The following is a 104,721-nucleotide window of genomic DNA, read 5'->3' on the forward strand; positions in this document are numbered from 1 at the left end:
CTTGATTTTGTGTTGCCTTTTTCGCTGCCTCCAAAACCTGAAATTTCTACTTGACTTTTGTTAGCAGGTCTTTCCATTTGGAAAAAGGGTACCACGCCCCGCGGGAGAAGTCAACCGGTCTTTGCGGGAGCAGAGGCGGGCTTGTCCTGGATATACGCCAGCCTGGGGGCGGGGAGCCGGCCGCCTCTGGTGAGAAGAGGCACCAGGCCCATCAGCTCAGCCAGGGCGCATAGCTTGTCCATGCAGCTGACCACAAGAGACTCCCAACAGCGGTAAAACCGGTTGAGAGGCAGGGGCCACATATGGGTGGCGATGATGTCCCGCTCGGTGTCGTTGAGGGCAAAGCGGTTCTGCGCGTTTTCCAGGGCGTAGAGAGGATGGTTGAAGGCGTGATCCCAGGCGGTGCGCAGGCTCCGGTCCTGCCAGTTGTAGAGAAACAGGTCGTGAAGCAGGCCGCCCCGGGCGGCCGAGCGGGCGTCCAGCCCCAGCGCCGCGCAGATGCGGAAGCTGGAATAGGCCACCAGGCAGCAGTGGTCATAAGTGCTTACCCCCTTGACGTGCTGGGGCAGGAAACGCATGGACTGTACGTCGGGGTGGCGTTCCAGATCGGCTACACAGGCCAGGTATTGGGCGGTATATTTGAAATTCCACATAGCGAGAGACTCCTTTTTTCTGTCTGTTTCAGTATATCCTCAGTATAGACCGGAAAGCGAAAGAGAGGCTTTGCTTCCCTTTACGATTTCCTTAAGACTTGCGCAAGAAGACATAAACAAAGCAGAGCCGGGTCCGTTGTGCCACGTCCGGCGCGGCACTGCCGTCAGGACGGCGTATGGTCCGGACAGAGGGCAAAGAAGAGAAAAATTCTGCCTGCCATCTTGACGGAGACAGGGGAGAGCGAGTAAAATAACATGTACCGGACGGGAGCGAACAGCCTGGGTACAGTGTACCAAGGCTGTTCTTGCTTTTTGTGCAAGTACAGGGGTTTGGGGCCTGAGGGGCCGGAAACCCTGAATGTTTTCCGGCTGCGGGAATAAAAGGCGGAAAATGAGAGGAAAAATGACAGAGGCAAGGGAGCCTTGGGACAATGGGGTCTCATCAATACGATGGGAGGAATAAACATGGCAGTAAAGTACATCTTTGTCACCGGCGGCGTGGTCTCCGGACTGGGCAAGGGCATCGCGGCAGCGTCTCTGGGGCGCCTGCTCAAGCAGCGGGGGCTGCGGGTGGCCCTTCAAAAGTTCGATCCCTATCTGAACGTGGACCCGGGCACCATGAACCCTTACCAGCACGGCGAGGTATTTGTTACCGACGATGGCGCTGAGACCGACCTGGATCTGGGGCACTACGAGCGATTTACCGATGAAAACCTTACCGTCAACTCCTCGGTCACCTCGGGCAAGGTGTACTGGACCGTGCTGAACCGGGAGCGGAGCGGAGACTACCTGGGCGGCACCATCCAGGTCATCCCCCATATCACCGATGAGATCAAGAACCGGATCTACCGGGTGGGCCGGTCCGGCGCAGTGGACGTGGTCATCACCGAAATTGGCGGCACTGTGGGCGACATTGAGTCCCAGCCCTTCCTGGAGGCTATCCGTCAGGTGGGCCAGGAGGTGGGCCGTCAGGATGTGATGTACCTCCATGTGTCCCTGATTGTTGCCATTCCGGGCACCGGGGAGCTCAAGAGCAAGCCCACCCAGCACTCGGTGAAGGAACTGCTGGGCCTGGGTATCCAGCCCGACGTGATCCTGGCCCGGAGCGACAGCCCGGTGCCCCGTGATCTGCAGGAGAAGATCGCCCTCTTCTGCAATATTGCCCCGGAGAATGTAATTCCCAACCTGACTGCCCCTATCCTCTATGAGGTGCCCCTTATGCTGGAGGCAGAGGGACTGGCCCGGGCTGTGTGCCGCCGGCTGGGCCTGACTGACATCACCCCCGACCTGGATGAGTGGCAGGCCATGGTGGAGCGGGCCAAGCACCCGGCGGGCACGGTGCGCATCGCGCTGGTGGGAAAGTATGTGGCCCTCCACGATGCGTACCTGTCGGTGGCCGAGGCCCTCACGCACGGCGGCATTGAAAACGATGTGAAGGTAGACATTAAGTGGGTGGACGCCGAGCTGGTTACCGATGAGAACGCGGCCAGCCTGCTGGAGGACTGCGACGGCATTCTGGTACCCGGCGGCTTCGGCAGCCGCGGCGTAGAGGGCAAGATCTCCGCCATCCGGTATGCCCGGGAGAACAATGTGCCCTTCCTGGGTATCTGCCTGGGCATGCAGATGGCAGTGGTTGAGTTTGCCCGCCATGTGGCCGGCCTTACGGGAGCCCACTCCGCCGAGCTGGACCCGGCCACCCCTTATCCGGTCATCGCCCTGATGGACGAACAGCGGAACGTGACCGAAAAGGGCGGCACCATGCGCCTGGGGGCATATCCCTGCCGCCTGACCCCGGAGGACACCAAAATCCGCAGGGCCTACGGCCAGGAGATGATTTCCGAGCGGCATCGCCACCGCTATGAGTTCAATAACGAGTACCGGGAGACGCTGACTGCCAAGGGACTGGTGCTCTCCGGAGTGTCTCCTGACGGCCGACTGGTGGAGACGGTGGAACTGACCGGCCACCCCTGGTTTGTGGGCGTGCAGTACCATCCTGAGTTCAAAAGCCGTCCCAACAAGGCGCACCCTCTGTTCCGGGACTTTGTGGCCGCGGCGAAAGAACGGAGAGAAGGCTGAGGTTCCGGCGCGGGACGGCTTATGTCAACCCCGAGCGGTTCCGGCAGAGCCGGGAGCGAGCGGGGACAAACAGGAGGCGGCGGGCCGCCTCCCGTCCCAACAGGGCGCACCCTCTGTTCCGGGACGTTGTAGCCGCGGCGAAAGAGAGCGCCATAATAAAATTATGTGACATGGATATACCCGAGAGAGAGGAGAACGCCTGTGTTCCAGGGCTTCAGCGACAAGACGATAGATTTTATGTGGGGCATCCGCTTCAACAACGAAAAGGCTTGGTTTGAGGCCCATAAGGAGGAGTACCTCACCTATTTTTACAATCCCATGCGGGAGCTGGGGCGGCAGGTATTTGAAAGCATGACACAGCGGCACGGGGACCTGGGCCTGGTGCTCAAGGTATCCCGCATCTACCGGGACGCCCGGCGGCTCTATGGCCGCGGACCCTACAAGGACCACCTGTGGCTGTCCATGGAACGCCCCGGCGGCGAGGCGTGGACGGGACGGCCCACATTCTGGTTTGAGCTGGCGCCGGAGTCCTGGAGCTACGGCCTGGGCTACTGGTGCGCCGGCGCGCTGACCATGGCCAAGTTCCGGGCCCGGCTGGACCGGGACCCCAAGCCCTTTGAAAAGCTGGCCCGGGCTTTCAGCAAGCAGAACACATTTGTACTGGAGGGCGAGGAGTACAAGCGGCCCAAGGGGCAGACCACCCCGCTGCTCGCGCCCTGGTACAACCGGAAGGGGCTGGTGCTCTCCCGGGAGTGTTCCAACGGCGGCGTACTCTTCACGCCGGAGCTGCCTGACGTACTGGTGGAGGGCTTTGACTGGCTGCTGCCCTACTACCGGTATTTCCTCACCCTGGAGGGGGACCCGGACCCCAGAGACGGGCAGTAAACAAGAAAAAATTGTATTACAAAAAAAGCCTGCCGCCGCACATACTGTCTCTGAACAGGACAGAGAGGCGGTGGACGGCATGGAAAACAGGCGGTATAGAAGGAAAATTGCTCTTTTAAGCGGCGCGGCGGTCCTGGCGCTGGCCCTTCTGGCGGGGGCGGCGCTGAGGGCCGCTTTGCCTGCCGCCGTTACGGCGGAGGGCGGCGCTGAGGTGCCGCTGCTGCCGGAGGATGGGGAAGAGAAGCTCATTGCCCTTACCTTTGACGACGGCCCCCGGCGCTCCACCACCACCGCCCTGCTGGACGGGCTGGCGGAGCGGGGAGTCCACGCCACTTTTTTTCTCATTGGGGCCCAGGTGGAGGGCAGCGAGGATGTGGTCCGCCGCATGGAGGCGGAGGGACACCAGGTAGGCATCCACACCTACGACCATGTAGCGCTCACCGGACTGAACCGGGCGGACTTTGACGCCCAGGTTGGCCGCACCCGGAACCTGCTGGAGGACGTGCTGGGCCATCGAGACTTCCTTCTCCGGCCACCCTATGGCATGACGGACGCCTCGGTGAAGGCGTGGGCGGAGTGTCCTATCATTATCTGGTCCATCGACCCGGAGGACTGGAGGGACCAGAACACTCCCCGCGAGGTGGAGGAGGTGGTGTCCCAGGCCAGGGATGGGGCCATTGTTCTGATGCACGATATTTTTCCCGCCTCGGTGGATGCAGCCCTCCAGATTGTAGACCGGCTCCACGGCCAGGGCTACCTCTTTGTCACAGTGGAGGAGCTGTTTGCCGCCCGACACATCCAGCTGGAGGCGGGGAAGAGTTACTCCAATGCCTATCCGTAAGCAAATTTTAACCTTTTCAGGCCTGACGCTGCCCTTTCAGGCGGCGCCGGGCCTGTTTCTGCATGAAAAATGGCGGATGTCCCGGGCAGAGCGGGAGGTGTCTGCAAATCCCTTGCTTTTTTTACCGGCCAGGGGTACAATATGGATACTTTAGCTGTAAAATGCGGCATAGTAAACCATGCCCAAAGCTGCGGAGGGAGGAACCGCAATGACGCGGGAAGAGGCTTTTGAATTTTTGGATCGGACGGCCCGGGGCATTGCCGAGATGTTCGGCAGCTCCTGTGAGACTCTGGTCCACGACATGGGGGACCCCACCCACCCCATTCTGTCCATCTACAACGGCCATATCTCCGGGCGGACCGTGGGGTCCACCATGGATATTCTGGGCACAGACCTGGCCCTGGACGAGACGGCTCTGGTGACCGACTTTGTCAATCTGTACGCCACCACTCCCAGCGGCCAGCAAATCAAGAGCAGCACCTTCCACCTTATCGGGGACGGATACAACCTGGCGCTGGGCATTAACTTCGACTACACCTCCCTGGTGTACGCCAACCGGATTCTGGTGGACCTGATGAGCGCCGAGGCAGACCTCCAGAGCGCCATGTGGCGGGGCGGAGACAGCCAGCTCTCCGCTATTTTCGACGAGTGCCTCAGCGTTGTGGGCAAGCCGGTATCCGCGCTGACCAAAAAGGACCGGATGAAGATTATCGCCCTGCTGGACCAGAAAAACGCCTTCTCCTTCCGCAAGTCCGTGCCCTTTGTGGCCCGGCGGCTCCAGGTGTCCCGGTATACGGTGTACAAATACCTGGGAGAGCTGACCGGCAGCGGAGAGGACGAGGAAAAATAGAAGCCATATCCGGCCCGGCCGGGAAGAAGGAGGAAAATTCATGATGAAATATGAGGACCAGATCCGTACCTATTTTGACGACCCTGCAAAACAGCGGGAACTGGTAGCGGCGGTGTGCCGGCTGGTGTCCGTCCGCAGCGTGAAGGGGGAGGCTCAGCCGGGCATGCCCTTTGGCGAGGGACCTGCCCGGGCGCTGGACGAGGCGTTAAAGCTGTGCGATGAGCTGGGCTTTGCCACCCGGAACCACGACGGCTATGTGGGCACCGCTGAGCTCAACGATAAAGACACCATTCTCCACATCCTGGCCCACATGGACGTGGTGGGCGAGGGCAAGGGCTGGGACACCGACCCCTATGGCCCTGTGGAGAAGGACGGCGTGCTCTACGGCCGGGGCGTGGCCGATGACAAGGGCCCTGCCGTGGCGGCGCTCTTTGCCATGAAGTGCGTGAAGGATCTGGGCCTGCCCCTGAGCCACTCCGCCCGCATGATTCTGGGCACAGACGAGGAATCCGGCTCCGAGGACATCGCCCACTACTACGCCACCGAGCCCTATGCCAAGTACACCTTCTCTCCCGACGCGGATTTCCCCGTCATCAACATTGAGAAGGGGCACTACCATCCTGATTTCGGCAGCACCTGGGCCAAGTCCGAGGCTCTGCCCCGGGTGACCGAGCTGAAGGGCGGCTTCCGCACCAACGTGGTGCCGCCGGAGGCCCAGGCCTTTGTGGCGGGCATGCTGGTGACCGATATCGGCCCCCACGTGGAGCATGTGAGCCGCGAAACGGAGGCGACCTTCACGCTGGAGGCGGAGGAGGGAGGCACCCGTGTCCTCTGTGCGGGCAAGAACGCTCACGCAGCCAGCCCGGACGGCGGCAACAACGCCATCACCGCCCTGCTGACCCTGCTCTCCCACCTCCAGCTGGCAGACTGCGGCAGCACCGCCGCCATCAAATCCATGCACCAGCTCTTCCCCCACGGGGACACCAGAGGCAAGGCCCTGGGCATCGCCCAGGCCGATGACCTGTCCGGCCCTCTGACCCTGAACCTAGCCCTTATGACCCTGGATGAGACCGGCTTCAGCGCCAAGTTTGACGTGCGCTTCCCCATCTGCGCCAACGAGGACAACTGCAGAAAGGCCTGCGAGGCATCCTTTGCCGCCCACGGCATTGCCGTCACCGGCGACGGAGATATGACCAGCGTCCACCACACCGACGCAAACTCCCCTTTCGTCCGCACCCTGCTTGCCTGCTATGAGAACTACACCGGCGTAAAGGACGCCAGGCCCCTGGCCATCGGCGGCGGCACCTATGTCCACGATATTCCCGGCGGTGTTGCCTTCGGCTGTGAACTGCCCGGCTCCGATCCCCGGATGCACGGCCCCAACGAGCGCATCCCTGTGGCCGACCTGGTGCTCTCAGCTCAGATCTTTGCCCAGGCCATCGCGGAGCTGTGCGGCTGAGCGGCCATCTCAACAGTGAAGAACCAATTTCCATGTCCCTAAGCATGGACAGAACGGGGGATCCGGCCTGACGAAAGCGCCGGAGTATCCCACGGGATTGCCCTATACAGAGAATGGAGGAACTAAAATGAAGAAACTGCGCAAACTCACACTGCTCACCCTGTCCCTGGCCATGGTCCTGTGCCTGGCCGCCTGCAATCTTTTCGGCGTCGGAGGTGTTACCAAGCAGGATGCGGTGGACTACGTCAAAGCCCAGATGGACGTAATCTACAAGGGAGAGAATCAGGGCTATCTGGACCTGGTGGCCGACGCCAGCGAGGAGGAGTGTGAGCAGGCCCACGAGGACAAGATGACCACCGAGGCACAGTATCTGATGAGCCTTCTGGGCATCGAGTATCCCAGCGACGAGCTGACCGCCCGCTTTGCCGACCTCTACCGGCAGATCTTTGCCAAGGCGGACTACACTGTCCAGGAGGCCAGCAAGCTGGACGACGGCAGCTACTCCGTCAAGGTAGTGGTGCGGCCCATCGACATCATCGACCAGCTCAATAGTGCCTGGTATGACTTCAGCGAGGAGTTTGAGGCCAAGTATGCCGACGTGGATCCCAATGCCATGACCGACGCCGAGTGGGAGGACTGGTATGTGAATACCTATGACGCCGACTATGGCCAGAGCCTGGCCGCCCTGCTGGAGTCCCTGATTCCCTCCCTGGGCTACATGGAGGAGACCTCTATTCTGGTGCAGGTTCAGCCCGACGAGGACGGCTATTACTACCTAAGCGAGGATGACTTCGCCAATCTGGACTGGCTGGTAGTCGACTACAACAGCCTGGGAACCTAAAAGAGAAAAAAACGCCGCGCTGTTTCTGAAGAAACAGCGCGGCGTTTTTGCATGCTCAGATGGCACGGCGCCGAATTTGTTCCGGCAGCTATACGAAGAGGATATTATTGCGCCAGATAGTCCTTCCACCACTGGGCCGATTCCTGCCAGTGAGCGGTGTTGTCGGCGGCCTGTTCTCTGGGGACCAGGCCTACCTCTTCGCTCAGGAATTCCCCCAGCCAGGCGGAAAAGACGGCCGCGCCGTCCTGGTTCAGGTGACCGCCGTCATAGAGATGAGCGGTGGGCACCAGCCCAATCTCCTCAAACATCTCGCTCCAGTTGCAGAAGATCACGTTTTCGTCCAGGGCCAGAATCTCCTGCCCGATGCGCTCATAGGTCTCCTGAGTACAGCGGGTGTAGGTAGGGTTAAAGGTGATGATAGGAGTGGCCCCGTGCTCCTCGCACAGGTCCAGAATTTTTCTCAGCCAGGACAGATTGGCTGCGTAGTCCTCGTCGGACACTTCCCGGTCGGCCACGTAGGGCTCAACGCCCACGCCCTCCTTCACCTCGTCAATGGCGGTGAAGCCCTTCAGGTAGTCCCGCTGGATGGGAAACAGAGCCCGCTTGATGTCGGCCGGACGGATCTCCGGCCAGCGGCCGTGGTAGAACCACAGGTCAAAGAGGAGCCCGGTGCGCAGGTCCGGCTCGGCGGCGGTGAAAATGGCCCCCAGCTTGTTGGGGGAGAAGGGCATCAGATCGATATTGAGCTGGGTGTAGTTCTGGTACTGGGCGAAAAAAAGGGAGGTGGCCTCCAGCACCACGGCGGAGGGGGATTGGGTCTGAAAGGCCTCCTTCAGGTACCAGTAGGTGATGGACAGCGTCTGTTCCGAACCCGCCATCACATATCCTGTCAGGCCGGAGCTGTCATAGACGATGGACGGGTTGAAGTCGCAGTAGGCGTAGGAACTGCCCAAGTAGATGACGTCCAGGCTGTCCTCCGGCTCGGCCCGGAAGGCGCTCCAGGTGGAGCCGTAGTCCGTGTGGGCGGGGCGGAGCACGTCGGAGACAAAGTTGAGCAGCAGGGCGGTGATGAGCAGGAAAACCGCGGCCAGCGGCAGTTCCCTGCGGAGAAAACGAGATTTCAAGCCGGGTCCTCCTTCCGGTCAGAAGCTGAAGCCATAGATAAAGGACTGGGCGTCATACCCGGCGCCGTAGCTGCCCAGCACCACGCAGGAGAAGAGCAGGAACCACAGCACCAGCCACCGCACCAGCCGGGGGGCGGAGAGGTAGTCGGCGGTGATGTCATGGTTCACCGACCGCAGGTCCACGGCCAGCAGCACCACAAGGCCGAAGAGGGCCGCCAGCAGCTCCCAGCGGTCCAGACCCATGCTGGTAAAGACCCACAGAGGACCGTGGAGCATGCCGGAGAGCATATCCAGTCCGGTGGATACCGACCCGGCCTTGAAGAACACGAAGGCCGCCGTGGCCAGCAGGAAGGTGCAGAAAATCTGCCACAGCCGCAGGGGCCAGCCGTCCTCCTTCAGACGGAGGACGCTGTGGAGGCGTCCCCGAAGGGGGGCGGTGACGCCTCCAATGACCTGGTACAGGCCGTTGAGCAATCCCCATACCACAAAGGTCATGGCCGCGCCGTGCCAAAGTCCGCTGACGGCAAAGACGATGAGCACGTTCAGGTACTTCCGCACCGTGCCCTTCCGGGAGCCGCCCAGAGGGATGTAGAGGTAATCCCGGAACCAGAAGGACAGGGACATGTGCCACCGCCGCCAGAATTCCGCGATGGAACGGGAAAAGAAGGGGATGCGGAAGTTCTCCATCAGGGTGAAGCCCATGGCCCGGGCGGTGCCAAGGGCCATGTCGGAGTAGGAGGAGAAGTCGCAGTAGAGCTGAAGGGAGAAGGCCACGGCGGCCCCCGCCAGCTGAAGGGCGCCGAAATCCTGGGGGGCGGAAAAGACGGTGTTCACCAGCACAGCCAGCCGGTCGGCCAGCACCAGCTTCTTGAACGCGCCCCACAGAAACCGGAACAGCCCGGCCCGGAACTCGTCCCAGTCAAACCGGTGCTCCACCTTGAACTGGGGCAGCAGCTGGTCCGCCCGGTCAATGGGGCCGGAGACGATGTGGGGGAAGAAGGAGAGAAACAGGGCGTAGAGCAGCAGATTGCGCTCTGCCGGCACCTTGTCCCGGTACACGTCGATGACATACCCCATGGCCTGAAACAGGTAGAAGGAGATGCCCACGGGCAGCAGAATGTCCAGCACCGGCGTGGAGAAGGAGAAGCCCAGAAGGTTCAATCCCCTGCCAACCAGGGACAGGGCAAAGTTCAGGTATTTGAACACAAAGAGCAGCAGGCCCAGTATCACCAGGCAGGACGCCAGCGCTCCCTTGCGTCTGCTTCGCTCCAGCAGCCGCCCGGTCAGGTAGGAGGCCGCAATGGTGAAGAGCAGAAAGGTGAGGTAGATGGGCTTGGCGCACAGGTAGAAGAACCAGCTGGCCAGCAGCAACCAAGGGTTGCGGGCCCGCTGGGGCAGCAGGAAAAAGACCAGCGCCGTCACGGGGAAGAAGCAGAAGAACTGCGGCGTGAGGAAGGTCACGGAGTCACCGCCTTTTCAGAAAGCATATGAGAGCAAATGGCTGCCGGTGCGTCAATAGCATGCCGGCAGCCATTATTTTAGCCGATACGGCGGGGAAAGTCAATTTACCGGCGCGCCTCTGCCTGCCCTGAGGCGGCCGATGACACGCCCGCCGGCCCGGAAGAGCAGGCTGCGCACATAGTCCGCGCCGATGCCCACGGCGAAGATGGCCAGGCCGACGGTCAGAGCGCCTGCCAGGCACAGGGGCGTGGAGAACTGGGCCAGAAAGGCTGCCCGGCCCGAGAGCAGGTGGGACCACACCAGCGGATGGGCGTGGAGCAGGTACACGCCGAAGGACAAGGGAGCGCAGAAAGACATAACCCGGGCCGCCGGAGCGGGCAGAGAGGGCAGGCGGAACAGGGCCAGAAACAGGCACAGTGCGGCCAGAAGAACGAGGGGGGAGGTATAGGACAGGAGGGTTCCCCACTTGAAGAAGGCGCCGGGCTGGGACACGCCGAAGGTCTTGCCCGCCAGGGCCAGCAGGGAGAAGCCGGCGTACCCGGCCAGCAGCAGCCAGGGCCGGGGCAGCCGGGCAGGGGGATGGAGCCGCAGACAGCCGCCCAGCAGGTAGAGCACCGCCAGCCAGGCTACGCTGTACCCGCCGCGGGTGGAGAAAATCTCCTCCGGGGAGATGAAATCGGCCAGGGAAAAGACGGCGATCAGCGCCAGAACCAGCCGTTTGGCGGCGGCGGGGGACAGGGCGGCGAGGGCGCTGTCCAGGAAGGGCATCAGCAGGAAGAGGGCGAAGTAGGCGCTGAAATACCAGTAGGTGCCGTTGAGCACCGGGAAGAGGGGCGCGATCATGTCCCGCACCCGGAGGGAGCCGGGGTCCAGAAGGCCGAACAGCACCGTGAGCGCGGCGGAGTAGAAGGCGGCCTGGAGCCAGAGGGAGCCCAGCCGGGAGAGAGGGTGCTTCCGCCCCACGCCCAGGTAGCCGCTGAGCAGGCCGTAGCAGTTCACCGCGCAGGAGCACAGGGCCTCCAGCCCCCAGAGGGCCCACCAGCGAAGGGAGCCGGCGGGCAGGGCGGCGAGCAGGCCGCCTGCACCGCAGACGTGGAGCAGGACCACCATCAGCATGGAGCCGTTGCGCAGAACGTCCAGGCCGGAGAGCCGGGGGTATGCAGATTGAGACAAGGATATCGCCTCCCTTGGATATGTCTGACAGATTCTCTGAGAGCTGTTGTATTCAGCATAAGGAGGGCGGGGAAGAATGTCAAGTCCCAGCTCCTTTTGGGCGTCCGAACACCAAAGATTTATCTTATTTTAATAAAATCTCCATGGAAGAAATAAGGATGCTCTGATATGCTTTGACTGCACAATGGCAAAGGAGGACATTCCATGGAACTGCTGCTCAATATCCTGTTTGTGATTCTCTCCCTGCTGGCCGCGGCGGCGGTGGGCATAATGATTTTCTTTAAGCTGACCATCAGCCTTCGGGACAGCCGCCGCCAATGGGCGGAAAAACAGCTGGGACAGGGAAACCGAAAGGCCCTGCTCCTGTATCAGCCCTCCAATGCCAAGCGCAATGTGCCCCAGGCGGAGGCCCTGGCCGCCCGGCTGGCAGAGATGGGCTATGCCGTAACGGTAAACTGCCCTTCCGAGGATTTGCCCTATTCCCCGGGAGACTACGACCTGCTGGTGTTCGGCAGCCCGGTCTACCTGGGGGAGGTTGCCCGGCCTCTGCGGCGGTATCTGGAGACCCACCCCTTTACCGGAAAGCAGGTGCTGCTGTATGTAGACGGGCTGGATCTGGAGCACGCCCCGGAACTGGAGACGCTGAAAGGGCTGGTACCCGCCGGCAATGAGCTCCATGCCATAAAGGTACCCCCCCGGGATCAGGAGAAGCTGCTGGCCTTTGCTTCGGAGCATGGGGGCTGAAGGCGTGGTCATAGTGGGGGACAAACCTGCATATATATCTCACATCCTGAGAAAATGACACGGGAGTGTGGATTGGTATGCAGACAGACTGGAACGAAAACCATGCCCTTCTGCGGGGTGAGGCGGCGGCGGCGCCTGTGGTCTCCCATGAAAACCGGGGGGTTACTTACTGGACCTTTCCCCTGCGGGTGGAGCGGCTGTCCGGAGCGGAGGACCAGCTCAATGTGGTGCTCTCCGCCGGACAGCTGGAGCGCTGCCCGGTAGCGCCGGGCGCGGAGGTGGAGATTGAGGGGGAGGTTCGATCCTTCAACAACAAGAGCGGCCGGGGCAGCCGGCTGGTCATCACGCTCTTTGCCCGCAGCGTGCGCCCGGCGGAGGGAGAACACGCCAACGACCTGTTCCTGGCCGGAGTGCTGTGCAAGCCTCCGGTGCTCCGCCGCACCCCATTGGGCCGGGATATCTGCGACCTGATGCTGGCGGTAAACCGCCGGTACGGCCGGGCGGACTATCTGCCCTGTATTGTGTGGGGGTCCCTGGCTCAGCGCTGCGCCTCCCTCGGCGTGGGGGACGGCGTGCGGCTGGAGGGCCGGCTCCAGAGCCGGCAGTACATCAAGGTGGAAAACGGACAGAACCTGACCCGCACCGCCTTTGAGGTGTCGGTGATGAAGCTGGAGCCGGTAGGGGCGGACATTATGCCGGAGCAGGCCTGACGGAGACGGACGGAACCCCGGCCGCCATGGCGCCCGGCCACCGCGAAGGCTGCAAAGGGCTGCCCGAGCCGCAGGCACTCCGCCGCCCCGGACTAGGCCGGGAAAAGCGCCGTGCGGGTGTCTTTTCCGTAATTGCAGCAGTGCACATGGAAACGGGAACTTTTATGACATTTTGACTGCAAAAATTTGGCGCGGACGGCGGCGAATATAAAAATCGCACGGGGCAAAGCTATGTTCGGATTCTCAATCCAACAAAATTAAAACACAAGGAGATGCACAAGCTATGACCAGTTCCAATAAGGCTGTTGTCCCCAGCGCCCGCGAGGCTCTCAACAAGTTCAAGATGGAAGCCGCCTCCGAGGTGGGCGTCAACCTGAAGCAGGGCTATAACGGCGACCTGACCTCCCGTGAGGCCGGCTCCGTGGGCGGCCAGATGGTCAAGAAGATGATTCAGGCCTACGAGAACGGCATGCAGTAACTCCACTCTCTTTGGAGCGGAAGCGCTTGCGAGAGGCTCTGAAACAGGCGGGGCGCGCGGTGTATACCGTGCGCCCCGCCTGTTTTTCGGGTTTGCTGCACTGGTGCGGAGGCCAGGCTCGGGTTCTCGTCATCATATCGGGATTTCGGCCGAAGAGGGAGGAAAAGGACATTGATATCTTGCGTAAAAAAGTGGAAAACACGCCTTGCTTTGACGAAAGTGACAAAGAAAGTTGACGGAATATAGGCTTTAGTATATTATAATATCTAATATGAACGGATTCTGAGGCGGCTTTGCTATGAGGCGGCCTCTCCGACACAAGGCATATTGGGGGGCTCCCTGTGGTAAGAATTGGGATTGTGGATGATGAAAAGGAGTCCAGAGAACAGCTGCTGTCTGAGATTAGACGGTTTGAAGCGGAATACCGGATGGAGTTCGCGGTGCAGGAGTATGACAGCGCCCGCGCCTATCTGTCCGACCCGCACAGCGGCTGCGACATTCTATATCTGGATATCGATATGCCTGAAATGACAGGGATGGAGCTGGCAGAGCGCATCCGGGAGACCGACGGGGAGATCATTCTGATTTTCTGCACCAACCTGCAGCAGTTTGCGCTGAATGGGTACAGTGTCTCCGCGCTGGGCTTTCTGGTAAAGCCGGTGCAATGGTACTCCCACCGGCTGTACCTGGAGCGGGCGCTGAAGGTGCTCGAGAAACGGGCCCAGCGGGCCAATACGCCGGAGAAGCGGCGAATCGTAATCAGAGATGGAGCGGTCTCGAAGGTGGTGGACGCAGCATCCATCCGGTATGTGGAGGTCCAGCAGCACTATCTTTTTTACCACATACAGGAGGAGCAGGATGGGCGGGATACTGTGGTCAAGACCCGTGGAACCATGCAGGAAGCTACCGATTTGCTGGTTCCCCGGGGATTTGTACGGTGCAGCTCCAGCTTTCTGGTGAATTTGGAGCATATCACGGCGGTAAGCCGCATGAATGTCTACCTGGGAGAGGAAGCCCTGCCCCTGGGGAGGACGTATAAAGATGCATTTACCAGGGATTTTTCCCGATTTTTGGCCCAAAAGGGGTGGGGTGATCCGTGCTGATTCTGAATTTCATCTTACGCTGGCAGATTGAAGTGGGCATGCTGGGGGCAGCCTGCCTGTTTGTGCCCTGGAACCGGCGCAGGCCCTGTTTTCTTCTCCGCATTGCGCTGGGCGTGGTCCTTATGTTCGCAATTTCCTGCCTGGAGTCTGCCGTTACGGATGGGACATGGACGAGCACGCTGCCCGCCTATGTCATATCCCTGCTGCTGGATACGGCTCTTCTGGTCCTTCTAATCTGGCAGAGCTTTGAGTGCAGCCCCATCCACGCCGTGTTCTCCGCCACCTGCGCCTATGCGGTGCAGCACATCGCCAGCAAGCTGGCCTATATGGGGGCGATGCCGCTGATCTGCCGGGGCATGCTGAAGTCGTGGCACATCCTCCTTTTCCTGCTGCTGGCCAACGCTCTGGTGTGCGTGCCCATCTTCCTGGGGTTTACCCGCCGTTTTTTCAAAGAGGGGCAGCTCATGTTTGACCGGCGCAAGACGGTGATCTACTCCGGGCTGTTTCTCTTTGTGGCAGTCTATCTCAGCTCTCTGCTGGAGAATAACCTGGACGCGGCCGCCCCTACCTATCTCACCAGTTACCTGGCGCTCAATGCCTTCTGCGTCCTCTTTGGCGTGGCTGTACTGTCCATGGAGTTTTCAAATTGCAGCATAAAGCGGCTGGAGAGCGAGAATATGATACTGGAACAGATGCTGGAGAACGACAGGCAGCAGTATGAGCTGGCCAAGCAGGAGATGGAGAAGATCAACATCCGCTATCACGACCTCAAGCAGCAGTATTCCCGGGCCCCGGACGAGGAGCGGGCCAGGCTGGAGCAGGAGATGGAGGCCATCCGGCTGCGCTATTATACGGGGAACAAGGCCCTGGACATTGTCCTCACCCAGAAATCCGGCCTGTGTGAGCAGGCGGGCATTCAGCTGGTGTGCTCGGTAGACGGCAGCTGCCTGTCCGGCATGACCCACTATCACATCTACTCCATGCTGGGCAACGCCATTGACAACGCCATGGAGTGCCTGGCCAAGGTAGAGGACCGGGAGAAGAAGGTAATCAACCTCTCCATCTGCCGCCGGGCGGACATGGCGGTTATCTGCGTAGAGAACTACACGCCCGCTCCTCCGGTGGTGCGGGACGGCGCGCTGGTCACCACCAAACAGGATGCGGGCTCTCACGGCTATGGCACAAAGAGCATTAAAAATATTGCGGAGCTGTATGGCGGGACTGCCGATTACTTCGTGGAGGATGAAGTTTTTTGCTTACTTATTACAATCCCGTGCGCGGGAACGGCCGCCCGATCTGACCGTGCAGCAGGCTAAATTCTCATTTTAAGATGGATATCCCCTCATGAAAATGGGGGGATATTTTTTTTAGCGTGGTAGATTGCGACGCATTTTTTGACAATGGTGCCAGAGCAATTGACGCTCCCGAAATATCTCAATATCATGAGCTTATCAAGGCAAAGAGAGGAAGCGTTTCCGACCCGGCCGCGCCCCGCAAGAGGCACGGCCGCCCTGGACCGGAACCCTCCGAAAACGGGCGGTGCACAGCCCGCTTTCAGAGGGGTTCGGTCGTGTTCCAAACGTGTTAAGGAGGTCAAATTGATGGCACGAAAGGCAACCACAAAAAAGTCCCAGCGCTGGCTCGGACTGGCTGGTGCAGCAGTCCTGATCGCAAACCTTACTTTGACCGGGACTGCCGTCGCGTTTCAGCAGGAGGGCGAGATTAACCACGCGCTGGGCATCGAGGGCTCCGGCGCCACCTATGGCGGCACAGAGTTCACTGCCGACGGAAGCCTGTCGGACGAGGGCTATGCAAAGTATATTGAAGCGGCCTACGATTTCTGCGAGCAGGAGGAGGCAGAGGGCAGCGTCCTGCTCTATAACAAGGACAACGCTCTGCCCCTGTCGGAGGATGAGCGGAACGTAACCGCCTTTGGCCGGGGCAGTGTGGACCCCGTGTTCCGGAGCACCGCCGGCGGATCCTCCACCAACAAGGAGTATCAGCAGACTCCGGTGGACGCCCTGAAGGGCGCCGGCTTCAACGTCAACCAGACGGTGCTGGACGCCTACGCCTCTGCCGCCGACCCCGGCGCCCGCAGCGTTTCCCACGTGGGCGAGTACGACCCCGCCGTCTACACGGACAGCGTTCAGGCTTCCTTTGATGATTACAGCGATGTGGCCTTTGTCACCCTCTCCCGCTTCGCCACCGAGGGCAACGACCTGGCCATGGTCAACGACAAGGGCGCCCGGATGCTGGAGCTGGACGAGGACGAGCGGGCCATCTTCCAGATGATCAAGGACTCCGGCAAGTTTGACAAGGTCGTGGTGCTCCTCAACTCCGTGTTTGCCATGGAGCTGGACTGGCTGGAGGAGTATGACGTGGACGCGGTGCTGTGGGTGGGCAACCCCGGCTTCTACGGCATGCCCGGCGCCATCCGGGTCGTCACCGGTGAGGTCAACCCCTCCGGCCACACGGTGGACACCTTTGCCGCCAACTCCCTGTCCGCCCCCTCCGCCGAGAACTTCGGTCTGCATGCCTACGACTATGGCAGCAGGACGCCCCGGGCGGCCGGCGACAGCTTCGTGACCTACAACGAGGGCATTTACGTGGGCTACAAGTACTACGAGACCCGGTATGAGGACACCATTCTGGGCCAGGGCAACGCCGGGTCCCCGGTGGGCGCCAAGGCGTCCACCGACGGCTGGGACTACGCCGAGGAGGTCTGCTTCCCCTTCGGCTTCGGCCTAAGCTACACCACCTACGAGTACACCATGGACAGCCTGGAGTATGACGCCGCCGCCGACACCTTCACCGCCACCGTCACCGTGGCCAACACCGGCGGCATGGACGGCAAGGCCAGCGTCCAGCTCTACTTCCAGAGCCCCTACACCGACTACGATAAGGAAAACGGCGTGGAGAAGGCCTCCATCCAGCTCCTGGCCTACGACAAAGTGGACGTGGCGGCTGGCGCCTCCGAGACCGTCACCCTGGAGGTGCCCGGCTACTTCCTGGCCGCCTATGACGCCAACAACGCCAAGGGCTATATCCTGGACGCCGGCGACTACTACTTCGCCGTGGGCAACGGCGCCCATGAGGCCCTGAACAATGTTCTGGCCCTCAAGTGCGGCGACGCGGTCAGCGGCAAGCTGGTGGACCACGACGGCAACGTGGTGACCGGCAACACCGCCGCGGCTGCCAAGTGGACCTCCACCAACTCCACCGTGGACACGGAGAAGTACCGCCAGTCCCGCTATGACAGCAGCGTTACTGTCACCAACACCTTTGACGACGCCGACATCAACTACTGGGTCAACGACGATGAGAAGGTCACCTACCTCTCCCGCAGCGCCTGGGACACCACCTATCCCCAGACCGTGGAGACCATCACGGTGAACGACAAGCTCTACGACGGGCTCAACATGCAGTTCTATACCAAGGCCGCCGACGCCAAGAGCGTTTCTGACTTCCGGCTGGGCGTGACACTGGATGAGAAGATTGACTTCATCGACATGAAGGGCGTGGACTTTGACGACCCCAAGTGGGACGACTTCCTCTCCCAGCTGACCCTCAGCGACCTGCTTATCAACATGGGCGACTCCAAGGGCATCAAGGCCGTGAAGGCGGTCAACAAGCCCGGCTGCACCATCGTGGACGGCCCCGAGGGCATGAACGGCCAGTTCAAGTACGGCGACCGCCGCAACTGCACCGGCTGGGCCACCCTGCCCATCGTAGCGGCCTCCTGGGACCACGACCTGCAGTACCGCTTCGGCCAGATGTACGGCGAGGACGCTCTGTACGCCTCCATCCCCATTGCCTACGCCCCCGGCTGCGACATCCACCGCTCCCCCTACTCCGGCCGCAGCTCCGAGTACTTCTCCGAGGACGGGATGCTCACCTACTACGCCGCCGCCAATGTCTCTGAGGGCATGCGCAGCAAGGGCCTGATCGGCACCATCAAGCACTTCTTCCTCAACGAGCAGGAGGCCGGCCGGCAGGGTATCTCCACCTTCGCCAACGAGCAGTCCATCCGCGAGATCTATATGCGGGCTTTTGAAGGCTCCCTGTCCAGCAGCGGCGGGCAGGACGGCAGCAAATCTCTGGGTGTGATGACCGCCTACAACCGCATCGGCGTGATGTATGCCGCGGCCAGCAAGGGCATTGAGCACATCCTGCGGGACGAGTGGAACTACGGCGGCTACATCATCGACGACGCCCTGACCGCCTCGGAGTACTCCTCCGCCCCTGAGATGCTCATGGCGGGCAACAACATCTTCTGCCTGGACACTGCCCGTCCCACTCAGATTGAGGAGCTGATTACCTCCACAGACGACGGCGACCTGCTGGAGAAGGTGCTGGAATCCAACCACTATCTCTACTATATCATGCTCCAGTCCTCCATGGGCAACGCCTCTGCCGAGGACCTGGTGGTGAGCGACGCGATGCCCTGGTGGCAGATGACGCTGATTGCGGTGGACGTGGTGTTCTGCGTGCTGGCCGCCGCCGCCATCGTCATGTATGTGCTGCATACCTATACCGATGTATTTTCCAACCGGAAAAAATCGGCCGGGCGTAATTGACGGAGGTGGAAACTGATGCTGAAAATGGGCATAAAGAACAAGGCGGCCGGCAGCTATCTCTCTCTGGCCGCGGCTGTGGTGGCGCTGGTCACGGCAATCGTGTTTCTGGCGACCCAGGCGACAGCAGCCCCTCTGGGGCATGACGGAAACGCACCCGGCGTGGTGCTCCTGGCGGGCGTGGCCGCCGCGATAGTACTCTTCATTTTCCCTGTCCGCTTCGGGGCGCTGATTCAGGCCATTATCTACAATATTGCGCTCTATCTGGTGGTCGTTCAGCTGTACTTTGTGTTTGCCGACGTAATCAATCACGTGACCTTCGCCGGCGGCAACGCGGGCCTGTGCGTGCTCTATATGGCGGGCACTCTGGTCAGCTGCCTGCTGAGCGTGGCGGCCTGCTTCTTCCGGCAGACCCGGGACGAGGCCGTGGAGGCGCCTGAAGAGGTCCGCAAGACCAGCCCTGTGGGCGCTGTGGCGCCCGCCGTGCTGCTGTGCGTTATCGCCGTGTGCACGGGTGTGTACCTCAATATGGACGGCGTCACCGCCTCCCCTGCGCCGGGCAGTGACGGCGGCGCTACCGCAGAGGGAACCGGGCTCGTCAACATGAACTATAACGACAACACATTTAAAGATATGACCATTGAGGAGCTGGGCGCCATCCCCCGGGAGACCTGGCTGGCCAAGGAGGCCGACGGTCAGGTGGCCTACTTCTTCGAGGGACAGTACACCGAGGGCTTTGGTACCATCGTAGACCCCGGCTGCCTGGATATGTACCTGTGCACCGACGGCTCCATGTACGGCACCTTCAGCGGCCCCGCCACTTCGGTGGCCGGCGGCACAGTGTCCTATGTGTACGGCTACTGGTACAATTATGATGAGAACGGCGAGTACAACTTTGTCATCCATATCACCGGAAACCAGAATCTGGACGGCTCCACCGTGGCCACCAACGTGGAGGGCGGCGCCGACGCGGACGTGTACATCTTCGACACCGACCACGGCGCTTACAGCTGGGAAGCCAGCCTGAGCTACGGCCTGTACGGCGGCATGATGACCCGCAACATCAATATCTACGGCCAGGAGTACGCCAAGGCCCAGAGCCTGACCATCGACGCGTCCAGCCTGCCTGTGTTCTACACCGGCGACAGCTTTGACTCCACCGCTCTGGCGGCCACTGCGGTCCGGGCCAACGGCTCCGAGGAGTCCATCTGGAACGGCCGCATCAACTACACCGGCTTTGACTCCTCCACGCCCGGCACCAAGACCGTGACGGCCAGCTTCCTGGGCGCTACCGCCACTTTTGACGTGACGGTGGAGGAGCTGGTGGCTGAGACCTATACCGGCAGCTATGAGCTGGTGGCCGACGGCACGCCCACCGCCACTGAGGCCCAGCTGGTGGTGGACTACTCCCACAAGACCTGCAAGGTGACCAGCATGGACGGGACCCTCTCTATCAGCGGCACGCTGGTGGAGTCCGGGGACGGAAGCGTGACCATCACGCTCAACGGCAGCGAGCCCCTGACCGCCGTCATCACCGAGGGCGGCGCCGGCACGCAGATCACCATCCCCGCCCACCAGGAGGTGGTGGCCGGCTGGGGCACCAGCGACACCTACGAGATCGGGGAGAGCACCATGACCCTGGCCTCCTGAGCAGGAAAACGGATATAAGCAAATAAACCGATCGGCAAAGCCGGACGGTGACGCTGAAAAAAACGGGGCGCGCGGCCTGGACCGCGCGCCCCGTTTTTTCAGCTGGACAAGCCGGACAAATTAGGTCAGCAGCTCTCCAAGAGAGCGGACATACCGTCCGGACACGGACGCCATCTCCTGGGCAACGTCATCCCACATGCTGTCATACACGCCCACGGTAAAGATGCCGCACTGGTTGGCGCTTCTGACGCCGTGAATTCCGTCCTCAAACATAACGGCATCCTCCGGCCGGGCGTTGAGCTGCTTGAGTACATACTGGAAGGGGACGGGAGAGGATTTGGGACCGCCCGCCTCCCGGCAGGAGCATGTGAGATCAAAATATTTGAAAAAGTCCAGCCGGCGGAGTACCAGGTCGATGAGAGGCCGTTCGGTGCCGGTGAGCAGCGCCACTGTCATTCCCTGAGCGCGGTAGGCTTCCAGCAGCTCCCGGGCAAAGGGCTTGGGGGAGATGGAATTGGCATAATAGGAGACAATCCCCTGGTTGATGGCCTGGAATACCTCTTCCGTGGTGCCCTTGACGTGGTAGTGTTCCACCATATGCTGGGCCACCTCAGGGGAGATAAGCAGCTTGTACAGGTCATAAAAATCCGGCGGCAGCTCCACGCCGAAGCGGAGAGCAACCTGATACAGATTGTCTTTCCAGGCAGGCATGGAATCCAGCAGCGTGCCGTCCATATCAAAGATCATAACTGTGCGGCCAAAGGTTTCCGCATGCGGCATAGTAAATTTCCTCCCAGATTGCGTTGCTTACAGGTGGGGGCCCTTGGGCGTGCGCAGGCCATAGGGATCGGGGCGCTGCTCCGTACCGGAGGACTGGTCCTTCTGCCGCTGGAACCGCGCCTTCCTCAGGTCCTTCTGGCGCTTGCGCTCACTGCGGACATCAAAACCATCCAGGCCTTCCAGCGCCTGAATATCGAATTCCAGCTTGGTTTTTCCGGGGGCAGAGGAGAGCAGGAAGCTGTCCTTGTGGACTTCCAGCACTGTGCCGTAAATACCGCCGCCTGCATAGGCCTTGCATCCGGGCTTGAGGGCGGCTACCATCAGGGCGTAGCGATCCTCCCGCTTCCGCTGGGGACGGGCCAGGGCAAAATAGATAATCAGAGCCAGAACCAGCATGGAAATCAAGGGAATAAAAAACTCCATCAGTACCACTCCTGTTCCGTTTGACGTGGAAGAAAGAAATCGTTATACTGCTGTTATCGGCAGTGAAACGTCTGTTGTAATTTATTATAGCGGAAGCCAAAAAGGAAAGCAATCCGAATTGGAAAGAGGAGAGGGAAGAGAAAAATAATATTCCAAAAAATATACATTTCTTATAAAAAGAGAGGAGCGCGGGAGAGATGTTCCGTCCTTATGACATGCATATGCACACAGATTTTTCCACTGATTCAGAGACGCCTATGGAAGACATGGCGGAGGCGGCAGTCCGCAAGGGGCTGCGGGGCATCGCCATTACAGACCACTACCATCCGGACTATCCCAACCCGGTCCACCGCACCGGCCAGCCTACTCCGGCCTACCACAGAGCCATGGAACGCCTGGCAGAGGCCTATGAGGGGCGGCTGGAGGTGTTTAAGGGCATCGAGATGGGTGTCCTCCCCGGAGAGACAATGGCCCGGTGCGAGGCGGCTGCCAGGGATTATCACTACGATTTTATTCTGGCTTCCTTCCACTCCACCCGGGAGCGGACCTTTGACGATCTGGCCCGGGACAAGCGGGTGACCACTGAGCAGGCCTTCCGGATGTACTACGAGCACGTACTGATGTGTATCACGCTGTTCAAGGACTATGACGTGCTGGCCCACCTGAACCTGCTGGACCGCTATGCACCCTATGTGCCTGCGGACAGTCTGTATACCGACGTGGTGGACGAGATCCTGAAAACTGCCGTGGCCGACGGGAAGGGACTGGAGCTCAACACCTCCAGCTGGCGGTACGGAATGGGGGATCGGACCACGCCCACGGCCGCCATTCTGCGCCGCTATCGGGAACTGGGGGGAGAATTTGTCACCGTAGGTTCGGACGCCCACAGCGCCAAATGGGTGGGCGATCACCTGAATGAGGGATACCAGTTTCTGAGGGAGCAGGGGTGGGACTATTGTGTGGTCTACCGCCAGAGGAAGCCCTGTTTTGTAAAATTGTAAGGTGAGAATACACAAACACAAAAGAGGCCTCCGCCGGATGCCGGCGGAGGCCTTTATCCATTGATATACAAGGAAAAATCAAAACGCACAAAAGAAAAAGACGCTGCGCAAAAATATTTATTCAGTTTGACAACTGATGATAAAAATTCTAAAAACCACATGATTTTTCTATAATACGGAGGGGTGAAACCGTAGAATTTTTTGTAGAGAATGACAAGCTCCACGAGAGCGGAATTAAGGAGTGGTACGTGATGAAAGTTCTGCTGTTAGGCGACCGGTTTATTACCAACGAGATTTGGAAAGAGGCGTTTGAAAAGCGCTTCGCGGACAGCGGCATGACCTTCGAATACGCCGCCCATCAGCTGCAGTGGCCCGTAGTTCCCATGGAGTCTAACGACGAGGTCGCTGAGTACTCAGGCACCGACGACGAGCTGCTGGACCTGGTGAAGGACGCCGAGATCATCCTGACCCACACCGGCTGCATCACCAAGAAGGTGATTGACAACGCACCCAACCTGAAGGTCATCGCCCTGGGGCGCGGCGGTCCGGTGAACGTGAACACCGCCGCCTGCACCGAGCGGAAAATCCCCGTCATCTACGCTCCTGGCCGCAACTCCGGCGCCGTGGCTGAGTTTGCCGTGGGACTCATCATGTCGGTCAGCCGCAACATCGCATACAGCCACTACTGCCTGCGCTATCAGAACCAGTGGCGGGGCGATTTGTACGCCAACGAGCACGTAGGCAGCGAGTGCTCTTACAGCACGCTGGGCCTGGTGGGCTTCGGCGCCATCGGCAGCAAGGTGGCCAAGATTATGCACAACGGCTTTGGCAGCAAGGTGCTTATCTACGACCCCTATATCCCCGAGACGGTCCGGGCCCAGTATCCCGACTACGTATTCACCGATCTGGACACCGTTCTCTCCCAGAGCGACTATGTCTCCCTCCACACCAAGGTCACCAAGGAGACCACCGGCATGATCAGCGCCGAGAAGATCGCCCTGATGAAGCCCGGCGCCATCCTCATCAATACCGCCCGTCCCCAGCTGGTGGACTATGACGCCCTGTATGCCGCGCTGAAGGAAGGCCGTCTGGGCGGCGCCGGCCTGGATGTGTTCGAAGATGAGCCTCCCAAGGCCACCTCCAAGCTCTACGAGCTGGAAAACGTCACTGCTACGCCGCACCTGGGCGGCGCCTCCAAGCAGGCCGCTATCATCGGCGCCACCATCGCCTGCGATGAGGTGTACGGCTATATCAAGGAAGGCCGGATGCCCAAGTTCTGGTTCAACAAGTTCTGAATCGCTCAGGAAGTATCAGTACCGGACATATGTAAGGAGGAACTATATCATGAGTCAGCTTACCGCCGCCCAGATCGCCGGGATGATGGACATCTCGCTGCTCCAGCCTCAGTTTACCCGGGACGATATTGACAAACTCATTGACCAGGCCATCAAGTACAAGATGGCGTCCGTCTGTGCCAAGGGCTACGACGTGGCCTACTGCGCCAAGCGCCTCCAGGGCACCGGCGTGAAGGTGGGCGGTTCCGCCGCATTCCCCCACGGCAACAGCACCACCAAGATGAAGGTGGCCGAGGCCCTGGCCAACATCGACGACGGCGCAGAAGAGCTGGATACCGTGCTCCCCATCGGCCTGGTCCGCTCGGGCATGTATGACTACGCCAAGGCTGAGCTGGACGCCATTGTGGAGGCCTGCCATAAGCGCAACGTCATCGTGAAGGTCATCTTTGAGAACTATTACCTGACTCCGGAAGAGATCATCAAGTGCTGCGAGATCTCCAACGCCGCCGGCGTGGACTTTGTCAAGACCTCCACCGGCTACGCGCCCAGCGGCGCCAAGCTGGAGGACGTGAAGCTGATGCGGGCCCACACCGACCCCAAGATCCAGGTCAAGGCTGCCGGCGGCATCCGCACCCTGGAGGACTTCATGGCCTACTATGAGGCCGGCGTCACCCGTCAGGGCACCCGCGCCGCCGCCGAGATTGTGGACGAGGCGGTCCGCCGGGGCTGGTAATCCGCCGGATGCCGGGCAGAAAAAACTGGATTTGATTCTGGATTAAAAATTTTACATAATAGGAGGAATACCACTATGAAGGCTCTTTATCTCACTGGCAAGGCTCAGGTGGAGATGCGCGATATCCCGGTGCCCGAGTGCCCGGACGACGGTCTGCTCATCAAGATCGACTCTGTCGGCCTGTGCGGATCTGACGTGCGCACCTATTCTGTCGGTTCGGCCAAGATCAACTACCCTGTTATCCTGGGCCATGAGAACGCCGGCTATGTGGAGAAGGTGGGCAAGAATGTCACCGGCTGGAAGGTGGGCGACAAGGTGGTTGCCAACCCCGCCATCCCCTGCGGCAAGTGCTACTACTGCGTCAACAAGATGCCCGGCCTGTGCGACAACATCCAGGTGGCCGGCACCAGCTTCCCCGGCGGATTTGCCCAGTACATGGTGTTCCCCGGCGATATGCTCTCCCGCGGCCAGATCATCAAGGTGCCTGACGATGCCGACCTGGAGCCCATGATTCTGGCCGAACTGCTGGCCTCCGTGGTAAAAGCCCAGGACGACCTGAAGGTGGGCATGGGTGAGACCGTGGTCATCGTGGGCTCCGGCCCCATCGGCTGCCTCCACGCTCAGATTGCCAGGCTCCACGGCGCCACCAAGATCATCATGGCCGAGCTGAACAAGGAGCGCCTGGACAAGTGCCATGAGTTCGGCGGCACCCACTTTATCGTCTCCTCCCAGGAGGATCTGGTACAGCGGGTCATGGAGATCACCGACGGCCGCGGCGCCGACGTGTGCATCGTCGCCTGCCCCTCCGCCAAGCCCCACCAGCAGGGCGTGGAGCTGCTGCGCAAGGAAGGCCGTCTGTGCCTGTTCGGCGGCCTGCCCAAGGATAACCCCTGGACCACTATGGACGGCAACCTCATCCACTATAAGCGCCTGCGCATCTTCGGCGCTTACTCCTACTCCGCCGCTGACTTTGCCAAGGGCTATGAGCTGCTGGCTGCCGGCCGTATCGATACCCGTATCATCACACACACGCTGCCTCTGGAGAAGATGCCCGAGGGCGTGCGCATGATCCAGCAGGGCGAAGCCATCAAGGTGGTTTTGAAGCCCTGGATGGAAGAATAAAGGAGGGACATCAGCGTGAGAAAGCCTGAAATGACCGGCCATGAGCGTATTGAGGCACTTTACAACAAGCAGCCTCAGGATCGCGTCCCCGTTGTACATAAGGGCTATGCCTTCTGCGCCAAGCATGTGGGCATCCCCGTGGCCTCGGTCTACCGCGACCCCAAAGCCAGCTTTGAGTGCCAGAAAAAGACCTATGAGGACTTCGGCTTTGACGGCGGTCCCTTCTACACCTTCGTGGCCTACGGCGCCGGGGAGTTCGGCGGCAAAATCGAGTATAAGAAGGATGAGAACGCCTTTGGCCCCGAAGTCTCTGAGCGGCCCATCAAGGACTGGGAGGACTTTGATATCGACTCCCTCCAGCTGCCCGACGTAAAGACCGCCGGCTGCATTCCCCACGAGATGGAGTTCGCCAAGATGCAGGAGGCGGAGGGCAGCGAGATCGCCTTCATCTGCGGCACGCCCTTCACCCATGCCGCCAACCTGTTCGGCGTGCCCAGCTTCCTGGAGTGCGTGCTCATCGACCCCGACATGGCCCATGCCGCCCTGCGGAAGATGACCGACCACATTCTGCAGGTGGCCGAGTACTTCATCGGCACCTTCGGCCCCGGCCGGGTGCTGGCCCGCGCCGTGTCTCCCACTGAGTCCAACGCCCTCATCTCTCCCAAGATTCTGGAGGAGTTCTCCATGCCCTATGTAAAGGAGCTCAACTCCAAGGTGCTGGCGATGGGTGCCAAGGCTGTGTATATGCACATGTGCGGCGACCACAACCTGAACCTGCCCTACTGGGCTGAGGTTCCCTTCCATCAGCCCGGCAAGCGGGGCATGATCTCCATCGGTAAGGAGACCTCCCTGGAGGACGCGGCCAAGTACTTCCCCGAGTGTGCCATCTGCGGCAACCTGGACCCCGCCATCATCATGAACGGCACCCCCGAAGAGGTCTACAAGACCAGCTGCGAGATTATCGAAAAGGGCAAGGCCCTGATGCCCGGCCGCTTCGAGTTCATGGCCGGCTGCGAGGTGGGTCCCGGCTCCCCGGAGGAGAACGTGGCCATGATGGTCAAAGCGGTCAACGACGTGGGCTGGTATTAAGCGAAGGAGTGGCATCATGAGCGAGCTGAAAATGAGAACCAATGAGGACCTGATCCTCCTGCACCAGACCTTTGAAGATTCTGCTCAGGCTATCGATGCCCTGGCCAACCTGGCCAAGGCCCAGGGGCTGGTCACCGACCTCTACATCGAGAAGATTCAGGAACGGGAGAAGGAGTTCCCCACCGGCCTGGAGATGCCCATTCCTCTAGCTATCCCTCATATTGCCGACGGCTGCAACGAGCCCTTTGTCTCCATTGCCACCATGGAGAAGCCTGTGATCTTCAAATCCATGGATCGCTCCGGAGATGACGTTTCGGTGCAGATCGTATTCCTCTTCGGCATCATTGACCCCAAGAGCCAGTTGGCAGTGCTGCGGAAGTTCGCCGCGGCGTTCTCTGACAAGGCTGCTGTCGAGAGCCTGCTGAAGGCAGAATCCAAGGCGGACCTGCTCAAAAAGCTGGACGGCATTCTGGAAGGCCTGCTGAACATTGGCTGACAGACGGGACTTCCGTTTCACAGCGCAAGAAAAAACAAAACTGATCCCAATATGAAAAAAGGAGCGTGTATGGTATGGCACGGACAGTTACAATCTGCGTTTGCTGCGGCGGCGGCATCTTCACCACTTCGGTGGTAACGGAGGAGATCGAGAAACTGCTCAAGTCCAAGAAGATCTCCTACAAAATCGAGCCCCACAAGATCACAGAGATCCCCAACCTGGAGACCGACATCATCGTCGCCACCGGCAAGACGCAGGCGACCAACAAGAGCGGAGCTCCGGTCCTGATCGGCCTGCCCATGTTCACCGGCGTAGGCAAGGAGGAGTTCTCTCAGCTGCTGCTCAAGACCATTGCCGAGGTAGTGGGAGAGTAGCCTGGAAGGTGCGCCCGCCGGAGGGGAGAGAGCGTTCCGGCGGGCGCCATTAAACCAAAAGGGAGGCAAAATATGGAATTCTTAGCGGTAATCGGACAAGCGGTAAAAAGCTTTATCGACATCTTCGGCGTTACCATCCTGGTCCCTATTGTAATCTTCATCCTTAGCCTTGCCCTGCGCGTGCCGGTGAAGAAAGCGTTTCGCGCCGCTATCTTCATGGCCATCGGCCTGACGGCCTTCAACCTGATTCTGAACACCCTCTGGGGACAGATGAATACCGTGATGGTGCTCATCTCCAACAACGTGGGCCGGACCTTCGACGTGGTGGATATCGGCTGGCCTGCCGCCGCTGCCATCGTGTACAGCAATGACCTGGGCATTTCCTACTTCATTGTGGGCCTGGTGTGGAACCTGATTCTGTTCTTCACCAAGGTCACGGATACCTTCCAGCCCACCGATATCTGGAACTACTACTACTTCGTCGTTTGGGGCATCATGGTCCAGTTCGTCACCGGCAGCTTCGTCATCGGTCTGCTGGCCTGCATGTTCATGAACCTGATTGTGCTCTTTATCGCCGACTTCCTGGCCCCCGCTCTCCAGGAGTACTACGGCTATGAGGGCCTGACCTGCACCTGCGTATGCGTTACCAACATTGCAATCCTGGCCGGTCTGATCCGCTGGCTCATCAATAAGCTGCACATTAAGGAAGTGCAGCTCAATCCTGAGAAGATTCAGGAGAAGCTGGGCTTCCTGGGCGAGCCCGCCATGATCGGCATCATCATGGGCCTGATTATGGGCGTTGTAGCCTACTTCCCCGACCTGACCAACCCCTCCCTCATCGCCGAAACGCTGGGCCTGAAGATCTTCCCCTTCGCCCTGATGCTGGCCGCCATGCTGGTTATCTACCCCACCGTCTCCGGCATGTTCGTTAAGGGACTTATCCCTGTCAGCCAGAGCCTGAACGCCCGGGTGCGCAGCGGCAAGATTAACCGGAAGGCCTTCAACATCGGCATCGACCCCGCCGTCTACTTCGGCGAGACCGCTACCCTGACCACCGGCCTGCTGCTTATCCCCATTCTGATCATCACCGCCATTATCCTTCCCGGCAACCGTATCATCCCTGTGGCTGATATCCCTGCCATGCCCTTTATGGCCATCGGCGCCATCGCCGTGTTTAAGGGCAACATTCTCAACGCCACCATCACCGGCACCATCTGGTACTCCATTGTCCACTACATCGCCACGGATACGGCTGCCCTCTTCACCCAGATGGCAGAGAACGCCGGTCAGGCATTGCCCGAGGGTGCAACCTACATCACCTCCTGGTGTGTGTCCGCCATTCCTCCCTGCTATGTGGTCATGAAGGCCTTCTCTGCCCCCGGGGCCCTGAAGTTCATCCTGATGGCTGTCTGCGTGGTAGTTTACGTGCTGGCCCTGTGGCACTTCAAGACCCACCGCAAGGGCTGGTTCATGTTCTTCGGCGCCTCCGAGGAGTACACCGATCAGTACATGAACGTGGCGGCCCAGAACGCCTGAGGCCGGCGCCTCATTATGTGTGAGCCATGCTCCAGAACCGGCGAAGCAGCCTGAACCCGGATGCTGGAGTTGGCAATGTGCCATTCATACACACCTCTGACCGGACCGGAGTTTAGGCTCCGGAAGGGCAACCTTCAGGGGACGAGGTCTCGGCCCCGTCCCCTGAAGGTTGTTTCAGGGGGGAATTAAGGCTGAACGTCGGTAGAGGATACCGGGCAATATACATTATCAAATAGTAAAGGGGAACTGTCATATGAACGCACTTGCTGTTAAGATGTACGACGCCATCCGCAAGGGGGAGTATAAGGAGAACGAGGTTATGCCCGACGTGGCCGCTCTGGTGGCGAAGTTCGGCGGCGACGAAAAGACTGTCCGGGAAGGCATTGGCGACCTGGTCTATGAGGGCGCCCTGGAGCGGGTCCCCGGCCACGGCGACCAGGTCCGGGTCCGCAAGCCCTATCTGTGGGGGCTGGTGACCGGCAACCACAGCTTTACCGGCGAGGCCAAGAAGCGGGGCCAGAAGCCCGGCAACCGCATCCTCACCTTTGAGAAGCGTCCCGCATGGCCCCAGGTGGCCAAGCGCCTCCAGCTGGAGGAGGGGGAAGAGGTCAACGTGATGGAGCGTCTCCTCTTCGCTGATGACAAGGTGGTGGGCCTGGAGTTCTCCTACATGCCCTCCAAGTTCTATCCCGGCGTGGAGCGTGAGATGTTCGAGGGCGGCAAGTCCACCTTCGCCGTCATGGAGAAGTTCGGCCACATCTCCGCCAAGGGCGTGGACGAGCTGGCCGTGGCCACCCTGGAGCCCCGTGAGGCCGAGCTGTTCGGCATGGATCCCGGTGTTCCCGTGCTCATCCGCTTCCGCGTCACCCTGAATCCCGAGGGCGTGCCCATCAAGGGCTCCCGCGCCATCTATCTCTTCAATCCCGGCTACACGCTGGACATCTGAGCAGCAATAGGGTAGTATATACAACGGCTCTTCGTAACGGTACGGAGTAATTTGTAACCCGCTGCTTCTGAAGGGCATCTGGTAAGTCCGCGCACAACCGGCTTGCCAGATGTCCCTTTCATAGAACCAGAGATCGGACAGTTGGCTGCGGCCCGGAGGTATTTAACATGAGACTGGTAGGGAAACCCGTATCCAAAGGTGTTGTGATCGGAGAGGTCCTGCTCTATGAGCCCTTCAAAGCCACTCCGGTTGTGACTTACATCGAGAAAAGCAATGTGGAACAGGCGGTCCGGGCCTATGAGGAGACCCGGGCGCGGGCCAAGGCCGAGCTGGATGAGCTGGAAGCCCGCATGCTGGAGCGAGATCCGGACAAGGCGGCAATCATCTATGCCCACCGGGAGATCCTGCTGGATCCGGCCATGGATGAGGAGATCCGCAACCTGATCCAGAATGACCTGATGAGCCCTGATGCGGCCATCGACCAGACATACAGCACCTACATTATGGTGCTGGGCAAGAGCAAGAACGAGATGATGCGTGAGCGGGCCTCCGACCTGCGGGACGTGAAGACCCGTCTGCTGCGCTGCTGGGCGGGGGAGAAGGAGCAGAACCTCTCCTCCCTGGAGAAGCCGGTCATCGTGGTGGCCGACGACCTCTATCCCTCGGACACCGTGTCCCTGGACCGGGAGAACGTGCTGGGTATCGTCACCCAGGTGGGCGGCGCTACCTCCCACACCGCCATCATCGCCCGCAGCTATGAGATCCCCGCCGTGCTGGGCATCCCCAACGCCATGACCAAGCTGACCGCCGGTGAGCAGGTGGTGCTGGACGCGGTGACGGGCGAGGTGATCACCGGCTCCGGCGAAGAGGAGCTGGCGGCCTACCGGGCCAAGGCGGAGAAGGTAAAAGCCGAACTGCTGGAGACCAAGACCTATTTGGCCACCGAGCCGGTCACCACCGACGGCCGCCACATCAGCGTCCGTCTGAACGTGGCTGCCGCCAATGACCATGAGCTCTCCGGCGCCGAGTACGCCGACGGCTGCGGCCTGTTCCGCACCGAGTTCCTCTATCTCAACGGCGACCATCTTCCCACTGAGGATGAGCAGTACGAGACCTATAAGAAGGTGCTGGAGGCCTTCGGCGACAAGCCGGTGATTCTCCGCACCATGGATATCGGCGGCGACAAGCAGCTGGACCGTCTGGAGCTGCCCAAGGAGGACAATCCCTTCCTGGGCATCCGCGGCCTGCGGCTGTCCCTGGTCCGGCCGGAGCTCTTCCGGGCCCAGATCCGGGCGGCTCTGCGCGCCTCCGTCCACGGCAACCTGCGCATCATGATGCCCATGGTGGGCGCCCTGGATGAAATCCGCAAGGCCAAGGCCTTCATCGCCGAGCAGGGCGCCGCCCTGGACGCCGAGGGTATCCCCTGGAACCACGAGGTGCCGGTAGGCATTATGATTGAGGTGCCCTCCGTGGCCCTCATCGCCGACCTGGTGGCCGATGAGGTGGACTTTGTCAGCGTGGGCACCAACGACCTGACCCAGTACCTCTGCGCTGCCGACCGGATGAACCCGGCGGTAAAGCCCTACTATCAGGACTACCATCCCGGCGTGTTCCGCATGCTGGGCCACATCGCCAAGACCTTCGGCGCGGCCGGCAAGCCGGTGAGCGTCTGCGGCGAGCTGGGCGGCGATACGCTGGCCATCCCCGTACTGGTGGGTCTGGGCATTGACAAGCTCTCCATGGGTCTTGCCTCCATGGCGGCGGCCAAGCGGGTCATCCGCGGGCTGAACATGGATGAGGCCAGAGCCCTGGCGGAAGAGGTCAAGAACATGAAGACGGAGACGGAGATCCGCGCCCGTCTGGAGGCCTTCGCGGCCCGATAAGAAAGGGGACAGTTGCTATGTATTCCAAGCAGATTAAGATCCAGAACAAGACCGGTCTTCACGCCCGCCCTGCCTCCGAGTTTGTCAGCCAGGCGGGTAAGTTCAAGTCCAAGATCGAGCTCCAGCGCGTAGGCGAGGAGGACAAGTACAACGCCAAGTCCATCATCATGCTGCTCTCTCTGGGCCTGGCCCAGGGCGAAGAGGCCGTGCTCTACGCCGACGGCGAGGATGAGAAGGAGGCCGTCGAGACTCTGGCCGATCTCATCGCCAGCTTCAAGGAGTAATTTGTATCAATTGGACTGCTGGTCTTGCAACAGCGGTGGGCTGTATGGTATCTTTATATAAAAGAGCGGTACGGCTGCGCTGGTCCTGACCAGCAGTCCAGCTGCTGAGAAAGCGAGGGTTGCCTATGACCCGGGAAGAGATTAAGCGGCAGGTCACCAAGGACACCCTGCTCTCCGCCCGGAAGAACACGGGCCGGGGATTTGTCCCCGTGGGGATCTCCAACCGGCATGTCCACCTGACCCAGGCGGCAGTGGAGGCCCTCTTTGGTCCCGGCCACCAGCTCACCCCCATGAAGGCCCTGTCCCAGCCGGGACAGTTCGCCTGCGAGGAGAAGGTGATGGTGGAGGGCCCCAAGGGAAAGCTGAGCGGTCTCCGGGTCCTGGGCCCTGTCCGGAAGGACACCCAGGTGGAGCTGTCGGTGACCGACGCCTTCGCGGCGGGCATCAAGCCGGTGGTGCGCATGTCAGGAGACATCGCGGGCACACCGGGCTGCCGCCTGACGGGCCCCTGCGGGAGCCTGGAGCTGAAGGAGGGCGTCATCGTGGCCGCAAGGCACCTCCACATCTCCCCCGAACAGGCCGCGGTCTACGGCCTCAAGAGCGGCGACCAGGTCCGGCTGAGAAGCGAGGGACCCAGGGCCGTGGTGTTTGAGCATGTGGCGGTCCGGTCCGGGACAGGACACGACCTGGAGGTCCACATCGATTTTGACGAGGCCAACTGCGCCCAGATGAGAAACGGCGATCTGCTGGAGATCATCTGAGCGAGGCGGCTGTGCCGAAAGGGGGCGATGGATTGGACAGTCTGGAACGGCAGGCACTGATTGCGCGGATTACGGCGGAGGTGTGCAGAGCGGTGGACGCCGCTCAGGCGGCGAAGCCCGAGGCGCCGGACACACTGGCCATCATATCCGCGCCGCTGGCCCTGCCGGACAGAATTTTCAAGCAGGTGCGGGAGACCTTCGGCGGCAATGTACGCTATCTCCTCTTTGGAGACCATCTCCACTACGAGCAGGTCCCTGCGGTGCAGGGGACGCCCGAGGGAGAGCAGGACTACATTGAGGAGGCCGCCGGTGTGGAGACCGTGCTGCTCCTCTCGCCCCGCACCTCCACCCTCAGCCGTCTGGCAAAAGGGGAGGATGAGGGGCTGCTGGAGGACCTGGTGCTCCGCACCCTCCTGTGGGGGAAGGACGTACACATCTGGCTGGATTTCCAGCCTATGCGGTTCAAACGAAACACATTTTTCGAAAAGGTGCTGGACGCCATCGAGGCGCTGGAGGATATGGGCGTCACCGTCACAGCCTTTGACTGGACGGCGGAGCTGGGAAGCAAACCCCTCCTGACGCTGGTCACCGAGCGGGACATGATGGACGCCGGACAGGCGGGCGCGCAGGAGCTGCGCTGTGCCTCCAACGCCATTATCACCCCCTCGGCCCTGGACAAGGCCGCGGAGCTGAATATCCGAATCGTCCGTGTTTAGCAGATGGGAGGATTGACATGCAGATCGCGAGAGTCAAGGGAACAGTGGTCAGCACCAACAAAGCGGAAAAGCTGATGGGACTGAAGCTCCTGGTGGTCAAGCCCATTGACCTGGAGACCATGGAGGAGAAGGGAAGCCCCATCGTGGTGGTGGACGCAGTGGGCGCCGGTGAAGGCGAAGTGGTCATGCTGGTGGGAGGCAGCTCCTCCCGTCAGACCGCAGCCACGGAGAACAAGCCGGTGGATCAGTCCATTGTGGCCATCATCGACCACATCGATATCGACAACAAGCGGGTATTCCAGAAGTTTCAGTAAGCAGCAGTTCAGTCCCAACTAAAACTGCCGACAGCAGAGAGGTAGTGAGAACGTGCTCAACAGAAGCGAGATCGAGCGAATTGCCCGGGAGACTGCGGCGGAGCTGGCAGGGGGCGGCGGATGTACGCCTGCTTCCGGCTGCTGGATGTGCGATACTGCCGAGGAGGCCATCGCCAACGCGAAAGCGTCCCAGCAGAGGCTCCATGCCATGGGTCTGGAAGAGCGGGGACGGTTTATCGCCGCCATGCGCGCCGCGGCCCTGAAAAACGCTGAGTACCTGGCTGAGCTGGCCCACAGCGAGACCAAGTACGGCAGCGTGGCCCACAAGATCCTGAAAAACCAGCTGGCCGCCAACAAGACCCCCGGCATTGAGGACCTGGTGACCCAGGCCTTCAGCGGGGACGACGGCCTGACCATCGTGGAGGGCGCCCCCTGGGGGGTCATCGGCTCCATCACCCCCTCCACCAACCCCACGGCGACCATCATCAACAACTCCATCAGCATGATCGCCGCCGGCAATGCCGTGGTGTTCAACCCCCACCCGGCAGCCAAGCACGCCTCCCAGGAGGCTATGCGTATCCTCAATGAGGCCATTGTGGAGGCAGGCGGCCCGCCCGCCCTCATCGCTACCGTGAAGGTGCCCACCCTGCAGACCGGCGAGGCCATCATGGCCTCCAAGGACATCCGGCTGCTCTCCATCACCGGCGGCGAGGCGGTTGTGGCCGCGGCCATGAAGTACCCCAAGCGGGTGGTGGCCGCCGGACCTGGCAACCCGCCCGTCATTGTGGATGACACCGTGGACATCCCCTATGCGGCCAAGACCATTGTGGACGGCGCCAGCTTTGACAACAACGTCCTCTGCGTGGCGGAAAAAGAGGTGTTCGCCTTTGAGAACATCGCCGACGCGCTGATGAACGAGATGGTCCAGCGCTGCGGCGCCTGGCGGATCTCCGGCGCCGACATCGACAAGGTGGTGCGCACCGTGCTGCTGGAGAAGGACGGCAAGCACGTCATCAACCGGAAGTTCGTGGGCCGGGACGCCACCTACATCCTTCAGGAGAGCGGCGTGTCCTACCAGGGCAATCCCCGGCTGGTCATCGCCGAGGTGGACAAGTACCATCCCTTTGTCATGGTGGAGATGCTGATGCCCGTCCTGGGCATTGTCCGGGTGAAGGACATCGACGAGGCTGTGGCCGAGGCGGTGCGGGCTGAGCGGGGCTGCCACCATTCCGCCATGATTCACTCCACCAACATCAAGCACATGACCCAGGCGGCAGCCGCCCTGGACACCACTATTTTCGTCAAGAACGCCCCGTCCTACTCCGGCCTGGGCTTCGGCGGCCAGGGCTTCGCCACCCTGACCATCGCTACCCCCACCGGTGAAGGACTCACCAGCGCCCGCACCTTTACCCGTGCCCGCCGCTGCGTGCTCAAGGGCGATCTCCGGATTATCTGAGCCTATGGATAAGTTAGCAATGATTAGAGACGCAGGCGTGGTAGGCGCCGGCGGCGCCGGATTTCCCACCCATGTGAAGCTGGACTGCCAGGCGGAGTTCGTCATCGCCAACGGCGCGGAGTGCGAGCCGCTGCTGCGGGTGGACCAGCAGGTCATGGAGTTTGAAGCCCGGGATGTGGTAGAGGGACTGCGGATTGAGATGGAGCTGGTGGGCGCCAAGGAGGGGATTATCTTCCTCAAGGAGCACTATACCGGCGCCATCCGGGCCCTGCGGGACGTGCTCAGGCACGAGAAGAAGATCCGGCTCCACATTGTGGACAGCTTCTATCCCGCCGGCGACGAGCAGCAGATCATCTATGAGGTCACCCACCGGGTGGTTCCGCCGGGCGGACTGCCCAAGGACGTGGGCTGTGTGGTCAACAATGTGAGCACCCTGGTCAACGTGGCCAAGGCGGTCCGGGGTGAGCCGGTGACCGACAAGTACGTCACCGTGGGCGGGGCGGTCAAGGCCCCCTGCACCATCCGGGTGCCCATCGGCACCCCCCTCTCTGCGCTGGTGGAGTACGCCGGCGGCCCTCTGGAGGAGGACAGCGTGCTCATCGTGGGCGGACCCTGCATGGGCGCCGTAACAGAGAACTGGGAGCAGAGCGTTACCAAGACCACCGGCGGCGTACTGGTGATTCCCCGCAATCATCCTCTTCTGGAGCGGAAAAACCCGGAAATCAATCTGAAGGTGATGCAGTCGGTGTGCTGCCAGTGCACCATGTGCACCCAGATGTGCCCCCGGCACGCCCTGGGGCTGGGGACCAGTCCCCACAAGGCCATGCGGGCGGTGGCCTGCGGCGCCGATCTGGTGGGCGACGTGGCCGGCATCCTCTCCTGCTGCGACTGCGGACTTTGTACTTACTACGCCTGCAACTTCGGCCTGAAGCCCTCTCACATCATGAAGATGCTCAAGGGTAGCCTGATGCAGAAGGGCCTGCGGGCCAACCGGGACCGGATGGGCGAGCCGGACCGGTATATTGCAGATAAACGCCTTCCCACCGGGCGGCTTATTGCCCGGCTGGGCATCGAGGAATACGATGTGCCCGCCCCCATGGAGACAGGGCTGCTGCCCTGTTCTCTGGTGCGGATTCCTACTAAGATGCATACAGGAGCTCCGGGGCGGCCGGTGGTCAAGCCGGGCGATCGGGTCATCCGGGGCCAGCTGATTCTGGATCTGCCGGAAAAGGGCTTGGGCGCAAAAATCCACGCCAGTATTGACGGTACCGTGACCGAGGTCACTCAGGCCTATGTGGAGGTGAGAGCATGAGGACAGCGTTAGGAGCCATTGAAGTACAGAGCATCCCCAAGGGCATTGAGGCGGGGGACGCCATGCTCAAGGCGGCCCATGTGGAGCTCATCTCCGCCGGTACGGTCTGCGCCGGAAAGTACGTGGTGGTGGTGGCCGGCGAGGTGGACGCAGTCAACGCCAGCGTTCAGGCCGGAACCGCCACGGCGGGCGGCAAGCTCATCGACAGCCTGCTCATCCCCCGCATCCATCCCCAGGTTCCCAAGGCCATCAACGCCTGCACCGATGTGGGCAGCGTCCAGGCCGTGGGTACCATGGAGCTCTTCTCTGTCTGCGCTGCCATCCAGGCGGCCGACACAGCTGTCAAGGCGGCCACCGTGGACCTGATTGAGGTCCGGCTGGGCCGGGGCCTGGGCGGAAAATCCTTTGTGGTACTCACCGGCGACGTGGCTTCGGTCCGCTCTGCCGTGGAGGCCGGGCGTACTGCCGCCCGGGAGAAGGGCCTGGTGTCCGACTGCACCGTGGTTCCCTCTCCCCACCCCGATCTGGTCAAAGCGCTGCTGTAATACGGATTGCCCATAAAAACCAAGGACACTGACAGGAGGCACATAATTATGAAGCTTGCGTTAGGTATGGTAGAGACCCGGGGCCTGGTTGGCTCCATCGAGGCGGCCGACGCCATGGTGAAGGCTGCCGACGTGCATCTCATTGGCAAGGAGCGCATCGGGTCCGGCCTGGTGACCGTCATGGTCCGCGGCGATGTGGGCGCGGTGAAGGCCGCCGTCGAGGCGGGCGCTGCCGCTGCCAAGCGGGTGGGCGACCTGTACGGCACCCATGTCATTCCCAGCCCTCACGACGATGTGGAGACGATTCTTCCCGGCTATGAGAAGCCCGCCGCCAAGAAGGCCCCCGCGGCCAAGGCGTAAGACCGATGTATACCGGCGAGGTGATCGGCTCGGTGGTGGCCACTGTGAAGGAGGAGCACCTGGAGGGAATTCCCCTGCTGGTGGTTCAGGTCATCGAGAACGGAAAGCGAACCAAAAAGGTGATCGCGGCGGACGCCACCCGCCAGGCGGGCCACGGGGACTTTGTCTACCTCATCGGCTCCAAGGAGGCCGCCCGGATGTTCCGCAAAAAGCTCACCCCGGCGGACGCGGCCATTGTGGGCTTTATTGACTCCTATCGGGAAGAGCTGTAGCACAATTCCATTCCCCGGCGGCAGGGCCGCCGGCACAAAAAGACTACCATCGAAAAATTAATGATAAAATGGAGGAATTAAGTTATGGAGAGACAGGCTTTGGGTATGGTTGAGACCAGAGGTTTGATCGGCGCGATTGAGGCTGCGGATTCCATGGTGAAGGCCGCCAACGTCCACCTGGTGGGCAAGGAGCAGATTGGGTCCGGCTTGGTGACCGTTATGGTCCGCGGCGACGTGGGCGCCGTGAAGGCCGCCGTCGAGGCCGGCGCCGCCGCTGCCAAGCGGGTGGGCGACCTGTACGGCGTGCATGTCATCCCCTCTCCCCACGGCGATGTGGAGGCCATTCTGCCCCAGGCGTAACCAATCTGCGGGTCGTCTCCCTGCGTGCCGTCCGGACGCGCGGGGAGACGCCTGCCCTGTTGGGGCGGCATTCCGTCCCTGTGCCGTGAATACTCCAGGAAAGGGAGGTGCCTGCCATGAGATTGGCGCGGGTCGTGGGGAATGTGGTCTCCACCATCAAGGACGAGGGCTATAAGGGCCAGAAGCTGATGATTGTGGAGTATCTCAACGAGCATGGCCAGCCTGAGGGCGCGCGGCAGATTGCCTTTGACTGCGCCGACGCCGGTGTGGGTGACATTGTCATTGTGAATACCGACGGCGGTGCGGCGAACATGTTCCTTGGCAAGCAGTGCATCGCCGACATTACCATCTGCGGCGTGGTGGACTACTGCACTTTCAATGGGGAGAATATCATGGGACACACAGTGCCGGCCCCTTCAAGAAAGGACTAAGCCATGGTTGACATCAAGAAAATTTCGGAAGAGGTCCTGCGGGAGCTGGAGGCCCAGGAAAAGGGAGCCGCCCGCCCCTGCCCCATCCAGGGCCAGGGCGCCCGCATGCGGGATGTGACCTGTGCCGATGTGCCCCGCAGACTGGAGCACTCCCTTCTTGTGGCGGACATGACCCGGGAAAAGCTGCTGGCCGAATGCCAGGTGGCCAAGCAGTGGGGAGTGGGCGCGGTGTGCGTGGCTCCTTACTATGTGGAAGAGGCGGCCCAGGCCCTTGCGGGAACCAACGTGGCGGTGTGTGCCGCCATCGGCTTTCCCAGCGCATTTATGAGCACCGAGGCCAAGGTGGCAGACGTGCGGGCCTGCACCAATGCCGGCGCGTCTGAGCTGGATATTGCCGTAGACATTGCGGCGGTAAAGTCCGGGAACTGGAACAAGGTGACCCGGGACTTTGGCGCAGCAGTGGACGCAGCCCGTGGCAGAGCGCTGGTAAAGGCTGTTTTTGAGCACGGCTCTTACAATGAATCTGAGAAAGAACAGGTCCTTCTTCTGGCCAAGCGCTGCGGCGTGGATTTTGTGAAAATCCAGAATATGACCAGCGGTGTGGGCGCCCGTGTGGAAGAGATCTTTCTGGTGCGGCAGATCCTGGGCCGCAATGTAAAGATTAAGATCGACGGCGGCGTCAAGACGCTGGACAAGGCGCTGGAGCTCTTTACCGCCGGCGCTGACCGGATTGGCCTCACTGCCACTGCAAAAGTGGCCGCTGAGGCGCTGGAGCGGGCCCGGTGAAGCACTTGACGCTCACCGCGGCGGAGGCCCCGCCGCACCAGGAAAGGAATGAATATGGCATTGGAAATGAATGAACTCAACGAGATTATCCGAAAAGTGACAGAAGAGGTGTGCAGCCGGTACGGCGTCTGCGATACGCCCGCCGCCTCTGCGGCCGGCGGCTCCATGGACCCCGCCTCTCTGGCAAAGTATATTGACCACACCCTGCTCAAGCCCGAGGCCTCTGTGGAGGATATCAAGAAGGTCTGTGACGAGGCCAAGAAGTATCACTTCGCCAGCGTCTGTGTCAACCCCTCCTATATCCGCTATGTGGCCGAGCAGCTCTCCGGCAGCGATGTGACCCCCTGCTGTGTCATCGGCTTCCCCTTCGGCACCCAGACACCCGAGGCCAAGCGCTTTGAGGCGCAGGACGCCGTGACCAACGGCGCCCGCGAGGTAGATATGGTGATCAACGTGGGCGCCATCAAGTCCAGAGATTGGCATCTGGTCAAGCGGGACATCGAGGGCGTGGTGGAGGCCACCCGCGGCCGGGCTGCGGTGAAGGTTATCCTGGAGACCTGCCTGCTCACCGACGAGGAGAAGGTCAAGGCCTGCACCGTCAGCAAGCTGGCCGGCGCAGCCTTTGTCAAGACCTCCACCGGCTACTCCAAGGGCGGCGCCACCGTGGAGGACGTGCAGCTCATGCGGGCCACCGTTGGCCCTGAGATGGGCGTGAAGGCCTCCGGCGGCATCCGTACCTATGAGGACGCTGTGGCTATGATCAAGGCTGGCGCCAATCGCCTGGGCGCCAGCGCCGGCATTAAGATTATTGCCGGCCCCTCCGGCTCCTCCGGCGACCACCAGTGTATCAACTGCGGCACCTGCAAGACACAGTGTCCCACCGGCGCCTGCACGATTGTCAAAAACAGCTACTAATCCTTATCGAGCTGGAACATTCGATTCTATATCGAGCAGGAGATCTGCGCCCTGCGCAGATCTCCTGCTTGTGACTTTATCGGAAAGGAGAAGGTCTGGGTGGACGAGAGCCTGCTTAAGCGCGTAAAAAAATACGCCAACCATTTTGAAGAAATCAGCGGTGTGGATACCTGTGTGCTCAATCTCCGGGAGCGGAAATTTTACGAGGACCCACCCTCCTTCTGCCAGGACAGCTGTCCCTGCCGGGGCGGTGACTGCGACTGCCTTCAGGTTCATCTGCGCAACTGTCTGGAGGCGGAACGCTGGGATGGGCGGTATACCTACTACTGCCCCCTCAATCTAATCTTTGTCGCCGCATATTGTACCACCCGTATGGGGATCCCCACCGGCGTGGTAGCCGGGCCTTTCCTGCTGGATGAATTTGACCGGGATTCCTTCCCGGGCCTGGATGAAAAGGCACTCTCCGCCCTGGTTTGTATTCCGGTGATGAGCACCAGCAAGGGGTATCACTTCGGCGAGACACTGGGCGCGCTGCTCACCTGCTGCGGCACCAGAGACAGGGGTTTTTCACCAACGGAAAACCGCTGGGAGCTTATCAACAAGATGTTCAAGTTCGCCACCAACGGGGCGGACGGCACCACGACGGGGTACTCCATTGAGATGGAGCGCCGTCTGGTCCATCTAATCTCAGACGGCGATAACGAGGGAGCGCGCCAGCAGATCAACCAGGTTCTCAGCTATATCTCCTTCTCAGCAAACGGAAATTTGGACGCGGCAAGGGCCAGGTGCATGGAGCTGCTGGTGGTGATGAGCCGGGCCGCCATCGACGCGGGCGCGGAGGTGGATACCATCTTTTTGCTCAACGAGACCTATTTCCATGAGCTGGCTGCCTGCTCCGCGGTGGCGGATATGGGCGTCTGGCTGTCCACAGCGGCCAGCGGCTACGCATCCTACGTACAGGATGCCGCCGCCACAAAGCACTCCTATGCCGTGTCCAAGGCCATTAACTATATCCGGCAGAACTATGCCTCCAAAATTACCCTGGAAGGCACCGCCAAGATGGTGTATCTGAGCCGTTCCTACTTCTCTAAGCTCTTTGCCGAGGAGACGGGCACCACCTTCTCCAACTATGTCATCCAGGTGCGGATTGAGAAGAGCAAGCAGCTTCTGTTGGACAGCAGCGTGAAACTGGCTGATGTGGCCTATCTGGTGGGCTTTGTGGATCAGAGCTACTTTACCAAGTGCTTTCGGAAAATTGTAGGGATATCACCCGGAAAATATCGAAACTGTCAGGGAAAATTGGAGTAATAGGGGGATAAAATATGGAATTGCTGGAACAGTACCTGAACCGCCCCTTTGAATGCAGCTGCGGGCGCACGCATTTTGTACCCATGCGCAGAATTTGTACCGATATGTGGAGCACCAACCTGTCCGCTGAGTTTGAGACCCTGCTGGGTGGAAAGCGGGCCGTTATGCTCTGTGATATCCACACCAAAGAGGCCATCAACGACCGCCTGGCCGCCTATCTGAAGGAGCAGGGCTGGGAACTGACCATCCGGGAATACAGCAGCGAGGGCCCGCTCTTCAACGACGAGACAGTGGTGGGCACTGCGGTCTTTGCGGTGACGCCCAAGACCGACGGCATCATCGCCGTGGGCGGCGGTACCATCACGGATCTGGGGCGATTTGTGGGCAGCCGGCTGGGCAAACCCTTTGTGCTGGTGATGACCTGCCCCTCCATGGACGGCTACGGATCTGATGTGGCCGGCATGCTTATCGGCGGAAAGAAGAAGGTGCTCAAGGACTGCACCTTCCCCCAGGGCCTCTTTGCAGACCTGGAGGTGCTGCGTACCGCTCCATGGGACCTGATCAAGTCCGGATTCGGCGATATGCTGGGCAAGCGCACAGCCCTGCCCGACTGGATTCTGGCCCGGCATGTGGACGGCGCTTACTACTGCCCGCTGATTGCTGACATTGTGGACAAGACCTCCCGGGCCTGCCTGGACTGCCTGGACGGCATTGTGGCCCGGGATCAGGAGGCTATCCGCACCCTGATTGACGCCCTGTGCCTCACCGGCGTGAACATGGCCCTGTGCTCGGATACCCGCCCTGCCTCGGGCAGTGAGCACATCTTCTCTCACTACCTGGTGGAGTCGGCCATCGACCAGGGCCGCCCCGCTCCCTCCCACGGCACCACCGTGGCCTTCGGCACGCTGGTCTCCGCCCTGTTGTACGAGTATCTGCTGGGCCCGGCCATGCCCGAGGAGCTCGCTCCCATTCGGGAGGAGCTAAAGCAGTATCTGCCCGCGTCTGACGACGTGCGGAAGATGCTGGAGAAAACCGGAATCGGCGCTGCCGTCACGGATCACCTGCCGGATAAAGAGGCGCTGGCCCACATGATTCGGGTTTCCTGCGCGCCGGAAAAGCGGTATACCATCTTGCGTTATCTGTCCGATTGTGGTATGCTGGAACAAAGCATTCAGTACGTCCTGGAGCACATGGACTGACCAGAGAAAGGCGGGGGAGCAAATGCCTGAACAGAGCCAGACAACAATTATGTACGCCATTCTCCTGGTTGTGCTTGTGGCAGTCTTGATTATTTTCTTCATTCTCCCGGACCGTAAGGCGAGAAAGGAGAAGGAGCGCGTTCAGCGCGGGCTGAAAGTGGGCGACAAGGTGTACACCAAAGCCGGAATCCACGGCACCGTGACAGCGGTGGACGGAGATCACGTCTTGCTTGAGGTGGGGAAGAACCGTACCCAGCTGGAGGTAGCCCGGTGGGCTATTCTGAGCGAGGAGGACGGAAAGGCCAAGAGCCGGCGTATCCGTACTATTCCCCTGGAGCACGACGACTAAAACATGCTGGAGAGTGGGGGACCCGCAGACAGCGGGCCCCCACTTTTTTGATATGAGACAGAGCAAGTTTATATTATTTTTCTATAATAGAAAAATAGCGGAACGGCTTGCCTTAACAGGACAGTTGTGCTATGCTGAAAAATATACCAGGAAACAGATAATGTGCACAAAATATGCAATGCGATTCTGTGAGGAATCTCTCATATGAGAGCGAAATAACATAAAATGTCCGCGATAACCGGACATGGTGCAGTTTGGCTGAGCTGAATAGACAAAAGTTCGGACGCGGTGCGGCATAAAGCCGCCTAACAGGGAAGACCGGTGAAAATCCGGCGCAGTCTTACCTCTACTGTAAGCGCAGACGAGAGCGTCAGTCCATTGGCGAGAGAGCCGAGAAGGGACGCTGGAGGATGAAGCGTGAGCCAGGAGACCTGCCGCAGTTCGGTACGTACTCTGAGGTGGAGGGTACTGGCATGCGTAAAAACGGGCCCTTTCCATTGGGAGGGGTCCGTTTTTTGCATATTGGGCCGGGAGGTGGCAGTATGGCAAAGCTGGAACACTATATTGACGTGGGCGACAGGAAGCTGCGCTGCGGCTACACCACCGGCACCTGCGCTGCGGCGGCAGTCCGGGGCGCTGCGGAGCTGCTGCTTCTGGGGCGGCGGCTGAGCGCTGTTCGGCTGGACACCCCGGCAGGAATCCCGGTGGAAGCTGAGCTGCTGGAGCTCTCTGCCGGGCAGGGCTGGGCGTCCTGCGCCGTGCGCAAGGATGGGGGCGATGACCCGGACATCACCGACGGCGCCCTGATTTCCGCCCGTGTGGAGCGGATGGACGCCCCGGGCGTGGAGATCGACGGCGGAGAGGGTGTGGGCAGGGTGACCAGGCCCGGCCTGGACCAGCCCGTGGGCGCGGCGGCCATCAACGCCACCCCGAGGCGGATGATCCGGGAGCAGGCCGAGGCCGTGCTGAAGAAGTCGGGAGCGCCCGGCGGCCTGCGGGCCGTCATCTCCGTGCCCGAGGGTCGGCGGCTGGCAGGGGGGACCTTCAACCCCCGGCTGGGCATTGAGGGGGGCATCTCCATCCTGGGCACCAGCGGTATCGTCCGGCCCATGAGCGAGGAGGCCCTCATCCGCTCGGTCCGCCTGGAGCTGGACCTGGTACGGGCCAGCGGGGCGGAGGACGTGCTGGTCACCCCCGGCAACTACGGCGAGGACTTCGCCCGGGACGTACTGGGCCTGCGGCTGGACCGCTGGGCCCTGTGCAGCAACTACGTGGGGGAGGCCATTGACCACGCCAGGGGGCTGGGGTTCCGGTCCCTGCTGCTGGTAGGCCACCTGGGCAAGCTGGTGAAGGTGGCCGCAGGCATCATGAACACCCACTCCCGCACCGCCGACGGCCGGGGAGAGACCATGGCCGCCCATACCGCCCTGTGCGGCGGGGACCGGGCGCTGGTGGAGCGGGTCTTCGACGCCCCCACCACTGACGGCGCTGTGGCGCTGCTGGAAGAGGCCGGCCTGAGAGAGAACGTAATGGTCTCCCTGGCGGCGGCCCTGGACAGGAGGCTCAAGGCCCGGGCGGGAGCGGACATGGAAATTGCGGCCCTCTTCTTCTCCAACCGGTTTGGTATTTTGGGACAGACCCCCGGCGCGGCGCAGCTGCTGGCGCGCCACCGGGCGAATTATGACGGATAACAAAAACGGAGGCTCACTGATATGGTACACTTTATCGGCGCCGGTCCCGGCGCACCTGATCTCATCACCCTGCGGGGCGCCCGGCTGCTGGCTGAGGCCGACGTGATCATCTATGCCGGTTCCCTGGTGAACCCGACTCTGCTGGAGGGCCGCAAGGCGGACTGCGCCGTGTATGACAGCGCGTCCATGACCCTGGAGGAGGTGCTCGCCGTCATGGAGCAGGCCGAGCGGGCGGGCAAGACCACCGTCCGGCTCCACACCGGAGACCCCTCCCTCTACGGCGCCATCCGGGAGCAGATGGACCAGCTGGACAAGATGGGCGTGTCCTACGACGTGACTCCCGGCGTGTCCTCCTTCTCCGGCGCCGCTGCGGCTCTTAACGCGGAGTATACTCTTCCAAATGTATCACAGTCTGTTATCATTACCCGCATGGCGGGCCGCACTCCTGTGCCTGAGGGAGAGGCTCTGGCCAAGATGGCCTCCCACGGCTGCACCATGGTGCTCTTCCTGTCCACCGGACTGCTGGAGGATGTGGAGAAGGAGCTGATGAAGGGGGGGTATGCCCCCGACACCCCGGCGGCCATTGTGTACAAGGCCACCTGGCCCGACCAGCAGGTGTACCGCTGCACCGTGTCCACCCTGGCCCGGACCGCCAGGGAGAACCACGTCACCAAGACCGCCCTCATCACCGTGGGCGGCTTCCTGGGCAGCGAGTATGAGCGCTCCAAGCTCTACGACCCCGCCTTCACCCACGGCTGCCGGAAGGGGACCGAGGGATGAAGCTGGCCATAGCCGCCTTCACCGCCCGGGGGGCGGCGCTGGGGGAGAAGCTGGCGGCGGCCCTGACGGAGCAGGGGGAGGAATGCGCCCTGTCCGTCCCCGCCCGGCTGGCTCCGGAGCTGGACCTGCCCGCTATGGACAGCCTGGCGGACTGGACGGCCCGGGAATTTGCACGGGCGGACGGCCTTATCTTTATGGGGGCCTGCGGCATCGCCGTCCGGGCCATCGCCCCTCATGTGAAGGATAAGCTCACCGACCCCGCCGTGGCGGCGGTGGACGAGGCAGGGCGCTGGGTGGTCCCCCTCCTGTCCGGCCACGTGGGGGGCGCCAACGACCTGGCCCGACGCATCGCCGCCCTCACCGGGGGACAGGCGGCGGTGTCCACTGCCACCGACGTCAACGGCCTCTTCGCCGTGGACCAGTGGGCCGCCCGGCAGGGCTTCACCATGGAGGGACGGAGGGAAGCCAAGGCGGTCTCCGCTGCCCTGCTGGCCGGGGAGGAAGTGGGCTTTACCAGTGATTTTCCGGTGGATGGCCCTCTGCCCCAGGGCGTAACGGCGGGAGAGGCGAAGATTGGCTTTTCTGTCACCGCAAAAACTGACCCATTGCTCTTTGAGACGGGGCTGCGGCTGGTGCCCCGGGCGCTCTGGCTGGGCATCGGCTGCCGCCGGGGCACAGCGGAGGAGACCATTGCCGCCGCCGTAGACGCCGCTCTGGCGGAGCACGGGTTTTCCGCAAAGGCAGTGGCCGGGGTGGGCACCATTGACCTGAAGAAGGACGAGGCCGGGCTGCTCGCCTTCTGCGCCCACCGGGACTGGCCCCTGAGCTGTTACAGCGCGGAGGAGCTGCTCAGGACGGAGGGAGACTTTACCCCCTCTGACTTTGTGAAGGGGATCACCGGGGTGGACAACGTGTGCGAGCGCGCCGCCGTGCTGGGCGGCGGGCAGCTGGTCATCCCCAAGCGGGCAGCGGGCGGCGTCACCGTGGCGGCGGCCCTGCTGCCCCTGCGGCTGACATTTGATTAATAGAGAAAAATGCCGCGCCCTAGGGCGCGTATGGAGGTTTTTGGATGAAAGTAACCGTAATCGGCCTGGGCCCCGGCGCGGGCGCCGATCTGACCGGCCGGGCCAGAGCGGCCCTGGCCGCCTGCGACCTGGTGGTGGGCTACACCGCCTATGTGGCTCTGATTCAGGATGAGTTCCCCGACAAGGAGTACCGTTCCACCGGTATGCGCAAGGAAGTGGACCGGTGCCGGGCGGCGGTGGAGGCCGCCGTGGAGGGCCACGACGTGGCCATGGTGTGCTCCGGCGACTCCGGCGTGTACGGCATGGCGGGCCTCATCTATGAGGTGGCCCAGGAGTACCCGCCGGTGGATATCGAGGTGGTGCCCGGCATTACCGCAGCCTGCGGCGGCGCCGCCGTGCTGGGCGCGCCTCTGACCCATGACTTCGCCGTGGTATCCCTGTCCGACCTGCTCACCCCCTGGGAGCGCATTGAGAAGCGGCTCACCTGCGCCGCCGAGGCGGACTTTGTCCTGTGCATCTATAATCCCATGAGCCACAGCCGCCCCGACCACCTGCGCCGGGCCTGCGACATTCTGCTGAAGGTCAGGGCCCCCGGCACAGTGTGCGGCTGGGTGCGCAATATCGGCCGGGAGGGAGAGGAGAGCAGGCTTCTCACCCTGGCGGAGCTGAGAGACGAGAGGGTGGACATGTTCACCACCGTGTTTGTGGGCAGCAGCGCCACCATGAACCTGAACGGCAAGATGGTCACCCCCCGGGGCTACCGGGGCGTGGGCTCCCGGGAGGACTGAGCATCCCGGGCAGAAGGAGGAAACAGCGTGGAAATTCTGCTCTTCGGCGGCACCACCGAGGGCCGCCAGCTGGCGGAATGGCTGGCAGAGGCGGGACAGAAGGTGACCTACTGCGCGGCTACCGAGTACGGCGGCGCCCTGGTCCCGGAGGGGGCGGGCGTCACTGTCCGTACCGGACGGCTGGACCAGGGGGGCATGGCCGCGCTGCTGGGGGCCGGCTCCTTTGACTATGCGGTGGATGCCACCCACCCCTACGCACCCCAGGTCAGCGCCAATCTGAGGGCGGCGGCCGGGGAGGCGGCGGTGCCCTATCTCCGCCTGGTGCGGGAGGGGCCGCCGGAGGACGAGGGCTGGCTCCACGCACCCGACGCCACCTCCGCCGCGGAGATGCTGCTGGGCCTGGAGGGCAACGTGCTCCTTACCACCGGCAGCAAGGAGCTGGACTGCTATGCAGTACCCGGCCTGCTGGAGCGGGTGTTTCCCCGGGTGCTGCCCACCCCCGACTCCCTGAACCGGTGCCTGGAGCTGGGATTTCCACCGGCCCATATCATCTGTATGCAGGGACCTTTTTCCCGGGCCCTCAACGCCGCTATGGCGGAGCAGCTGGACATCAAAGTGATGGTCACAAAGGCCAGCGGCGGGACGGGCGGATTCTGGGCTAAGGCGGCTGCCGCCCGAGATACCGGAGCGGCCCTGCTGGTCATCGACCGCCCCTGCCGGGAGACCGGATTGAGCCTGGAAGAGATGAAGGCATTTCTGACCCGGGCATTTTAATGGAGAGATAAAGGAGAGAGACAACCATGAAAAGCCCGGTTTATCTGATTGGCGTGGGTATGGGGGACAGCGGCACCCTGACCGCCGACGCCGCCGACGCCATTGACGCCTGCGACCTGCTCGTCGGCGCGCCCCGTCTGCTGGAGCCCTGGCAGGACAAGGGAAAGGAGACCCAGGCCATTGTTCCCGCCCAGGAGATTGCCGACTGCATTCTCAGCCAGGACAGCCGCTGCACAGTGGGCGTACTGCTGTCCGGCGACGTGGGGTTTTACAGCGGCGCCAAGAACCTCTACCCCCTTCTGGAGGAGGAGCGGGAGGTCATCGCCATCCCCGGCATCAGCAGCCTGGTGTACTTCTGCGCCCGCATCCACACCGCCTGGCAGGACGCCCATCTGGTCAGCGCCCACGGCCGCAGCTGTGACGCCGCCGCCGAGGTGGGCCGCCATGCCAAGACCTTTTTCCTCACCGGCGGGGACAACGGCCCGGCGGAGCTGTGCGCCCGCCTGCGGGATCGGGGCCTGGGCCAGGTCAGCGTGTGGGTGGGAGAGCGGCTGTCCTATGAGGACGAGCGCATCACCTACGGCACTGCCCAGGAGCTGGCGGAGGATGCGTTCGACCCCCTGGCCGTGATGCTGGCAGTCAACCCCAGCCCCGACCGGGGCAGAGCCTACATTCCCACCCTCGCCGACGAGGACTTTATCCGGGGTGACGTGCCCATGACCAAGGAGGAGGTCCGGGCCCTGGCCCTGGTGAAGCTCCGTCTGGAGCCGGGCCAGAAGGTGTGGGACGTGGGCGCGGGCACCGGCTCTGTGTCGGTGGAATGCGCCCGGTCCATCCCTGACGGCGACGTGTTCGCCATTGAGAAAAAGCAGGAGGCGTTGGAACTCCTGGCCAAGAACAAGGCCAGATTCGGCGTGTCCAATCTCCACCTGGTGGCCGGCGAGGCCCCGGTTGCTCTGGAGGGCCTGCCCGCCCCCGATCGGGTATTCCTGGGCGGCACCTCGGGCAGCCTGGGGGAGATTCTGGGCATTGTGCTGCGCAGGAACCCCGCCGCCCGTGTGGTGGCCGCCGCCATCACCCTGGAGACCCTGGGAGAGGCCATGCGGTGCTTTGAGGGCATGGGCCTGGCCAACGTGGAGATCGCCCAGATTGCCGTCAGCAAGGCCAGAACTGTGGGCCCCTACCACATGATGAACGCCCAGAACCCGGTGTGGCTCATCTCCGGGGAGGGACAGGGATGAGCGGGGGAGCGCTGCCCCGGCTTCTCCTCTGCGCCCCCGCCAGCGGCGGCGGCAAGACCACCGTCACCTGCGCCCTTCTCCAGGCACTGGTGAACCGGGGACTGTCCCCGGCCTCCTTCAAGTGCGGCCCGGACTACATCGACCCCATGTTTCACAGCGAAATCATCGGGGCCAGGAGCCGCAACCTGGACCTGTTCTTCTGCGAAGAGAACCTGGTCCGCCAGCTCCTGTGGGAGAACGGCCGGGACTGCGGCGTCTCGGTCATCGAGGGGGTCATGGGGTACTATGACGGCGTGGCCATGGGCACCCGGGCCAGCGCCTACCACCTGTCCCTGGCCACCGGCACCCCCGCCGTGCTGGTGCTGGACGGCCGGGGCATGGGCCTCTCCGCCGCCGCCGCGGTGAAGGGCATCAGGGACTTCCGGAGCGACAGTAACATCGCCGGGGTGATACTCAACCGGATCTCCCCCATGCTCTATCCCCGGCTGAGGGACGCCATTGAGGGGGAGACAGACGTAAAGGTATACGGTTTTCTTCCCGAGCGGAAGGACTGCGCCCTGGAGAGCCGCCACCTGGGGCTGGTCACCGCCGCAGAGGTGGCCAATCTGAAGGAGAAGCTGTCCGCCCTGGCGGCCCAGGCGGAGGAGACGGTGGACCTGGACGGCCTGCTGGCCCTGGCCCGGTCCGCCCCCGCCCTGGAATTTGAGGCGGAGCCCCTCCCGCCCCCTGTGCCCGGCAGGCCCCGCATCGCCGTGGCCCGGGACAGGGCCTTCTGCTTTTACTACGCTGACGGCCTGGACGCCCTGGAACAGCTGGGGGCGGAGCTGGTGCCCTTCTCCCCCCTGGCGGATAAGAAGTTGCCCCCGGGCTGTTCCGGTCTTTACCTTGGAGGCGGATACCCGGAGATTTTTGCCGGGGAACTGGCCCAGAATACCGGGATGTTAAAGGCAATCCGATCCGCCGTAGAGGGCGGTATGCCCACCGTGGCCGAGTGCGGAGGATTTTTATATTTACATGAGCATTTGCAGGACAGCGGGGGTGCGGACCAGCCCCTGGCCGGAGTGTTCCCATGGACGGCCCGCAGCACCGGAAAGCTGGGCCGCTTCGGCTATGTGACCCTGACGGCCCGGAAGGACGGCCTGCTGTGCCGGGCGGGGGAGGGCTTCCCCGCCCACGAGTTCCACTACTGGGACAGCCAGCAGCCGGGCACGGATTTCCGCGCCCGGAAGCCCGGCAGCAGCCGGGGCTGGGACTGCGCCTGGCACACCCCCACCCTGTACGCCGGATTTCCCCATTTTCATTTCCGCGCCTGCCCCGAGGCGGCCCGCCGCTTCGTGCGGGCATGCGCCAGATATCAGGAGGAGCGTGTATGAGCATTCTGGAGGAGACACTTGCAGCTATTGTCCCTGCGGACCGGGCGGCCATGGACGCCGCCTGGCAGCGCTGGGACTCCATCGCCAAGCCCCTGCGCAGCCTGGGCCTGCTGGAGGAGGCGGTGGTCCGCATTGCCGGCATGGCCGGCGCCCCCGCCGTGAAGCTGGGCAAGCGTGCCGTCATCGCCATGTGCGCCGACAACGGCGTGGTGGCCCAGGGGGTCACCCAGACCGGCCAGGAGGTGACCGCCATTGTCACCGAGAACATGTCCACCGGCGACACCAGCGTCTGCCGCATGGCCGCCGCCGCCGGGGCGGAGGTCATTCCCGTGGACATCGGCGTGGCCCGGGCGGTGGCGGGGGAGCGCATCCGGCAGTGCAATGTCCGCCGGGGCACCGCCGACATGACCAAGGGCCCCGCCATGACCCGGGAAGAGGCGGTCAAGGCGGTGGAGACTGGCATCCTGCTGGTGCGGGAGCTGAAGGACAAGGGCTACGGCCTTATCGGCACCGGCGAGATGGGCATCGGCAACACCACCACCTCCAGCGCGCTGGTTTCCGTGTTCCTCAACTGCCCTGCTGAACGGGTGACGGGCCGGGGCGCGGGCCTGTCCAGCGCCGGGCTGGAGCGGAAAATCAAGGCCATTGAGACCGCCATCCGGCTCAACCAGCCCAACCCTGCCGACCCCATTGACACGCTGAGCAAGGTGGGCGGCCTGGACATCGCCGGGCTGTGCGGCGTGTTCCTGGGGGGCGCGGCCTGCCGCATCCCCGTGCTGGTGGACGGCTTCATCTCCTCCGCCGCGGCCCTCACCGCCGCACGGCTGTGTCCCGCCGCGGTGGACTATATGCTGGGCAGCCACGCCTCCAACGAGCCCGCCGGGCGCATGGTGCTGGAGGAGCTGGGCCTGAAGCCCTTCCTCTACGCCAACATGTGCCTGGGCGAGGGTACCGGCGCGGCGGCGGTCATGCCCCTGCTGGACATGGCCCTGGCGGTGTACGACGGCATGACCACCTTTGCCGACGAGCAGATTGAGGCCTATCAGCCTTTGACGTAACTCCAGGGGGAAAAATTCCCCCCTGGATACAAAACCGCCGCGCCGTCTTGGGCGGCACAACGGTTTTGATTTCACGCCTGCGCCGAGGGGAACGGAGGAGACGGCAATGCTGATTCTGGTCTCCGGCGGGAGCGGCAGCGGAAAATCGGCCTTTGCCGAGGACCTGATCGTCTCCTCCGGTCTGGAAACAAAGATATATGTGGCCACCATGCAGGTGTGGGACGCCGAGGGACAGGCCCGGGTGGACCGGCACCGGGCCATGCGGGCGGGCAAGGGGTTTGCCACCCTGGAGTGTCCGGTGAATCTGGCGGAGGCTGACGTGCCCCAGGGCTGCGCCCTGCTGCTGGAGGACCTGACCAATCTGGCGGCCAACGAGTGGTTCGGCACAGGCTGCGCCGGAGCGGAGCAGCGGGTGCTCTCCGGGCTGAACAGGATAAAGGACCGTGCCGCCCTGACAGTGGTAGTGGCCAACGAGCTGTTCTCCGATGGCATCGCGTACGATGAGGAGACGGCGGACTATCTGGCCTGCCTGGCCCGGCTCAACCGGGCGGCGGCTCAGATGGCGGACCGGGTGTACGAGGTTGTGTGCGGCATCCCGGTGCGCTGGAAGGGGGAAGGGGAATGAAGAGCTTTTGGATCGCCCTGGCCATGTACTCCAAGCTGCCCGCACGCCGGGTGGAGTGGGATAAAAAGAGCCTGTCCTGGGCGCTGTGCTGGTTCCCGGCTGTGGGTGTGGCGGCGGGGGCGCTGCTGTTTGGCTGGCTGTGGCTGGCCGGAGTGCTGGACCTGGGCGCGCCCCTGAGGGCGGCGGTGGCCCTGCTCATCCCTATCGCCGTCAGCGGCGGCATCCACCTGGACGGCTTCTGCGACACCGCCGACGCCCTGGGCTCCCACCAGACCCGGGAGAAGAAGCTGGAAATTCTCAAGGACTCCCACACCGGCGCCTTCGCCGTGTTCTGCTGCGGGGTGTATCTGCTTTTCTTCTTTGCCGCATGGTGCCAGGTGGAGACGGCCTCCCTCCGTTCCGCCGGGGCCCTGGCCCTGACGCCGGTGCTGTCCCGCAGCCTGTCCGGTCTGGCGGCTGTCACCCAGCCCAACGCCCGGGGCAGCGGCCTGCTGGCCACCTTCACCGCCCCCATGGACTGCGCGAAGGCCCGGGTGGTGCTGGCGGTGTGGATTGGAGTCTGCGCCATTGCCATGGTGTGCCTCTCCCCCTGGGCCGGGGGCGCTGCGGTGCTGGCAGCGGCGGGCAGCTTTTTCTACTATATTGCCATGTCCCGCCGGCAGTTTGGCGGCGTCACAGGTGATTTGGCGGGCTATTTCCTCCAGGTGTGCGAGTGCGCCATGGTGCTGCTGGCGGCCCTGGCCCAGCGGGCGGAGGTGCTGCTGTGAGACTCATCATCGGCGGCGCGGGCCAGGGGAAGCTGGACTACGCGCAGAAAAAGACGGGGGCGGACCCCGCCGCTGTGGCCCTTGACCCGGCCCAGGCGGCGGACAAGCCCATCCTATACCACCTGGAGGCCTGGGTGAGGGCCAATCCGGCGGCGGATCATCTGGCTGAGATGGAAAAGCTGCTGGCGGTCAACCCCGGCATCGTGATTCTCTGCGACGAGGTGGGCTGCGGCGTGGTGCCCATCGCCCGGGAGGAGCGGGCCTGGCGGGAGGCGGTGGGCCGCCTCTGCTGCGCCCTAGCCGGGCGGGCGGAGACTGTGGAGCGGATATTCTGCGGCATTCCCATGACATTGAGGGGGGACTCGGGATGGAACTGATTTTGGTGCGCCACGGCATCACGCCGGGCAACCTGGAGCGTCGCTTTGTGGGGCGGCTGGACCAGCCCCTGGCGCCGGAGGGGGAGGCACTGGCCCGTGAGGTGGCCCCTACCCTGCCGCCGGTGGAGCACATCTACCGCAGCCCCCTGCTCCGCTGCCGCCAGACGGCGGATATCCTGTGGCCCGGAGTGGAGCAGACCGTGGTGGACAACCTGAAGGAGACCGACTTTGGCCCCTATGAGGGCAAGTGCCACGCCGAGCTGGACGGGGACCCGGTGTACCAGCGGTGGCTCAATGGGGAGCTGGAGATTGGCGAGTCCATTGAGAACTGCAACGCCCGTGCGGAGCAGGCGCTCCGGGACATTGCCGCCGATGTGGCCGCCAAAGGGTATGAACGGGCGGGCATTGTGGCCCACGGGGGCATCTTTATGAGCATGCTCGCCAGGTTCGGCCTGCCGGAGCGGTCCTACTACGACTGGCTGCTGCCCAACTGCAGCGGTTACCGGGCTCAGCTGGAGACCGCCCCCCTGGCCCTGCGGGTCTTTGCCGCCGTGGGGAGGGCCAAGCTATGACCGTGACCCTGCGGCTCTTTGCCCTGCTGCTGGGCTTTCTCCTGGACCTGCTGCTGGGGGACCCCCGCTGGCTTCCCCACCCCATCCGAGCCATCGGCGCCCTTATCGCCGGACTGGAAAAGGTCCTCCGCAAGCTCTTTCCCAAGAGTCAGGGCGGCGAGCTGGCCGGCGGCGCGGCCCTGGTGATTCTGGTGCTGGCCCTGTCCGGCGGATTTACCCTGCTGGTGATGTGGCTGTGCGGAAAGGTGGGACTGTGGCTCCGGTTCCTGGCGGAGACCATTCTTTGCTTCCAGCTGCTGGCCACCCGCTCCCTCAAGGGGGAGAGCATGAAGGTATACAAAGCGCTGAAGGCCGGAGACCTGGAGGGGGCCCGCTGTGCGGTATCCATGATTGTGGGCCGGGATACTCAGCGGCTGGACGAGGCGGGCGTGGCCCGGGCGGCGGTGGAGACCGTGGCGGAGAACGCCTCCGACGGCGTCATTGCGCCCCTGATTTTCCTGGCCATCGGAGGCGCGCCCCTGGGCATGGTCTACAAGGCGGTCAACACCATGGACTCCATGGTGGGCTACAAGAACGACCAGTACCTCTGGTTCGGCCGCTGCGCCGCAAAGCTGGACGACCTGGTGAACTTTATCCCCGCCCGGCTGGCGGGGCTGCTTATGTGCCTGGGGGCGGGCTTCTCCGGCTTTGACGGACCCAACGCACTGCGGATCTTCCGCCGGGACCGGAAGAACCACAAGTCCCCCAACTCCGCCCACACCGAGGCTGCCGCTGCTGGCGCCCTCCACATCCAGCTGGGCGGGCCCAACTACTACTTCGGCAAGCTGGTAGAGAAGCCTGCCATCGGTGACCCCGACCACCCGGTGGAGCCCCTGGACATTGTCCGGGTGAACCGGCTCATGTATGCCACCGCCTTTCTCGCGCTGGTGCTGTGCTGCGGCGTGCCGCTGCTGGTGACCCTGGCGCTGTAAGGACGGCGGAACCCCAGAAGAGGAAGTGAACGCCATGCAGTACGCCCACGGCGGCGACATCTGGAGCTGTCCCGCGCCGGTGCTGGACTTCTCCGCCAATCTCAATCCCCTTGGCATGCCGCCCCAGGTAAGGCAGGCGGCGGAGGCGTCCATCACCGACGCCGTCCACTACCCCGACCCGACCTGCCGCAGACTCACCGCCGGCATCGCCGCCCGGGACGGCGTGAAGCCGGAGCAGGTGCTCTGCGGCGCGGGGGCCGCCGACCTCATTTTCCGGCTGGTGTGGGCGGAGCGGCCCCGCCGGGCCATGGTTACCGCCCCCACCTTCTCCGAGTACGCCCAGGCCCTCCTGGCCGCCGGGGCGGAGATCATTTCCCACCGCCTGCGGAAGGAGGACGGATTTGACCTGAGGGAGGACATCCTTTGCCGCATCGGCCACGATTTGGACATGCTCTTCCTCTGCACCCCCAACAACCCCACCGGACGGACCATCCCCACACATCTGCTGGAAACCATTGCCCGGCGGTGCGGGGAGATGAGGATCCGGCTGGTGGTGGACGAGTGCTTCCTGGAGCTGACCGACGGCGCCCGGGGTCTGGCCGGGCGGCTGGAGGAATTCCCCGCCCTTATCCTCCTGCGGGCCTTCACCAAGAGCTACGCCATCCCCGGCCTGCGGCTGGGGTACTGCCTCACCGCCGACCGGGCGCTGCTGGAGCGGATGGAGGCCTGCGCTCCGGCCTGGGCAGTGTCGGTACCTGCCCAGGCGGCGGGCCTGGCGGCTCTGGAGCAGCCGGGCTGGCCGGAGCAGGCCAGAGCGATCATCGGCCCGGCCCGGGAGCGGCTTTTCAAAGCCCTGGGTGAACTGGGACTGGAGGTGTGGCCCGGGCAGGCCAACTACCTGCTCTTCCGGGCGCCGGGGCAGCGGGACCTGAAGGAGCGTATGGCGGCGCGGGGCATTCTCCTCCGTTCCTGCGCCAATTACGACGGCCTGGGCCCCGACTACTACCGGGCGGCAGTGCGTCTGCCCGAGGAAAACGAGCGGCTGATTTCCACGCTTCGGGCAGTTCTGGTGGAAAACTGATGGGACAGGGAGGATAAGACTGAAATGGCAAAGGCGATTATGATTCAGGGCACTGCCTCCAACGCGGGCAAGAGCCTGCTCTCGGCGGGGCTGTGCCGGGTGTTCCGGCAGGACGGCTACCGGGTTGCCCCCTTCAAGGCCCAGAACATGGCACTCAACTCCTTCATCACCGAGGAAGGGCTGGAGATGGGGCGGGCCCAGGTGGTCCAGGCCGAGGCGGCGGGGGTGGCTCCGTCGGTGCGGATGAACCCGGTGCTCCTCAAGCCCACCAACGATACCGGCTCCCAGGTCATTGTCAACGGGATTCCACGGGGTACTATGCGGGCTTCGGAATACTATCAGTATAAGAAAAACCTGATTCCGGAGGTCATGGCGGCCTATCAGTCCCTGTCGGACGAGTACGACATCATCGTCATCGAGGGGGCGGGCAGCCCGGCGGAGATCAACCTGCGGCAGGATGACTTTGTCAACATGGGCATGGCCAAGCTGGCCGGCGCGCCGGTGCTGCTGGTGGGGGATATCGACCGGGGTGGCGTGTTCGCCTCTCTGTATGGCACGGTGGCCCTGCTGGAGCCGGATGAGCAGGCGCGGATCAAGGGCTTTATTATCAACAAATTTCGTGGTGATGTGGAGATTCTCCGGCCCGGCCTGAAGCAGCTGGAGGACCTGGCGGGCAAACCGGTGCTGGGCGTAGTGCCCATGCTGAAGGTGGACGTGGACGACGAGGACGCCCTCTCTCAGCGGCTGGAGCCGGGGAAAAAGGTGGGCCTTATCGACATCGCGGTGATCCGCCTGCCCCGTCTGTCCAACTTCACCGACTTCAACCCCCTGGAGCGGATGGAGGAGGTCACCCTCCGGTATGTGTCCTCTCCCCGTGAGCTGGGCAGTCCGGATTTGATTATCCTCCCCGGCACCAAGAACACCATGGGGGACCTGCGCTGGATGCGTCAGAGCGGGCTGGAGAGTGCCATCCTGAAGCACGCCGCCGCCGGCGGGTGCGTGGTAGGCATCTGCGGCGGCTATCAGATGCTGGGCCGCACCATCTCCGACCCCGACGGGGTGGAGGGCGGCGGCAGTCTGGCCGGCCTGGGCCTGCTGCCCACCGAGACCGTGTTCTTCGGCGAAAAGACCCGCACCCGGGTGAGCGGGCAGTTTGACGCCATGGGCGGGGACTTCACCGCCATGGCCGAGACGCCCTTTGAGGGCTATGAAATCCACATGGGCCGCACCACCCATCTGGACGGGAGCGCCAACATCCTCTCCTTCCGCACCCTGGACGGAGAGACCCACGCCGACGGCGCGGCGGCGGGCAATGTGTGGGGCTGCTACATCCACGGCGTGTTTGACCGGGCGGAGTGCGCGGCGGCCCTGGTCAACTGCCTGCGCCGCCGCCGGGGACTGGAGGCCTCCGCTGCGGCGGTAGACTGGAAGGTATACAAGGAGCAGCAGTATGACGCCCTGGCCGACGGGGTGCGCGCTGCGCTGGATATGGATCGGATTTACCGCATCCTGAACAGGGAGGAATGAGCATGAAGGTGGAGCTGCAGCGGGTAGCCCCCGCGGAGATTGAAAAGCGGAGCATGGAGATTATCACCTCTGAGCTGGGGGAGCGCTCCTTCCCGCCGGAGGTGCTGCCGGTGGTAAAGCGGGTTATCCACACCAGCGCTGACTTTGACTACGCCGACAACCTGGTCTTTTCCCCCGGCGCGGTGGCCAGGGGGATTGAGGCTGTCAAGAACGGCTGCACCATCGTCACCGACACCCAGATGGCCTGGTCCGGCGTGAACAAGCGGGTGCTGGAGAAGTTCGGCGGCAAGGCGGTGTGCTTCATGTCCGACCCGGAGGTGGCCGCCGAGGCCAAGGCCCGGGGGGAGACCCGTGCCACCGTGTCCATGGAGCGGGCGGCGGAGCTGGAAGGCCCCCTCGTGTTCGCCATCGGCAACGCCCCCACCGCGCTGGTACGGCTGTGCCAGCTCATTGACGAGGGCAGGGTGAACCCCGCCCTGGTCATCGGCGTGCCCGTGGGCTTTGTGAACGTGGTGGAGTCCAAGGAGCTGATGCTCACCATGGATACGCCCCACATCGTGGCCCGGGGCCGGAAGGGCGGCAGCAACGTGGCCGCCGCCATCTGCAACGCCATTCTCTATCAGGCCTCCGGCAACGCCCGGGAGTGAGGAGGGTATCCATGGACAAGAAAGCCATTCTGGCCGTCTCCTTCGGCACCAGCTATCAGGACACTCTGGAGCGGACCATCGGGGCCATTGAAAAGGAGCTGGCCGCCGTGTTTCCCGACCGGATTCTCCTCCGGGCCTTTACCAGCGGCATGATCTGCCGTAAACTGAAGCAGCGGGACGGCATCGTCATCCCCAGCCCTGCCCAGGCCCTGGAGCAGATGCTGGGGGAGGGGGTGACCGACGTGGTCATCCAGCCCACCCACGTTATCAACGGCGCGGAGTACGACAAGCTTATGGCCCAGGCGGAACCCTTTCGGGACAAATTTGCCAGGCTGACCGTGGGCGCGCCCCTGCTCACCTCCATAGAGGACTATGAGGCGGCGGCAGACGCCATTCTGGAGCAGCTGCCGGAGCGGAGGGCGGACGCCGCCCAGGTGTTCATGGGCCACGGCACGGAGCACTATGTAAACCCGTCCTATACCCAGCTGGAATATCTCTTCCATGACATGGGCCGGAAGGACATCATCATCGGCACGGTGGAGGGGTATCCCGGGCTGGAGCAGGTGCTGCGGCGGCTCTCCGAGCGGTCTGAGGTGCGCAGGGTCCGGCTGCACCCGCTGATGGTGGTTGCGGGGGACCACGCCCGCAATGACCTGGCCGGTGAAGAGCCCGGCTCCTGGAAGAGTGCCCTGGAGCGCGCGGGCTACCAGGTGGAGTGCGACCTGCGGGGCCTGGGGGAGTTCCCCGGTATCCAGCGGTTGTTTGCCCGGCACGCCAGGCAGGCATCAGACAATCGGGTATAAACCCGTACATATAGATGAAAGCGCGGGCCGGAAGAGGGAAGTCGGGTGAGAATCCCGCGCAGTCCCGCTGCCGTAAGAGAGGAGCCGCCGGACAACGGCCACTGGGTACGCCTGGGAAGGCGTCCGGAGGCGGAGAGACTCAAGCCGGAAAACCTGGCCGGTCCCCAGGTCATCAACCTACGAACGATAGGAAAGGATGAAAAAACATATGAAATCGTGTATAATAGACCGCTGTATCAGGACGTGTGCCGTCCTGGCTGTGCTGATGGCCGCACTCGCCGTTGGGGCCTCCGCCATGCATATCGCCGAGGGCTACCTGCCGGTGGGCTGGGCCATCGCCTGGGGCGTGGTGTGCGTGCCCTTTGTAGCCGCCGGACTTATCTCCATCCGAAAAAAGATTGAACAGGCCCCCAGGGCCAAAATCCTGCTGGCCATGTGCGGGGCTTTTGCCTTTGTGCTCTCGGCTCTGAAGCTGCCCTCCTTCAACGGCTCCTGCTCCCACCCCACCGGCGTGGGCCTGGGCGCGATTCTCTTCGGGCCTGTGGCCATGAGCGTGCTGGGTCTCATCGTGCTGCTGTTTCAGGCCCTGCTGCTGGCCCACGGCGGACTGACCACCCTGGGCGCCAATACCTTCTCCATGGCGGTGGCCGGTCCCATTGTGTCCTGGGCGGTGTATAAGCTGCTGCGCAAGGCGGGCGCTCCCGCCGCCGTGGCGGTCTTTGCCGCCGCCGCTCTGGGCGACCTGCTGACTTATGTGGTCACCTCCGTCCAGCTGGCCCTGGCCACCGGGGACGGCATGCTCAAATTCCTCACCATTTTCGCCGTCACCCAGATTCCCCTGGCCATTGCCGAGGGCCTGCTGACCGTGGTGGTGTTCAACGTACTGGAAAAGTACAGCAAGAGCGAGCTTCAGGCGCTCCGCGTGGTATGAAGGAGGGGACGAGATGAAGGTTTGGCAGAAAAATCTGATTTTGATTGCGCTGGCCGTGCTGCTGGCAGCCCTTCCCCTGTGGCTCCTGCCCAACGCCGAGTTCGGCGGCGCCGACGGCCAGGCCCAGGAGGCTGTCCAGGAGCTCAACCCCGACTACGAGCCCTGGTTTGAGCCCATCCTGGAGCCTGCCAGCGGGGAGATTGAGTCGCTGCTCTTTGCCCTTCAGGCCGCCATCGGCGCCGGCGTGGTGGGCTTTGTGCTGGGCCGGATTACCAAGCGGCCCGGCGACGGGAAAAAGAACGAGGAGGCAAACTGACCATGGGAACCGACCGTTACGCCTATCAGTCCCGTCTGCGGCGGGTGTCCCCCATGCCCAAGCTGCTGCTGACGGCGGTGAGCCTGGTGCTCTGCCTGTGCTGTGACAGCATCGCGGTGGGGCTGGCCACACTGGCAGGCATGGGCGCGCTGACATGGCTGCTGGGCGGACTGTCGCCCCGGGTCTATCTCCGCTTTCTCAAGATCCCCCTGGCCTTCCTGCTCATCGGCAGCATTACCGTGCTGATTCACAGCTACCCGGCTGAGGCCGCCGTTCTGGCGGCTGTCCCAGTGGGCGGCCGCCTGTGGGGCTTTGACGCCGCTGCCCTCCGCCAGGCGTCCACCCTGTTCTGCAAGGCTATGGGAGCGGTGGCGTGCATGTACTTTCTCACGCTGAATACCCCGGTTATCGACGTGACCATGGCTCTGGAGAAGCTCCATGTGCCCCGGCTGCTGGTGGAGCTGATGGAGCTCATCTACCGCTTCATCTTTGTGCTGTCCGAGACCGCCGCCAACATCCGCATCGCCCAGGAGTCCCGGCTGGGCTACCAGGGCCTGGGCCGGTCCATCTCCTCTCTGGGGACGCTGGCCTCCATGGTATTTCTGCGGGCCTGGCGGAAGGCGGACCGGGTGTACACTGCCCTGGAATCCCGGGGCTACACCAACCATCTGACCACTCTGTCCAGCGGTTACCGGGCGGGGCGCTGGCTTTACCCTGCCACGGCGGGGGTGGCTCTGGGGCAGATTTTGGTGCTGTATTTGGAGAGGAGCGTGGGAGGATGAACGCCGCCATTGAAGCCAGGGAGCTGTGCTATACCTATGAGGACGGCACCGTGGCTCTGGACCACATCTCTCTCAAAGCCCAGAAAGGGAAAATCACCGGTATTTTAGGCGCCAACGGCGCGGGCAAGTCCACCCTGTTCCTCAACCTGAACGGGGTGCTGAACCCATCCTCCGGTCAGGTACTGCTGGATGGAGCGCCGGTCCGCCGGGACCGGAAGGGCATTGCAGAGCTGCGCCGCCGGGTGGGCATTGTGTTCCAGGACCCGGACGACCAGCTCTTCTCCGCCGACGTGTACCGGGACATCTCCTTCGGCGCGGTGAACCTGGGCCTGCCTGAGGATGAGGTGCGCCGCCGGGTGGAGCAGGCCATGGAGCGCACCGGCGTGTCCGCCCTGCGGGACAAGCCCACCCACGCCCTGTCCTTCGGGCAGAAGAAGCGGGTGGCGATTGCCGGCGTGCTGGTGATGGAGCCGGAGGTGCTTATTCTGGACGAGCCCACCGCCGGCCTGGACCCCCACGGGGTCAGCGAGCTGATGCGGCTGCTCTCCCAACTGCGGGACAGCCTGAACATGACCATTCTGCTGGCCACCCACGACATGGATGTGGTGCCCATCTCCTGCGACTACGCCTATCTGCTGGGGCAGGGCAGGGTCCTGCTGGAGGGCACGCCGGGAGAGCTGTTTTCTCAGCCGGAGGTGCTCCGGGCCAACCAGCTGCGCCTGCCCCGTATGGCCCATCTGATGGAAATCCTGCGGGAGCAGGACGGGCTGGACACCGACGTGTCCGCCGCCACCATCAGCGAGGTCCGGCGGGAGCTGCTGCGGCTATTGAAACAGGAGGGACCGACATGAACCGAGGAAAACTGTACGGCGTGGGGGTGGGCCCCGGAGACCCGGAGCTGCTCACCCTGAAGGCCAGGCGCATTCTGCGGGAGGCCGACGTGGTGGCTGTGCCCGACAAGGGCGGCGGGGAGAAGACCGCCCTGAACATTGTCAGGGATGTGGTGGAGGGTAAGACCCTCCTGTCCTGTCCCACTCCCATGGTGCGGGACAAGGCCCTGCTGGACGGCTGCTATGAGGAGATTGCCGGGCGCATCTGTGCCCTGCTGGACGAGGGGAAAAACGTGGCCTTCATCACCCTGGGAGACCCCACCCTCTACTCCACCTACATCTACGTCCACAAAAAGGTGCTCGCCCGGGGCTATGACGCCCAGCTCATCCCCGGCGTGCCCTCCATCTGCGCCGTGGCGGCCAAGCTGGGCACCTCCCTGTGCGAGGGCGCCGAGCGGCTGCTGGTGGTGCCCGCCTCCTACGAGGGCGTGGACGACTGCCTGGACTTCCCGGCCAACAAGGCCTTCATGAAGGCGGGAAAGAGCCTGCCCGCCCTGCGGGACAAGCTGCGGGAACGGGGCTTGGACGGAGAGATGGTGGCCAACTGCGGCATGGCGAGCGAGCGGGTGTACCGCAGCCTGGAGGAACTGGAGGAGGGCGAGGGCTATTTCTCCGTGGTGCTGGTCAAGGAACACCGGAGCGAGACATAAGCGGGGCGATACGTCCTGATAAGCGATAAGGAAGTGCGACATATGAACCTATCCATGTCCGGCCTGGACTACGGCCTGGCCCCCATCGCCCTGCGGGAGCAGCTCTCCTTTACCCGCAGCCAGGCGGGGGAGCTGTCGGGGGAGATCCGGCGCACCGTGCCCGGCGTACAGGGCTGCGTCATCATCTCCACCTGCAACCGGACGGAGATCTACCTCTCCTGCCAGCCCGGGGCAAGCCCGGAGCCCGGCGCGGTGCTGTGCGCCGCCGCAGGGCAGGACTATGCCCCCTTTGCCCATGTCTTTGTCACCCGGCGGGACGAGGATGCGGTGCGGCATCTGGCCCGGGTGGCCGCGGGGCTCCGGTCCCAGATCTGGGGTGAGGACCAGATTGTCACCCAGGTCAAGACGGCCATCGCCGCCGCCCGGGAGAACGGGGGCGCCGACCCGGTGCTGGAGACCCTGTTCCGCACCGCCGTCTCCGCTTCCAAGGCGGTCAAGACCAAAGCACGGCTCACCGCCCTGCCCACCTCCGCCGCCTCCCGGGCTGTGGAGGTGCTGGAGCGGGAGACCGGCGGATTGGCCGGACGGAAGGCCCTGGTCATCGGCAACGGGGAGATGGGCCGCCTGGCCGCCTCCCTGCTGCGGGAGGCGGGCTGCGCCGTCACCATCACCCTGCGGAGCTACCGCCACGGGGAGACCGTGGTGCCTGCGGGCTGCGCCGTGGCACCCTATGAGGAGCGATACGCCGCCATGGAGGGGCGGGATATCCTTCTCTCCGCCACCACCAGCCCCCACTACACTGTCACCGCCCGGGAACTCTCCGCCCTCAGCGCCCCCCCGGAGCTGCTGGTGGACCTGGCCATTCCCCGGGACATCCAGCCCGAGGCCGGGGACCTGCCCGGCGTGAGGCTCTTCAACGTGGACGCCCTGGGCGCCGCCCCCGAGCGGCAGGCGCCCCCCGAGGTGGAGGAGATTCTGGAGCGCCAGATCGCCCGCTTCTACCAGTGGGCAGACTACCGGGAGAGCCTGCCTCTGCTGGAGCGGCTCAAGGCGGACATCACCGACCGGGTGCTGGAGCGGCCCGACCTGGACGCTATGGACCGGGCGGAGGTGGCCGAGTACGCGGTGAGCCGGGCGGTGGAACTGCTCTCCGGCGGTCTGAAGGACGTGCTCACCGCCGGAGAACTGGCCAGGTGCGAGGAGAAGATCCGCACCCGCAACGGCGGAAGGGTGGAGTGACATGGAACAAACGGAGATCCGCTTTCCCCTCTTTATCGACATGAACGGCCGCACAGCCGTGGTGGTGGGAGGCGGGGCCATCGCCTGCCGCCGGGCTGGGGTGCTGAAAACCTTCGGCGCTCAGGTGACCCTCATCGCTCCGGAGTGGAAGGAGAAGATAGAGGGCGTCCGCTGGCTTCAGCGGCCCTATCAGTCCGGCGATTTGGACGGCGCTGTCCTGGCTGTTGCCGCCACGGACGACCGGGCGGTAAACCGCCGGGTGGGGGAGGATGCCCGGGCGTTGGGCATCCCGGTCAGCGTGGCCGACCGGCGGGAGGAATGTACCTTCCTCTTCCCGGCGGTGTGCCTGGGGGAGGAGCTGGTGGCCGGCGTGGTATCCGCCAATAATGACCACAGGGCGGTGGCCAGAGCGGCCGCCGCCATCCGGGAGACCCTGAAGGAGGGGAAAGGATGAAGCTGCGCATTGGAAGCCGGGAGAGCGTCCTGGCCGTAAAGCAGTCCCAGCTGGTGATGGAGGCCATCCGGGCCTATGACCTCAGTATTGAGCTGGAGCTGGTGACCATGAAGACCACCGGCGATAAAATTCTGGACCGTACCCTGGACAAGGTGGGCGGCAAGGGCCTCTTTGTCCGGGAGCTGGACGCGGCCCTGCTGGAGGGCCGGGTGGACATTACCGTCCACTCCTGCAAGGACCTGCCCATGGAGACCGACCCCCGGCTGCCTCTGGCGGGCTTCTCCAGGCGGGAGGACCCCCGGGACGCCCTGGTGCTGCCCGTGGGAAAGGCGGAGCTGGACCCGTCCCTGCCCATCGGCTGCGCCTCCCGCCGCCGTGCCATCCAGCTGGCGGCCCTGTATCCCGATATGGAAGTGGCCCCGGTGCGGGGCAACGTGCAGACCCGCCTGCGGAAGCTGGACGGGGGGCAGTACTCCGCCCTGGTGCTGGCCTCCGCCGGGCTGAAGCGGCTGGGCCTGGAGGGGCGCATCGCCCGGTACTTTACGGCGGAGGAGATGATCCCCGCCGCCGGACAGGGCATCCTGGCCGTCCAGACCCGGGCGGGGGAAAACTACCCCTGCCTGGCCGCCGTGACCGACCGGGAGGGGACCATCTGCGCCCTGGCCGAGCGGGCCTTTGTCCGGGAACTGGACGGGGGCTGCTCCTCGCCGGTGGCGGCCCACGGCGTGGTGGACGGGGACACCCTGATGCTGACCGGAATGGACGAAAACGGACGGCGGGACCGGATTTCCGGCCCTGTGACGGAGGCGGAGCAGCTGGGCGAGACCCTGGCCCGCAGGATGAAGGAGGCGGCGGAATGAGCGGCATGGTGACGCTGGTGGGGGCCGGCCCGGGAGATCCCGGCCTGCTGACCCGCAAGGGCCTGGCGGCCCTGGAAAAAGCGGAAGTGGTGGTGTACGACCGGCTGGTGGCCCCGGAGATTCTGGCCCTCATCCCGGAGAAGGCCGAGGCCATCGACGTGGGCAAGCAGGCCTCCCGCCATCCGGTGCCCCAGGATGAGATCAACCGCATCCTCCTGCGCAAGGCCCAGGAGGGGAAGAACGTGGTGCGGCTGAAGGGCGGCGACCCCTTCCTCTTCGGCCGTGGCGGCGAGGAGCTGGAGCTGCTGTCCGAGCACGGCATCCCCTTCCAGGAGGTGCCCGGCGTAACCTCCGCCATTGCCGTGCCAGCCTACGGAGGCATCCCGGTGACCCACCGGGATTTCACCTCCTCCCTCCACATCATCACCGGCCACGCCCGGGCGGGCAAGGCCCTGGACATCGACTTTGAGGCCCTGGTGCGCACCAAGGGTACCCTGGTCTTCCTCATGGGGGTGAGCAGCCTGCCCGCCATCTGCGCCGGGCTCACCGCTGCCGGTATGGACCCGGACACCCCCGCCGCCATCGTGGAGCGGGGCACCACCCCCGGCCAGCGCCGGGTCAGCGCCACAGCGGCCACCCTGGCCCAGGCGGCGGAGGAGCACCACATTGAGAGCCCCGCCATCAGCATTTTCGGCCCGGTCTGCGGCCTGGCGGACAGGTTCGACTGGTTCGATTCCCTGCCCCTCAAGGGCCGCACCGTGGTGGTGACCCGGCCCAAGGAGCGTGCCGGCACCCTGGCGCCCCGCCTGCGGGCCATGGGCGCCCAGGTGGTGGAGTACCCCTGCATCGAGACGGTGCCCATTCTGCCCTGTCCCGCCATGGAGGCTGCCCTGAACGCCATCTCCGGCTATGAATGGCTGGCATTCACCAGCGCCGCCGGGGTGGAGACCGTCTGGCATACCCTGGAGGCCATGGGCAGGGACGCCCGGGCGCTGGGGAGCGTGAAGCTGGCGGCCATCGGTCCCGGCACCGCCAAGGCCCTGCTGGAGCGCGGCCTGCGGGCCGACTATGTGCCCCAGGTGTACGACGCGGCCCACCTGGGGGCGGGCCTGGCCGGGCTGGCCCAGGGCAAGGTGCTTCTGCTCCGGGCAGAGCTGGGCTCCAAAGCCTTGACGGACGCCCTGGATGGGGCTAAAATTTCCTATGACGACATTGCCGTCTACCGCACGCTGTACGACAACCCCCGCTCCGAGGAGCTGCGGAACCGGCTGCTGGCGGAGGAGAGCACTCTGGTCACCTTCACCAGCGCCTCCACGGTCAAGGGCTTTGTGTCCACCGTGGGGGAGGACTTCCCCTTTGACCGCATTACCGGCGTGTGCATCGGGGAGCAGACCGCCGCCCGGGCCAGAGACTACGGCATCCCCGTGGTGGTGGCCGAGCGGGCCACCATTGACGCCTTGGTGGAGAAAATCAGCCACATGTTCTAAAATCAAGCAACAATCCGGGCGGAATACCGCCCACGGAAAGGAAGCAGCATGATGGAACTCATTCAGCGTCCCCGCCGTCTGCGGGGGAACGACAGCATCCGGCGGATGTGCCGGGAGACCCGCATGTCCCCCGACAGCCTGATCTACCCCATTTTTGTGGACGAGACCCTGAAGGGCCGCCGCCCCATCCCCGCCCTGGAGGGCCAGTACCACTACGGTCTGGACACCGTGTGTGAGGCGGTGCAGGAGTGCCTGGACGCCGGCGTGGGCCGGTGCATCCTCTTCGGCCTGCCCGCCGCAAAGGACGCGGTGGGGACATCCGCCTGGGTGGAAAACGGCGTGGTGCAGGAGGCCATCCGGACCATCAAAAAGGCGTTTCCTGACTTCTATGTGGTCACCGACGTATGCATGTGCGAGTACACCGACCACGGCCACTGCGGCATCCTCTGCGGCCACGAGGTGGACAACGACAAGACCCTGGAGATGATCGCCAGGATTGCCCTCTCCCACGCCCGGGCAGGGGCCGACATGGTGGCCCCCAGCGACATGATGGACGGCCGCATCGGCGCTATCCGGGCGGCCCTGGATGGGGACGGGTACAAGAATGTGCCCATCATGTCCTACTCCGCCAAGTATGCCTCCGCCTTCTACGGACCCTTCCGTGAGGCGGCGGGCTCCGCGCCTGCCTTCGGCGACCGGAAGGGCTACCAGATGGACCCCCACAACCGCCGGGAGGCCATCAAGGAGTGCGCCCTGGACGTGGACGAGGGGGCGGACATCCTGATGGTCAAGCCCGCTCTGGCCTACCTGGACGTGATCCGGGAGTGCAGGGATGCCTTTGACCTGCCCATGGCGGCCTATTCGGTGTCCGGCGAGTACGCCATGGTGAAGGCCGCCGCCGCCGCCGGGCTCATCGACGAGTACCGCATCATGTGCGAGAGCGCTGTCTCCGTATTCCGTGCCGGGGCGGACATCCTTATCACCTATTACGCCAAGGAACTCTCACAGGCAATGAAGAAAGGGGATATCGGCTGATGGACCGCAGCGAACAGCTTTTTGAAGAGGCGAAACGAGTGCTGCCCGGCGGCGTCAACTCCCCGGTGCGGGCCTTCCGGGCCGTGGGTATGGCGCCCCGGTTCATCACCCGGGCCGACGGCGCATACCTCTGGGACGAGGACGGCAGAAAATATCTGGACTATGTGGGCTCCTGGGGGCCCATGATCCTGGGCCATAACCACCCGGTCATCCGGGAGGCGGTGGAGAAGGCGGTGAAGGACGGCCTGTCCTTCGGCGCGCCCACCGCCCGGGAGGTGGAGATTGCCGAGCTGATGGTGGAGCTGGTGCCCAATATTGAGATGGTGCGCATGGTCAACTCGGGCACCGAGGCGGTCATGTCCGCCCTGCGGCTGGCCCGGGGCGTCACCGGCCGGGACAAGCTCATCAAGTTTGAGGGCTGCTACCACGGCCACTCCGACTGCCTCCTGGTGGGGGCGGGCTCCTCCGCCCTGGCGGGGGGACACCCTACTTCCGCCGGCGTGCCCCAGGTGGTGGTGCAGGACACCCTCACCGCCCAGTTCAACGACCTGAAGAGCGTGGAGGACCTGCTGGAGCAGAACAGCGGCCAGGTGGCCGCCGTCATTGTGGAGCCGGTGGCCGCCAACATGGGCGTGGTGGGCCCCGCCCCCGGCTTCCTGGAGGGACTGCGGACCCTGTGCGACAAGTACGGCGCCCTGCTCATTTTTGACGAGGTTATCACCGGCTTCCGCCTGGCCCTGGGCGGCGCCCAGGAGTACTACGGCGTGAAGGCGGACATTGTCACCTTCGGCAAAATCATCGGCGGCGGCATGCCCGTGGGCGCCTACTGTGCCAGCCGGGAGATGATGGAGCAGGTGGCTCCCTGCGGCCCGGTCTACCAGGCGGGCACCCTCAGCGGCAACCCGGTGGCCATGGCCGCGGGACTTGCCCAGCTGCACTACCTGAAGGACCACCCGGAGGTGTACACCCAGATTGGGGACTACGCCGCCCTGCTGGCCGGCGGCCTGCGGGAGGCGGCGGAGCGCACCGGCGCTCGGGTGCACATCAACCAGGTGGGCTCCCTGCTGGCCCCCTTCTTCACCCCCGCCGACGTGAACACCTTTACCGACGCCAAGGGCAGCGACGTGGCCATGTACGCCCGGTATTTTTCCGGCATGCTGGAGCGGGGCGTTTACCTGGCCCCTGCACAGTTCGAGGCCATGTTTGTCTCCGCCGCCCACAGCCACGAGGACCTGAGCCGCACTCTGGAAGCCGCCGGGGCCGTACTGGGCAGTCTGGTATGAGAAACGCCAAAGGACTGCATATTTTCCCCGGACAGCGGAGATAGATATGAGATATACTGAACGGAATTAGAGTAGGGCTTTGCCCTGGGCTGCGGAACGCTGTGCACTTGTCAAGTGCCCATCATGGATGAGGTGAAAGGAAACCGGGTGAGAATCCCGAGCGATCCGGCCACTGTATTCGGAGAGCAAACTGCGGGGCGGGAGATCCCTCAGATCATTGCCGGGTGCTCCCCAATGAGGATGGTGTGCGCTGCGTTCTCTGCCGGTCTGGAGGCGGCCTCTGAGTTTTTCCGAAATTCCGTGACAAAAGCGCCGTTTTCACCGGATAGAATGGGGAGAACGGCGCTTTTTTGTATATTGATTCTTTGAAAGCGTGTCTGTTTCCGACCGAGTTTTTCCATATAATGGATTATACTGTCTCTGATGTACCTCCCGGATGGACAAGCCGGGAGGAAAAAGGAGACGTGCGGAACATGGCGACGAAGGAAAAGCTGAAAACCCGGGCCGCCCGGGCCAGGGAGGAGATGCGGGACACGGGGCGCCTGGTGCTCCGCGCCCCGGCGCTGGTGCGCACAGCGGAGTGCGTAATCCGCTTCCTGCTGGGGGCCATGCTGTCGGGGGCGGAGATTTTTGGCGGCAGCGCCCCTTTTGGGCTGGCCATGGTGGGGGCCTCCGGCTCCGGGCTGGACGGTTTCTCCGCCCTGCTGGGAGCCTGCTTCGGATACCTCTCCTTTCAGGGCTTTACCCAGGGCCTGCGGTATGTGGCGGCAGCTATCCTCATTTTCTCCGTGTCCTTCGCCTTCTATGATGTAAAGGCCTACCGGTGGGCCTGGTTCATGCCGGCAGTCTCGGCGGCCATGAACTTTGTCACCGGCTTTGTGTACCTGTCCAAGCGGGGCTGGCTGACGGTGGACACCATCTTTTTTGCCACCGAGCTTCTCCTCACCGCCGGGGCGGTTTATTTCTACCGCCTGGCCCTATCCCCCTGGAAGCGGAAGGAGGAGGGCGGCGAGCTGACCGTACGGCAGCTGGTGAGCTTTCTCATCCTGGGGGGCACCGTACTCATCACCATGAGCAAGATTACCCTCTTTGACGGCGCCATCTCCCTGGGGCGGTTCTGCGCCGCCCTGGCGGTGATGGTGGCCGGGTATCAGTGCGGCGTCGGCGTAGGGGCGGCAACGGGGGTGGCTGCCGGCCTGGCTATGGATATAGCCGCAGGCGGCGCGCCCTTCTACAGCATGGCCTTCGGATTTGCCGGGCTCATCACCGGCGTGTTCCGGCGGCAGGGCAAGCTATTTGCCGCCCTGGCCTATGTCATTGCCAATGCGGTGGCAGTGCTTTGGACCTGGGACAACGGCTTTCAAATTGCCATTCTCTACGAGGTCTTTATCGCCTCAGTTATTTTTATGCTCCTGCCCCGGAGGGCCTTCCGGTGGGCGGCGGCGCTCTCTGTGTCTGAGCGGCGGCGGGATACCACGGCCAAGGCCCAGGAGTATCTGAGAGAGCGGCTGGACGGGGCGGCAGGGGCCTTCCGCTCCCTCCAGGAATCCCTGAGGCAAAGCCTGGGCGGCAGGACGCCCAACGACAATGACGCCGCCGCCATTTTCGACCGGGCGGCCAACCGGGTATGCCGTAAATGTGCCCTCCAGTCGGCCTGCTGGCAGCGGGACTACATTACCACCTTCAACGCCCTCAACGACGCTCTCCCGGCCATGCTGGATCGGGGCCGGGGGGAGCCCGGCGATTTTCCGCCCCACTTCTCCAACCGGTGCCTCCGGTTTTCCGCCTTCCTGGCGGCGGCCAACGAGGAGCTGGTGGGCCTGCTCTACCGGCGGCAATACGCCGCCCGCCTGCGGGACAACCGTTCGGCGGTGTGCCGGGAGTACGGCGCCCTGGCCGAGGTACTGGGGACGGCGGCGGCAGAATTCGGGCGGGAGCTGGTGCCGGACCCGGTGCGGGAGAAGCGCATCCGGCAGCATCTGACCGCCCTCGGACTGGAGGGGGAGGCGGCCGCTTGTTACGGCCAGGCAGGCCGCCTGCGGGGGGAAATTGAGGGCCGCGGGCTGGATATCCTGCGGACGCCCGGGGAGCTGAAAAAGCTCTCCGCTCTGGCTGGAGTCCCCCTCCGGGCCACCGGAGAGGAGGAGGGAAAGCGGCCCAACAGGCTGGTGTTTGCCCAGGCGGAGCCCTTTATGGCGGTGGCGGGAGTGGCAGCCCGAAAGAAGGACGGCCAGACTGTCAGCGGGGACACGGGGGCCTGGTTCAAGCTGGACGACGGCAGCCTGTATGTGCTCCTGTGCGACGGCATGGGCAGCGGCGCGGCGGCGGGGGAGGACTCCTCTCTGGCAGTGCGGCTGCTGGAGCAGTTTCTCCGGGCGGGGATTCCGGCGGAGACTGCCCTGAAGACCATCAGCTCCGCCCTGGCGCTCCGGGGAGAGGAGGCCGGCGGCTTTACCACCATCGACCTGCTGCGGCTGGACCTGTTTACCGGCTCCATGTGGGTCTACAAGTACGGCGCGGCTCCCACCTATGTACGAAAAGGAAGAACGGTAACCCGCATTACCGGCGCGGCCCTGCCTGCCGGTCTGTCGGTGGGGGAGGGAGGCGCTCCTGATGTGACTTCCCTGAAGCTGGAGCCGGGGGATATGGTGCTGCTGGTCAGCGACGGGGTAGCCGGCGGCGGGGAGGACCAGTGGCTGCGGGATATGTTCTCCGCCTTTGAGGGGGACAGTCCCAAGGACCTGGCCTGCGCACTCATCAATGAGAGCGACGGCAAGGAGGTAGGCCCGGACGACCGCACAGCACTGGTGCTCCGCTTTTCCCGCCAGGAGCCGTAATATAAGCGCAATGAGCCGCGCCAGAATGGCGCGGCTCATTGCAGTGTCAGAGCGGATATCCGGTTATTTTACTGCCCGCTCCACGCCTTTTCCAATATTCTGCACACCCTTACCGATATCCTCCACTGCCCGGCCGGCGCCGTCAATGACGTCCTTGGCGGCGTCGCCCGCGTCATCCACTGCGTCCTTCATATCATTTCCGGCGTTGTCCATATCGTCCGTATTATCTGCGCCGTCACCCTCTACATGGCCGTTCTCATCGGAGTAATAGCTGCCGTCGCCGGCAGAGGGCGCGGGCATGGCGGAGGGGCTCTCAGAGGGCGTCTGGCTGTGGGTGTCACCGGGCATGTCAGGGGTCACGACAGGCGTAGGGGTGGGGGTCACGTCGGGCATTTTTTCTGCCGTGCAGCCCACGGCTCCAAGGGCCACTGTCAGGCCCAGAACAAAGAGCGCAAAGGTCCGTTTCATTGTATTCCTCCTGAAATTTATTGTTCTGGCGGGTTCTCTATCCGTCTCGTAGTATGCGCCGGAATACCAGGATTAGAAGCGGTAAAAATTTTTTTCAGAATGGCTTGCTTTTTTTAGATAAGTCTGATACTATAATATCAGTAATCATTACTGTTAATAAAAGGAAACATTTTGCTTGCACAAAATATTCAGACCTGATATTCTGTAACAAAAGGGAGGAAAAAAGATGGAACTGAAGCTGTACCGCTGCGCGCACTGCGGCAACATCGCGTTCAAGGTGGTGGACAAGGGCGTACCTCTGTTCTGCTGCGGGGAGAAGATGGAGGAGCTGGTGCCCAACACGACGGACGGCGCGCTGGAGAAGCATGTCCCTGTGGTGGAAAAGACTGCTCACGGCCACGGTTATTCCGTCACTGTCAAGGTGGGCGAGGTGGAGCACCCCATGCTCCCCGAGCACTATATTCCCCTGATCGCAGCCGTCAGCGGCGATACCGTCACCATGAAATTCCCCAAGCCCGGCGACAAGCCGGAGCTGCGCACCTTCAGCGCCGACGGCGCGGTGAAGGCCTATGAGATCTGCAATCTCCACGGCTACTGGAAGAGCGCGGACTGAGTCCGAAAGAACACAAATAACCCATATCAGAAAGGAGTTTTTGCAATGGAACTGAAGGGCAGCAAGACGGAGGCCAATCTCTGGAAGGCATTTGCAGGCGAGAGCATGGCCCGGAACAAGTACACCTACTTTGCCAGCAAGGCCAAGAAGGAGGGCTATGAGCAGATCGCGGCCATCTTCGAGGAGACCGCCGGCAACGAGAAGGAGCACGCCAAGCTTTGGTTCAAGGAGCTGGGCGGCATCGGCGACACTGCGGCCAACCTGAAGGCCGCCGCTGCCGGAGAGAACGAGGAGTGGACCCAGATGTACAAGGAGATGGCCGAGACGGCCAAGGAGGAGGGCTTTGAGCGCCTGGCCTTCCTGTTCTCCGGCGTGGGCAAGATTGAGAAGGAGCACGAGGAGCGCTACCTGACCCTTCTGAAGAATCTGGAGGAGGGCATGGTCTTCAAGCGCGGTGAGGAGTACATCTGGAAGTGCCGCAACTGCGGCCACATCCATGTGGGCAAGGAAGCCCCGGGCGTCTGCCCCGTGTGCGCTCATCCTCAGGCCTACTTTGAGCTTCAGGCCAAGAATTATTGAGCATAGTATCATCGGCCCCGGCTGGATTTTTCAAAATCCGGCCGGGGCCGATGTCTGGAATAAACGGAACAGAGGAGCCGTCCAGCCTTACAGGACTGGACGGCACTTCTGTCTGAAAAGAGTTGAAACTTAGCCGCGGACGGAGAAAGCAAACTCAATACGCTGCTGATAGGGGACGTCCTGCCGCAGGATATTGGAGGGGAAGGCGGGCCAGGCGGCAGCATCAGGCCAGCCCTGGGCCTCCAGAGCCACGCCGCTCCGGGGGCCGTATACGGCGCCGCCCTTTGCGGAGGGGCAGGAGAGAAAATCGCCGGTGTAGACCTGCAGGCCGGGCTGGGTGGTGCTCAGCTCCATTGCAATACCGCTCTCCGGGCTGTACAGGCGGGCTGCGGAGTGAAGACCGGTGCGGGAAAAGCAGAAGTTATAGTCCACAGGAAAATCCAGGGGCTTGGCCCGAAGAAAATCCAGAGGGGTATTTTCCACCTGGAGAATACGGCCTGTAATCAAATTTCGCTCATCCAGCTCTGTGTACTCGTCTGCAAAGACATGAAGGGTATGCTTGTCAATGGTGCCATTGCCCGCTCCGCTGAGATTAAAATAGGGGTGGTTGGTAAGCGATACCACGGTATCCTGATCGGCAAAGGCGGTGAATTCCACAGAGAGGACGCTGCTGTTGCTCCAGGAGAAGGTGACGGACACCTCCAGGTTGCCGGGATAGCCCTCCTCTCCGTCGGGAGAGCGGCGGCGGAGCACCAGGTTGCCGCCCCGAATTTTGGCAGACCACACATATCGGCTAAAGCCTCGGAATCCGCCGTGAAGCTGGTAGTCCCCGCAGTTGGCGGAGAGGGGATAGGTCTTGCCGCTCAGGGTGATTTTGGCGCCGGCAATGCGTCCGGCGCAGCGGCCGATGACGGCGCCCAGATAGGCGTCACCCGACTCATAGTCCCCTATATTATCGTAGCCCAGGAGAACATCAATCAGCTGTCCCGTCTTATCCGGGACGCCGATTCCCCGCAGTGTGCAGCCGTAATCCAGAACCTCTACCCAGGCGCCGGAGGAATTTTCAATGCGATAACAGGTAACGGCCTCACCTGTGCTAGTGGTGCCGAAGGGGCGGGCAATCCATACCCCGGGCTGTACGCCGGTCTGGCTCATAATGTGGAGCTCCTTTCAGACAAACAGATATTTAATTGATTTATGGATAAAAGTATATAACATTGGCCCGGGGTTGACAACAGAGATTTTATACGATTCTGATGGAATGAGAAAAATAAAATGGTGAAAACAGCCGGAAATTCGAGACCTTTCCGCTAAAATATGTGAGCAGCGCTGACTCTGGAAGGGATATCTCCGCAGTTGCAGAGAGACAAAACGTCAATTGGAGGCATAAAAGGGCTTGAAACCATTTGGTTTCAAGCCCTTTTATGCCTTTTCTTTTTGAAGGAGACGATTAAAACGTATGACGCGCAATAGCACGGGTCACAGTTTTTCTCTGTTGAGCGTGATCTGCCTGAACAGTCTGGCGAGTTGCCCGGGCGTTTCGCGGAAGCCGCGCCGTATCCACTCGTCCAGGAAACCGAACAGTCCATAGGAGTAGAACTGAGCCTCATAACACGCTGCGGCTCCTGCGCCCTCCGGCGGCATCATGACCCGGCAGAAGGCGTCATATATGCAGGTTTGAAGTCCGGCGGCGCAGATTACCGACAGTGTGTCCCTGATAGAGTGATTGAAATCAAAGAAGGTTTCGGCGTTCTCCGGATCGTAACGCCTCCGCTCCGCGAGTGCGTGAGTGTCTGCCCAGCGCTCCCACAGACAGATGAGCTTAAAGGTGAGAGCGTCCTCCTTCCCCCTGAAATTGCGGAACCAGGTGGAGCGGTTGACACCGGCAGAGCGCGCGATTTCGTCCACTGTAATCTTCACAAAAGGCTTTTCCTTCATTGCCTTGAGCAGCGCGTCGGCCATACACTCCTTTAAAAAAACGGTGGTTTTTGGACTTGCCCCCATGGCTTCACCTCCTGTGTGCGACATTTCTCTCCAAAAGTTGCTTTCCGCCGGCAGATGCTTGCTTATGCGGCCCGTGCCAGGTATAATGCACGATATGCGCCTTTCGTTGCATTGTGCATCTTTGGTCTATCGGTATGGTAAGCCGTACCGGGAGAAAAGTCAACGGGGAGATTTGGAGGTTTGCAATGGAAAAAGGAAAAACGAACAAAAAGCGCACCGGCCTGAAGGCGGCCGGAATCATATTGGCGGCAATTCTGCTGCTGGGGGCAGGGCTGTATTGTTACGTCTTGACCCATACGCAGGTTGTCGTGGGGCTGATACAGAGGGCGCTGTACGGCGGAGCGAGCCCCAACTCCTTTGAGCCGCTGAACACGCCGGGCAGCGGGATGACAGAGGCGGGACAGTATAAGCTCAATGATATCGCCTATGGTACGGAGTATCCAAACAGCTTCCTGGACATTACTTATCCGGACGCCGCGCTGGAGACCGAGCGGCCTACTCTGTTTTACTTTCATGGCGGCGGCTTTTTCGGCGGGAGTAAGGCCATGGGCGACCCGATGGCCGCAAATGAGGCCACAGCGCTGATTGACGATCTCTGCGCACAGGGTTACAATATCGTCAACGTGGATTATGCCCTTGTGCCGGATTATCATTTCCCCGTTCCTCTGTTCCAGATGAACGAGGCGATTCGCTTTATTTCAGACCATAAAGACGAGTACCACATCAACATGGACAACATCGTATTAATGGGGAGTTCTGCCGGGGCGATCATGGCGGCGCAATACGGCACGGTTATCTCCAGCTCGGAGTATGCGGCGCTGCTGGGCATTGATCCGGCGCTCTCCACATCCCAAGTCGCCGCAGTTGTTGTGGACGACGCACCGCTTGTCTATGAGGAGATGTCTGTGGAATGCAAAATGCTGATTGGGAACTACGTCAAGGGCTCCATCTATCTGAATGAAGATGAACTGAACCGTTATGAATGCATCCCTCATATGACTTCGGATTATCCCGCTGCATTCCTGCTGGGCAGTGAGTACAGACTGGACATGATCGCCATGTCGGAAAAGCTGACCGGGCTGGGCGTAGAGCATGTACTGGCCGACCCGCTTGAGGAGCATGGGTCAGAACAGCCGCATTGCTTTGTAGCAAACGAGAGAAACGACCCGGTGGCAGCAGAAGCCTTTACCAGGTTGCTTGAGTTCATCGGCGAAAAGGTGCGCTGAGCAGGTCCGACAATAAAAGAGAAACAAATCGTCCGTGCGGAATGCCAAAGGGCCGCTAAAACAGAAAGAAACCTGCTTTTGCTCAAAATCAAAAACAGGTTTCTTTTTTCGAGGGCGGTTAAAATCGATATTCTCCGTTCCTGGATTGATTGACAGAAGGACCACCCCACGGCCCTTTCGGGCCGCGCCGCTTTTGCGGCGCACAAGTGTTTTCGCCAGAGACGAAAACCTTGGCGGAGGGGCAATTCATTTGCCCCGAGCATGTTAAAGCAAAGGGTGGGGCCGCCCTCTGGGCGGCGGAACAAAAAAAGAAAGACATCTGCTTTCAGCAGATGTCTTTCTTTTTGGTGCGCGAGGCGGGACTTGAACCCGCACGTGCGTAATGCACACTAGAACCTGAATCTAGCGAGTCTGCCAATTCCACCACTCGCGCGTTTCATTTTGCTTGATGCATTCATAGCTCCAAACAACGGATATTATACTATCACATTGCGCATAATTTGTCAAGAGAAAAGTAAACACACAGCAGCGGATGCGCCGTGCGAGCGTTTTGCCGTAGGCAAAACCTCGGCGCAGGCGGAATTCACTTCCGCCGAGCATTTGGATCACCGAAGGGTGGAGCCGCCCTCTGGGCGGCGGAACAAAAAAAGAAAGACATCCGCTTTCAGCAGATGTCTTTCTTTTTGGTGCGCGAGGCGGGACTTGAACCCGCACGTGCGTAATGCACACTAGAACCTGAATCTAGCGAGTCTGCCAATTCCACCACTCGCGCATCTCATTTTTGCCTGCTGCACTCAAAGAGCTCAGCGACAGATGATATAGTACCACATTAGGATAAGACTGTCAACAGTTTTCTCCCAAAAATCGAAAATATTTTTGCGCCTTGTGGGCATACTGAAAAACGGGAAGGAGTGAGGGTTGTGGACAGCGACAGAGCACTGCTCAATTATGTCTATCAAAACGCGGAGATGGGTACCAGGACCATTGATAAATTATTGGGAATTGTAGAGGACAAGGAGTTCCTGCGCCATCTGGAAGCACAGAAGAGGGAGTACAGCGCCTTTGAGCGGGAGGCGGGGAATCTGCTGGAGCGGGACGGCCGCGGCGCCAAGGGGCTCAACGTCCTGGAGAAGATGAGCACCTACCTGATGATCGACATACAGACTTTAACAGACCGTTCTGCATCCCATGTGGCGGAGATGATGATGGTGGGCAGCAATATGGGGGTCATCAACGCGGTGAAGAATCTGAAGAAATATCCGGACGCGAACCGTGACACCAGGGCGCTGATGGAGCGGCTGCTCAAAGCGGAAGAGGGCAATGTGCAGCAACTGAAAAAATTTTTGTAAAGAACAGGGGCGGTGCGGCATATGCGCACCGCCCCGTTATGTTCAGGTGGCGTCCTTCTTATGGATGATCATGTCCAGGATGAGCCGGTCCAGCTCGTCGGAGCCCTCGTTGCCCAGCAGGGCAAAATTGTCGATGGTGTACTCAGGACGCTGCTCCACGATGCCCTCGTTGGAGGCCACCCGGAGATGGCGCATGGCCAGAGTGGCGGCCAGCATGGCGGCGTTGGTACAGGTGGAGATTTTCAGGGCGCAGGAGGCCTTGGCGCCGTCACACAGCATGCCGGCCACATTGCCCAGCACGTTGGAGATGGCGCAGGCGATCTCGCCCAGCCCGCCGCCCCGGAGCCACACCACCGCGCTGGCCACGCCGGTGGAGGCCACCACGGCGCCGCACAGGGCGGAGAGCACGCCGAACCGGGACTTGATGTAGATGGTAATCAGGTTGGACAGAGCACAGGCCCGAATCAGGCGCTCCCGGTCCTTACCGTCCACCCGCTCCCAGACGGCCACCACCGGCATGGTGGCGGCAATGCCCTGGTTGCCTGAGCCGGAGTTGGACATGACGGGCAGGTCCACACCGGCCATACGGGCGTCGGCGGCGGCGCCCGCCAGAGTCATGGCATAGTTGGTGGTGTCGTTGGCCAGGGCGCCCGCCCGCACGTCCTCCCGGATGGTCTTTCCCACCTGGAGGCCGTAATTATTGGCCAACCCCTCCTGGGCGATTTTGGAGTTGAGGACGATGGCCTGTTCCACCAGGGAGAACTCTGTCAGGGGCGCGGCAGTGCAGAATTCATACACATCTGCCAGACGGCAGTTCAGTCCTTCAGTGTGGCCGGCGCCCTCAACGGCGCAGCTGTTCTGATAGATAACAGCACCATTCTTGACAATGGAGTCCACGTGGGTGTGGGAACCCGCCACCCGGGCCACCACAGTGTCAGCTGCGGTGTGGAGCTCTACCTCGATGTACAGCTTGTCGGGGACATCCGCCCGGTCCAGCTCCACCCTGCCGTCCTGCACCAGACGGGCGGCTTGGGCTACGCCCGCCGGGTCCAGGTGTTCCAGCAGCTCCAGCTCTTTGGCGGGGTCCCCGCACACTGCGCCGATGGCAACGGCATACTTGGGACCAGTAAACTCAGTGCCTGGGATGCCCACCACAAAAGCATTTTTGATGATGTTGGCGGAGGCACGGAGGATAATCTGCTCGATGGGGCCGGATGCCTGCGCCCGGGCAGTGGCGCCGGCAAAGGCAATGGCCACCGGTTCGGTACAGCCGGTGGCCACCTTCAACCCGGCAGCCATAGCATTACGCAGGACCTGTATCGTCTGCTGATCCATAGACTGACCTTCCTTTTGTATCAATAAGCGCTCAACCCTTGCAGGCCACGGCCTCAATCTCCACCAGGGCGTCCTTGGGCAGGCGAGCCACCTGGACTGCGGCGCGGGCGGGGCAGTCGCCGGTGAAGAACTCGCCATACACGGTGTTCATGGCGCCGAAGTGCTCCATATCCTGCAGGAACACGCCCACACGGACCACGTCGGCCATGGTCATGCCGGCGGCCTCCACAATGTTCTTTACATTGGTGAGGGACTGGCGGGTCTGAGCGGTAATATCATCGCCGGCAAAGGCGCCGGTGGCGGGATCAATGGGGAGCTGGCCGGAGACGAAGAGGAAATCGCCGGCCTTGACCGCCTGAGAGTAGGGGCCGATGGCGCCCGGCGCGCCGGTGGTGCTGATGATTTCTTTCATGGGAAAGAGCCTCCTTCAATCAAAATGAAAGCAGCCTCCCCGCAGTGGGGACGAAGCCTTTATTGAAAGAATAGAGGAAAAAAACGGCTTTGTCAACGTATATAGGGAGGAGAAAAAGAAAAAGATTTTGAACCCAGAAAAAAATTTAGCTTTTCAATGGAAAATTTTTATTTTTTGTAACAAAATACCTTTCCTGTACAATATACATGGTGAAGGGCTCAACAGCATATCCCACAGAAATTGGCGTATGCCGCCGGAAAAGGAGAAATGGATATGAAACGCATGAGAACAGCCGTGATCACCGCCGTGCTGCTGGGCGTGCTGGCCGTCGGGGCTGCAGCCGCCAGCGGGATTCAGCAAATTCTTGTGGAGCTGCGCCCCGACATCACCGTAGAGGTGGACGGTATGACCCGCACCATGACTGATAAGAACGGCAAGACCGTCTACCCGATCAGCTATGACGGCACGACCTATCTTCCCGTCCGGGCCCTGGGTGAGATCCTGGGCCAGACTGTGGAGTGGGACAGCGCCACTCAGACCGTAATCCTCACCGAAAAAGTGCTGGAGCCCGCCGCCCTGTATCCCACCGTGGACGAGCTGGAGAAGGGCATGCTTCGGTCGGAGAAGGCGATTGACGGCCTGACGCCGGCAGGCACCTACATGGAACGGGCCAAGCAGTATGCCGCCCTGGTGGGCGACCTGGACGATCTGCGGGCCGGACTGGACGCCCTGGTGGAGCAGACCAACAACGACTTCAGCGCAGGAAAGCTCACCCTGGCTGAATTCAACGGACTGAACAACCGCCTGGGGGCAGTGGACGTCCGCCTGAAGGACGCCTATACCGAGCTGGAGACCAAGACAATAGCCGACGAGACGGGCAAGCTCACGGCGTATCAGATTTCCGCCAACAACCTCACCGAGCTGGAGGCCGCCATGACCGAGCTGGAGCAGGCCATCGACTCCTTTAAGCCTGCCCCAACCACTGTGGAGCAGGCCCAGTCCTACGCCGCCCTCTCTCTGCGTCTTGAGAATCTGTATGGGCAGATCAGCGCCCGGTACAAGACCATCAACGACGACTACATACAGAGCCGTATCACCGCCTCGGAGTACAACAGCCTGAACAGCCGGGCCAATGCCCTGGACGTGCGGGCCAAGGATGCCCGCACGGAGCTGGAGGAGAAGAACGCCTCCGGCGGCACGGCCTATCAGGTGGCGGACGCGGTCATCAAGGAGCTGGACAGCCGCACCGTCTCTCTGGAGCAGGAGGTCAGAGACCTGAACCCCTCCCAGGACTATATCCGGCGGGTGAAGGACTATCTGGCCGTTGAGGAGAAGTTCAGCGCCCTGAGCCAGGACATCTCCGGCGAGTACGCCATCATCAACGACGACCTGCGGCAGGGCCGCACCTCTTACCGCGAGTACAACAGCCTGAACAGCCGCCTGGGCGCGCTGGATGTGCGGGTAAAGGCGGCCCGGACAGAGCTGAAGGAAAAGGTGTTCCAGGGCGGCTGGGAGGACCCGGATACCGGAACCGGTACACCCAGCGGTTCCTATCATGACTATTCGGGCCAAATTACCGCACTGGAGAACCGGATCAACGACCTGGTAGAGAAAATCTGGACCGGAGGCTGGGAAAATGGCCGGCAGCTGTTCCAGGACCTGAAGGCGCTGGAACAGGAGTGCGGAAAGCTGGAGGATACCCTGGAGAAGGCCTATAAGCAGAGTAAGCTGACCAAGAGCGAGTATCGAGCCCTGGAGAGCAGTCTGGACCAGGCGGAGGACCGGGTGGAAGACGCCATGGACTACCTGGAGGACCTGTTCGACTGGGACGATGACGATGATGACGACGACTGGTGGAACTACCGCGTCCACTGGAATTACGGCCATGACAACGGCTGGCACAGGGGCTGGTATAAGGACAGGTGGAAGCACTGGGACGGCTGAGGCCGGCCGGTAAACCCGGGCAGCGCGGCAGGCACCGCGGAATAGACGGAACAAGCATCAGGCCCCCGGCTGAGCCGGGGGCCTGATGCTGCTGCGGGGGGATTCAGCGCCGGTGGTCCTCCTTCACCAGACCGGAGCGGTAGGCGGCCAGAAGGGCCTTCAGGTCGTCTACCTGGTGCTGGAGCTCGCTGCCGATGTCGGTGGAACGGATCTTAACTTTTTGCTCCATCCGCTCGAACACCATAGTGGAGGAGAGAATGTCCCGGTTCTCCCGGATGGCGTTCTCCCGGCCCTCAAAGGGTTCGTGGGAGACAATGCGCAGGGACTCGGAGTTGTAGATGAGGGTGTAACCGGCAATACCGGTGGTGGGCTGATAGGCCCGGCAGAAGCCGCCGTCAATGACAATGAGCTTGCCGCCGCCTTTGATGGGGCTCTCTCCCTTCCGGGACTTGACAGGCACATGGCCGTTGATGATATGGCAGTGGGGTCCCTCCAGGCCGAACTCCTTGAGCAGCCGCTCGCACACTGCCGGGTCATTGTAAAAGGTATAATAGGCGTTCTTTGGCTCAGCCCAGGAGGACTCGTCCTTGATGAGCCGCCGCTCGAAGGTGGTCATCCGGTCCCGGCCAAAGACAGGGGAGCCCCGGCCGCACCACAGGAACCACAGGTAGTCCATACCGTACTGCCGTTCCTCGCTGCCCGGCTTGGCGTAGTAGCCCTGGCGGGCCACCGCCTCGGCATAGTCCAGAAAAGCGCGGCCGGAGAGCGTTTTCCCGTCCGCCCGGAAGGTGAGCAGCTCCCCCTCCGGCGTCAGGGGGATGCAGCCGTGGAGCAGCAGGTTGCCGTTGTAAATCTTGTACAGCCCGCCCTTGGAGTAGAGAAATCGGACGTGCCGCTGGAGCTTTTCGCTGCGCTGGAAGGAGTTGGTCAGCTGGTTGATGACCTCGTCCTCCTCCGGGGAGAGCTCATAGGGATTGGAGCGGTCCACAGTGGGGAATTCGGTGTCGGAGAGCTGGTACTCGATGCCGTTGATGACAATGGACTTCTTCTCATAGTCGATTTTGTCCAGCAGCAGCCGGTCCTCCATGCCGAACTCGGGGTGGCGGAGAATTTTCTGCCCCTCCAGCTTGAAGAGAATGATGGTGATGGCCTTGTGCATCCGGGCGGCCAGGGCCTTGTCTTTCTCGGTGTAGTTGTTGGCGTCGTCTCCGGCGAACTTGGCCTTAAAGCAGGAGCAGTCCACGTCTTTGTAGAACTCGTTGGCAAACAGAGCAAGAGGCCGCAGGGAGATGCCGTAGCCTGTCTCAATGACCTCCAGGTTATTGTAGTGGATGGAGTTGGACAATACGGTGGCCACCAAAGTGCGGCTTCCGGTGGCGGCGCCCATCCACAGTACGTCGTGGTTGCCCCACTGGATGTCAACCGAGTGGTACTCGGTCAGGTAGTCCATAATGATGTCCGCGCGGGGGCCCCGGTCGAACATGTCGCCCACGATGTGGAGGTGATCCACCACCATGCGCTTGATGAGCTCGCACACAGCCACAATAAAATCCTCAGCCCGGTCAATATCGATGATGGTGGATATGATATTCTCATAACTGGAGCGTTTATCATGGTACTCGTAGTTGGTGTTGATGAGCTCGTCAATGATATAGGCGTACTCCCTGGGCATGGCCTTGCGGACCTTGCTTCGGGTATACTTGGAGGTGACCATGCGGCAGATGTCCATGAGCCGGTGAAGGGTGATGCGGTACCACTCCTCCATGTCCTTGGTCTCCTTGGCCACCTGGGACAGCTTTTCCTCCGGATAGTAGATAAGGGTGGCCAGCTGGTCCCGGTCCGCCTTGGACACGCTGGAGGAGAAGAGCTCGTCCACCTTTTCCCGCACCACGCCGGAGGCGGAATTCATGATGTGAAGAAAGGCCTCGTACTCGCCGTGTACGTCTGAGATAAAGTGCTCGGTGCCCTTAGGCAGGTTCAGAATGGCCTGGAGGTTGATAATCTCGCTGCTGGCGGCCTGAACGGTGGGGTACTGACGGGAGAGCATCTGGAGATAGCGCAGATTGGGAACAGAAGCGGCGGCTTCCTTTTTCATGGGGGTCCTCCTTCCAAAAAACGGGTGATAACATGAGCTCCGCCGGAGCAGGGAGGCGGAGTATGACAGGATTACAGGAACACTGTAAGATATATTGTAGCATGGAAGAGGAAAATGAAAAGTATATTTTGTGTGAATTTACAGAAAAATATGCGGAAAAATCCGGTCAGGCGGGCCAGAAGCAGAGAAAGAGAGACGCACAAGACGGTCAACGGAGGCGATTCGCCCGCATTGACAGAAGGCGCTTTCGCTGGTAGAGTAAGAGAGGACTGAGAGGTGTTTTTCATGTGCCCTGAGAATGAAGATAAAGCGGAATTTTTCAATGGAGATCAGGTGATCTTTGTCAATACAGAGCTGATCCAGCGGGCGGTGGCCGGGCTGCAGAAGTCCAGGGAGGAGTTTCAGACCCTGCTGGACCAGGCGGAGCTGGGGGACCTGTCCGCTCAGTACGATCTGGCTTTGAAATACGCCGACGGCGACGGCGTGGAACGGGACATGGTTCAGGCGGCCCACTGGTTCGCCCAAGCCGCCGAGCAGGACGACATGCGGGCGGTGGAGTCTCTGGGCCGCTGCTACCAGCTGGGCGAGGGCGTGGAGCAGGACGAGAAGCGGGCGGTGGAGCTGTTCCAGCGCTGCGCGGACCAGGATTACGCCCCCGGTCAGTGCAGTTTGGGCCTGTGCTATGAGAATGGCAGCGGCGTGGACCGGGACCCGGTTCGGGCGGCAGAGCTCTATCAGCTCTCGGCGGACCAGGGCTATGCCCCCGGCCAGTGCAACCTGGCGGTGTGCTATCTCAACGGCATCGGCGTGGAGCGGGACGACGGCCACGCCGCCGAGCTGCTGCGGCAGTCTGCGGAACAGGAGTTTCCCCGGGGAATCAGCCTGCTGGGCTGCTGTTACCGGGACGGACGGGGCGTGGAGCAGGACCAGAAAAAGGCGGCTGAGCTGTTCCGACGGGCGGCGGAGAAGCGCTACATACCCGCCCTGTGCGACCTGGGATTGTGCTATGAGAGCGGCAGCGGGGTAGCGGAGGACCTTGCCAAGGCGGTGGAGTGCTATACACAGGCTGCTGAGGAGGGCTATGCCCCCGCCCAGTGCAATCTGGGCTACTGCTATCTGGCGGCCATCGGCGTGGAGCAGGACGACAGCAAGGCGGCGGAGTGGATTGCCCGGTCAGCGGAGCAGGGATATCCCCGGGCCCAGCGGCTCATGGGCTGCCTGTGCCAGGACGGCCGGGGGATGGAGAAGGATCTGACCAAAGCGGTGGAGTACTACCGCCAGGCTTCCGGGCAGGACTACCTTCCCGCTCTGTGCGACCTGGGCCTGTGCTATGAAAACGGCGAGGGCGTGGAGAAGGACCCGGCCAAGGGTGCGGAGCTGTACCGCCAGGCGGGAGAGCAGGGCTACGCCCCTGCCCAGTGCAACCTGGGTTACTGTCTCCTCAATGCCATTGGCGTGGAAAAGGACCCTGTGGAGGCGGTGGAATGGCTGAAGCGGGCCGCTGAGCAGGACTACCCCAGGGCCATCAGTATTCTGGGCGACTGCCTGGGCGAGGGAACCGGCGTGGAGAAGGATGCTGCCATGTCCGCCGCCTGCTACCAGAGGGCCTCGGAGCTGGGATACGTGCCCGCCCAGTGTGCGCTGGGCCTGTGTTACGAGATGGGCGACGGCGTGGAAAAGGACGAAAAACAGGCCGTGGCCTGGTACACCCGGGCCGCTGAGCAGGGCTATCCTCCCGCCCAGTGCAACCTGGCTGTTTGTTATCTCAACGGCATCGGCGTGGAGCGGGACGCAAAGCAGGCCGTGGAGTGGCTGGAAAAGGCTGTGGCCCAGGGGTTTGCCCGGGCCATGGACATTCTGGGCGACTGCTGCCGCAACGGGAGTGGAATTGAACGGGACGAGGTGCGGGCTGTGGAGCTCTACCGCCAGTCGGCAGAAAAGGGCTACGCTACCGCCATCTGCGACCTGGGCCTGTGCTACGAGATGGGCAGCGGCGTGGAGAAAGACGAGAAGAAGGCCGTGGAGCTCTACCGTCAGTCGGCCCAGCAGGGCTATCCCGGCGCCCAGTGCAACCTGGGCTACTGCCTGCTGTCCGGCATCGGCACGGTGAAACGGCCGGAAGAGGCCGTCAAGTGGTTCCGCTTGGCGGCCGAGCAGGGCTATCCCCGGGCCCAGAGCCTGCTGGGCAGCTGCCTGCGGGACGGACTGGGGACAGCGCCGGACGGGAGAGAGGCGGTCAAGTGGTATACGTGCGCCGCACAGCAGGGTTATCCCCCCGCCCAGTGCAGCCTGGGCCTGTGCTACGAGAACGGCGACGGGGTGGAGCAGGACCCGCCCCGGGCGGCGGAGCTGTACCGCCAGGCGGGAGAGCAGGGCTACGCCCCTGCCCAGTGCAACCTGGCAGTGTGCTACCTCAACGGCTTCGGCGTACCCGAGGACGCAAAGCAGGCGGTGGAGTGGCTCAAGCGGGCGGCATCCCAGGAATTTGGCCGCGCGCTGAATATTCTGGGCGACTGCTACCGCCGGGGTGTGGGCGCAGACCGGGACCCCCAGCGGGCTGTGGCCTATTACCAGCGGGCAGTTAAGGCGGGCTATGAGGCGGCCTTCTGCAGCCTGGGCTACTGCTATGAGGTGGGCGAGGGCGTGCCGGAGAACAAGGTCAAGGCCGTGGAATACTACGCCCGGGGCGCCCAGGCCGGAGACGAGACCGCCCAGTGTAACCTGGGCTACTGCTACCTGGAAGGGATTGGCGCAAAGCAGGACCCCGGCCGGGGGGTCTCCTGGCTGCTCAAGGCGGCCAAGCAGGGCTCCCTGCGGGCCATGTGCCTGCTGGGCGGCTGTTACCGGGACGGCACCGGCGTTATGAAGAACGAGAAAAAATGCGTGGAGTACCTGACCCGGGCCGCCGAGGAGGGCTATGCGCCCGCCCAGTGCAACCTGGGCCTGTGTTATGAACAGGGCACCGGCGTAGCGGTCAATACAGCCAAGGCGGTGGAGTGGTACACCAAGGCCGCTCAGTCCGGGGACAGCGCCGCTCAGTGCAACCTGGGCTACTGTATGCTCAACGGCATTGGCACGGCAAAAAATCCCACCGGAGCAGTGGAATGGTTCAAACGGGCGGCCAATCAGGGCTCGGTCCGGGCGCTGAATCTGCTGGCCGACTGTTATCGGGACGGCGTGGGCGTCCCCGCCGACCTGGGCCGGGCGGAGCAGTACTATCAGGAGGCGGCCCGGCAGGGCAGCCAGTCGGCGGCGGAGAATCTGAAAAAGCTCCATGCGGACAAGGTGAAATCCAGACAGCCTGCCAAGAAGTCACTGTTTAAGCGCCTGTTTGGCGGCTGATTAGAAAACTGTGTGCGGAACGGCTTGCCCGTTCCGCACATGTTCGTTTAGACGCGTGGGGAGTTGCAATTGGAGGGAAGCTCTCTTATAATAAAGACAGTAGAAGCAAGAGGGAAGAACGCTTGGGCGGTAAGGCAGAAGTCCTGAGCCGTACCTCAGTCTGGATATGAGGAGAAAGAATATGGAGCTTGACTGCCGGGGCAGGAACGCCCGCCAGGAACCTGACACCATGTTGATCGTGGACGACGACGAGCTGAATCGGGCCATTCTGGAGAATATTTTTTCGCCGTTTTACGCCATTGAACCCTGTGAAAACGGAAAAGAAGGACTGGACGCCATACTGCGTCTGCGGGGGCGCGTCTGCGCGGTGCTGCTGGACGTGGTTATGCCTGAGATGGACGGAATCCAGGTGCTGCGGGTGCTGGCGCAGGAGAGGCTTCCGGAACAAATTCCTGTGTTTCTCATTACTGCCGAGGCCAGCGGAGACACCATGCGGGAGGCCTATCAGCTGGGCGTCATGGATGTGATCAGCAAGCCGGTTATCCCCTATGTGGTGGAGCGGCGGGTCAACTCAGTGGTGGAGCTGTTCCAGGCCAGAAGGAGACTGGGCAATGTAGTGGAGCGGCAGCAGTCCGCTCTGCTGCGGCAGGCGGAGCAGATCATCGGGCTCAGCCGGGGGATGATTGAGTCGTTGTCCACCGCCATTGAGTTCCGCAACGGCGAGTCGGGAGAGCACGTCCGCCGGATTCACGACATCACCAAATACATGCTGGAGCACACAGAGCTGGGAGACGGCCTGTCGCCGGAGGATATCGACGCCATCTCCCTGGCCGCTATTATGCATGACGTAGGCAAGATTGCCATTCCCGACGCCATCCTCAATAAGCCGGGCCGGCTGACCGCCGAGGAGTTTGAGATTATGAAGACCCACACCCTCCAGGGCGCCCGGCTGTTGGAGCGTATCCCCCAGATGCGGGAGCTGAGCGCTTACCGCTACGCCTGCGACATTGCCCGCCATCACCACGAGCGGTGGGATGGCCGGGGTTATCCCGACGGCCTGAAGGGCGAGGAGATTTCCGTCTGGGCTCAGATTGTCTCCCTGGCCGACGTGTATGACGCCCTGGTGAGCAAGCGCGTCTACAAGGACGCCTATGGACGGGAGAAGGCCCTGGGCATGATTCGGGACGGGGCGTGCGGCACCTTTAATCCCAGCCTGCTGGAGTGCTTCTTCCGTGTGGAGCAGGAACTGAGATACCTGTATGAGACGCCGAAGGAGGAAAAGAAGGATGGATGATGCAATCAGAGCGAGCCTTGCCGCCGCAGGGATAGACGTGGACGAGGCTCTGGAGCGCTTTATGGGCAGCGAGGCCATGCTCATCCGGTTTTTGAAGAAATTCCCCGCAGACCAGGGATTTTCCGCCCTTGCCGCCGCCCTGGAGGCCGGGGACCGCGAGGGGGCGGTCGGCGCAGCCCACACCCTGAAGGGACTGTGCGGAAACCTGTCCATCAAACCTTTGTTCGCCGGCTTTGACCGCCAGGTGGGGCTGATGCGGGCAGGGGAGTGGGATGCCGCCGCCGACATGATGCCCCAGCTCACCCAGGACTATAACCGGGCCGTGGAGGCCATTTTGGCTCTGGGCTGACCGGAATCAGGACAGAAAACCCGCCGGAACGGAGATGCTCTTCGTTCCGGCGGGTTTTTGCTGTGAAAAAGCAGATCCAAAACGGATGTGTGCCGCTTCCAGCGGCACAGGCATAATATCACAGCGCATGGGTCGGGGCGGCCCATATGCGCATGAAGTCTTATTCCTCGCCATAAATCTGATAGAACGCCGGGCGGCCGATGAGGGTAAAGCCGATGGCCGGCCCGTCAGGAGACAGGACCACGCCGCCAAGGCTCTTGGAGCAGTGGACAATCTCCAGCGTGCCCTCCGCGGAGAAGCCCGCCACAATCCCCACATGGCTCAGATCAGGGAAAAAGGCCAGGTCCCCAGGCCGGGCCTCCTCCCAGGCCACCGGCGTGCAGCGGGAATACTGGTCCCGGACGCCGTTGCCGATGGCGGAGAGGGCGCCGGCATCCCCTGCGGCGTTGACTGCCGCCCAGGTCACCAGACCGGAGCAATCCAGGCCGAAGGGGACCAGGGCGCCGGTGGTGTCGCTCCCGTGGGCAGTGACCAGGGCAGGCACGCCCCAGCGGCTGTCCCAGCCCAGACAGACCGACTTGCCGCCCCAGAAGTAGCCCACCTTACCGGTCAGGGCGGCGGCGTTTTCCACCATGGCGCGCCGCAGGGGGGATAAATCCTCCGGCAGAGCGAGGGAAGGGGTGGGGGAGACCTGAGCGATTGGCGGTCCCTTCCCGGGTAAAAAAGGGAGCAGAAGCCCGGACAGAAGCAGAATTATGCCCAGCAGACGAAGAAAGCGGTTCCAACCGCCGGAATTTCTTCTCACCCGTCTCTTTCTCCACCGGGGTGGGTATGGACGTCTCACAGCCGGTCCCTCCTTATGCCGTCACCACCGGAAGAGCGGCTCAATAGGATAGATGGGGGAGAACCATCCCCCGCCTACATGTTATGTGAGGAGCGTTCCAATATGAGCGAATTGATTTCTCTCTGCGGCCTGGAAGTGGGTGCAAGCGCCCGGGTGGCAGAGGTGGCGGGCGAGCGGGCCATGCGCCGCCGCCTGATGGATATGGGCCTCATCCCCGGCACCAGGGTGACCTGTGTGGCCGCAAGCCCGGCGGGCGACCCGTCGGCCTATCTCATCCGGGGGGCGGTGGTGGCCCTGCGGGCGCGGGACGCCGCAGGCATCCGGGTGGAGCCTGCCGGCGCATTTTGCCCGGCCTCTGCCGGGGAGGAACCCCGGTGGGCCTGACCGGGGCGTCCACCGGTGGGGCGGCGGTGGACCATGGCCTGAACATTGAAAAGATCCGGCCGGACGACAAGATCATCGCCCTGGCGGGCAACCCCAACGTGGGCAAATCCACTGTGTTCAACAGTCTGACCGGTATGCGTCAGCACACAGGAAACTGGCCGGGCAAGACAGTGGGCAGCGCCCAGGGCCGGTGCGAGCACAGGGGGCGGGGCTATATCCTGGTGGACCTGCCGGGTACCTACTCCCTCATGGCCCACTCCGCCGAGGAGGAGGTAGCCCGGGATTTCCTGTGCTTCGGCGGGGCGGACGGGGCCGTTGTGGTGTGCGACGCCACCTGCCTGGAGCGTAACATGAACCTGGTGCTCCAGACCCTGGAGCTGGAGCCCCGCACGGTGGTGTGCGTCAACCTGATGGACGAGGCGGCCAAAAAGGGCATCCGGGTGGATCTGGAGCAGTTGTCGGAGCGGCTGGGGGTGCCCGTGGCGGGGACCTGCGCCGGGAAGGGCCAGGGGCTGGAGGCGCTGCTGGACGCGGCGGAGAACATCATGTCTGCGGAACAGCCGCCCAAGCCCATCCGGGTACAGTATCCCGGCCCCATTGAGATGGCGGTGGAGCGCCTGATCCCGATGATAGAGGAGCGGACGGAGGGGAAGCTCCCGAGCCGCTGGACCGCCCTGCGGCTGCTGGAGGGGGAACCGGGGCTGCTGGCCAGGCTGGAGGAGACGCTGGACTTCCGCCTGACAGAGGACGAGAAGCTGAGCGCAGCCCTGGCGGAGATCTGGAGGTGGCTGGAGGCGCGGGGGGTCAGCCGGGAGAACCTGGGGGACCGGCTGGCCGCCGGACTGGTGATGACCGCCGAGGCGGTGTGCGCCGGGGCGGTGAGGTGCACCAAGGAGGACTACGCCCGCCGGGACCGCAGGCTGGACCGGATTTTCACCAGCCGTGCCACCGGCATCCCGGTAATGCTGGCGCTGCTGGCGGGGGTGTTCTGGCTGACCATTCAGGGGGCAAACTACCCCTCCCAGCTGCTGTCTGACTGCCTCTTCTGGCTCCAGGACCGGCTGACCGGCCTGTTTACATACTGGAATGCCCCGGAGTGGCTCCACGGGGCGCTGGTATTGGGGATCTACCGGGTGCTGGCCTGGGTGGTGTCGGTGATGCTGCCCCCCATGGCCATCTTTTTCCCCATCTTCACCCTGCTGGAGGACTTTGGCTATCTGCCCCGGGTGGCCTTTGTACTGGACCATGCCTTTCAGAAGGCCAGAGCCTGCGGCAAGCAGGCTCTCACCATGGCCATGGGCTTCGGCTGCAACGCCGCCGGAGTGGTGGGCTGCCGCATTATCGACTCTCCCCGTGAGCGGCTTATCGCCATGCTGACCAACAGCTTTGTGCCCTGCAACGGCCGGTTTCCCACCCTTATCGCCATCATCACCATGTTCTTTGTGGGCACCGGCGGCGGGCCGGGGCGGGCGCTGCTGTCCGCCCTGCTGCTCACCGGAGTGATCGTGCTGGGGGTGCTGCTCACCTTCCAGGTCTCCCGGCTGCTGTCAGCCACGGTGCTCAAGGGGGTGCCCTCCTCCTTCACCCTGGAGCTGCCGCCCTACCGCCGCCCCAGGGTGGGACAGGTGATTGTCCGCTCGGTGCTGGACCGGACGGTATTCGTGCTGGGCCGGGCGGTGATGATTGCCGCCCCCGCTGGGCTGCTCATCTGGGTGCTGGCCAACGTACAGGTGGGGGGTGCCAGCTTGCTGGCCCACTGCACCGGCTTTTTGGACCCTCTGGGCCGGGCACTGGGCATGGACGGCGTGATTTTGGCCGCCTTTCTCCTGGGCTTTCCCGCCAACGAGATTGTCATTCCCATTATGCTCATGGCCTACCTGGCCACCGGCAGCCTGACCGGCTACGAGAGCCTGGACGCCTTGCATACCCTGCTGGTGGACCAGGGCTGGACCTGGCTGACAGCAGTGTGCACCATGCTCTTCTCCCTGGTCCACTGGCCCTGCTCCACCACCTGCATGACCATCCGCAAGGAGAGCGGCAGCTGGAAGTGGACCCTGCTGGGCTTTGCGCTGCCCACGGCCATCGGCATGGCGCTGTGCTTCCTGACGGCCACCACCGCACGGCTGCTGGGGCTGGCGTAGAGAGATAGAAAAGGACTGCAATAAACCCTGAGACTTAAAGCTTCGGAGGGAAAGAAAGTGCAAAAGAAAACCGTCAGGGTTGTCTTTCATGTAAAATCAAACCACTTTTTTGAACTTTAAACAGTTTAAGAAGGTGCAAAATCCTCTCCCGCCGGGAGAGGATTTTTTGCTTGACTTTTCACCTACAAGATGTTAATATAAATACACCTACAAGTTGTAGTTGAAATACTGGAGGGATTTCCATGGAAAAACGGCAGCTGTCGGACTCCGAGCTGGAGCTGATGCGGGTAATCTGGAGCCGGGGCGGGCGGGCCCGCTTTGCCCAGGTGATGGAGACCCTGGCGGGGCAGGGGAAGGACTGGAAGGCCAACACGGTGCTCACCTTTCTCTCCCGGCTGGTGGAGAAGGAGATGCTGGCGGTGGAGAAGAACGGCCGGCTGAACGTGTATGTGGCCCTTCTGCGGGAGGAGGACTACGCCGACCAGCAGACCCGGTCCTTCCTGGATAAGGTGTACGGCGGCAATGCCGGGCGGCTGGTGTCCTCGCTCCTGAAGCAGGACTGCCTTACCGCGGAGGACCTGGACGAGCTGAAGGCCTTTTGGGAGAAGGGCGGGAAGGCGTGATGGGCGGGGCGCTGTCCACGCTGCTCAGCCTGACCCTGTCCGGGTCGGTGCTCATTGTGGTGCTGCTGGCCGTTCGGCCCCTGCTGCGCCGCCGGCTGGGGCACAGCGGACAGTACTATCTCTGGCTGGTGCCCTTGGCGCGGCTGCTCCTGCCTGTGTTTCCCACCGTCCGTCTGCCTGAGGGTGTCAGCCAGGCATTGCCCGAGGCCATTTCTGACGGTGCGCCGTGGCTGAGAGCGCCGGATATGGTGCTGGCAGGGCCGGACCGGCAGGGGACAGGGCTGGATTTGCTGTCCCTGCTGCCCGGACTGCTGGTCATTTTGTGGGGGACGGTGGCTATTGTCCTTGCTCTGCGGGCAGTGTGGCGGTATGTCCGCTGCATCCGTGCGCTGGAGCGGGAGAGCTGCACGGCTGGGGAGCGGGCCCGGGCGGTCTATGAGGACGCCTGCCGTATGCTGGGGGTGACAAGGCCACCCAAATTGTTGGTCTGCCCCGGTCTCCGATCTCCCATGCAGGCCGGACTGCTCCGGCCCATGGTGCTCCTGGCCGACGAGAACAGCGGGGAGGAGGTGCTCCGGGGGGCGCTGCTCCACGAGCTGACCCACTACCGGCGGCTGGACCTGTGCTATAAGTGGCTGGCGGAGGCGGCGGTGTGCATCCACTGGTTCAACCCGCTGGTCTATGTGCTCCGGCGGGAGCTGAGCCGGGAATGTGAGCTCTCCTGCGACGAGAGCGTGCTGGGACGGCTGGACGAGCACGGCCGCAGGATCTACGGCGCGTCTCTCCTGGCTCTGGCCCGGCCTGTATCGGGACCAACCAAGAACAACATGACCCTTGCCATGAGCAGGGACGGAGAACAGCTGAAAGAGAGGTTGTATGCCATTATGAAATTTGAGTCCAAAGGCAGACTGGCAGGCGTTGTAGCGGTGGGCGCGTCGGCGGCGCTGTGCCTGTGCGGCGTACTGGCCGGAGCCTGTGCCGCCGACCTGACCGGACAGGCGGAGGAGAGCAAGCAGCCCGACCTGCTGGTCATCTCGGAGCCGTTGGCTACGGTGGAGCAGGCGGAGGCCGCCGGGGTGGAGACGGAGGAACTGCTGTCCCCCCTGGATGGAGACACCCTGACGGTGACCATGCCCTTCGGCACCCGGGTGCATCCCATCACCGGAGAGACCACCAGCCATGACGGCCTGGACATCCGGGCGGAGAGCGGCGCGGCGGTGTACGCGCCCCGGAGCGGCCAGGTGCTGGAGGCCGCCTTTAACCAGGCGTACGGCAACTATGTGGTCATCGGCTGGGACGGCGGGGAAATACTCTTTGCCAACCTGTCTGCCTGCGCGGTGGCGGAGGGGGACCAGGTGGCACAGGGCCAGAACGTGGGCTATGTGGGCCAGACCGGCATGGCTACCGGTCCCCATCTCCATGTGGAGATTCGGCTGGACGGGACGCTGGCCGACCCGGAGACCTGCTTTTCCGGCGTGACCTTTGTACATTAAGCAAAAAACCAGAGCGGCGCAACCCATTTGGGTTGCGCCGCTCTGTATGTAGGAGGGAAAAGGAGTGGTAAGATTAGAAGTCCACCTCAGTGCCGTAGTAGATGCAGGTGAACAGCTTGGCCATGGTAGCGGGGTCGATGGGACGGGGGTTGGAGCCGGTGCAGGCATCGCCCACAGCGTTGGTGGCGATGGTCTCCAGCTTCTCCTTGAACTCGTCCTCAATGATGCCGAAGTCCTTCAGCGTGTTGGGGATGCCCATGGTGTCGTTCATGGAGCGGATCTTGGCGCGCAGGCCCTCAACCAGCTCGGCGGTGGTGTCACCCACAACACCCATGGTGCGGGCGATCTGGGCGTAGCGCTCGGCAACGCCGTCAGCCTTGGCGTTGTAGGCGATGACATAGGGCAGGTACATGGCGTTTGCCAGGCCGTGGGTGATGTGGCCGGTGGAGAAGGCGGCGCCGGTCTTGTGGGCCATGGAGTGGACAATACCCAGCAGGGCGTTGGAGAAGGCCATGCCGGCCAGGCACTGACCATAGTGCATCTCCTCGCGGCAGGCCATGTCGCCCTTGAAGGACTTGATGAGGTCCTTCTCCACAATGTGAATGGCCTCCAGAGCCAGAGGATCGGTAAACACGGTGTGCAGGGTGGACACATAGGCCTCGATGGCGTGGGTCAGAGCGTCCATACCGGTGTAGGCCACCAGGTGGGGAGGCATGGTCTCGGCCAGAGCGGGGTCAACGATGGCCACGTCGGGGGTAATATTGAAGTCGGCCAGAGGATACTTGATGCCCTTGTGATAGTCGGTGATGACGGAGAAGGCGGTAACCTCGGTGGCAGTGCCGGAGGTGGAGGGGATGGCGCAGAACTTGGCCTTCTGACGCAGTTCGGGGAAGCTGAAGGGGGTGATCAGGTCCTCAAAGGTGGTCTCGGGGTACTCATAGAATGCCCACATGGCCTTGGCGGCGTCGATAGGGGAGCCGCCGCCCATGGCGATGATCCAATCGGGCTCGAACTCGCGCATCACAGCGGCGCCCTTCATGACGGTCTCAACAGAGGGGTCGGGCTCCACGTTCTCGATGAGCTTGGTCTCAATGCCAGCCTCCTTCAGGTAGCCCAGAGCTTTGTCCACAAAGCCGAAGCGCTTCATGGAGCCGCCGCCCAGCACCAGAACGGCCTTCTTGCCCTTCAGGGTCTTGAGGGTCTCCAGAGCGTTGGCACCATAGTAAATGTCACGGGGAAGAGTAAATCTGGACATAGCGCAAACCTCCAAATAAGATATCAGAATGAATTGATAAAAAAATAACGATTCTTACCGTGGATTATTATTGCACTTTGACAAAGAAATGTCAATATATATTTTATAATATTTTCGTAAAAAATCCACATCCCGGACAAGTGTTTCCGGGACGTGGATATACAAAATAAAAAAATTGGCGTGTCAGATTTTTCCGGCGGAAAAGTGCTCCAGCGCCAGCTCTGCCGAGCGGGCCAGCAGGGCGGCGCCAAGGGGAAGGGCCTGGTCGTCGGTGCGGAAGCGGACGCTGTGCCAGCAGGGGTTCTCACAGCCGGGAAAGCCGGAGCCCAGCCAGTAGAAGAAGCTGGGAATGCCCTGGGAGAGTACGGCGAAGTCCTCGCTGCCCATGTCGGGGCGGGGCTGCACGATGTTCTCCGCGCCCACCAGATCCTCCGCGGCCCGGCGGGCCAGAGCGGTGGCCTCCGGGCCGTTCCAGGTGACGGGCACCTGGGGCTCCAGCACAAAGTCGGCCTTGCAGCCGTAAGCGGCGGCAATATCCTTTGCCAGGGCCTCCAGCCTGTCAGAGGCGTCGGCGAGCACCTTATCCGAGTGGGCCCGCAGGCTGCCCGTCATGGTGAGCAGGTCGGGGGCAAAGTTGTCCGGCGTACCCGCATGGATGGAGCACACCGAGCACACCAGGCTGTCCAGCGGGTCGGTGCAGCGGCTCACCACGGTCTGGGCGGCGCTGACAATGGCCGCGCCTGGGACAATCACGTCCACGCACTTGTGAGGGGAGCCGCCGTGGCCGCTCCTGCCGTGGAGGGTGAGGGTAAAGTTGTTCTTGCCCGCCATGATAGGGCCGGGGAGCACGGCAATTTGGCCACAGGGTACCTCGGGCCGGTTGTGGAGGCCGAAAATAGCGGCGGGTTTGCCCCCGGCCTTCTCCCACAGACCGCGGCGCAGCATGGCCGCGGCACCCTGGGTGACCTCCTCGGCGGGCTGGAAGATGAGCAGCACAGCGCCGGAGAGCTGTTCCCGGCGGGAGAAGAGGAGCCTGGCCGCGCCGTAGAGACAGGCAGTGTGAAAGTCGTGGCCGCAGGCGTGCATGACGCCCTCCACCTCCGAGGTCCCAGGACCGCCGGGCTCCTGAAGGGTAATGGCGTCGATGTCGGCCCGCAGGGCCACGGTGGGGCCTGGGCGTCCGCCCCGCAGCAGGGCGGCCACGCCGGTCTCCATGCCCAGCTCCAGGAATTCCACCCCCAAAGGCTCCAGCAGAGCACGAATTTTGGCGGTGGTGTTGACCTCGTGGAAGCTCAGCTCCGGCCTGCGGTGGAGCTGAGCCTTTAATTTCTCCAGCGCCGGGGCCAACGCCCGCGCCTCCTCCAGCAGCGTCATAACAAAATGCCGTCCTTTCCCGGGCAGGGGATCTTCCTTGCCCTGTATTCAGAAATAGTATACAATGAGGACAGAAAAAGTCAAACCGGAAAGGAAGCGGACCCGTGGCGGAAGCGAAAAACGATTTTACAAAGGGGAGTGTGTCCCGGGCCATCGCCAGGCTGGCCCTGCCCATGACGGCAGCCCAGCTGGTGAACATCCTCTATAATATAGTAGACCGCATGTATATTGGACGCCTGCCGGGGGTGGGGCGGCTGGCCCTCACCGGCGTGGGTCTGGTGCTGCCGGTCATCTCCATCATCATCGGCTTTGCCAACCTGTGCGGTACCGGCGGCGCGCCGCTGTGTTCCATCTGCCGGGGGAAGGGGGACAGCGAGGAGGCCGAATGGGTCCAGGGAAATTCCTTTACCCTGCTGCTGGTGCTGGGCGTGGCCCTTACTGCCCTCATCCTTCTGTTCCGCCAGCCCATTCTCTATCTTTTTGGCGCCAGCGATGACACATTTCCCTATGCGGACAGCTACCTGTCCACCTATGCCTTGGGCACAATTTTTGTCATGATCAGCCTGGGGATGAACCCTTTCATCAATGCCCAGGGATTTGGCAGAATGGGAATGCTCACTGTGTCCATCGGCGCAGTGGTGAATATTGTGCTGGACCCCATCTTCATCTTTGACTTCGGCTTTGGGCTGGGGGTGCAGGGGGCCGCCATTGCCACGGTGATCTCCCAGGCCTGCTCAGCGGCGTGGGTGCTGTGGTTTCTCACAGGCGAGCGGGCCATCCTGCGGCTTCGGCTGAGCCGGATGAAGCTCCGGGCCGCCCGGGCGGCGCGGATTCTGGGGCTGGGCACCTCCGGCTTTATCATGGCCCTCACCAACTCCCTGGTGCAGATTTTATGCAACGCCACCCTCCAGCGCTGGGGCGGCGCGGGGTACGGCGACCTGTATGTGGGCGTGATGACCGTCATCAACTCAGTGCGGGAGGTCATCACCATGCCGGTCAGCGGCATTACCCAGGGCTGCCAGCCGGTGCTGGGGTACAACTACGGCGCCGGGGCCTATAACCGGGTCCGGCAGGGCATCCGGTTTACCACGGCGGTGACTATGGGGTATTCGCTGGCTGTCTGGGCGGTAGTCATGCTGTTTCCCGCCGCCTTTATTCACCTGTTCAACAGCGACGCAGAATTGGTTGCGACAGGTGTGCCTGCCTTCCGGCTCTACTTCTCCATCTTCTTCTGCATGTCCCTCCAGTTTATCGGTCAGTCTGTCTTTGTGGGCCTGGGCCGCAGCAAGAACGCCATCTTCTTCTCCCTGCTGCGCAAGGCGTTTATTGTAGCGCCTCTGACGCTTCTGCTGCCTCCTCTGGGTTTCGGCTACAATGGCGTATTCCTGGCCGAGCCCATCTCCAACGTCGTCGGCGGCCTGGCCTGCATCCTCACCATGTACTTTACGGTATACCGAAGATTAAAGGAGTGAAAAAGTCCGCGTGTCCAATTGGACACGCGGACTTTTTTCCGGGAAAGGACGGTTCAACACAATCGGGCGGATGCTTCGGATAGAAACAGAGCGGACGGCGTCCGGAATGCCGCATGGCTGAACTCAGCTGAGGGAGAAAATTTCGGAACGGCTTGGGATGGAATCCACGGCACCCGGGCGCGTGACACATAGACAGGACGCCTCTGTGGCAACGGACATAGCGCGTTCGACGGAGGAACCGCGGGATAGTTCGGCCAGAAGAAATCCTGTATAGGTATCTCCCGCACCGGTGGTGTCTATGGCGCGGACCTTGTGAGCGGGCTGGAAATGGCGCGTATTTCCGCAGGCGAAACAGGAACCTTCTGCTCCGAGCGTAAGGAAGATGTTAAGCGCCGGATAAGCGGCGCAAAGAATCTCAAGCGCTTTGTCGGAGGAGTCTGCACCGGTCATGGAGGCAGCCTCGCTCTCGTTCAAAATCAGGTAATCCAGGCGTTCCAATGGCCAGTGCAGGATATCTGGTGTAAAAGGAGAGGGGTTGAGGGCGGCTTTGCCGCCCCTTTTTTTGATTTCGCGGATTATTTGGGCGGAGGAATTGATCTCGTTTTGCAGAAGGAAGATATCGCCGGCCCGGCAGCCGGTTAAAAACGACTGAATATCATCTTCGGTAAAGGCACCGTTTGCGCCGGAGTGAACAATGATACAGTTTTGGCCGGACGAATCCAATTGGATAAGTGCATGGCCGGTGGGAAGCGCACAGGAACGCACCTGAGAAATGTCGAGAGAGTACGCAGAGCAAAGGGCGGAGAGGGAGGCATAATCCTCATGCCCGACTTTTGCGATGAGGGATACCTGCGCACCAGCCTTTGCCAGGGCGATGGCTTGGTTCAGGCCTTTTCCGCCCCAGCCTGTCCGGTAGGATTCACTGGCAATGGTTTCTCCGGGACGGACAATATGCGGAACAGAATACAGGTGATCGCGGTTAACAGATCCAATCACAATAATACGCTGCATGGCGTCACTCCTCCTTTTTCCGCGTGCTCTGCCGCACAACCAGCTCGGGTTCAAACTGGATTGTTTGCTTGGGTAAAGCAGGATTGTCCAATTCAAGAAACGCGCGTTTGCAGGCCTCAAAGCCAATATTGTAGCCCGACTGGCGGATCGTGGTTAATGGAACCTCCAGCAAATCAGCAAATGAGATATCATCAAATCCGACGATGGAGAGATCCTGGGCCGGCTTAAGTCCCAGCTCGCGCATGCGCTTGTAGATGCCGATGGCCATCATGTCATTCCCGCAAAAAACGGCGGAAAAGCCTCCGTCTATGATGGAATCGAGCAGCTGATATCCGCTTTTGGGGGAATAATCCCCCTCGAAAATGGAATTTTTGGGTAACGGAAGGCGGGACTCCTCAAAGGCCCAGCAGTAGCCGGCCAGCCGCTGCTGGCTGCTGGCCTGAGCGCTCGGGCCTGTAATACAGGCGATGTGCCTGTGGCCCAAATCAATCAGATGCCGCGTAGCCAGATAGCCGCCCTTGCGGTGATTGAGCAGCACTGCGCTGCGATTCAGCGACAGGCTTTGGCGATCCACCTGAATGACAGGGAAGGGAAGCTGATTCAGCAGTGCGTTCGCCTGTTCATGGGCGGAGACAATCAGCAACGCCCGGACGCCCTGACGGGACAAGGAGCGAATATTCTGGTTATCCATCTGAGGAGATTCGCTGTTTGTGCCCAGAAGAACTGTGGCGTCATGGGTACGTGCGCAGTCAATGATACCTTGCGCGATTTCACCAAAAAAATAATCAGAAATGTTGGGGACAATCAGACCAATGGAATGACATTCATGGACAGTTGGAGAAGAATGGGAAGAGGCAGAATAGTTAAGGCGGTTCGCAGTTTCCAGAACCTTTCGGCGGCTCTCTTCAGACAAACGGTTTGGCCGCGCGTTGAGCACAAGGGAGACGCTGGTGACAGATAAACCGGTAGCTTCTGCAATATCTTTGAGCGTAGTCCTCATGGTACTCCTCCCCATGTAAATCTTCAATTATAAGGTAAACTATTTATCTTTATCTGTCAATACAAAATTTGAAAGGTAAAATTTTATCAATAAAATTATATTAAATATCAAAAAATGAAAAGAAAAGTATTGACAATATGTGCAAAGTGATTTATTCTTTAACTGCAAAGATTTTCTTTAGATAAAAAGAAGGTAAAAAATATGCATAAAAGTTACATGCTGAACAGTGACATCAACCGAGTCCTTGGAGAGCTGGGGCATACCGACCAATTGTGCATAGGCGACTGCGGCCTTCCGGTGCCTGCTGGCGTGGAGAAAATTGATCTGGCCTTGAAGAAAGGAATTCCGGGGTTTTGGGATGTTCTGGAAGCTGTGGCTGAAAATATGCTGGTGGAGCGGATTACGGTAGCGGAAGAAATGAAATTTCACTGTCCTGCGCTTTTGGAGAAAATCAAACAGTATTTCGGGGAGACGGTGGAGCTTAGATTTGTCACTCATGCACAGTTGAAGGAAGAGACTCGAGCCTGCAAGGCAATAGTGAGAACCGGCGAGATGACCCCCTATGCCAACATTATTTTAACAGCGGCATGTCTCTTTTAAAATCCGAAGAAACTGAAACAGGAAAAAGGAGGAGCACCATGAAAAGGAAACAGAAAAGATTTGTCTGCGGTATGACGGCAGCAGCACTGCTTTTCATGCTGTCCGGCTGCGGTGAGCCGTCGGAACTCAAGGAGGCCTCCGGCGCAGGGGATTTCAGCGGGCAGACACTCACGGTGGCAAACTGGCAGTCCTACGGAACGGACGCAAACTACGGCGCTGCTCAGTTTGAGGCAATGTACGGCTGTAAGGTAGAACATTATTTTATCAGCTCGGTGCCTGAACTAATGCAGACGCTGCTCAACGGCGGTATGAATGAGATTGATGTCATCTGTATCAACCCTGTTTATATCCAGGAATACTACCAGAATGGGGTCATCGAGGCGATTGATACCAGCGAGCTGGAGAACTACGGAGATCTCCGCACGGATCTGACAGAAATTGACGACGTGAAGGACCCGGAGGGGAGCGCGCTTGGTGTGCCCTGGATCTGGGGAACCACATCTCTGTTCTACAATGCGGACGTTGTCAAGGAGGATATCACCAGCTGGTCGGCTCTATGGGACGAACAGTATGCCGGTAAGGTAGGCTTTTTTGATGACCATGAGTCCGCGATTAAGGTGGCGGCCATGAAGCTGGGCCAGGACCCCTACAACCCGGATTTGGACGCCGTGGAAGAGAGCCTCATCCAGCTTAAACCGAATGTGAAAACCTACTGGGGCACTTACGATGACTTTGTCAAAGCATACACAGCCGGAGACATTGTGATAGGAAATGTCTGGGGCAGCATCGCCACCCAGCTGAAGGCGGAGGGGTATAACATCCAGTATGTTTATCCTGAAGAGGGTACAGTGGGCTGGGCAGATTACTGGTGCCTGGTGTCGGGAAGCGCGGAAAAGGAACTGGCGCTGAAGTGGATTGACTTCTGTACAGGCGCGGACTTCCAGAATGGGCTGGCAACAGACGGGAATCAGGCGTATGCGCCTGCGAACCAGAAAGTTCTCAACGCCCTCAGTGATGACGTAAAGAAAAATCTCTGGATTTATCCTGACGCTCCGGACAATATGTACCTGTCCCTTCAGATGAGCTCGGATACGCTGACGGAGTGGATCAATCTTTGGACAAACGTGAAGGCGTCTGCGTGACCGGCGGAGGATGACTGTTACCGGTCATCCTCCTATTTTATTCAAAAAAGAGAGAAGGGAACGCATAGATGAAAACAAGCAACTTACATTCAAAACTGAAAAAGCGAAGAGAGCCGGTCAAACTCCTGATCCTGCCGTCAGCAGCCATGCTGCTTTTCATCAGTATGATTCCACTTCTGATGCTGATTGTGTTCAGCTTCGTGGATGGGAATATCACCACTACCACGGGAATAAGCGGATTTACGCTGGACAATTTCAAGATGGCGTTTAGCTCTGCAGCGGTCCCTTCTCTTATGGCCAAGTCCTTCTATATTGCGCTGGTCGTAACGCTGCTGTGCATCATCATAGGTTATCCGGCGGCCTGGGCCATAGCAAAGGTTGTCAAAGAAAAGAACCGGAGCATGTTTGTGATGTTGTCCATTGTTCCTGCACTGGTCTCTCAGCTTCTGTTGATCTATTCCATTATGCAGCTGCTCCAGTCCGGCGGCGTTGTTATGACGCTGCTGGAGTGGCTTGGGATTTGCGGTGCGTCGGACTCCATTCTTTACACCACAGAAGCCGTCATTTTGGTTTTGGTGTATGAGTATCTGCCCTACATGATTCTTTGCCTCTACTCATGCCTTGAAAAAATTGACGACAATGTGCTTGCGGCGACCCACACGTTGGGAGCCGGACGGTTCCGGACTTTCGTTGATGTGGTACTTCCCCAGAGCTTTTCGGGGCTGCTCACGGGGATCTTGGTCATCTTTATCCCCGTGGCTGGCAGCTTTGTGGAGCCGGATACAGTTGGCGGCCCGTACAGCATGATGATTGGCAGCCTGATTAATACCCAGTTTAACGTGAGCCTCAATATGGGATATGGTGCGACGTTGTCTTTCCTGCTGCTGGTGCTGATGTCTCTGGCGCTTGCGCTGATTAATTTTGTGATGAAGCTGGCAGAGCGAAAGATAGGGGGATGAGCTGATGAAGCAGAAAAAGGAACGTATTTTCAGGGCGGTAATGCGGGTATGGCTGGCGCTGACCATGCTCCTGCTCTTTGTCCCAATCGTGCTTATTATCCTGATGTCCTTCAACACCTCAAAATACGGAACGTTTCCTTTTGAGTTTACACTGAAATGGTATCAGCAGCTTTTTGCCGGCTCAGAGCTGATACGATCTACGATTTTCTCTTTTTGGTTCAGCCTGGCCGTAAGTACGGTGTCGGCTGTTCTGGGAATCCTGGCGTCGCTGGCCCTCAGACGGCTATCTAAAAAATGGAACAAGACTTTCCCGACCTTGATGGATGTCCCTGTGATTGTTCCTTGGCTGGTACAGGGAGTATCGCTGCTCCTGCTGTTTAACTGGCTGGGCCTTGGACGTTCTATACTGAGCATGTTTTTGGGAAACTTGGCGGCTGTCATGCCGCATTCCTTCCTTCTGACCTACTCCAGAGTGATGACCATGAGTCCCTATGCGGAAGAGGCAGGGCGCACGCTGGGGGCCTCCGGCCTCCGTGTATTTCGCGATATTACATTTCGTATGATTTTTCCGGCAGTTTTGGCGGGGTGGCTGATGTCGTTTGTCCTCTGCTTCAACTGCTTCTCCCTGCAGTATTACCTGGCGCCCTTCGGAACTTATACGCTGCCGATGAAGATCTTTACGCTTATCCGCTCAGGGTGCGAGCCGGATATCAACGCCATTGCCACCATTATGTGCGTGGTTACATTTGCGGCAATTTTCCTGCTTAACAAAATTGGATTCAGCGCGGAACAGCTGTTTGGCCGTGGAAAGACCTGCTAACAAAAGTCAAGTAGAAATTTCAGGTTTTGGAGGCAGCGAAAAAGGCAACACAAAATCAAGC

At 61.9% G+C, this 104,721-nt stretch carries 101 protein-coding genes, 2 tRNA genes, 1 pseudogene and 2 riboswitches; of the genes and pseudogenes, 85 read left to right on the forward strand and 19 right to left on the reverse strand.

Annotated features, from left to right (window positions below):
• Positions 1–110 precede the first annotated feature (110 nt).
• Positions 111–653: an HD domain-containing protein gene (locus Q0K06_RS01355; protein ID WP_294547541.1), complete on the reverse strand. Its 543-nt coding sequence runs from the start codon at positions 651–653 to the stop codon at positions 111–113.
• A gap of 465 nt (positions 654–1,118) precedes the next feature.
• On the opposite strand from Q0K06_RS01355, the gene Q0K06_RS01360 reads away from it, so the two are divergent.
• The 6 genes from Q0K06_RS01360 (at position 1,119) to Q0K06_RS01385 (ending at position 7,605) form a co-directional block, all read left to right on the forward strand.
• Positions 1,119–2,729 carry a CTP synthase gene (locus Q0K06_RS01360; RefSeq protein ID WP_294547542.1) on the forward strand — a complete coding sequence of 537 codons (1,611 nt, stop codon included), beginning with the start codon at positions 1,119–1,121 and terminating at the stop codon, positions 2,727–2,729.
• Between the two features lie 201 nt (positions 2,730–2,930).
• Positions 2,931–3,614: a DUF2461 domain-containing protein gene (locus tag Q0K06_RS01365; protein WP_294547543.1), complete on the forward strand. Its 684-nt coding sequence runs from the start codon at positions 2,931–2,933 to the stop codon at positions 3,612–3,614.
• A gap of 79 nt (positions 3,615–3,693) precedes the next feature.
• A complete protein-coding gene (locus tag Q0K06_RS01370) occupies positions 3,694–4,455 on the forward strand; it encodes a polysaccharide deacetylase family protein (RefSeq protein WP_294547545.1) in 762 nt (253 codons plus the stop codon).
• Positions 4,456–4,663: 208 nt separating this feature from the next.
• A complete protein-coding gene (locus Q0K06_RS01375; protein ID WP_294547547.1) occupies positions 4,664–5,305 on the forward strand; it encodes a helix-turn-helix transcriptional regulator in 642 nt (213 codons plus the stop codon).
• 40 nt (positions 5,306–5,345) lie between these two features.
• A complete protein-coding gene (locus tag Q0K06_RS01380) occupies positions 5,346–6,764 on the forward strand; it encodes a M20 family metallopeptidase (RefSeq protein ID WP_294547549.1) in 1,419 nt (472 codons plus the stop codon).
• A gap of 127 nt (positions 6,765–6,891) precedes the next feature.
• On the forward strand, positions 6,892–7,605 hold the full coding sequence (locus Q0K06_RS01385; RefSeq protein WP_294547551.1) for a hypothetical protein: 714 nt from the start codon (positions 6,892–6,894) through the stop codon (positions 7,603–7,605).
• Between the two features lie 104 nt (positions 7,606–7,709).
• On the opposite strand, the gene Q0K06_RS01390 is transcribed toward Q0K06_RS01385, so the two are convergent.
• From Q0K06_RS01390 to Q0K06_RS01400, 3 genes are all read right to left on the reverse strand, one after another.
• Positions 7,710–8,729 carry a hypothetical protein gene (locus Q0K06_RS01390; protein ID WP_294547553.1) on the reverse strand — a complete coding sequence of 340 codons (1,020 nt, stop codon included), beginning with the start codon at positions 8,727–8,729 and terminating at the stop codon, positions 7,710–7,712.
• A gap of 18 nt (positions 8,730–8,747) precedes the next feature.
• Positions 8,748–10,190, reverse strand: coding sequence for an MBOAT family O-acyltransferase (locus Q0K06_RS01395; protein ID WP_294547555.1), 1,443 nt, complete (start codon positions 10,188–10,190; stop codon positions 8,748–8,750).
• 99 nt (positions 10,191–10,289) lie between these two features.
• Positions 10,290–11,363, reverse strand: a complete 1,074-nt coding sequence (locus Q0K06_RS01400; protein ID WP_294547557.1) for an acyltransferase — start codon at positions 11,361–11,363, stop codon at positions 10,290–10,292.
• Between the two features lie 204 nt (positions 11,364–11,567).
• On the opposite strand from Q0K06_RS01400, the gene Q0K06_RS01405 reads away from it, so the two are divergent.
• The 7 genes from Q0K06_RS01405 to Q0K06_RS01435 all read left to right on the forward strand — a co-directional run bounded on the left by Q0K06_RS01405 (position 11,568) and on the right by Q0K06_RS01435 (position 20,622).
• Complete coding sequence (locus Q0K06_RS01405) at positions 11,568–12,107, forward strand: hypothetical protein (protein ID WP_294547559.1); 540 nt, start codon at positions 11,568–11,570, stop codon at positions 12,105–12,107.
• Positions 12,108–12,184: 77 nt separating this feature from the next.
• A complete protein-coding gene (locus Q0K06_RS01410) occupies positions 12,185–12,817 on the forward strand; it encodes a single-stranded DNA-binding protein (RefSeq protein WP_294547561.1) in 633 nt (210 codons plus the stop codon).
• A 283-nt stretch (positions 12,818–13,100) separates the two neighbouring features.
• Positions 13,101–13,295, forward strand: a complete 195-nt coding sequence (locus Q0K06_RS01415; RefSeq protein WP_086005853.1) for an alpha/beta-type small acid-soluble spore protein — start codon at positions 13,101–13,103, stop codon at positions 13,293–13,295.
• Between the two features lie 341 nt (positions 13,296–13,636).
• A complete protein-coding gene (locus Q0K06_RS01420) occupies positions 13,637–14,398 on the forward strand; it encodes a LytTR family DNA-binding domain-containing protein (RefSeq protein WP_294547566.1) in 762 nt (253 codons plus the stop codon).
• A complete protein-coding gene (locus tag Q0K06_RS01425) occupies positions 14,392–15,714 on the forward strand; it encodes a GHKL domain-containing protein (protein ID WP_294547568.1) in 1,323 nt (440 codons plus the stop codon). Before Q0K06_RS01420 ends, Q0K06_RS01425 begins: the two co-directional genes overlap by 7 nt.
• 285 nt (positions 15,715–15,999) lie before the next feature.
• Positions 16,000–18,975: a glycoside hydrolase family 3 protein gene (locus tag Q0K06_RS01430; protein WP_294547570.1), complete on the forward strand. Its 2,976-nt coding sequence runs from the start codon at positions 16,000–16,002 to the stop codon at positions 18,973–18,975.
• A gap of 15 nt (positions 18,976–18,990) precedes the next feature.
• Positions 18,991–20,622, forward strand: coding sequence for a bacterial Ig-like domain-containing protein (locus Q0K06_RS01435; RefSeq protein WP_294547572.1), 1,632 nt, complete (start codon positions 18,991–18,993; stop codon positions 20,620–20,622).
• Positions 20,623–20,742: 120 nt separating this feature from the next.
• Here Q0K06_RS01435 and Q0K06_RS01440 read toward each other — a convergent pair whose 3' ends face one another.
• Both Q0K06_RS01440 and yajC (Q0K06_RS01445) read right to left on the reverse strand, forming a co-directional pair.
• Complete coding sequence (locus Q0K06_RS01440; protein WP_294547574.1) at positions 20,743–21,402, reverse strand: HAD family phosphatase; 660 nt, start codon at positions 21,400–21,402, stop codon at positions 20,743–20,745.
• A 27-nt stretch (positions 21,403–21,429) separates the two neighbouring features.
• Positions 21,430–21,825, reverse strand: a complete 396-nt coding sequence (gene yajC, locus Q0K06_RS01445) for a preprotein translocase subunit YajC (protein ID WP_294547576.1) — start codon at positions 21,823–21,825, stop codon at positions 21,430–21,432.
• A 221-nt stretch (positions 21,826–22,046) separates the two neighbouring features.
• On the opposite strand from yajC (Q0K06_RS01445), the gene Q0K06_RS01450 reads away from it, so the two are divergent.
• From Q0K06_RS01450 to Q0K06_RS01720, 55 genes and pseudogenes are all read left to right on the forward strand, one after another.
• Positions 22,047–22,826: a histidinol-phosphatase HisJ family protein gene (locus Q0K06_RS01450; RefSeq protein WP_294547771.1), complete on the forward strand. Its 780-nt coding sequence runs from the start codon at positions 22,047–22,049 to the stop codon at positions 22,824–22,826.
• Between the two features lie 251 nt (positions 22,827–23,077).
• Positions 23,078–24,121: a 2-hydroxyacid dehydrogenase gene (locus tag Q0K06_RS01455; RefSeq protein WP_294547578.1), complete on the forward strand. Its 1,044-nt coding sequence runs from the start codon at positions 23,078–23,080 to the stop codon at positions 24,119–24,121.
• 49 nt (positions 24,122–24,170) lie between these two features.
• The gene (deoC, locus tag Q0K06_RS01460) at positions 24,171–24,854 is read left to right on the forward strand and encodes a deoxyribose-phosphate aldolase (RefSeq protein ID WP_294547580.1); all 684 of its coding nucleotides are present in this window, start codon (positions 24,171–24,173) and stop codon (positions 24,852–24,854) included.
• A gap of 75 nt (positions 24,855–24,929) precedes the next feature.
• Positions 24,930–25,976: an alcohol dehydrogenase catalytic domain-containing protein gene (locus Q0K06_RS01465; RefSeq protein ID WP_294547583.1), complete on the forward strand. Its 1,047-nt coding sequence runs from the start codon at positions 24,930–24,932 to the stop codon at positions 25,974–25,976.
• A gap of 15 nt (positions 25,977–25,991) precedes the next feature.
• A complete protein-coding gene (locus Q0K06_RS01470) occupies positions 25,992–27,065 on the forward strand; it encodes a uroporphyrinogen decarboxylase family protein (protein ID WP_294547585.1) in 1,074 nt (357 codons plus the stop codon).
• Positions 27,066–27,081: 16 nt separating this feature from the next.
• On the forward strand, positions 27,082–27,561 hold the full coding sequence (locus Q0K06_RS01475) for a PTS sugar transporter subunit IIA (RefSeq protein ID WP_294547587.1): 480 nt from the start codon (positions 27,082–27,084) through the stop codon (positions 27,559–27,561).
• A 74-nt stretch (positions 27,562–27,635) separates the two neighbouring features.
• Positions 27,636–27,935, forward strand: a complete 300-nt coding sequence (locus Q0K06_RS01480; RefSeq protein WP_294547590.1) for a PTS sorbitol IIB subunit — start codon at positions 27,636–27,638, stop codon at positions 27,933–27,935.
• A 72-nt stretch (positions 27,936–28,007) separates the two neighbouring features.
• Positions 28,008–29,471, forward strand: a complete 1,464-nt coding sequence (locus Q0K06_RS01485; RefSeq protein ID WP_294547592.1) for a PTS transporter subunit IIC — start codon at positions 28,008–28,010, stop codon at positions 29,469–29,471.
• 253 nt (positions 29,472–29,724) lie between these two features.
• Positions 29,725–30,417 (forward strand): GntR family transcriptional regulator, encoded by a 693-nt coding sequence (locus Q0K06_RS01490; RefSeq protein ID WP_294547595.1) that lies wholly within the window; start codon positions 29,725–29,727, stop codon positions 30,415–30,417.
• Between the two features lie 167 nt (positions 30,418–30,584).
• Positions 30,585–32,300, forward strand: a complete 1,716-nt coding sequence (gene ptsP, locus Q0K06_RS01495) for a phosphoenolpyruvate--protein phosphotransferase (protein ID WP_294547598.1) — start codon at positions 30,585–30,587, stop codon at positions 32,298–32,300.
• Positions 32,301–32,317: 17 nt separating this feature from the next.
• The gene (locus Q0K06_RS01500) at positions 32,318–32,584 is read left to right on the forward strand and encodes an HPr family phosphocarrier protein (RefSeq protein WP_294547601.1); all 267 of its coding nucleotides are present in this window, start codon (positions 32,318–32,320) and stop codon (positions 32,582–32,584) included.
• 125 nt (positions 32,585–32,709) lie between these two features.
• Positions 32,710–33,345 (forward strand): phosphate propanoyltransferase, encoded by a 636-nt coding sequence (locus Q0K06_RS01505; protein WP_294547602.1) that lies wholly within the window; start codon positions 32,710–32,712, stop codon positions 33,343–33,345.
• A gap of 32 nt (positions 33,346–33,377) precedes the next feature.
• Positions 33,378–34,061: a hypothetical protein gene (locus Q0K06_RS01510; RefSeq protein WP_294547604.1), complete on the forward strand. Its 684-nt coding sequence runs from the start codon at positions 33,378–33,380 to the stop codon at positions 34,059–34,061.
• Positions 34,062–34,078: 17 nt separating this feature from the next.
• Positions 34,079–34,375 carry a EutN/CcmL family microcompartment protein gene (locus Q0K06_RS01515; protein ID WP_294547606.1) on the forward strand — a complete coding sequence of 99 codons (297 nt, stop codon included), beginning with the start codon at positions 34,079–34,081 and terminating at the stop codon, positions 34,373–34,375.
• 52 nt (positions 34,376–34,427) lie between these two features.
• Complete coding sequence (locus Q0K06_RS01520) at positions 34,428–35,831, forward strand: aldehyde dehydrogenase family protein (RefSeq protein WP_294547608.1); 1,404 nt, start codon at positions 34,428–34,430, stop codon at positions 35,829–35,831.
• Positions 35,832–35,850: 19 nt separating this feature from the next.
• Entirely contained in the window at positions 35,851–37,143 is a 1,293-nt protein-coding gene (locus Q0K06_RS01525) for an SLBB domain-containing protein (RefSeq protein WP_294547611.1), read from the forward strand.
• Entirely contained in the window at positions 37,140–37,688 is a 549-nt protein-coding gene (locus Q0K06_RS01530; RefSeq protein WP_294547614.1) for a BMC domain-containing protein, read from the forward strand. Before Q0K06_RS01525 ends, Q0K06_RS01530 begins: the two co-directional genes overlap by 4 nt.
• A gap of 48 nt (positions 37,689–37,736) precedes the next feature.
• Positions 37,737–38,048 (forward strand): BMC domain-containing protein, encoded by a 312-nt coding sequence (locus Q0K06_RS01535; RefSeq protein WP_294547617.1) that lies wholly within the window; start codon positions 37,737–37,739, stop codon positions 38,046–38,048.
• Between the two features lie 5 nt (positions 38,049–38,053).
• A complete protein-coding gene (locus tag Q0K06_RS01540) occupies positions 38,054–38,320 on the forward strand; it encodes a EutN/CcmL family microcompartment protein (RefSeq protein WP_294547619.1) in 267 nt (88 codons plus the stop codon).
• Positions 38,321–38,404: 84 nt separating this feature from the next.
• Entirely contained in the window at positions 38,405–38,680 is a 276-nt protein-coding gene (locus tag Q0K06_RS01545; protein ID WP_294547622.1) for a BMC domain-containing protein, read from the forward strand.
• 116 nt (positions 38,681–38,796) lie between these two features.
• Positions 38,797–39,111 (forward strand): EutN/CcmL family microcompartment protein, encoded by a 315-nt coding sequence (locus Q0K06_RS01550; protein ID WP_294547624.1) that lies wholly within the window; start codon positions 38,797–38,799, stop codon positions 39,109–39,111.
• Between the two features lie 3 nt (positions 39,112–39,114).
• On the forward strand, positions 39,115–39,897 hold the full coding sequence (gene deoC, locus Q0K06_RS01555; protein WP_294547626.1) for a deoxyribose-phosphate aldolase: 783 nt from the start codon (positions 39,115–39,117) through the stop codon (positions 39,895–39,897).
• A 165-nt stretch (positions 39,898–40,062) separates the two neighbouring features.
• Positions 40,063–40,710 (forward strand): annotated as a pseudogene (deoC, locus tag Q0K06_RS01560) (deoxyribose-phosphate aldolase); the annotation flags it as partial.
• Between the two features lie 201 nt (positions 40,711–40,911).
• Entirely contained in the window at positions 40,912–42,120 is a 1,209-nt protein-coding gene (locus Q0K06_RS01565) for a helix-turn-helix domain-containing protein (protein WP_294547627.1), read from the forward strand.
• A gap of 14 nt (positions 42,121–42,134) precedes the next feature.
• On the forward strand, positions 42,135–43,319 hold the full coding sequence (locus tag Q0K06_RS01570; RefSeq protein WP_294547629.1) for a sn-glycerol-1-phosphate dehydrogenase: 1,185 nt from the start codon (positions 42,135–42,137) through the stop codon (positions 43,317–43,319).
• Positions 43,320–43,341: 22 nt separating this feature from the next.
• Positions 43,342–43,668: a preprotein translocase subunit YajC gene (gene yajC, locus Q0K06_RS01575; protein ID WP_294547631.1), complete on the forward strand. Its 327-nt coding sequence runs from the start codon at positions 43,342–43,344 to the stop codon at positions 43,666–43,668.
• 269 nt (positions 43,669–43,937) lie between these two features.
• Positions 43,938–44,122, forward strand: a riboswitch (cobalamin riboswitch).
• An 88-nt stretch (positions 44,123–44,210) separates the two neighbouring features.
• A complete protein-coding gene (gene cbiD / locus Q0K06_RS01580) occupies positions 44,211–45,359 on the forward strand; it encodes a cobalt-precorrin-5B (C(1))-methyltransferase CbiD (protein ID WP_294547633.1) in 1,149 nt (382 codons plus the stop codon).
• Between the two features lie 21 nt (positions 45,360–45,380).
• Entirely contained in the window at positions 45,381–46,139 is a 759-nt protein-coding gene (cobM, locus tag Q0K06_RS01585; RefSeq protein WP_294547634.1) for a precorrin-4 C(11)-methyltransferase, read from the forward strand.
• Positions 46,136–47,164 carry a cobalamin biosynthesis protein gene (locus tag Q0K06_RS01590; protein ID WP_294547637.1) on the forward strand — a complete coding sequence of 343 codons (1,029 nt, stop codon included), beginning with the start codon at positions 46,136–46,138 and terminating at the stop codon, positions 47,162–47,164. The genes cobM and Q0K06_RS01590 overlap by 4 nt, the downstream gene beginning before the upstream one ends.
• Positions 47,165–47,208: 44 nt before the next feature.
• Positions 47,209–47,952 (forward strand): precorrin-3B C(17)-methyltransferase, encoded by a 744-nt coding sequence (gene cobJ, locus Q0K06_RS01595; protein ID WP_294547638.1) that lies wholly within the window; start codon positions 47,209–47,211, stop codon positions 47,950–47,952.
• A gap of 27 nt (positions 47,953–47,979) precedes the next feature.
• Positions 47,980–48,726 (forward strand): precorrin-6A reductase, encoded by a 747-nt coding sequence (gene cobK / locus Q0K06_RS01600; protein ID WP_294547640.1) that lies wholly within the window; start codon positions 47,980–47,982, stop codon positions 48,724–48,726.
• A gap of 26 nt (positions 48,727–48,752) precedes the next feature.
• On the forward strand, positions 48,753–49,967 hold the full coding sequence (gene cbiE, locus Q0K06_RS01605; RefSeq protein WP_294547642.1) for a precorrin-6y C5,15-methyltransferase (decarboxylating) subunit CbiE: 1,215 nt from the start codon (positions 48,753–48,755) through the stop codon (positions 49,965–49,967).
• On the forward strand, positions 49,964–51,340 hold the full coding sequence (locus Q0K06_RS01610; protein WP_294547643.1) for a cobyrinate a,c-diamide synthase: 1,377 nt from the start codon (positions 49,964–49,966) through the stop codon (positions 51,338–51,340). Before cbiE ends, Q0K06_RS01610 begins: the two co-directional genes overlap by 4 nt.
• A complete protein-coding gene (cobT, locus tag Q0K06_RS01615; RefSeq protein ID WP_294547645.1) occupies positions 51,337–52,398 on the forward strand; it encodes a nicotinate-nucleotide--dimethylbenzimidazole phosphoribosyltransferase in 1,062 nt (353 codons plus the stop codon). Before Q0K06_RS01610 ends, cobT begins: the two co-directional genes overlap by 4 nt.
• A gap of 106 nt (positions 52,399–52,504) precedes the next feature.
• Positions 52,505–53,023, forward strand: coding sequence for a bifunctional adenosylcobinamide kinase/adenosylcobinamide-phosphate guanylyltransferase (locus tag Q0K06_RS01620; protein WP_294547647.1), 519 nt, complete (start codon positions 52,505–52,507; stop codon positions 53,021–53,023).
• A complete protein-coding gene (locus Q0K06_RS01625; RefSeq protein ID WP_294547648.1) occupies positions 53,020–53,790 on the forward strand; it encodes an adenosylcobinamide-GDP ribazoletransferase in 771 nt (256 codons plus the stop codon). Before Q0K06_RS01620 ends, Q0K06_RS01625 begins: the two co-directional genes overlap by 4 nt.
• Positions 53,787–54,167, forward strand: coding sequence for a bifunctional adenosylcobinamide kinase/adenosylcobinamide-phosphate guanylyltransferase (locus tag Q0K06_RS01630; protein ID WP_294547650.1), 381 nt, complete (start codon positions 53,787–53,789; stop codon positions 54,165–54,167). Before Q0K06_RS01625 ends, Q0K06_RS01630 begins: the two co-directional genes overlap by 4 nt.
• Positions 54,158–54,739, forward strand: coding sequence for a histidine phosphatase family protein (locus tag Q0K06_RS01635; RefSeq protein WP_294547652.1), 582 nt, complete (start codon positions 54,158–54,160; stop codon positions 54,737–54,739). Before Q0K06_RS01630 ends, Q0K06_RS01635 begins: the two co-directional genes overlap by 10 nt.
• Positions 54,736–55,710 (forward strand): adenosylcobinamide-phosphate synthase CbiB, encoded by a 975-nt coding sequence (gene cbiB / locus Q0K06_RS01640; RefSeq protein ID WP_294547654.1) that lies wholly within the window; start codon positions 54,736–54,738, stop codon positions 55,708–55,710. The genes Q0K06_RS01635 and cbiB overlap by 4 nt, the downstream gene beginning before the upstream one ends.
• Before the next feature lie 34 nt (positions 55,711–55,744).
• The gene (cobD, locus tag Q0K06_RS01645; RefSeq protein ID WP_294547657.1) at positions 55,745–56,791 is read left to right on the forward strand and encodes a threonine-phosphate decarboxylase CobD; all 1,047 of its coding nucleotides are present in this window, start codon (positions 55,745–55,747) and stop codon (positions 56,789–56,791) included.
• A gap of 24 nt (positions 56,792–56,815) precedes the next feature.
• A complete protein-coding gene (locus Q0K06_RS01650) occupies positions 56,816–58,318 on the forward strand; it encodes a cobyric acid synthase (RefSeq protein ID WP_294547661.1) in 1,503 nt (500 codons plus the stop codon).
• Between the two features lie 2 nt (positions 58,319–58,320).
• On the forward strand, positions 58,321–58,965 hold the full coding sequence (locus tag Q0K06_RS01655; protein WP_294547664.1) for a precorrin-8X methylmutase: 645 nt from the start codon (positions 58,321–58,323) through the stop codon (positions 58,963–58,965).
• An 11-nt stretch (positions 58,966–58,976) separates the two neighbouring features.
• Complete coding sequence (locus Q0K06_RS01660; RefSeq protein WP_294547670.1) at positions 58,977–59,768, forward strand: sirohydrochlorin cobaltochelatase; 792 nt, start codon at positions 58,977–58,979, stop codon at positions 59,766–59,768.
• A gap of 8 nt (positions 59,769–59,776) precedes the next feature.
• Positions 59,777–59,944, forward strand: a riboswitch (cobalamin riboswitch).
• A gap of 89 nt (positions 59,945–60,033) precedes the next feature.
• A complete protein-coding gene (locus Q0K06_RS01665; RefSeq protein WP_294547774.1) occupies positions 60,034–60,699 on the forward strand; it encodes an energy-coupling factor ABC transporter permease in 666 nt (221 codons plus the stop codon).
• Between the two features lie 13 nt (positions 60,700–60,712).
• Positions 60,713–61,015, forward strand: a complete 303-nt coding sequence (locus Q0K06_RS01670; RefSeq protein ID WP_294547676.1) for an energy-coupling factor ABC transporter substrate-binding protein — start codon at positions 60,713–60,715, stop codon at positions 61,013–61,015.
• A gap of 2 nt (positions 61,016–61,017) precedes the next feature.
• Entirely contained in the window at positions 61,018–61,797 is a 780-nt protein-coding gene (gene cbiQ / locus Q0K06_RS01675; RefSeq protein ID WP_294547678.1) for a cobalt ECF transporter T component CbiQ, read from the forward strand.
• A complete protein-coding gene (locus tag Q0K06_RS01680; RefSeq protein ID WP_294547680.1) occupies positions 61,794–62,648 on the forward strand; it encodes an ATP-binding cassette domain-containing protein in 855 nt (284 codons plus the stop codon). The genes cbiQ and Q0K06_RS01680 overlap by 4 nt, the downstream gene beginning before the upstream one ends.
• A complete protein-coding gene (gene cobI / locus Q0K06_RS01685; RefSeq protein WP_294547682.1) occupies positions 62,645–63,337 on the forward strand; it encodes a precorrin-2 C(20)-methyltransferase in 693 nt (230 codons plus the stop codon). The genes Q0K06_RS01680 and cobI overlap by 4 nt, the downstream gene beginning before the upstream one ends.
• A 42-nt stretch (positions 63,338–63,379) precedes the next feature.
• Positions 63,380–64,576 (forward strand): glutamyl-tRNA reductase, encoded by a 1,197-nt coding sequence (gene hemA / locus Q0K06_RS01690; protein WP_294547684.1) that lies wholly within the window; start codon positions 63,380–63,382, stop codon positions 64,574–64,576.
• A 1-nt stretch (position 64,577) separates the two neighbouring features.
• Positions 64,578–65,030 (forward strand): NAD(P)-dependent oxidoreductase, encoded by a 453-nt coding sequence (locus Q0K06_RS01695; protein WP_294547687.1) that lies wholly within the window; start codon positions 64,578–64,580, stop codon positions 65,028–65,030.
• The gene (gene hemC, locus Q0K06_RS01700; protein WP_294547690.1) at positions 65,027–65,890 is read left to right on the forward strand and encodes a hydroxymethylbilane synthase; all 864 of its coding nucleotides are present in this window, start codon (positions 65,027–65,029) and stop codon (positions 65,888–65,890) included. Before Q0K06_RS01695 ends, hemC begins: the two co-directional genes overlap by 4 nt.
• Positions 65,887–67,377: a uroporphyrinogen-III C-methyltransferase gene (cobA, locus tag Q0K06_RS01705; RefSeq protein WP_294547691.1), complete on the forward strand. Its 1,491-nt coding sequence runs from the start codon at positions 65,887–65,889 to the stop codon at positions 67,375–67,377. Before hemC ends, cobA begins: the two co-directional genes overlap by 4 nt.
• A gap of 51 nt (positions 67,378–67,428) precedes the next feature.
• Positions 67,429–68,412: a porphobilinogen synthase gene (hemB, locus tag Q0K06_RS01710; protein ID WP_294547777.1), complete on the forward strand. Its 984-nt coding sequence runs from the start codon at positions 67,429–67,431 to the stop codon at positions 68,410–68,412.
• On the forward strand, positions 68,412–69,695 hold the full coding sequence (gene hemL, locus Q0K06_RS01715) for a glutamate-1-semialdehyde 2,1-aminomutase (RefSeq protein WP_294547694.1): 1,284 nt from the start codon (positions 68,412–68,414) through the stop codon (positions 69,693–69,695). The genes hemB and hemL overlap by 1 nt, the downstream gene beginning before the upstream one ends.
• A gap of 473 nt (positions 69,696–70,168) precedes the next feature.
• Positions 70,169–72,532 carry a SpoIIE family protein phosphatase gene (locus tag Q0K06_RS01720; RefSeq protein ID WP_294547697.1) on the forward strand — a complete coding sequence of 788 codons (2,364 nt, stop codon included), beginning with the start codon at positions 70,169–70,171 and terminating at the stop codon, positions 72,530–72,532.
• A gap of 63 nt (positions 72,533–72,595) precedes the next feature.
• Here Q0K06_RS01720 and Q0K06_RS01725 read toward each other — a convergent pair whose 3' ends face one another.
• Positions 72,596–73,000: a hypothetical protein gene (locus tag Q0K06_RS01725; protein WP_294547699.1), complete on the reverse strand. Its 405-nt coding sequence runs from the start codon at positions 72,998–73,000 to the stop codon at positions 72,596–72,598.
• Positions 73,001–73,226: 226 nt separating this feature from the next.
• Here Q0K06_RS01725 and Q0K06_RS01730 point away from each other — a divergent pair, with 226 nt between their 5' ends.
• Complete coding sequence (locus tag Q0K06_RS01730) at positions 73,227–73,613, forward strand: desulfoferrodoxin family protein (RefSeq protein ID WP_365924274.1); 387 nt, start codon at positions 73,227–73,229, stop codon at positions 73,611–73,613.
• A gap of 45 nt (positions 73,614–73,658) precedes the next feature.
• Complete coding sequence (gene rbr, locus Q0K06_RS01735) at positions 73,659–74,192, forward strand: rubrerythrin (RefSeq protein WP_294547701.1); 534 nt, start codon at positions 73,659–73,661, stop codon at positions 74,190–74,192.
• 129 nt (positions 74,193–74,321) lie between these two features.
• Here rbr and Q0K06_RS01740 read toward each other — a convergent pair whose 3' ends face one another.
• A complete protein-coding gene (locus Q0K06_RS01740; protein ID WP_294547703.1) occupies positions 74,322–75,347 on the reverse strand; it encodes an aldose epimerase family protein in 1,026 nt (341 codons plus the stop codon).
• Between the two features lie 324 nt (positions 75,348–75,671).
• A complete protein-coding gene (locus tag Q0K06_RS01745) occupies positions 75,672–76,154 on the reverse strand; it encodes a TetR/AcrR family transcriptional regulator (protein WP_294547706.1) in 483 nt (160 codons plus the stop codon).
• Between the two features lie 227 nt (positions 76,155–76,381).
• Between Q0K06_RS01745 and Q0K06_RS01750 the strand changes: the two genes are divergently transcribed.
• The gene (locus tag Q0K06_RS01750; RefSeq protein ID WP_294547709.1) at positions 76,382–77,422 is read left to right on the forward strand and encodes an alpha/beta hydrolase; all 1,041 of its coding nucleotides are present in this window, start codon (positions 76,382–76,384) and stop codon (positions 77,420–77,422) included.
• A 345-nt stretch (positions 77,423–77,767) separates the two neighbouring features.
• On the opposite strand, the gene Q0K06_RS01755 is transcribed toward Q0K06_RS01750, so the two are convergent.
• Both Q0K06_RS01755 and Q0K06_RS01760 read right to left on the reverse strand, forming a co-directional pair.
• Positions 77,768–77,855: transfer RNA gene (locus tag Q0K06_RS01755), tRNA-Leu, on the reverse strand.
• 251 nt (positions 77,856–78,106) lie between these two features.
• Positions 78,107–78,194: transfer RNA gene (locus Q0K06_RS01760), tRNA-Leu, on the reverse strand.
• 148 nt (positions 78,195–78,342) lie between these two features.
• Between Q0K06_RS01760 and Q0K06_RS01765 the strand changes: the two genes are divergently transcribed.
• Positions 78,343–78,771: a hypothetical protein gene (locus Q0K06_RS01765; RefSeq protein ID WP_294547712.1), complete on the forward strand. Its 429-nt coding sequence runs from the start codon at positions 78,343–78,345 to the stop codon at positions 78,769–78,771.
• Between the two features lie 42 nt (positions 78,772–78,813).
• On the opposite strand, the gene Q0K06_RS01770 is transcribed toward Q0K06_RS01765, so the two are convergent.
• Together Q0K06_RS01770 and Q0K06_RS01775 are read right to left on the reverse strand one after the other, a co-directional pair.
• Positions 78,814–80,106 carry an L-serine ammonia-lyase, iron-sulfur-dependent, subunit alpha gene (locus Q0K06_RS01770; protein WP_294547715.1) on the reverse strand — a complete coding sequence of 431 codons (1,293 nt, stop codon included), beginning with the start codon at positions 80,104–80,106 and terminating at the stop codon, positions 78,814–78,816.
• Between the two features lie 31 nt (positions 80,107–80,137).
• Positions 80,138–80,518 (reverse strand): RidA family protein, encoded by a 381-nt coding sequence (locus tag Q0K06_RS01775; protein ID WP_294547718.1) that lies wholly within the window; start codon positions 80,516–80,518, stop codon positions 80,138–80,140.
• Positions 80,519–80,791: 273 nt separating this feature from the next.
• Between Q0K06_RS01775 and Q0K06_RS01780 the strand changes: the two genes are divergently transcribed.
• Positions 80,792–82,462, forward strand: a complete 1,671-nt coding sequence (locus Q0K06_RS01780) for a stalk domain-containing protein (RefSeq protein WP_294547721.1) — start codon at positions 80,792–80,794, stop codon at positions 82,460–82,462.
• Between the two features lie 103 nt (positions 82,463–82,565).
• Here the strand turns inward: Q0K06_RS01780 and Q0K06_RS01785 are convergent, their stop codons facing one another.
• On the reverse strand, positions 82,566–84,557 hold the full coding sequence (locus tag Q0K06_RS01785; RefSeq protein WP_294547723.1) for a fructose-1,6-bisphosphatase: 1,992 nt from the start codon (positions 84,555–84,557) through the stop codon (positions 82,566–82,568).
• Between the two features lie 333 nt (positions 84,558–84,890).
• Between Q0K06_RS01785 and Q0K06_RS01790 the strand changes: the two genes are divergently transcribed.
• From Q0K06_RS01790 to Q0K06_RS01800, 3 genes are all read left to right on the forward strand, one after another.
• On the forward strand, positions 84,891–87,899 hold the full coding sequence (locus Q0K06_RS01790; protein ID WP_294547725.1) for an SEL1-like repeat protein: 3,009 nt from the start codon (positions 84,891–84,893) through the stop codon (positions 87,897–87,899).
• Between the two features lie 181 nt (positions 87,900–88,080).
• Positions 88,081–89,193: an HD domain-containing phosphohydrolase gene (locus Q0K06_RS01795; protein WP_294547728.1), complete on the forward strand. Its 1,113-nt coding sequence runs from the start codon at positions 88,081–88,083 to the stop codon at positions 89,191–89,193.
• Positions 89,186–89,542: an Hpt domain-containing protein gene (locus Q0K06_RS01800; RefSeq protein WP_294547731.1), complete on the forward strand. Its 357-nt coding sequence runs from the start codon at positions 89,186–89,188 to the stop codon at positions 89,540–89,542. The genes Q0K06_RS01795 and Q0K06_RS01800 overlap by 8 nt, the downstream gene beginning before the upstream one ends.
• A 160-nt stretch (positions 89,543–89,702) precedes the next feature.
• On the opposite strand, the gene Q0K06_RS01805 is transcribed toward Q0K06_RS01800, so the two are convergent.
• Positions 89,703–90,176, reverse strand: a complete 474-nt coding sequence (locus Q0K06_RS01805; RefSeq protein ID WP_294547734.1) for an NlpC/P60 family protein — start codon at positions 90,174–90,176, stop codon at positions 89,703–89,705.
• A gap of 312 nt (positions 90,177–90,488) precedes the next feature.
• On the opposite strand from Q0K06_RS01805, the gene Q0K06_RS01810 reads away from it, so the two are divergent.
• The 4 genes from Q0K06_RS01810 (at position 90,489) to Q0K06_RS01825 (ending at position 95,027) form a co-directional block, all read left to right on the forward strand.
• Entirely contained in the window at positions 90,489–90,770 is a 282-nt protein-coding gene (locus Q0K06_RS01810) for a FeoA family protein (RefSeq protein WP_294547737.1), read from the forward strand.
• On the forward strand, positions 90,761–92,911 hold the full coding sequence (gene feoB / locus Q0K06_RS01815; protein ID WP_294547739.1) for a ferrous iron transport protein B: 2,151 nt from the start codon (positions 90,761–90,763) through the stop codon (positions 92,909–92,911). The genes Q0K06_RS01810 and feoB overlap by 10 nt, the downstream gene beginning before the upstream one ends.
• A gap of 242 nt (positions 92,912–93,153) precedes the next feature.
• A complete protein-coding gene (locus Q0K06_RS01820) occupies positions 93,154–93,534 on the forward strand; it encodes a BlaI/MecI/CopY family transcriptional regulator (RefSeq protein WP_294547741.1) in 381 nt (126 codons plus the stop codon).
• Entirely contained in the window at positions 93,534–95,027 is a 1,494-nt protein-coding gene (locus Q0K06_RS01825; protein ID WP_294547744.1) for a M23/M56 family metallopeptidase, read from the forward strand. The genes Q0K06_RS01820 and Q0K06_RS01825 overlap by 1 nt, the downstream gene beginning before the upstream one ends.
• A 73-nt stretch (positions 95,028–95,100) precedes the next feature.
• Here Q0K06_RS01825 and Q0K06_RS01830 read toward each other — a convergent pair whose 3' ends face one another.
• On the reverse strand, positions 95,101–96,282 hold the full coding sequence (locus Q0K06_RS01830) for an iron-containing alcohol dehydrogenase (protein ID WP_294547746.1): 1,182 nt from the start codon (positions 96,280–96,282) through the stop codon (positions 95,101–95,103).
• A 183-nt stretch (positions 96,283–96,465) separates the two neighbouring features.
• Entirely contained in the window at positions 96,466–97,656 is a 1,191-nt protein-coding gene (locus Q0K06_RS01835; protein WP_294547748.1) for a M20 family metallopeptidase, read from the reverse strand.
• A gap of 104 nt (positions 97,657–97,760) precedes the next feature.
• Between Q0K06_RS01835 and Q0K06_RS01840 the strand changes: the two genes are divergently transcribed.
• Entirely contained in the window at positions 97,761–99,128 is a 1,368-nt protein-coding gene (locus Q0K06_RS01840) for an MATE family efflux transporter (RefSeq protein WP_294547752.1), read from the forward strand.
• Between the two features lie 123 nt (positions 99,129–99,251).
• On the opposite strand, the gene Q0K06_RS01845 is transcribed toward Q0K06_RS01840, so the two are convergent.
• Together Q0K06_RS01845 and Q0K06_RS01850 are read right to left on the reverse strand one after the other, a co-directional pair.
• Entirely contained in the window at positions 99,252–100,139 is an 888-nt protein-coding gene (locus tag Q0K06_RS01845) for a ribokinase (RefSeq protein WP_294547755.1), read from the reverse strand.
• Positions 100,140–100,143: 4 nt separating this feature from the next.
• On the reverse strand, positions 100,144–101,139 hold the full coding sequence (locus Q0K06_RS01850) for a LacI family DNA-binding transcriptional regulator (protein ID WP_294547758.1): 996 nt from the start codon (positions 101,137–101,139) through the stop codon (positions 100,144–100,146).
• Positions 101,140–101,340: 201 nt separating this feature from the next.
• On the opposite strand from Q0K06_RS01850, the gene rbsD reads away from it, so the two are divergent.
• The 4 genes from rbsD to Q0K06_RS01870 all read left to right on the forward strand — a co-directional run bounded on the left by rbsD (position 101,341) and on the right by Q0K06_RS01870 (position 104,660).
• The gene (gene rbsD, locus Q0K06_RS01855) at positions 101,341–101,739 is read left to right on the forward strand and encodes a D-ribose pyranase (protein ID WP_294547761.1); all 399 of its coding nucleotides are present in this window, start codon (positions 101,341–101,343) and stop codon (positions 101,737–101,739) included.
• Positions 101,740–101,777: 38 nt separating this feature from the next.
• Positions 101,778–102,881, forward strand: a complete 1,104-nt coding sequence (locus Q0K06_RS01860) for an extracellular solute-binding protein (protein ID WP_294547763.1) — start codon at positions 101,778–101,780, stop codon at positions 102,879–102,881.
• Between the two features lie 68 nt (positions 102,882–102,949).
• On the forward strand, positions 102,950–103,840 hold the full coding sequence (locus Q0K06_RS01865; protein WP_294547765.1) for an ABC transporter permease: 891 nt from the start codon (positions 102,950–102,952) through the stop codon (positions 103,838–103,840).
• Positions 103,841–103,844: 4 nt separating this feature from the next.
• A complete protein-coding gene (locus Q0K06_RS01870; protein ID WP_294547768.1) occupies positions 103,845–104,660 on the forward strand; it encodes an ABC transporter permease in 816 nt (271 codons plus the stop codon).
• Positions 104,661–104,721: the final 61 nt, after the last annotated feature.

Source organism: uncultured Pseudoflavonifractor sp. (genome assembly GCF_944387805.1).
Taxonomy (GTDB): domain Bacteria; phylum Bacillota; class Clostridia; order Oscillospirales; family Oscillospiraceae; genus Pseudoflavonifractor.

What these genes read in the sequence shown, in the direction of transcription:
- Q0K06_RS01525 (WP_294547611.1), top strand. Translation starts at nt 35,851, where the DNA reads ATGATTAGAGACGCAGGCGTGGTAGGCGCCGGCGGCGCCGGATTTCCC.
- Q0K06_RS01550 (WP_294547624.1), top strand. Translation starts at nt 38,797, where the DNA reads ATGAGATTGGCGCGGGTCGTGGGGAATGTGGTCTCCACCATCAAGGAC.
- Q0K06_RS01475 (WP_294547587.1), top strand. Translation starts at nt 27,082, where the DNA reads ATGAGCGAGCTGAAAATGAGAACCAATGAGGACCTGATCCTCCTGCAC.
- Q0K06_RS01530 (WP_294547614.1), top strand. Translation starts at nt 37,140, where the DNA reads ATGAGGACAGCGTTAGGAGCCATTGAAGTACAGAGCATCCCCAAGGGC.
- rbr (WP_294547701.1), top strand. Translation starts at nt 73,659, where the DNA reads ATGGAACTGAAGGGCAGCAAGACGGAGGCCAATCTCTGGAAGGCATTT.
- Q0K06_RS01430 (WP_294547570.1), top strand. Translation starts at nt 16,000, where the DNA reads ATGGCACGAAAGGCAACCACAAAAAAGTCCCAGCGCTGGCTCGGACTG.
- Q0K06_RS01380 (WP_294547549.1), top strand. Translation starts at nt 5,346, where the DNA reads ATGATGAAATATGAGGACCAGATCCGTACCTATTTTGACGACCCTGCA.
- Q0K06_RS01810 (WP_294547737.1), top strand. Translation starts at nt 90,489, where the DNA reads ATGAGCGAATTGATTTCTCTCTGCGGCCTGGAAGTGGGTGCAAGCGCC.
- Q0K06_RS01620 (WP_294547647.1), top strand. Translation starts at nt 52,505, where the DNA reads ATGCTGATTCTGGTCTCCGGCGGGAGCGGCAGCGGAAAATCGGCCTTT.
- cbiD (WP_294547633.1), top strand. Translation starts at nt 44,211, where the DNA reads ATGGCAAAGCTGGAACACTATATTGACGTGGGCGACAGGAAGCTGCGC.
- Q0K06_RS01610 (WP_294547643.1), top strand. Translation starts at nt 49,964, where the DNA reads ATGAGCGGGGGAGCGCTGCCCCGGCTTCTCCTCTGCGCCCCCGCCAGC.
- Q0K06_RS01695 (WP_294547687.1), top strand. Translation starts at nt 64,578, where the DNA reads ATGGAACAAACGGAGATCCGCTTTCCCCTCTTTATCGACATGAACGGC.
- Q0K06_RS01795 (WP_294547728.1), top strand. Translation starts at nt 88,081, where the DNA reads ATGGAGCTTGACTGCCGGGGCAGGAACGCCCGCCAGGAACCTGACACC.
- Q0K06_RS01500 (WP_294547601.1), top strand. Translation starts at nt 32,318, where the DNA reads ATGTATTCCAAGCAGATTAAGATCCAGAACAAGACCGGTCTTCACGCC.
- Q0K06_RS01415 (WP_086005853.1), top strand. Translation starts at nt 13,101, where the DNA reads ATGACCAGTTCCAATAAGGCTGTTGTCCCCAGCGCCCGCGAGGCTCTC.
- Q0K06_RS01850 (WP_294547758.1), bottom strand. Translation starts at nt 101,139, where the DNA reads ATGAGGACTACGCTCAAAGATATTGCAGAAGCTACCGGTTTATCTGTC.
- rbsD (WP_294547761.1), top strand. Translation starts at nt 101,341, where the DNA reads ATGCATAAAAGTTACATGCTGAACAGTGACATCAACCGAGTCCTTGGA.
- Q0K06_RS01410 (WP_294547561.1), top strand. Translation starts at nt 12,185, where the DNA reads ATGCAGACAGACTGGAACGAAAACCATGCCCTTCTGCGGGGTGAGGCG.
- Q0K06_RS01670 (WP_294547676.1), top strand. Translation starts at nt 60,713, where the DNA reads ATGAAGGTTTGGCAGAAAAATCTGATTTTGATTGCGCTGGCCGTGCTG.
- Q0K06_RS01805 (WP_294547734.1), bottom strand. Translation starts at nt 90,176, where the DNA reads ATGGTGGAAAACGCCGCCGCCCTGACCGGTAAGGTGGGCTACTTCTGG.
- Q0K06_RS01785 (WP_294547723.1), bottom strand. Translation starts at nt 84,557, where the DNA reads ATGAAAAAGGAAGCCGCCGCTTCTGTTCCCAATCTGCGCTATCTCCAG.
- deoC (WP_294547626.1), top strand. Translation starts at nt 39,115, where the DNA reads ATGGTTGACATCAAGAAAATTTCGGAAGAGGTCCTGCGGGAGCTGGAG.
- Q0K06_RS01725 (WP_294547699.1), bottom strand. Translation starts at nt 73,000, where the DNA reads ATGAAACGGACCTTTGCGCTCTTTGTTCTGGGCCTGACAGTGGCCCTT.
- deoC (WP_294547580.1), top strand. Translation starts at nt 24,171, where the DNA reads ATGAGTCAGCTTACCGCCGCCCAGATCGCCGGGATGATGGACATCTCG.
- Q0K06_RS01540 (WP_294547619.1), top strand. Translation starts at nt 38,054, where the DNA reads ATGTATACCGGCGAGGTGATCGGCTCGGTGGTGGCCACTGTGAAGGAG.
- Q0K06_RS01720 (WP_294547697.1), top strand. Translation starts at nt 70,169, where the DNA reads ATGGCGACGAAGGAAAAGCTGAAAACCCGGGCCGCCCGGGCCAGGGAG.
- Q0K06_RS01825 (WP_294547744.1), top strand. Translation starts at nt 93,534, where the DNA reads ATGGGCGGGGCGCTGTCCACGCTGCTCAGCCTGACCCTGTCCGGGTCG.
- Q0K06_RS01355 (WP_294547541.1), bottom strand. Translation starts at nt 653, where the DNA reads ATGTGGAATTTCAAATATACCGCCCAATACCTGGCCTGTGTAGCCGAT.
- Q0K06_RS01360 (WP_294547542.1), top strand. Translation starts at nt 1,119, where the DNA reads ATGGCAGTAAAGTACATCTTTGTCACCGGCGGCGTGGTCTCCGGACTG.
- Q0K06_RS01740 (WP_294547703.1), bottom strand. Translation starts at nt 75,347, where the DNA reads ATGAGCCAGACCGGCGTACAGCCCGGGGTATGGATTGCCCGCCCCTTC.
- Q0K06_RS01545 (WP_294547622.1), top strand. Translation starts at nt 38,405, where the DNA reads ATGGAGAGACAGGCTTTGGGTATGGTTGAGACCAGAGGTTTGATCGGC.
- Q0K06_RS01820 (WP_294547741.1), top strand. Translation starts at nt 93,154, where the DNA reads ATGGAAAAACGGCAGCTGTCGGACTCCGAGCTGGAGCTGATGCGGGTA.
- Q0K06_RS01535 (WP_294547617.1), top strand. Translation starts at nt 37,737, where the DNA reads ATGAAGCTTGCGTTAGGTATGGTAGAGACCCGGGGCCTGGTTGGCTCC.
- Q0K06_RS01775 (WP_294547718.1), bottom strand. Translation starts at nt 80,518, where the DNA reads ATGAAAGAAATCATCAGCACCACCGGCGCGCCGGGCGCCATCGGCCCC.
- cobD (WP_294547657.1), top strand. Translation starts at nt 55,745, where the DNA reads ATGCAGTACGCCCACGGCGGCGACATCTGGAGCTGTCCCGCGCCGGTG.
- cbiB (WP_294547654.1), top strand. Translation starts at nt 54,736, where the DNA reads ATGACCGTGACCCTGCGGCTCTTTGCCCTGCTGCTGGGCTTTCTCCTG.
- Q0K06_RS01830 (WP_294547746.1), bottom strand. Translation starts at nt 96,282, where the DNA reads ATGTCCAGATTTACTCTTCCCCGTGACATTTACTATGGTGCCAACGCT.
- Q0K06_RS01655 (WP_294547664.1), top strand. Translation starts at nt 58,321, where the DNA reads ATGAAGGTGGAGCTGCAGCGGGTAGCCCCCGCGGAGATTGAAAAGCGG.
- Q0K06_RS01435 (WP_294547572.1), top strand. Translation starts at nt 18,991, where the DNA reads ATGCTGAAAATGGGCATAAAGAACAAGGCGGCCGGCAGCTATCTCTCT.
- Q0K06_RS01405 (WP_294547559.1), top strand. Translation starts at nt 11,568, where the DNA reads ATGGAACTGCTGCTCAATATCCTGTTTGTGATTCTCTCCCTGCTGGCC.
- Q0K06_RS01730 (WP_365924274.1), top strand. Translation starts at nt 73,227, where the DNA reads ATGGAACTGAAGCTGTACCGCTGCGCGCACTGCGGCAACATCGCGTTC.
- cobI (WP_294547682.1), top strand. Translation starts at nt 62,645, where the DNA reads ATGAACCGAGGAAAACTGTACGGCGTGGGGGTGGGCCCCGGAGACCCG.
- Q0K06_RS01385 (WP_294547551.1), top strand. Translation starts at nt 6,892, where the DNA reads ATGAAGAAACTGCGCAAACTCACACTGCTCACCCTGTCCCTGGCCATG.
- Q0K06_RS01490 (WP_294547595.1), top strand. Translation starts at nt 29,725, where the DNA reads ATGAACGCACTTGCTGTTAAGATGTACGACGCCATCCGCAAGGGGGAG.
- ptsP (WP_294547598.1), top strand. Translation starts at nt 30,585, where the DNA reads ATGAGACTGGTAGGGAAACCCGTATCCAAAGGTGTTGTGATCGGAGAG.
- Q0K06_RS01455 (WP_294547578.1), top strand. Translation starts at nt 23,078, where the DNA reads ATGAAAGTTCTGCTGTTAGGCGACCGGTTTATTACCAACGAGATTTGG.
- Q0K06_RS01865 (WP_294547765.1), top strand. Translation starts at nt 102,950, where the DNA reads ATGAAAACAAGCAACTTACATTCAAAACTGAAAAAGCGAAGAGAGCCG.
- yajC (WP_294547576.1), bottom strand. Translation starts at nt 21,825, where the DNA reads ATGGAGTTTTTTATTCCCTTGATTTCCATGCTGGTTCTGGCTCTGATT.
- cobA (WP_294547691.1), top strand. Translation starts at nt 65,887, where the DNA reads ATGAGCGGCATGGTGACGCTGGTGGGGGCCGGCCCGGGAGATCCCGGC.
- Q0K06_RS01835 (WP_294547748.1), bottom strand. Translation starts at nt 97,656, where the DNA reads ATGACGCTGCTGGAGGAGGCGCGGGCGTTGGCCCCGGCGCTGGAGAAA.
- Q0K06_RS01570 (WP_294547629.1), top strand. Translation starts at nt 42,135, where the DNA reads ATGGAATTGCTGGAACAGTACCTGAACCGCCCCTTTGAATGCAGCTGC.
- Q0K06_RS01660 (WP_294547670.1), top strand. Translation starts at nt 58,977, where the DNA reads ATGGACAAGAAAGCCATTCTGGCCGTCTCCTTCGGCACCAGCTATCAG.
- cobJ (WP_294547638.1), top strand. Translation starts at nt 47,209, where the DNA reads ATGAAAGTAACCGTAATCGGCCTGGGCCCCGGCGCGGGCGCCGATCTG.
- Q0K06_RS01465 (WP_294547583.1), top strand. Translation starts at nt 24,930, where the DNA reads ATGAAGGCTCTTTATCTCACTGGCAAGGCTCAGGTGGAGATGCGCGAT.
- Q0K06_RS01870 (WP_294547768.1), top strand. Translation starts at nt 103,845, where the DNA reads ATGAAGCAGAAAAAGGAACGTATTTTCAGGGCGGTAATGCGGGTATGG.
- hemB (WP_294547777.1), top strand. Translation starts at nt 67,429, where the DNA reads ATGGAACTCATTCAGCGTCCCCGCCGTCTGCGGGGGAACGACAGCATC.
- Q0K06_RS01440 (WP_294547574.1), bottom strand. Translation starts at nt 21,402, where the DNA reads ATGCCGCATGCGGAAACCTTTGGCCGCACAGTTATGATCTTTGATATG.
- Q0K06_RS01505 (WP_294547602.1), top strand. Translation starts at nt 32,710, where the DNA reads ATGACCCGGGAAGAGATTAAGCGGCAGGTCACCAAGGACACCCTGCTC.
- cbiE (WP_294547642.1), top strand. Translation starts at nt 48,753, where the DNA reads ATGAAAAGCCCGGTTTATCTGATTGGCGTGGGTATGGGGGACAGCGGC.
- Q0K06_RS01860 (WP_294547763.1), top strand. Translation starts at nt 101,778, where the DNA reads ATGAAAAGGAAACAGAAAAGATTTGTCTGCGGTATGACGGCAGCAGCA.
- Q0K06_RS01750 (WP_294547709.1), top strand. Translation starts at nt 76,382, where the DNA reads ATGGAAAAAGGAAAAACGAACAAAAAGCGCACCGGCCTGAAGGCGGCC.
- Q0K06_RS01745 (WP_294547706.1), bottom strand. Translation starts at nt 76,154, where the DNA reads ATGGCCGACGCGCTGCTCAAGGCAATGAAGGAAAAGCCTTTTGTGAAG.
- Q0K06_RS01485 (WP_294547592.1), top strand. Translation starts at nt 28,008, where the DNA reads ATGGAATTCTTAGCGGTAATCGGACAAGCGGTAAAAAGCTTTATCGAC.
- Q0K06_RS01635 (WP_294547652.1), top strand. Translation starts at nt 54,158, where the DNA reads ATGGAACTGATTTTGGTGCGCCACGGCATCACGCCGGGCAACCTGGAG.
- hemC (WP_294547690.1), top strand. Translation starts at nt 65,027, where the DNA reads ATGAAGCTGCGCATTGGAAGCCGGGAGAGCGTCCTGGCCGTAAAGCAG.
- cbiQ (WP_294547678.1), top strand. Translation starts at nt 61,018, where the DNA reads ATGGGAACCGACCGTTACGCCTATCAGTCCCGTCTGCGGCGGGTGTCC.
- Q0K06_RS01515 (WP_294547606.1), top strand. Translation starts at nt 34,079, where the DNA reads ATGCAGATCGCGAGAGTCAAGGGAACAGTGGTCAGCACCAACAAAGCG.
- Q0K06_RS01780 (WP_294547721.1), top strand. Translation starts at nt 80,792, where the DNA reads ATGAAACGCATGAGAACAGCCGTGATCACCGCCGTGCTGCTGGGCGTG.
- Q0K06_RS01450 (WP_294547771.1), top strand. Translation starts at nt 22,047, where the DNA reads ATGCACACAGATTTTTCCACTGATTCAGAGACGCCTATGGAAGACATG.
- Q0K06_RS01680 (WP_294547680.1), top strand. Translation starts at nt 61,794, where the DNA reads ATGAACGCCGCCATTGAAGCCAGGGAGCTGTGCTATACCTATGAGGAC.
- hemL (WP_294547694.1), top strand. Translation starts at nt 68,412, where the DNA reads ATGGACCGCAGCGAACAGCTTTTTGAAGAGGCGAAACGAGTGCTGCCC.
- cobT (WP_294547645.1), top strand. Translation starts at nt 51,337, where the DNA reads ATGAGCATTCTGGAGGAGACACTTGCAGCTATTGTCCCTGCGGACCGG.
- Q0K06_RS01590 (WP_294547637.1), top strand. Translation starts at nt 46,136, where the DNA reads ATGAAGCTGGCCATAGCCGCCTTCACCGCCCGGGGGGCGGCGCTGGGG.
- Q0K06_RS01375 (WP_294547547.1), top strand. Translation starts at nt 4,664, where the DNA reads ATGACGCGGGAAGAGGCTTTTGAATTTTTGGATCGGACGGCCCGGGGC.
- yajC (WP_294547631.1), top strand. Translation starts at nt 43,342, where the DNA reads ATGCCTGAACAGAGCCAGACAACAATTATGTACGCCATTCTCCTGGTT.
- Q0K06_RS01480 (WP_294547590.1), top strand. Translation starts at nt 27,636, where the DNA reads ATGGCACGGACAGTTACAATCTGCGTTTGCTGCGGCGGCGGCATCTTC.
- cobM (WP_294547634.1), top strand. Translation starts at nt 45,381, where the DNA reads ATGGTACACTTTATCGGCGCCGGTCCCGGCGCACCTGATCTCATCACC.
- Q0K06_RS01370 (WP_294547545.1), top strand. Translation starts at nt 3,694, where the DNA reads ATGGAAAACAGGCGGTATAGAAGGAAAATTGCTCTTTTAAGCGGCGCG.
- Q0K06_RS01770 (WP_294547715.1), bottom strand. Translation starts at nt 80,106, where the DNA reads ATGGATCAGCAGACGATACAGGTCCTGCGTAATGCTATGGCTGCCGGG.
- Q0K06_RS01650 (WP_294547661.1), top strand. Translation starts at nt 56,816, where the DNA reads ATGGCAAAGGCGATTATGATTCAGGGCACTGCCTCCAACGCGGGCAAG.
- hemA (WP_294547684.1), top strand. Translation starts at nt 63,380, where the DNA reads ATGAACCTATCCATGTCCGGCCTGGACTACGGCCTGGCCCCCATCGCC.
- Q0K06_RS01800 (WP_294547731.1), top strand. Translation starts at nt 89,186, where the DNA reads ATGGATGATGCAATCAGAGCGAGCCTTGCCGCCGCAGGGATAGACGTG.
- Q0K06_RS01665 (WP_294547774.1), top strand. Translation starts at nt 60,034, where the DNA reads ATGGCCGCACTCGCCGTTGGGGCCTCCGCCATGCATATCGCCGAGGGC.
- Q0K06_RS01845 (WP_294547755.1), bottom strand. Translation starts at nt 100,139, where the DNA reads ATGCAGCGTATTATTGTGATTGGATCTGTTAACCGCGATCACCTGTAT.
- Q0K06_RS01625 (WP_294547648.1), top strand. Translation starts at nt 53,020, where the DNA reads ATGAAGAGCTTTTGGATCGCCCTGGCCATGTACTCCAAGCTGCCCGCA.